This window comes from Bifidobacterium simiarum, from assembly GCF_002802905.1.
Taxonomy (GTDB): domain Bacteria; phylum Actinomycetota; class Actinomycetes; order Actinomycetales; family Bifidobacteriaceae; genus Galliscardovia; species Galliscardovia simiarum.
In genome coordinates, this window is the sequence record NZ_PEBK01000003.1 from 81701 (window position 1) to 197043 (window position 115343).

General features: G+C 64.6%; 91 protein-coding genes and 2 tRNA genes (1 of these 93 cut by a window edge). 12 read left to right on the forward strand and 81 right to left on the reverse strand.

Annotated features, from left to right (window positions below; all coding sequences use genetic code 11):
• Positions 1–393: 393 nt before the first annotated feature.
• The 14 genes from CSQ87_RS03800 to prfB all read right to left on the reverse strand — a co-directional run bounded on the left by CSQ87_RS03800 (position 394) and on the right by prfB (position 19669).
• Positions 394–930: a heme-binding protein gene (locus CSQ87_RS03800; RefSeq protein ID WP_165776730.1), complete on the reverse strand. Its 537-nt coding sequence runs from the start codon at positions 928–930 to the stop codon at positions 394–396.
• 537 nt (positions 931–1467) lie between these two features.
• The gene (gene gndA, locus CSQ87_RS03805; RefSeq protein WP_100512712.1) at positions 1468–2922 is read right to left on the reverse strand and encodes an NADP-dependent phosphogluconate dehydrogenase; all 1455 of its coding nucleotides are present in this window, start codon (positions 2920–2922) and stop codon (positions 1468–1470) included.
• Positions 2923–3194: 272 nt separating this feature from the next.
• Positions 3195–4022, reverse strand: coding sequence for a pseudouridine synthase (locus CSQ87_RS03810; protein WP_100512558.1), 828 nt, complete (start codon positions 4020–4022; stop codon positions 3195–3197).
• A 145-nt stretch (positions 4023–4167) separates the two neighbouring features.
• A complete protein-coding gene (locus tag CSQ87_RS03815) occupies positions 4168–6780 on the reverse strand; it encodes a glycoside hydrolase (RefSeq protein WP_133122340.1) in 2613 nt (870 codons plus the stop codon).
• Between the two features lie 185 nt (positions 6781–6965).
• On the reverse strand, positions 6966–8858 hold the full coding sequence (glmS, locus tag CSQ87_RS03820; RefSeq protein ID WP_100512560.1) for a glutamine--fructose-6-phosphate transaminase (isomerizing): 1893 nt from the start codon (positions 8856–8858) through the stop codon (positions 6966–6968).
• A gap of 465 nt (positions 8859–9323) precedes the next feature.
• Entirely contained in the window at positions 9324–10142 is an 819-nt protein-coding gene (locus tag CSQ87_RS03825; protein ID WP_100512561.1) for an amino acid ABC transporter ATP-binding protein, read from the reverse strand.
• Between the two features lie 21 nt (positions 10143–10163).
• On the reverse strand, positions 10164–11162 hold the full coding sequence (locus CSQ87_RS03830) for an amino acid ABC transporter permease (protein WP_100512562.1): 999 nt from the start codon (positions 11160–11162) through the stop codon (positions 10164–10166).
• Positions 11163–11343: 181 nt separating this feature from the next.
• Positions 11344–12288, reverse strand: coding sequence for an ABC transporter substrate-binding protein (locus CSQ87_RS03835; RefSeq protein WP_100512563.1), 945 nt, complete (start codon positions 12286–12288; stop codon positions 11344–11346).
• Positions 12289–12606: 318 nt separating this feature from the next.
• Positions 12607–13494, reverse strand: a complete 888-nt coding sequence (locus CSQ87_RS03840; RefSeq protein ID WP_240541870.1) for an ABC transporter substrate-binding protein — start codon at positions 13492–13494, stop codon at positions 12607–12609.
• Positions 13495–13674: 180 nt separating this feature from the next.
• Positions 13675–14175, reverse strand: coding sequence for an SsrA-binding protein SmpB (gene smpB, locus CSQ87_RS03845; RefSeq protein ID WP_100512565.1), 501 nt, complete (start codon positions 14173–14175; stop codon positions 13675–13677).
• A gap of 172 nt (positions 14176–14347) precedes the next feature.
• The gene (locus CSQ87_RS03850; protein WP_100512566.1) at positions 14348–15832 is read right to left on the reverse strand and encodes a CHAP domain-containing protein; all 1485 of its coding nucleotides are present in this window, start codon (positions 15830–15832) and stop codon (positions 14348–14350) included.
• Between the two features lie 106 nt (positions 15833–15938).
• Complete coding sequence (ftsX, locus tag CSQ87_RS03855; protein ID WP_100512568.1) at positions 15939–16862, reverse strand: permease-like cell division protein FtsX; 924 nt, start codon at positions 16860–16862, stop codon at positions 15939–15941.
• Positions 16859–18475 carry a cell division ATP-binding protein FtsE gene (gene ftsE / locus CSQ87_RS11280; RefSeq protein ID WP_423734770.1) on the reverse strand — a complete coding sequence of 539 codons (1617 nt, stop codon included), beginning with the start codon at positions 18473–18475 and terminating at the stop codon, positions 16859–16861. The genes ftsX and ftsE overlap by 4 nt, the downstream gene beginning before the upstream one ends.
• Before the next feature lie 63 nt (positions 18476–18538).
• The gene (prfB, locus tag CSQ87_RS03865) at positions 18539–19669 is read right to left on the reverse strand and encodes a peptide chain release factor 2 (RefSeq protein ID WP_100512569.1); all 1131 of its coding nucleotides are present in this window, start codon (positions 19667–19669) and stop codon (positions 18539–18541) included.
• Between the two features lie 473 nt (positions 19670–20142).
• Between prfB and dapD the strand changes: the two genes are divergently transcribed.
• On the forward strand, positions 20143–21126 hold the full coding sequence (dapD, locus tag CSQ87_RS03870; RefSeq protein ID WP_100512570.1) for a 2,3,4,5-tetrahydropyridine-2,6-dicarboxylate N-succinyltransferase: 984 nt from the start codon (positions 20143–20145) through the stop codon (positions 21124–21126).
• A 1161-nt stretch (positions 21127–22287) separates the two neighbouring features.
• Here dapD and CSQ87_RS03875 read toward each other — a convergent pair.
• Both CSQ87_RS03875 and map read right to left on the reverse strand, forming a co-directional pair.
• Complete coding sequence (locus CSQ87_RS03875; RefSeq protein WP_100512571.1) at positions 22288–23574, reverse strand: citrate synthase; 1287 nt, start codon at positions 23572–23574, stop codon at positions 22288–22290.
• A 259-nt stretch (positions 23575–23833) separates the two neighbouring features.
• Positions 23834–24610 carry a type I methionyl aminopeptidase gene (gene map, locus CSQ87_RS03880; RefSeq protein ID WP_100512572.1) on the reverse strand — a complete coding sequence of 259 codons (777 nt, stop codon included), beginning with the start codon at positions 24608–24610 and terminating at the stop codon, positions 23834–23836.
• 185 nt (positions 24611–24795) lie between these two features.
• Between map and CSQ87_RS03885 the strand changes: the two genes are divergently transcribed.
• Entirely contained in the window at positions 24796–26868 is a 2073-nt protein-coding gene (locus CSQ87_RS03885; RefSeq protein ID WP_100512573.1) for a M13 family metallopeptidase, read from the forward strand.
• Between the two features lie 57 nt (positions 26869–26925).
• Here CSQ87_RS03885 and CSQ87_RS03890 read toward each other — a convergent pair whose 3' ends face one another.
• From CSQ87_RS03890 to CSQ87_RS03910, 5 genes are all read right to left on the reverse strand, one after another.
• Positions 26926–27525, reverse strand: a complete 600-nt coding sequence (locus tag CSQ87_RS03890) for a single-stranded DNA-binding protein (protein WP_100512574.1) — start codon at positions 27523–27525, stop codon at positions 26926–26928.
• A 404-nt stretch (positions 27526–27929) separates the two neighbouring features.
• A complete protein-coding gene (locus CSQ87_RS03895; RefSeq protein ID WP_165776731.1) occupies positions 27930–29747 on the reverse strand; it encodes a proline--tRNA ligase in 1818 nt (605 codons plus the stop codon).
• A gap of 162 nt (positions 29748–29909) precedes the next feature.
• Positions 29910–31358 (reverse strand): DEAD/DEAH box helicase, encoded by a 1449-nt coding sequence (locus tag CSQ87_RS03900; RefSeq protein WP_100512577.1) that lies wholly within the window; start codon positions 31356–31358, stop codon positions 29910–29912.
• A 198-nt stretch (positions 31359–31556) separates the two neighbouring features.
• Positions 31557–32699, reverse strand: a complete 1143-nt coding sequence (locus CSQ87_RS03905; protein ID WP_100512578.1) for an iron-containing alcohol dehydrogenase — start codon at positions 32697–32699, stop codon at positions 31557–31559.
• A gap of 285 nt (positions 32700–32984) precedes the next feature.
• Entirely contained in the window at positions 32985–34211 is a 1227-nt protein-coding gene (locus CSQ87_RS03910; RefSeq protein WP_100512580.1) for an aspartate aminotransferase family protein, read from the reverse strand.
• 325 nt (positions 34212–34536) lie between these two features.
• On the opposite strand from CSQ87_RS03910, the gene CSQ87_RS03915 reads away from it, so the two are divergent.
• The gene (locus tag CSQ87_RS03915) at positions 34537–35484 is read left to right on the forward strand and encodes a hypothetical protein (RefSeq protein ID WP_133122341.1); all 948 of its coding nucleotides are present in this window, start codon (positions 34537–34539) and stop codon (positions 35482–35484) included.
• Here the strand turns inward: CSQ87_RS03915 and CSQ87_RS03920 are convergent.
• The 5 genes from CSQ87_RS03920 to nusA form a co-directional block, all read right to left on the reverse strand.
• On the reverse strand, positions 35444–36706 hold the full coding sequence (locus CSQ87_RS03920) for a riboflavin kinase (protein ID WP_100512582.1): 1263 nt from the start codon (positions 36704–36706) through the stop codon (positions 35444–35446). The genes CSQ87_RS03915 and CSQ87_RS03920 overlap by 41 nt on opposite strands.
• 127 nt (positions 36707–36833) lie before the next feature.
• The gene (locus tag CSQ87_RS03925) at positions 36834–38048 is read right to left on the reverse strand and encodes a tRNA pseudouridine synthase B (protein ID WP_100512584.1); all 1215 of its coding nucleotides are present in this window, start codon (positions 38046–38048) and stop codon (positions 36834–36836) included.
• A complete protein-coding gene (gene rbfA / locus CSQ87_RS03930) occupies positions 38045–38641 on the reverse strand; it encodes a 30S ribosome-binding factor RbfA (protein WP_100512585.1) in 597 nt (198 codons plus the stop codon). The genes CSQ87_RS03925 and rbfA overlap by 4 nt, the downstream gene beginning before the upstream one ends.
• 101 nt (positions 38642–38742) lie before the next feature.
• Positions 38743–41667, reverse strand: coding sequence for a translation initiation factor IF-2 (infB, locus tag CSQ87_RS03935; RefSeq protein ID WP_100512586.1), 2925 nt, complete (start codon positions 41665–41667; stop codon positions 38743–38745).
• Between the two features lie 348 nt (positions 41668–42015).
• Complete coding sequence (gene nusA, locus CSQ87_RS03940) at positions 42016–43119, reverse strand: transcription termination factor NusA (RefSeq protein WP_100512587.1); 1104 nt, start codon at positions 43117–43119, stop codon at positions 42016–42018.
• A 175-nt stretch (positions 43120–43294) separates the two neighbouring features.
• On the opposite strand from nusA, the gene CSQ87_RS03945 reads away from it, so the two are divergent.
• A complete protein-coding gene (locus tag CSQ87_RS03945; RefSeq protein WP_100512588.1) occupies positions 43295–44395 on the forward strand; it encodes a hypothetical protein in 1101 nt (366 codons plus the stop codon).
• Positions 44396–44948: 553 nt separating this feature from the next.
• Here CSQ87_RS03945 and CSQ87_RS03950 read toward each other — a convergent pair.
• From CSQ87_RS03950 to CSQ87_RS04135, 38 genes are all read right to left on the reverse strand, one after another.
• Positions 44949–49112 carry an Ig-like domain-containing protein gene (locus tag CSQ87_RS03950; RefSeq protein ID WP_165776732.1) on the reverse strand — a complete coding sequence of 1388 codons (4164 nt, stop codon included), beginning with the start codon at positions 49110–49112 and terminating at the stop codon, positions 44949–44951.
• A gap of 349 nt (positions 49113–49461) precedes the next feature.
• Positions 49462–49547: transfer RNA gene (locus CSQ87_RS03955), tRNA-Ser, on the reverse strand.
• 151 nt (positions 49548–49698) lie between these two features.
• Entirely contained in the window at positions 49699–50508 is an 810-nt protein-coding gene (locus CSQ87_RS03960; protein WP_100512590.1) for a transglutaminase family protein, read from the reverse strand.
• Between the two features lie 227 nt (positions 50509–50735).
• Positions 50736–52919, reverse strand: a complete 2184-nt coding sequence (locus CSQ87_RS03965) for a circularly permuted type 2 ATP-grasp protein (RefSeq protein ID WP_100512591.1) — start codon at positions 52917–52919, stop codon at positions 50736–50738.
• A 269-nt stretch (positions 52920–53188) separates the two neighbouring features.
• Positions 53189–54181 carry a tRNA pseudouridine synthase A gene (locus CSQ87_RS03970; protein ID WP_100512592.1) on the reverse strand — a complete coding sequence of 331 codons (993 nt, stop codon included), beginning with the start codon at positions 54179–54181 and terminating at the stop codon, positions 53189–53191.
• A 275-nt stretch (positions 54182–54456) separates the two neighbouring features.
• Positions 54457–54969: a 50S ribosomal protein L17 gene (gene rplQ / locus CSQ87_RS03975; protein WP_100512593.1), complete on the reverse strand. Its 513-nt coding sequence runs from the start codon at positions 54967–54969 to the stop codon at positions 54457–54459.
• A gap of 103 nt (positions 54970–55072) precedes the next feature.
• Positions 55073–56068, reverse strand: coding sequence for a DNA-directed RNA polymerase subunit alpha (locus CSQ87_RS03980; protein ID WP_100512594.1), 996 nt, complete (start codon positions 56066–56068; stop codon positions 55073–55075).
• 81 nt (positions 56069–56149) lie between these two features.
• Positions 56150–56548: a 30S ribosomal protein S11 gene (gene rpsK / locus CSQ87_RS03985; protein ID WP_100512595.1), complete on the reverse strand. Its 399-nt coding sequence runs from the start codon at positions 56546–56548 to the stop codon at positions 56150–56152.
• Between the two features lie 89 nt (positions 56549–56637).
• The gene (rpsM, locus tag CSQ87_RS03990; RefSeq protein ID WP_100512596.1) at positions 56638–57012 is read right to left on the reverse strand and encodes a 30S ribosomal protein S13; all 375 of its coding nucleotides are present in this window, start codon (positions 57010–57012) and stop codon (positions 56638–56640) included.
• 144 nt (positions 57013–57156) lie between these two features.
• Positions 57157–57270 (reverse strand): 50S ribosomal protein L36, encoded by a 114-nt coding sequence (rpmJ, locus tag CSQ87_RS03995; RefSeq protein ID WP_093959598.1) that lies wholly within the window; start codon positions 57268–57270, stop codon positions 57157–57159.
• A 10-nt stretch (positions 57271–57280) separates the two neighbouring features.
• The gene (infA, locus tag CSQ87_RS04000; protein WP_100510731.1) at positions 57281–57499 is read right to left on the reverse strand and encodes a translation initiation factor IF-1; all 219 of its coding nucleotides are present in this window, start codon (positions 57497–57499) and stop codon (positions 57281–57283) included.
• 205 nt (positions 57500–57704) lie between these two features.
• On the reverse strand, positions 57705–58271 hold the full coding sequence (locus CSQ87_RS04005) for an adenylate kinase (RefSeq protein ID WP_100512597.1): 567 nt from the start codon (positions 58269–58271) through the stop codon (positions 57705–57707).
• 1 nt (position 58272) lies between these two features.
• The gene (gene secY, locus CSQ87_RS04010) at positions 58273–59607 is read right to left on the reverse strand and encodes a preprotein translocase subunit SecY (protein ID WP_100512598.1); all 1335 of its coding nucleotides are present in this window, start codon (positions 59605–59607) and stop codon (positions 58273–58275) included.
• 123 nt (positions 59608–59730) lie between these two features.
• Positions 59731–60195, reverse strand: coding sequence for a 50S ribosomal protein L15 (gene rplO, locus CSQ87_RS04015; RefSeq protein WP_100512599.1), 465 nt, complete (start codon positions 60193–60195; stop codon positions 59731–59733).
• 2 nt (positions 60196–60197) lie between these two features.
• Positions 60198–60380: a 50S ribosomal protein L30 gene (rpmD, locus tag CSQ87_RS04020; RefSeq protein WP_100512600.1), complete on the reverse strand. Its 183-nt coding sequence runs from the start codon at positions 60378–60380 to the stop codon at positions 60198–60200.
• A 2-nt stretch (positions 60381–60382) separates the two neighbouring features.
• Positions 60383–61117 carry a 30S ribosomal protein S5 gene (rpsE, locus tag CSQ87_RS04025; protein ID WP_100512601.1) on the reverse strand — a complete coding sequence of 245 codons (735 nt, stop codon included), beginning with the start codon at positions 61115–61117 and terminating at the stop codon, positions 60383–60385.
• Positions 61114–61485 carry a 50S ribosomal protein L18 gene (gene rplR, locus CSQ87_RS04030; RefSeq protein WP_100512602.1) on the reverse strand — a complete coding sequence of 124 codons (372 nt, stop codon included), beginning with the start codon at positions 61483–61485 and terminating at the stop codon, positions 61114–61116. The genes rpsE and rplR overlap by 4 nt, the downstream gene beginning before the upstream one ends.
• A 1-nt stretch (position 61486) precedes the next feature.
• Complete coding sequence (rplF, locus tag CSQ87_RS04035) at positions 61487–62026, reverse strand: 50S ribosomal protein L6 (RefSeq protein ID WP_100512603.1); 540 nt, start codon at positions 62024–62026, stop codon at positions 61487–61489.
• Between the two features lie 20 nt (positions 62027–62046).
• Positions 62047–62445: a 30S ribosomal protein S8 gene (rpsH, locus tag CSQ87_RS04040; protein ID WP_100512604.1), complete on the reverse strand. Its 399-nt coding sequence runs from the start codon at positions 62443–62445 to the stop codon at positions 62047–62049.
• Between the two features lie 79 nt (positions 62446–62524).
• Positions 62525–62710, reverse strand: coding sequence for a type Z 30S ribosomal protein S14 (locus CSQ87_RS04045; RefSeq protein WP_033493929.1), 186 nt, complete (start codon positions 62708–62710; stop codon positions 62525–62527).
• Position 62711: 1 nt separating this feature from the next.
• Positions 62712–63284 carry a 50S ribosomal protein L5 gene (gene rplE / locus CSQ87_RS04050; protein WP_100512605.1) on the reverse strand — a complete coding sequence of 191 codons (573 nt, stop codon included), beginning with the start codon at positions 63282–63284 and terminating at the stop codon, positions 62712–62714.
• Complete coding sequence (gene rplX / locus CSQ87_RS04055) at positions 63281–63616, reverse strand: 50S ribosomal protein L24 (RefSeq protein ID WP_100512606.1); 336 nt, start codon at positions 63614–63616, stop codon at positions 63281–63283. Before rplX ends, rplE begins: the two co-directional genes overlap by 4 nt.
• A gap of 1 nt (position 63617) precedes the next feature.
• A complete protein-coding gene (gene rplN, locus CSQ87_RS04060; protein ID WP_100512607.1) occupies positions 63618–63986 on the reverse strand; it encodes a 50S ribosomal protein L14 in 369 nt (122 codons plus the stop codon).
• A gap of 92 nt (positions 63987–64078) precedes the next feature.
• Entirely contained in the window at positions 64079–64339 is a 261-nt protein-coding gene (rpsQ, locus tag CSQ87_RS04065) for a 30S ribosomal protein S17 (protein ID WP_100512608.1), read from the reverse strand.
• 2 nt (positions 64340–64341) lie between these two features.
• Positions 64342–64584: a 50S ribosomal protein L29 gene (gene rpmC, locus CSQ87_RS04070; protein WP_100512609.1), complete on the reverse strand. Its 243-nt coding sequence runs from the start codon at positions 64582–64584 to the stop codon at positions 64342–64344.
• Positions 64584–65003, reverse strand: coding sequence for a 50S ribosomal protein L16 (gene rplP, locus CSQ87_RS04075; RefSeq protein ID WP_100512610.1), 420 nt, complete (start codon positions 65001–65003; stop codon positions 64584–64586). Before rplP ends, rpmC begins: the two co-directional genes overlap by 1 nt.
• Before the next feature lie 5 nt (positions 65004–65008).
• Entirely contained in the window at positions 65009–65821 is an 813-nt protein-coding gene (gene rpsC / locus CSQ87_RS04080; RefSeq protein WP_100512611.1) for a 30S ribosomal protein S3, read from the reverse strand.
• On the reverse strand, positions 65821–66180 hold the full coding sequence (gene rplV, locus CSQ87_RS04085) for a 50S ribosomal protein L22 (RefSeq protein ID WP_100512612.1): 360 nt from the start codon (positions 66178–66180) through the stop codon (positions 65821–65823). Before rplV ends, rpsC begins: the two co-directional genes overlap by 1 nt.
• A gap of 22 nt (positions 66181–66202) precedes the next feature.
• A complete protein-coding gene (rpsS, locus tag CSQ87_RS04090; protein WP_003814508.1) occupies positions 66203–66481 on the reverse strand; it encodes a 30S ribosomal protein S19 in 279 nt (92 codons plus the stop codon).
• A 15-nt stretch (positions 66482–66496) separates the two neighbouring features.
• Positions 66497–67327: a 50S ribosomal protein L2 gene (rplB, locus tag CSQ87_RS04095; protein ID WP_100512613.1), complete on the reverse strand. Its 831-nt coding sequence runs from the start codon at positions 67325–67327 to the stop codon at positions 66497–66499.
• A 30-nt stretch (positions 67328–67357) separates the two neighbouring features.
• On the reverse strand, positions 67358–67654 hold the full coding sequence (rplW, locus tag CSQ87_RS04100) for a 50S ribosomal protein L23 (protein WP_100512614.1): 297 nt from the start codon (positions 67652–67654) through the stop codon (positions 67358–67360).
• Positions 67655–67659: 5 nt separating this feature from the next.
• The gene (rplD, locus tag CSQ87_RS04105) at positions 67660–68322 is read right to left on the reverse strand and encodes a 50S ribosomal protein L4 (RefSeq protein WP_423734771.1); all 663 of its coding nucleotides are present in this window, start codon (positions 68320–68322) and stop codon (positions 67660–67662) included.
• Positions 68323–68328: 6 nt separating this feature from the next.
• Complete coding sequence (gene rplC, locus CSQ87_RS04110) at positions 68329–68976, reverse strand: 50S ribosomal protein L3 (protein ID WP_100512616.1); 648 nt, start codon at positions 68974–68976, stop codon at positions 68329–68331.
• A 17-nt stretch (positions 68977–68993) separates the two neighbouring features.
• On the reverse strand, positions 68994–69302 hold the full coding sequence (gene rpsJ, locus CSQ87_RS04115; protein ID WP_006288664.1) for a 30S ribosomal protein S10: 309 nt from the start codon (positions 69300–69302) through the stop codon (positions 68994–68996).
• A 388-nt stretch (positions 69303–69690) separates the two neighbouring features.
• Positions 69691–71094, reverse strand: a complete 1404-nt coding sequence (locus CSQ87_RS04120; protein ID WP_100512617.1) for an MFS transporter — start codon at positions 71092–71094, stop codon at positions 69691–69693.
• A gap of 23 nt (positions 71095–71117) precedes the next feature.
• On the reverse strand, positions 71118–75275 hold the full coding sequence (locus CSQ87_RS04125) for an ATP-dependent DNA helicase (protein WP_100512618.1): 4158 nt from the start codon (positions 75273–75275) through the stop codon (positions 71118–71120).
• On the reverse strand, positions 75272–79912 hold the full coding sequence (locus tag CSQ87_RS04130) for a PD-(D/E)XK nuclease family protein (RefSeq protein WP_100512619.1): 4641 nt from the start codon (positions 79910–79912) through the stop codon (positions 75272–75274). Before CSQ87_RS04130 ends, CSQ87_RS04125 begins: the two co-directional genes overlap by 4 nt.
• Positions 79913–80030: 118 nt before the next feature.
• Positions 80031–81026, reverse strand: a complete 996-nt coding sequence (locus CSQ87_RS04135) for a serine hydrolase (protein WP_165776733.1) — start codon at positions 81024–81026, stop codon at positions 80031–80033.
• Positions 81027–81269: 243 nt separating this feature from the next.
• Here CSQ87_RS04135 and CSQ87_RS04140 point away from each other — a divergent pair, with 243 nt between their 5' ends.
• The 3 genes from CSQ87_RS04140 to CSQ87_RS04150 all read left to right on the forward strand — a co-directional run bounded on the left by CSQ87_RS04140 (position 81270) and on the right by CSQ87_RS04150 (position 85307).
• Positions 81270–82172, forward strand: coding sequence for a serine/threonine-protein kinase (locus CSQ87_RS04140; protein ID WP_100512621.1), 903 nt, complete (start codon positions 81270–81272; stop codon positions 82170–82172).
• A gap of 247 nt (positions 82173–82419) precedes the next feature.
• A complete protein-coding gene (locus tag CSQ87_RS04145) occupies positions 82420–84132 on the forward strand; it encodes a PP2C family protein-serine/threonine phosphatase (protein ID WP_100512622.1) in 1713 nt (570 codons plus the stop codon).
• A complete protein-coding gene (locus CSQ87_RS04150) occupies positions 84129–85307 on the forward strand; it encodes a putative ABC transporter permease (protein ID WP_100512623.1) in 1179 nt (392 codons plus the stop codon). The genes CSQ87_RS04145 and CSQ87_RS04150 overlap by 4 nt, the downstream gene beginning before the upstream one ends.
• 531 nt (positions 85308–85838) lie before the next feature.
• Here the strand turns inward: CSQ87_RS04150 and CSQ87_RS04155 are convergent.
• The 8 genes from CSQ87_RS04155 to CSQ87_RS04190 all read right to left on the reverse strand — a co-directional run bounded on the left by CSQ87_RS04155 (position 85839) and on the right by CSQ87_RS04190 (position 100698).
• Positions 85839–86663, reverse strand: coding sequence for an ABC transporter ATP-binding protein (locus CSQ87_RS04155; RefSeq protein WP_100512624.1), 825 nt, complete (start codon positions 86661–86663; stop codon positions 85839–85841).
• Entirely contained in the window at positions 86656–87603 is a 948-nt protein-coding gene (locus tag CSQ87_RS04160; RefSeq protein ID WP_207761096.1) for an ABC transporter ATP-binding protein, read from the reverse strand. The genes CSQ87_RS04155 and CSQ87_RS04160 overlap by 8 nt, the downstream gene beginning before the upstream one ends.
• 1 nt (position 87604) lies before the next feature.
• Entirely contained in the window at positions 87605–88504 is a 900-nt protein-coding gene (locus CSQ87_RS04165) for an ABC transporter permease (RefSeq protein ID WP_100512625.1), read from the reverse strand.
• A gap of 11 nt (positions 88505–88515) precedes the next feature.
• Positions 88516–89619: an ABC transporter permease gene (locus CSQ87_RS04170; protein WP_100512626.1), complete on the reverse strand. Its 1104-nt coding sequence runs from the start codon at positions 89617–89619 to the stop codon at positions 88516–88518.
• 77 nt (positions 89620–89696) lie between these two features.
• Positions 89697–91307 carry an ABC transporter substrate-binding protein gene (locus CSQ87_RS04175; RefSeq protein ID WP_100512627.1) on the reverse strand — a complete coding sequence of 537 codons (1611 nt, stop codon included), beginning with the start codon at positions 91305–91307 and terminating at the stop codon, positions 89697–89699.
• A gap of 268 nt (positions 91308–91575) precedes the next feature.
• Positions 91576–95742, reverse strand: a complete 4167-nt coding sequence (locus CSQ87_RS04180) for a DNA-directed RNA polymerase subunit beta' (protein WP_100512628.1) — start codon at positions 95740–95742, stop codon at positions 91576–91578.
• Between the two features lie 81 nt (positions 95743–95823).
• The gene (gene rpoB, locus CSQ87_RS04185; RefSeq protein ID WP_100512629.1) at positions 95824–99450 is read right to left on the reverse strand and encodes a DNA-directed RNA polymerase subunit beta; all 3627 of its coding nucleotides are present in this window, start codon (positions 99448–99450) and stop codon (positions 95824–95826) included.
• Positions 99451–99654: 204 nt separating this feature from the next.
• The gene (locus CSQ87_RS04190; RefSeq protein WP_133122343.1) at positions 99655–100698 is read right to left on the reverse strand and encodes a hypothetical protein; all 1044 of its coding nucleotides are present in this window, start codon (positions 100696–100698) and stop codon (positions 99655–99657) included.
• Between the two features lie 531 nt (positions 100699–101229).
• Here CSQ87_RS04190 and CSQ87_RS04195 point away from each other — a divergent pair.
• The 3 genes from CSQ87_RS04195 to CSQ87_RS04205 are packed head-to-tail and all read left to right on the forward strand — an operon-like array spanning position 101230 to position 104617.
• A complete protein-coding gene (locus tag CSQ87_RS04195) occupies positions 101230–101886 on the forward strand; it encodes an MptD family putative ECF transporter S component (protein ID WP_100512631.1) in 657 nt (218 codons plus the stop codon).
• Between the two features lie 53 nt (positions 101887–101939).
• Positions 101940–102782 carry an energy-coupling factor transporter transmembrane component T gene (locus CSQ87_RS04200; RefSeq protein ID WP_100512632.1) on the forward strand — a complete coding sequence of 281 codons (843 nt, stop codon included), beginning with the start codon at positions 101940–101942 and terminating at the stop codon, positions 102780–102782.
• A 38-nt stretch (positions 102783–102820) separates the two neighbouring features.
• Positions 102821–104617 carry an ABC transporter ATP-binding protein gene (locus CSQ87_RS04205; protein WP_100512714.1) on the forward strand — a complete coding sequence of 599 codons (1797 nt, stop codon included), beginning with the start codon at positions 102821–102823 and terminating at the stop codon, positions 104615–104617.
• Between the two features lie 14 nt (positions 104618–104631).
• Here the strand turns inward: CSQ87_RS04205 and CSQ87_RS04210 are convergent, their stop codons facing one another.
• From CSQ87_RS04210 to CSQ87_RS04225, 4 genes are all read right to left on the reverse strand, one after another.
• Positions 104632–104967, reverse strand: a complete 336-nt coding sequence (locus CSQ87_RS04210) for a branched-chain amino acid transporter permease (RefSeq protein WP_100512633.1) — start codon at positions 104965–104967, stop codon at positions 104632–104634.
• Entirely contained in the window at positions 104964–105773 is an 810-nt protein-coding gene (locus tag CSQ87_RS04215) for an AzlC family ABC transporter permease (RefSeq protein WP_243388826.1), read from the reverse strand. Before CSQ87_RS04215 ends, CSQ87_RS04210 begins: the two co-directional genes overlap by 4 nt.
• A gap of 271 nt (positions 105774–106044) precedes the next feature.
• Positions 106045–106803 carry a putative ABC transporter permease gene (locus tag CSQ87_RS04220; protein WP_100512635.1) on the reverse strand — a complete coding sequence of 253 codons (759 nt, stop codon included), beginning with the start codon at positions 106801–106803 and terminating at the stop codon, positions 106045–106047.
• A gap of 301 nt (positions 106804–107104) precedes the next feature.
• Positions 107105–107191: transfer RNA gene (locus CSQ87_RS04225), tRNA-Ser, on the reverse strand.
• A 202-nt stretch (positions 107192–107393) separates the two neighbouring features.
• Between CSQ87_RS04225 and dinB the strand changes: the two genes are divergently transcribed.
• Positions 107394–108737, forward strand: coding sequence for a DNA polymerase IV (gene dinB / locus CSQ87_RS04230; protein WP_100512636.1), 1344 nt, complete (start codon positions 107394–107396; stop codon positions 108735–108737).
• Between the two features lie 346 nt (positions 108738–109083).
• On the opposite strand, the gene CSQ87_RS04235 is transcribed toward dinB, so the two are convergent.
• On the reverse strand, positions 109084–110511 hold the full coding sequence (locus CSQ87_RS04235; protein ID WP_100512637.1) for a glycoside-pentoside-hexuronide (GPH):cation symporter: 1428 nt from the start codon (positions 110509–110511) through the stop codon (positions 109084–109086).
• A gap of 303 nt (positions 110512–110814) precedes the next feature.
• On the reverse strand, positions 110815–112221 hold the full coding sequence (gene uxaC / locus CSQ87_RS04240; protein ID WP_100512638.1) for a glucuronate isomerase: 1407 nt from the start codon (positions 112219–112221) through the stop codon (positions 110815–110817).
• Positions 112222–112444: 223 nt separating this feature from the next.
• Between uxaC and CSQ87_RS04245 the strand changes: the two genes are divergently transcribed.
• On the forward strand, positions 112445–112867 hold the full coding sequence (locus CSQ87_RS04245) for an HIT family protein (RefSeq protein WP_100512639.1): 423 nt from the start codon (positions 112445–112447) through the stop codon (positions 112865–112867).
• Between the two features lie 175 nt (positions 112868–113042).
• Here the strand turns inward: CSQ87_RS04245 and dapC are convergent, their stop codons facing one another.
• From dapC to CSQ87_RS04260, 3 genes are all read right to left on the reverse strand, one after another.
• On the reverse strand, positions 113043–114191 hold the full coding sequence (dapC, locus tag CSQ87_RS04250) for a succinyldiaminopimelate transaminase (RefSeq protein ID WP_100512640.1): 1149 nt from the start codon (positions 114189–114191) through the stop codon (positions 113043–113045).
• Between the two features lie 115 nt (positions 114192–114306).
• Positions 114307–114630 carry a ferredoxin gene (fdxA, locus tag CSQ87_RS04255; protein ID WP_100512641.1) on the reverse strand — a complete coding sequence of 108 codons (324 nt, stop codon included), beginning with the start codon at positions 114628–114630 and terminating at the stop codon, positions 114307–114309.
• Positions 114631–114839: 209 nt separating this feature from the next.
• Positions 114840–115343, reverse strand: partial view of an amino acid permease gene (locus tag CSQ87_RS04260; protein WP_100512642.1) — the 3' portion only. It continues 1002 nt past the right edge of the window; only the last 504 of its 1506 coding nucleotides appear in the window; its start codon lies off the right edge, out of view — the gene reads right to left on this strand; it ends in the stop codon at positions 114840–114842.

Consider the following 115343-nt stretch of genomic DNA (forward strand, 5'->3'; position numbering starts at 1 on the left):
GTCTTTTGACCACCCTCAGTCCGCCTGCGGCGTCCAGCTCCCGCCAGCGGGAGCAGAAGACGTATGTCGTAAGGCAAATTCACACAGGCAAGACAAGCCCGTAGATGGCCCCAGCTTCCCCTTGGGGAAAACCACGTGCGTCTTTTGACCACCCTCAGTCCGCCTGCGGCGTCCAGCTCCCGCCAGCGGGAGCAGAAGACGTATGTCGTAAGGCAAATCCACACAGGCAAGACAAGCCCGTAGATGGCCCCCAGCTTACCTTTGGGAAAGCCACATACGTCGTTTTCGGCCACCCTCAGTCCGCCTAAGGCGTCCAGCTCCCGCCAGCGGGAGCACGGTATGCGTAACCGAAGTCGCCCCACCCGATCACGCATACCGTATCGTGCCAATCAATCAGCCGATGATGGTAGCTCGCGGGATCTCCACGTTCTTCCATGCGGCGAGGCATTCGGTCAGGAAGGCGTGGTCCTTCTGATGGGGCAGCGCGGAGACCGTGAGCACGGCCAGCAGATCACCGTCGGCAGTCATCAGCGGGAATCCGCCGCCACACACCGCATAGTCGTTATGCGCGGCAAGATCGGCGTACTCACCGCCTTCGCCGTCACGCTGCCAGCACGCCCATGTGTACAGCGAGCAGTGACCGGTCGCGGCGATGGTGTTGAACTTGCGCCGCATCCATTCGATGTTGCCCATGCCGGCGCCCTTGGACAGATACCGGAACATCACCGTGCCGTTCGGACGGAAGATGCTCGTACCCAGATCGATGCCGGTTTCGAAGATATGGTTCACGACGGTTCCGCCAAGCGCCCACGCGTCACGGTCGTCGAACCGTTCGACCTGCAGCAGTCGTTCCTGCTCAAGCAGCGTCTTCGCCAGTTCGCCGTAGGGATTCGGAGACGCAGCGTTTGTGGCGGTCGTGGTAGTGGTCATGATGTCAACTCCTTTGTTTGGCATGGTTATGAGTATGCGGTGGGAATATGAGTGAGGTGATGAAGCGATGCAGCTTCGTTGAAGCACCCTCATCAGTCGGCCTGAGGCCGCCAGCTTCCCCCGCGACGGGGGAAGCCAAAAACACGGTCGAGCGACGGCCGGCTCCAACCCGGTTCGGGTCCGACGATTAAGGACCAGCTTTTGCTCCGATCCCAAGGTCCGGATCAATTATGGGCCGGTTCGGGACCGGCAATTAAGGAAGGCCTCTCGTGGCCGAGAGGCCTCGCTTTACCAGCTCCGGGATTTTGTAGAAAATCCCTACGCACGGAGCCTGGTGAACAGTCCACCGGACTGTTCACCATCAGGAAGAGATCAAGCCTGCTTGATCTCTTCCTGACCCGGCTCCGATCCAGCAATTACAGACTGGCTCTTGCACGCAAGAGCCAGCGTCTTTCCGGCTCCGGGATTTTCGTAGGAAAATCCCTACGCACCGAACCTAGCTGACAGTCCACCGGACTGTCAGCTACCATCCGGAGATCAAGCCTGCTTGATCTCCTCCTGGCCCGGTTCGGTCCACAACGTGTGGAATACGCCGGGCTCGTCGACGCGCTGGTAGGTGTGGGCGCCGAAGAGGTCGCGCTGGCCCTGGATCAGGGCGGCGGGCAGGCGCTTCGAGCGCAGACCGTCGTAGTAGGCCAGCGAGCTGGAGAACACCGGCATCGGGATGCCGAAGCTGATGGCGCGGGAGATCACGCGGCGCCACGAACGCTGCACGGTCTCGACGGCATCCTTGAAGTACGGGGCAAACAGCAACGACACATTGGCCTCGCCGGATTCGAACGCCTCGGAGATGCGGTTGAGGAACTGGGCGCGGATGATGCAGCCGCCACGCCAGATGCGGGCCACGGCGGCGAGATCGATGTTCCAACCGTACTCCTTGGCGGCTTCGGAGATCTCGTTGAAGCCCTGAGCGTAGGCGACGATCTTGGAGGCGTACAGCGCCTCGCGGATGTCGTTGATGAACGCCTGACGCTCCTCGAGCGGCATCGGCACCACTTCGGACGGTCCCTCAAGGCCCTGCTTGGCGGCTTCGGCGCGCAGCTCGGTCTGGGAGGAGAGGCCACGGGCGAACACGGCCTCGGCGATGCCGGTCACCGGCACGCCCAGCGACAGGGCGGTCTGCACGGTCCAGGTGCCGGTGCCCTTCATGCCGGCGTGGTCGAGCACCACGTCGATGAACGGCTTGCCGGTCTTCTTGTCCACATGGTGGAGCACCTCGGCGGTGATCTCGATGAGGTAGGAGTTCAGTTCGGTCTTGTTCCACTCCTCGAACAGGTCGCCGATCTCGGCCGGCTCCATGCCAAGGCCGCGACGCATGAGGTCATAGCTTTCGGCGATGAGCTGCATGTCGGAGTATTCGATGCCGTTGTGCACCATCTTCACGAAGTGGCCGGCGCCGTCGGAGCCGATGTGAGTGACGCACGGCTCGCCTTCGGCCTTGGCGGAAATGCTTTCGAGGATCGGACCGAGGGTCTTCCAGGATTCCTCGGTGCCGCCAGGCATCATGGACGGGCCCTTGAGGGCGCCTTCCTCACCGCCGGAGACGCCGCAGCCGACGAAGTGCAGGCCGCGGGCACGGATGGCCTTCTCGCGGCGCATGGTGTCCTTGTAGTAGGCGTTGCCGCAGTCGACGATGATGTCGCCGGGCTCCATGAGATCGGCGAGCGCGTTGATCATCTCGTCGGTGGGTTCGCCGGCCTTGACCATGATGATGGCGGTGCGCGGCTTGGTCAGGGAGGCGACGAACTCCTCCAGCGTCTTGGCGGGCACGAACTTGCCTTCGTCGCCATGTTCGTTGATCAGCGTCTCGGTACGGGAGTAGTGACGATTGTAAACGGCCACCGTGTTGCCCTTGTGCGCGAGGTTGCGAGCCAGACTCGCTCCCATCGCAGCAAGACCTACAACACCGATATTGGCTTGTGCTTCGCTCATCATTGCCTTTCGATAGAACGTTCGGGCGGTCTTCGCACCGCCTCGTGAGCACGATGTCTCATGCGCGATTAGATTATACCATTCATCTTAATAAGAGTACTTTTCCATGTCCATAATCGCGATTTCGCGTCATGGACCACCCACACCCCCGAGTTTTGTGGCTTTGCTCATGAAGACACCGGCGAAATCGCTGCTTCCGGCACCTGATTCCGCCGTTTTTTGCCCGGTCTCGTCATGGAAAGCCACAAAACTCGACAGGTGCCGATATTCGACTAACCTTCCAGAGGAATCCGCGACTCGAAACGGCGCAGATCGCCGGAAAAGGGATCGATGAACTCCAGCGAACGGGCCACCAGCTGCAGTGGACATGAGAAATCGTCGTAGGCGCGCTCGACGACCTGCGGGTACATCGGATCACCCACGATCGGCAGTCCCAACGAGTTCATATGCACGCGCAGCTGATGGGTCTTGCCGGTCCGCGGATGCAGCACATAGGTGCGGAACGGATGGCGAACGCGGCCGATCCCCCCGGCGGCTACTCTCCCGGCGGCTACTCCCCCGGCGGCGATTCGACCACCGGAACCCAGTTCGATCACGGTCTCGGCGTTCACCTCCCCCGGCTCCTCATAGGCCTGCAGAATCCCCCGGTCCTTGACGATCCGCGACCGACGCAGCAACGGGAACACACGAGGCGGATCCAACGCCGTGACCGTGCCGAACCGCGGCCGCACAGCCGGCCGGCATGGGGCCAGGCATTCGTAGGTCTTCGTCGTACGCCGCTCCTGAAACAGCATCTGGTAGGCCCCGCGCGCCGACGGTTCGCGCACGAACACCACCACGCCGGCGGTGTCGCGGTCGAGCCGATGCGCCGGCGTGATCTGCGGCTCACCGAAACGCTCCCGCAGTCGGATCAGCGCCGTGGACCGATACCACATGCCGCGCGGCGTGGTGGGCAGGAAATGTGGCTTGTCGATCACGACGATCCGCTCGTCCTCATACAGCACCTCGAAGTCGAACGGAATCTCCGGCTCCTCGACCACCCAGCGGTGTCGCCTCGACGACTGCGGCTGCGATCCCGCCCCACGGCTTTGCTCACTCATACCAAGAACCGTGCCACAACCGCGTGACCGTCGGCCCGAGTACCACCCGATTCGTGTGATCATCAGCCCGGTCCGTGTGATCACCAGTCCGCCCGCGTACCACCCGGTCCGCGTAATCGGCCCGTGTAATCGGCCCGCGTGACGGTCAACCCATGCGCTGGAATCGCACGATGGAGGCGTGATCGTCGGCGAAGGTGGGCGCATCGGAGGCATCGACGTCAAGATACCGGTGGGCGGCGGCGTTGGCGAGCTCCCACCGTTCGCCGTCCTCGCTGTTGACGATCCAGATGGCGGCCCGGTCCCGCCGGGCCTGCGCCAGCGTCTCCTGCCGCAACGACAGCCGGTAGCCGCCCGAATCGTCCCCGGAGTCACCGCCCCCGCCGGAACCACCAGAGCCGGAGCCGGAACCACCAGAGCCGGCACCGGACGCCACCAGTACCTCCCCCGCGGCGTTGACGATCACATACTCGCGCAGCGTGGGGCGCGCCGTATCGGCGACGCCGACGGCGGTCATCCTCCACAGATCGGCCTGACCGGCCCCGCCGGGCTCTCCCAGCGACACCGTACCGGCGGCACCGGCAGTCCCACCATCAGCACCACCATCGGACCCGTCGGCTCCGGCCAGCGAGCGCGCACCGGACTCGTCCGTGATCCGATACGTCCCACCGCTTTCCACGCCGACGGCCCGGTCGGAGACCCCCGATACCCCGGAGATCCGGATGTCGGCGATCGACTTGCCCGGAATCGTGACCCGCGCGGTCATGGTCCGTCGGTTGATGCGGACGGACCCCCGCGGCACGTTGCTGTACCGGTTCATCCGCGCGATCGTCGCCTCGGCGGCCGCGCCTCCCCTGCCGGAGAGCAGCGGCCGGCCCGTCGCGGACGTGACGTACAGGCTACCGCGGGCATCGTCGTCGATCCGGCCGAACTTCGACAGATCGATCGCCACGGTCTGCGGCAGCGCACTGTCGTTGCGGTGGACGACGGTGAGCGTATGCCCGTCCGGCGACTGGGCAGTCAGGGAGTCGTCGGCGTCGTCGTTGGCGATCACGACGTCCCCTTCACGCACGAATGTCGTGTATGCGCGCAGGGCGAGATACTTGGTGTTGGCCGTCACCGTGCAGGGACGGATGCCGGACGTGCGACCGCCGTTGTCGTGCACGGCCCGTTCGGAATACAGGCGTCCGTCGGGCCCGGCGACCACGCAGTCGAAATCCACGAAGACGGTCCCCCAGTTGAGGTTCTCGCCTTCCGGATCGGCCGGATTGCCGTTGAGATCACGGTCCGACGACGACATGTTGTACAGGTCCTCCACGGCCTGCCACAAGGTGAAGTCCTGCGATTGCAGACGGGTGATGTCGGCGTTGATCTTGCCGGCGAATCCCAGCGCGTTGGCGAAGCCGTACGGGTCGAAGCCGCCGGACTGCCAGTTGCCGTCCACCTCGCTCATCGACAGCGTCCTGCCGTCGCCCTGCGCCATCAGTCGCGCGGCCAGCTGCCCGGCGGAACCGGTGTAGCTGTGCGTGTTGTACTGCCCGACCCGCGCCTTGTCGGCCGAGGTGTACCGGGACAATGATCCGACGAAATCCCAGGCGCCGGTCGCGTCCGTCGCCGAAATCCGGACGTTGTCAAGCCCCTTCTCATGCAGGGCTTCGTCGAACGCGGCGATGACCTGCCGCTGATGCCCGACGTCGACGTGCATGCCCTCCTGCACCTTCTTCATGCCGGTGCGATACGGGGTGATCTCCTTGGAAGCGCCGGCAGCCTTGGACTCACCGGCATAGTACCGGCGCCAGTACCGGTCGATCAGCGACCGGTCGGCGGCGGGCAGCGAACCGTCGGCGGCGAACGTGCCGGACGTGCCCCAGTTCGCGGTTTCGGATTCGTTGAGCGGATCGACCGTATCGATCACGACCCGCCGGCCGTTCGCCGTGCGCAGTCCGTCGAGATGCCGCACCACCTCGGCCACGTAGCGGGCGAACTTCTCCGGATCCCTGAGATTGTCGGCGCGGGAGTCGAATCCTCCGGTGACGTAGCCGCTTTCGGTCATGAACCACGGCGCTGAGTTCGCGAACGCCTCGATATGCGTCACGTCGCCGCGCTCCACGGCATGTTTCAACCACCATTCCTGCGCCTGCACGGCCTGTGCGGCCTTGGTGCCACGGGATCGGGCACCCCATACGTAGGATTCGTCGGCATCGGGATCGTAGGCGGCATCGAGGCGCTTCCGATCTTTCTGCCGGGTGGTCACACGGCCGCGGGAGTCCGCGTACAGGCCCTTCGACCCGTCCGGATCGGGCGCCCAGTAGCCGGGCACGGCGCCGCCCTGCCGCATGAACGGATACCCGTAGGCCACGTCGGAGGCGTTGCCCCCGCCGATGTTGTACCGGGTCATGTTGAGGTCGAGGCCGTCGGCGCCGAACAGACTCTCGTAGAGTTGCTCCCGCAGATCACGGCCGTAGGCGAGCGCCTTGCGATAGGCCTGCGGACTGACCTCGTCCCTGTTGACGATGGACCCCTCCTCGCCGTAGCGGCCGGTCGCGTTGGCGAACCATGCCAGAGAGGTGCCCCAGCCTTCGAACGGGCCGTTGCGCAGCCACGGATTCGGCGTGATCACCGTGGCCCCTTCGTTGAAGGCGGCGGATGTGGAGCTGACCGCGATGAGGACCAGTCCCCCGCTGACGCACATCGCCACCACGGCGATCAGCGCCGCCAGCGTGCGTCCCAGACGCCCCAATCCCTGTTCATCATGCCCCATACCGCCCAATATAATCCGCCGAAAACACTGCCGAAATACGCGAAATCCGCATTCGCGCTGCTGAAACCGTCGGAAACAGGGGGTCTCGGCGACGATTTGCGCAGTGCGAATGCGGATGACGGTATAAACGCGGACGCTACTCCGCGGTGACGCTACTCCACGGTGACATTACTCCACAATGCCGTCTACTCCACGGTGACGGACTTGGCGAGGTTGCGCGGCTTGTCCACGTCGTAGTTCTTCAGCTTGGCCATGTCCATGGCGAACAGCTGCAGCGGCACCACATCCACCAGCGGGCTCATCAGCGTCGGGCACTTCGGACGCCAGAACACGACGTCGGCGTAATGCTCCACGTCCTTGTCGCCCTCCTCGGCCACGGCGATGATGTACGCGCCGCGGGCCTTGACCTCCTCGATGCCGGAGATCACCTTGGCGTGCAGCACGTTGCGGCCGCGTTCCGGCGGCACGATGAACACCACCGGCTCACCCTCGTCCACCAGCGCGATCGGGCCGTGCTTGAGCTCGCCGGCCGCGAAGCCCTCGGTGAACGTGTAGGCGATCTCCTTGAGCTTCAGCGCGCCCTCAAGCGCCACCGGGTAGCCGACGTGACGACCGAGGAACAGGAACGAGTTCGCGTTCACCATGTTCCTGGCGGCCTTGCTGATCGTCTCGGCCTGGGTGTCGAGCACCCACTGGATCTTGCGCGGCATGTCCTTGAGGCTGGCGAGGATCTGATGGATCTCGTCGCGGAACATCGTGCCCTTGATCTGCGCGAGATACAGGCCCAGCACGTAGGCGGCGGTGATCTGCGCCACGAACGCCTTCGTGGAGGCCACGGCCACCTCCGGGCCGGCGTGCGTGTACAGCACCGCGTCGGATTCACGCGGAATGGAGGCGCCCTGCGTATTGCAGATGGCCAGCACCTTCGAACCCTGTTCGCGGGCGTGACGCAGCGCCATCAGCGTGTCCATGGTCTCGCCGGACTGCGAGATCGCCACGACCAGCGTACGCGGGGTGAGGATCGGGTCACGGTAACGGAACTCGTGAGCCAGCTCCACCTCCACCGGGATGCGCACCCAGTGCTCGATCGCGTACTTGGCCACCAGACCGGCGTAGCTGGCCGTGCCGCAGGCGATCACGATGATCTTGTCGATGGCCTTGAAATCATGCTCGTCGATATGCACCTCATCGAGGTTCAGATCGCCGTTCTTGTCGAACCGGCCGAGCAGGGTACGCTGCACGGCAGCCGGATCCTCGTGGATCTCCTTGTCCATGAACGAATCCCAGCCGCCCTTTTCGGCCGCGGAGGCATCCCAGTCCACGGTGTAGGTCTTCGGATCCTCGACGACGTTGCCGTTGAAGTCGGTGACGATCACCTTGTCGGCCGACACGCACACGGCCTGATCCTGATCGATCTCCATCGCCTTCTTGGTGTAGGCCACGAACGCGGCCACGTCGGAGCCGAGGAAGTTCTCCCCCTCGCCGAGACCGACAACCAGCGGGGAGTCATGACGGGCGCCGACGATGATGTCCGGCTGACGGCAGTCGGTGGCGAGGATCGTGAACGCACCCTCGAGCATACGGGCCAGACGACGGACCGCGCGGAACAGATCCGGCTTGCCCTCGTCGGCGATGATCGTGTCGACGATCTTGCCGAGCAGCTTGGCGGCCACCTCGGTGTCGGTGTTCGACGAGAACCGGTAGCCCTCCGCCTGCAGATCGAGACGCAGCTGCGAGGCGTTCTCGATGATGCCGTTATGGATGATGGCGACCTTGCCGTCCATGCTGGTGTGAGGATGGGCGTTCACGTCGCTCGGCACGCCATTGGTGGCCCAGCGGGTGTGACCGATGCCCACCGTCGCCAGCGGCATAGGCTTGCGCTCGATGTCCTCGATGAGATTGGAGAGACGGCCCGCCTTCTTGCGGACCTCCACGTGATCCATGCCGGGTGCCGTCAATGCCACGCCGGCCGAATCATAACCACGATATTCCAGTCGCTTCAGGCCCTGAAGGCAGACCTCGAGGGGCTTGCCGCACGCCGTTGCGATGTTTCCTGCATATCCAACGATTCCACACATGGAACCCTAGTGTATGAGACGAATGTTGCCTATGCCCCAAGCAAAACGCCCACCTTGGCCGAACCTATACAAGGTGGACGTCACAGAGTGTCTGCGCTTCGCTGAGAGCGGCCTGCGGCATGTGCCTTCCGATACACTCAGGGCCGTTCGGCCGCGGCTAGGGACGCGACAGGCAACGGCATACGTCACTCGATACACTCAGGGCCGTTCGGCCTCGCTCCGAGGTTTGCTCGCACAGCGTAGCAAACCTCTACGCTGCCTACGATCGAGCAACGCATGCCGCCGCCTGTCGCTTGAAGCGATATGGGCTTCCCCTTGAGGGGAAGCTGGCGGCCGCAGGCCGGCTGATGAGGTGACCTTGGCGAAGCCTCCTCCAAACCGCCCGGCGCCCGCCACATAGAAAAGCAGCATCCGGCCGCCCGGCGCTCACAGCCGATTACAGCAACCACAGCCGCTCACAGCCGATTACAGCACGTGCTGGAGGAAGTCCTTGAAGCGCGGCTCGGTGGGGTGATCGATGATTTCGGGGCCGCCCTTCTCCACGACGACGCCGCCGTCCATGAACACGATCTGGTCGGCCACCTCGCGGGCGAATCCGATCTCGTGCGTCACGCAGATCATCGTCATGCCGGCGTCGGCCAGCGAGCGCATCACGTTCAGCACCTCGCCCACGAGCTCCGGGTCCAGTGCGGAGGTCGGCTCGTCGAACAGCATGATGTCGGGGTGCATGGCGAGCGCACGGGCGATGGCCACGCGCTGCTGCTGACCGCCGGAAAGCTGCGAGGGATAGTAGTCGAGACGCTCGCCGAGGCCTACGCGCTGCAGTTCCTTGACGGCCTCCTCGCGGGCCTTCGACTTGCTTTCGTGCTTCACATGCACGGGGGCTTCCATCACGTTCTCGAGCGCGGTCATGTGCGGGAACAGGTTGAAGCGCTGGAACACCATGCCGAGCTTGGAGCGCTGGCGGGCCACTTCCTTGTCGTCGAGGGTCTGGAGCACTTTCTGCCCGCCCTTGTCGACCTCCTTGTAGCCGATCATCTCGCCGTCGACCTCGATGCTGCCGCCGGTGAGGGTCTCCAGCTGGTTGATGAGCCTGAGGAACGTGGATTTTCCGGAGCCGGAGGGGCCGAGGATCACGGTGACGGTGCCGGGCATGACGGTGAGGTCCACGCCCTTGAGCACGTGCAGCGAGCCGAAGGCCTTGTGCACCTGAGTGGCCTTGACCGCCGGAACGGTCGTGGCTTGCGAGGCGGTGCCGGCATTGACGTTGGTGTTTTCGGTCATGATCGTATTCTCTCCCCTGCCTTATGCGGTCAGCCCGGTGAAGGTGGCCTGATTCATCTTGTTCACGTCGTCCTTGGGCTCGCCCTCGGACTTGCCCGGATACTTCGGGTCGTACGGCGCACGCTTGCCCTTGGCGTCGGCCGGTCGGGCGTCGAAGCCCTTGCCGAAGTACTTTTCGAGGCGGGACTGAAGCACCATGAGGATCGAGGTGATGAGCAGATACCAGAAGCAAGCCACGATAAGCAGCGGGATCGGCTTGTAGATGCGGTTGGCGATGGCGTTGGTGGCGAACTGCAGGTCGAGCGTGAACGGCACGGCCAGCACCAGGGACGTGGTCTTGAGCATGCCGATGGTCTCGTTGCCGGTGGGCGGGATGATGATGCGCATGGCCTGCGGCAGGATGATGCGGCGCATGATCAGGGAACGACGCATGCCGAGCGCTTCGGCGGCCTCGGCCTGACCGGGATCGACGGCCTCAAGACCGGCGCGCACGATCTCGGAAAGATAGGCGGCCTCGTTGAGCGCCAGACCGATGACGGCGGCGCGGAACGCGGTGACCACGTTCTGCGAGTCCACCGACCAGAATTCGATGGAGGTGAACGGGATGCCGAGGCCGAGCTTCGGCACCAGCACAGAGAACAGGCCCCAGAACACCAGCTGGGTGTACACAGGGGTTCCGCGGAAGAACCAGATGAAGAACCAGCTCACGCCGCGCAGCACCGGATTGATGGACTTGCGCATCACGGCGAGCAGCACGGCCAGCACGATGGCGATGACCATGGACAGCACGGTGATCCACAGGGTCCAGCCGATGCCGGCGAGCACGTTCTCGTTGAACAGGTACTTCCACACCACGTCCCATTCGAACCGTTCGTTGGTCACCATGCCGTAGACCAGCATGACCGCCAGGAACGCGACGATGACGCCGGCCACCACCGGGCCGGGCCGTTTGACCGGCAATGCGTTGATCCTGTTGGGGATGTTCAGTCCTTCCCCGTCCTTGGTTGTCTTGGCTGCCATAAGCGTGATCTTTCTTCTCTCTGTACTGATCGGCGCCGGCACCGGTCGTTTGCCGACCGTGCCGTGCCGTTGCTGTCTATGCCGTTACAACGGAGTCATCCAAGACACTACCGCAAGGGCGGTGTCTTGGATGACGATATTCCGTAATGGGTGCGATCCAGCTCCCGGAAACGAGACGGAATCAGGATTCGACCGCGGGATTGATCTCGGCCTTGTCGATGGCGCCGGAGGAGACGCCCCAGGTGTCGAGGATCTTCTTGTAGGTGCCGTCGTCCATGAGCTTCTGGACGGCCTTCTGCACGGCTTCGGCGGTCTTGGTGTCGCCCTTCTTGATCGCCACGGCCTCGGGGGTCACGCCGACGTCCTCGCCGAGGGCCTCAAGCGTGTCGCCGGTCTGCTTGATCGCGTAGCCGGCCACCGGGGTGTCGGCGTAGAAGATGTCGGCCTTGCCGGAGGCGACGGCGGTGGTCACGTCGGTCTGCAGCTTGGAGGACTGGATGTCGATGCTGCTCTTGCCGGCGGCCTTGCACGCGTCGTTGGCCTTGTTGATCTCCTCCTCCTGCGTGGTGCCGGTCTGCACGGCCACCTTCTTGCCGCACAGGTCGGAGCTGTCGATCTTCGACGGGTTGCCCTTCTTCACCACGAAGGTGGAGCCGGCCTTGAGGTAGGTGACGAAGTCGACGGCCTCAAGACGTTCCTTGGTGACGGTGAACGAGGAGATGCCGATGTCGTACTTGGAGCCGACCGACGGGATGATCGAGTCGAAGGTGGCGGTGACGGTTTCGGGCTTGAGACCGAATTCGGCGGCCAGCGCCTTGGTGAGGTCGACGTCGAAGCCGACGGGGGTCTTGCCGTCCTCGGCGAGGAATTCGGCCGGGGCGTACGAGGTGTCAGTGCCGACCTTGAGCACGCCGTCGCTCTTGACGGAGTCGGGCAGCAGGGCGGCCAGCTCGTCGTCCTTCTTGATCGAGCTGGTGTCGAAGCCCTGGGTGCTCGACGACTTCGACGAACCGTCGGAGCTGGAGGTGTCGGCGGAATCGGAAGTGCCGCAGGCGGCCATGGAGAACAGCGTGGCGGCGGCGATGGAGGCCGCGGCGAGCGCCTTGATGCGAGTCGTGAATGACATGGGATCTTCCTCTCAGGATTGTTCCTAATCCGCTTTTGAAAGTAAGAGCGCAATGTCACGAACGCGTTACCAACCAAATATTTTGGACGGCCCAGCCAAAATTCCGTGGACGGTGGGAGACGGAGGAGACGGAGAAGCCGCACATCGCACATGGCGGGAACCGAAAGATCGAGGGTGCGGCCGTCATGCAAGGCTCGACCACCCCTCAGTCAGCCTTACGGCGGCCAGCTCCCGCCAGCGGGAGCGAAGTGCTCCAACATGACCCGTCAGACCCGCAGCACACCCCGTCCCGCCGACGGGGATGGCCGGACGACGCCGCTACGCCTCGGTGTCGGGGTTGACCTCGGGCTTGTCGATCATCGCGCCTTCGACGCCCCAAGCCTTCATGATGCCCTCGTAGGTGCCGTCCGCCATGAGCTTCTCGATCGCCGCGGTCATCGCCTTCACCGTGGCCTCGTCGCCCTTGCGGATGGCTACGCCCATCGGCTGCACGCCCTCGTTCTCACCGAGCACCTGCAGCTGGCCGTCGGTCTGCGCCACCGCGTAACCGGTCACCGGGGTGTCGGCGTAGAACATCTCGACCCTGCCGGCCACCACGGCGGTGGTCACGTCGCTCTGGTTGCGGTACGGCAGCAGTTCGATGGCCTTGGCACCCTTGGCCTTGCACTCGTCCTGTGCCTTGTACATCTCGGTCTCGCCGACCGTGCCCACCTGCACGGCGATGCGCCGGCCGCACAGATCGGTGGTGTTCGCATGCGTGGGGTTGCCCTTGCGCACGGCGAAGGTGAGGCCGGCCTTCGCGTAGGTGACGAAGTCCACGGCCTCGATGCGTTCCTTGTTCACGGTGAATCCGGAGATGCCGACGTCGTACTTGGAGCCCACGGCGGGGATGATCGAATCGAAGGTGGCGTTCTGCACGTCGAGCTCGAGGCCGAACAGCTTGGCCAGCGCCCGGTCGAGGTCGATCTCGTAGCCGACCGGGGTCTTGCCGTCGGCCGCCAGGAACTCGGCGGGCGCGTAGGTGACGTTCACGCCGACGGTGAACTTGCCGTCCTTGGTGATCGACTCGGGCAGCATCGCGGCGATCTTCTCGTCCTTGGTGACGGACGAGACGTCGTAGCTTCGGGCGATGTCCGGATCGACCCCGGTGCTGTCGGTGGTTCCGCACCCCGCCAAAGGTGCGGCAAGCAGAATTGTCAAGGCCATGGCCGCCAAGGATTTCACTCTTCTCATAGGTGCCTATGGTAACCAGAATGTGTTTCCACGCAACCAGCCAAAGCGGCGTGGCGGAATACGGGGCCTGTGCCGAGACGTTCGTGCCGGACGAGGGCCGGCGTCATGTGCCGAACGTCAGTGCCGCACATGCCGGACGCCCGCCCCGCCGGATCAGTGCCGCAGGTTGCGCAGGCGCATCACGCGCTGGGCCTCGCGCTTGTCCTGGGCCTCGCGCAGCGCCTGACGCTTGTCGTATTCACGCTTGCCTCGGGCCAGCGCGATCTCCGCCTTCACCCGGCCGTCCTTGAAATACAGGCTGAGCGGAATGATCGTATAGCCCTTGGCTTCGGTCTGACGCGCCAGCTTGTCGATCTGCTGGGCGTGCAGCAGCAGCTTGCGCTTGCGCTTGGGCGCGTGGTTCGTCCAGGTGCCGTTGAGGTATTCGGGGATGTTGGCGTTCTCGAGCCAGATCTCGCCGCGTCGGTCGATGGAGACGAACGCCTCGGCCAGCGAGGCGTGGCCCTCGCGCAATGACTTCACTTCCGTGCCCGACAGGACGATGCCGGCCTCAAGCCGGTCCTCGATCTCATAGTCGTGACGGGCCCTGCGATTCACCGCGATGGGCTTCGTTCCCTGCTCGCGCTTGTCCTGCTTCGTCTGCTTGGCTGCCATACGGGCCTCCTTTCTCTCTTCTGTTGTGATCTTCTGTTGTGATCCTCTGCTGTGACAAATATACGGTGCCTTATGGTCGTTTTTCGCTTGGATAACGACCATAAGGCACCGTAGATTCCGGATTTCGGGGTTTTACGCAGCCGATTCAGCAGCCGATTCGGCAGCCGATCGATCAGTAGTGGACGTACTGGTGGTCGGGGGCGTCGTACAGGGTGTCCCAGTGGACGCCGCCCTGCCAGATCGAACCGCTTTCGGAGACCAGAATCGAACCGTCGGAGTTGATGCGTTCCACGATCGCGACATGGCCGTAGATCGGGCTGTGGCCGTCCTGACCGGCGCGGAACACCATCACGGCGCCGACGTGCGGCGTGTTGTTCACCAGATAGCCGAGGCTGCGGGCCGAATTGCCCCAGTCCTGACCGTTGCCGAGGTAGGAGCCGACCGGCAGACTCAGCTGGCCGCGACGGATGTAGGCCCACCAGGTGCACTGGCTCCACGGATAGGCGTTGCCCACGTTGCCGGTGGAGTGTCCGTAGCAGTAGGAGGAGCCCTGCGGGCAGTTGCCGGGCACGGAGTAGTTCATGCCCGAGGCGGTGGCACCGCTGTTGACCGAGGACGAGCCGGACGAGGAGCCGGATGACGAGCCACCCGACGACGAGCCCGACGAACTGCCGCCGGACGAGGAACCACCCGAGGAAGATCCACCCGACGAGGCCGCCGTGTTCGAGCTGCCGGACGAGGGACGCGTGCTGCCCTGGCTGCCGCCGGTCGCGCTGATCTGCTGGCTGGCGCTCAGCTTGGCGCGCTGCGCGGCGAGCTGCTGGTTGTAGGCGTCGATCTGCGACTGCATCATCACGATCTGCGCGGCTTCCTTGGCCGAGGCCGAGGTGAGCTGGCTCTGCTGGGATTCCAGATACGCGCGCTGCTGGTTGCCCTTGTCGCGCAGGGCGTTGAGCTCGGCGGTCTTGGCCTGCGCGTCGCTGGCCGCCTGCTTGGCGTTCGCCGCATTGGTCTCGGCCTGTGCCTTGAGCGAGGCGATCTGCTTTTCGATGGCCGCCAGACGGTCCTTGCGGTTCATCTGCGTGCTCTTGGCGGAGGCCGCGTCGCTGGCCGCCGCGTTCTCGGAGCGGGTGACCGCGGCCGAGGACTGCATCGACTCGATGAAGTCGTTGGTGTTCTTCGCACCGGTCACCATGCTCATGGTGTCGGTGGCGTTGGAGCCGTGGAAGCTGTCACGGGCCACCTGCGCGACCGCGGCATGCGCGTCGTCGTAGTCCTCGCCGGTCTCCTTGATCTTCTGTTCGAGATCGGACTTGTCCTTCTGGGCGGCCTCGAGACGCGAGGCGGCCGCCTCGGCCTCCTGCTGGGCCTGTTCGGCCTCGTTCTGGGCCTGCTCGGCCGCCTTCTCCGCGGCCGGGATCTGGTTGGTGGTCAGATCGTTGAGTTCGACGATCTTGTCGGCCAGATCGGACTTCACACCGGCGAGCTGGCTTTCCAGATCGGCCTTCTTGGCCTTGCTCGCCGCCAGATCGCTGTACGAGGGCACGGCCTGGGCCTGATCCGCCGGAGCCGACACGGCCGCCACGGCCATGGACGCGGTCAACGCCAGGCAGGAGACGACCCCCAGAATCATCTTGCTTTTGCGTAACGCAATCATGTGTTCATCCTCCAAGTATCAGTGCGGCCCACCTTAACACACGAGTCTGTGGGCCCCGACGGAAAATCGCCACGGACTGAAGCGGCCCGTGGCGATGTGAGCGAAATCACGCCTTGAGATAGCGGTGCAGCGAGAACAGCGAGGCGATCATCGACAGCACGACGGCTCCGGCGACCAGCGCCGGCGACATGAGCAGCACGGTGGCCTGATTGACGAACGGCATCCACGTCACCGTCTTCGCCAGCCATCCGGTGACGAACACCTCGACGATGCCGCTCAGCGCCGCGCAGGCCAGAATGCTGCCGATCAGCGAGGCGATCGCGCCCTCGAGGATGAACGGCAGCTGGATCGTCCAGTTGGACGCTCCCACCAGCCGCATGATCTCGGTTTCGTTCTTGCGCGACGCGGCCGACATGCGGATCGTCGTACCGGTGAGCATGATCGCCACGACGATCATCACCGCGGCCAGCACCACGGTCACCGCCGTGGCCCGGTTGAGGATCGCGAACACCGGATCGAAGATCTGCCGCTGGTCCTCGACCTCCTCCACGCCCTTCTTGCCGGAAAGCACCTCGGAGACCTGCTGGTACTTCTCCGGGTTGGTGAGCTTGAGTCTCAGGGAGTCCTGCATGTCATCGGCCGTGAGCGTACGGCCCTGATACACGCCGCCGGGATACTGCTTGCTGAACGTGTCGTCGAAGAACTGCTGCTTGCTCACGTAGGTGATCTTCGAGACGTCGTTGGGCAGCTCGTCTTTGATCGTGTTCTGGATGTCCATGATCTCGTCGGTGGTCGGCGCCTTGCCGCTGGCGCAGTTGGCCGACTGGCTGGTGCCGTCCGGGCACAGCCACACCACGACCTCCACCTTGTCGTACCAGGTGCCCTTGGCCTTGGTGATCTGCGCCTGCATGAGCACGGACGCCCCGATGAACACGAAGGAGATGAAGGTGACGAGCATGACCGACAGGATCATCGACCCGTTGCGCTTGATGCTCGTCCAGGTCTCGGACAGTACGAACCGCAGTCTCATCGCTGCTCCTCCTTATCTTCGGTCGTGTTGGTCTTGGTCTGTTCGCCGGTCTGCTCAGCGGACTGTTCAGCTGACCGGTCGGTCGAATGATCGACCGAATGATCATCGGCGCCGGACTCGTGCTCGGCAGCGTGCCCGCCATGCGCCGGCGGCGCGGGCGGGGCGGGAGGCGCAGGCGGGGCCGGCGGAACCGGCAGCGCCTCGCCGGACGACTGCGGGGCCGGCGGTTCGGCGGCCGGACGCGAATCGGTCTGATCGGACCGGACGGACTGTGTGGTCTGATCAGACTGATCGGATTGTCCGGATTGTCCGGACTGACCGGACTGACCGGTCTGTGTGGTCTGACCGGACCGGACGGACTGACCGGTATTGGCCGCGGTGGTCTCTGTGGCAGTCGTTTCGACTGCCCGATGGGGCTTGAACCGTTCATTGGGATCCACGGTGGCCGATGCGGACTGATCCGGATTTCCGATCTGTCCCATCTGTCCGGTCTGTCCCGTCTGACCGGACCGTTCCGTCTGCTCGGCGGAGTCCGACTGCATGGCCGAGGTTTCCGCGGTCCGGTTGCTCCGCCGCTCCTCGATACCCTCCGGGGAAATGCCCTTGCCCCAGGTCAGCGTGGTCTCCACGGGGGCGAACGCCTCGCCGTAGCGGCCGGTACGGCCCGAATGCACGGAATTGGCCAGACGCGCGATGCCGGGATCACCGGTGACGGAGGCGTTCACCGCCTGCGCCGCGGCGGCCACGGCGGCGGCCGCACCACGGTCGTCTCCCCCGTTCACCGCCGCATTCGCCACGGAAGCGGCTTCGATCACGGGTTTGCCGGCGATTCCGGAAGCGGCGCCGGCGGAGGCGGCACCGTCCTGCCCCATGCGCAGCGCCTGCTGGGCACGGGCCTCCACCTCGGCATCCGGGAAGTAGACGGCGGAATCGTAGACGCCGCCCTGCTCGTCACGCACGATCCGACCGTTATGCAGCTCGACCACGCGCTTGCGCATCGAATTGACGATCTCCTCGTTATGCGTGGCCATCACGATCGTGGTGCCGGTACGGTTGATGGCCTCCAGCACCTCCATGATGCCCACCGAAGTGGTGGGGTCGAGGTTGCCGGTCGGCTCGTCGGCCAGCAGGATCTGCGGATGGTTCACGTAGGCGCGGGCGATCGCCACGCGCTGCGCCTCGCCGCCGGACAGCTCATGCGGCAGACGATCCTCCTTGCCGGTCAGACCCACGGTCTGCAGCACCTGCGGCACCAGCGTCTTGATCGTGGAGCGACGGGTGCCGATCACCTCCAGCGCGAACGCCACGTTCTGCCACACCGTCTTGTTGGCCAGCAGCTTGTAGTCCTGGAACACGAAGCCGATGGACCGACGGTACTGCGGCACCTGCCGGTTGGACAGCCGTCGCAGATCGTTGCCGGCCACGCGGATCTCACCCTCCGTGGCCTGCTCCTCATGCAGCAGCAGACTCAGCAGGGTGGTCTTGCCGGAACCGGAGGCGCCCACCAGAAACACGAACTCCCCGCGATCGATGCTCAGCGAGACATCGTCCAGCGCCGGGCGGGAGCCTCTCGGATAGATCTTGGTGACGTCGTCAAGAGCGATCAATGCCATTGTCGTATTCGTCCTTCCTACACCGATGTCCGACCGGATGCTCCGATCGGACAAGATCCCGGCTTACGCTTCGGCTTCGGCCTGCGCCTCGCGGCGCTGCTGGTGACGCCAGCGGATGCCGGCGTCGATGAACGCGTCGATGTCGCCGTCGAACACGGCCTGCGTCTGCGAGGTCTCGTATCCGGTGCGCAGATCCTTCACCATCTGGTACGGATGCAGCACGTAGGAGCGCATCTGATCGCCCCAGCTGGCCTTGATGTCGCCGGCGAGCTCCTTCTTCTTCTTGGCCTCCTCCTCGCGGCGCAGCACCAGCAGTCGGGACTGCAGCACGGCCATGGCGGCGGCGCGGTTCTGGATCTGCGAGCGCTCGTCCTGCATGGTCACCACGATGCCGGTGGGAAGGTGGGTGATGCGCACCGCGGAGTACGTGGTGTTCACGCCCTGGCCGCCGGGGCCGGAGGAGCAGTAGGTGTCCACGCGGATGTCGGTGTCGGGCACGTCGATGTGATCGGTGGCCTCGACCAGCGGCACCACCTCGACGGCGGCGAAGCTGGTCTGACGGCGGCCCTGGTTGTCGAACGGCGAGATGCGCACCAGACGATGCGTGCCGCCCTCGACGGAGAGGCGACCGTAGGCGTAGGGGGCGTCCACCTGGAAGGTGGCGGACTTGATGCCGGCCTCCTCCGCGTAGGACGTGTCCATCACCTTGGCCTTGTAGCCGTGGCGCTCGGCCCAGCGCAGGTACATGCGCAGCAGGATCTGCGCCCAGTCGGCCGCATCCACGCCGCCCGCGCCGGAACGGATCGTCACCACCGCGGAACGCTCGTCGTACTCGCCGTCCAGCAGCGTCTGGATCTCGATGTCGGCCAGCGCCTGATGCACGCTCTTGATCTCGGCCTCCGCCTCGTCAAGCGTGTCCTGATCGTTCTCCTCACGACCGAGCTCCACCAGCGTCTCCACGTCGTCGATGCGACCGCCCGCGGAGGTGATGCGCTTGAGCTGGGCCTCGGCCGCGGACAGTCGGCTCGTCACCTTCTGCGCGTTCTCGGGATCATCCCACAGACCGGGGGCGCTGGCCTCCTTCTCCAGATCGGCGATCTGGCCGCGCAGCGCGTCGAGATCCACCGCCTTGGCGATCGTGTCGTATTTGGAACGCAGTTCCTCGATACCTTGCGAAAAATCAAATTCTGCCATCGTTGTTCACCTTAGTTTGCTGTACCGGATTGCTACCGTCGGATTGATACCGTCATCGTATGGGTTATCTGGGTACGGCACCGCCGTTCGGACGGAGCCGTTCGAACAGGACCGATCAGACTGCCGGGCGTCCCGCCGCTACGGTCACGGGAATCGCACGACCAACCGATCGATCGGGGCGAGAGGGTATGGATAGGCGTCAAAAACCGCCGTAGATGGCCGGAACGACCATGGTAGCGAGCATGCCGACGACCGCGACGACGCACACCACCCTCGCGATGGTGCCGCGTCGGCGCTCTCGGGCCTCGCGTTCATTCCGGTATTCATTCACAAGCGGACATTGTACCCGGTTCCCCTCTACAAACACGGCGTGGAATACGCTCTGAGAGTTTCCCCGCGGCCATGTATGGTGGGATTTTGGCGGGATTCGCGCATCTGCGCGACCCAATACCCTCTATCGAAGGAGTCCGAAAATGACTGAGTCTCGCACCGCGTGGGGCTGGGGACTGTCCAGCGTCGACGCCGCCGGCACCACCCTGGACGTCTGGTATCCGAGTCTGACCCTGGGAGAGGCGCCGGCCGACGCCTACCGTCCGACGCATGACTTCGGCGTACTCGAGCACATCGAGCCCGACGCCCGCGGCGTGCGCCGCATCCCGGTGTTCACTGTCTCCCACCTCGACGAGCCGATCGTCGACGCCGCCGACGCCTACCTGCGCCTGCACCTGATGAGCATGCGCCTGGCCAAGCCGAACACCCTGAACCTCGACGGCATCTTCGGCAAGCTCGCCAACGTGGTGTGGACCAACTACGGCCCGTTCGCCGTGCAGGACTTCGCCCTGCGCAAGCTCGACGTCCTCAAGGCCGCGGCAGGCTCCCACGTGCCCACCCCCGACATCAACGTGCTCTCCGTCGACAAGTTCCCGCGCATGATCGACTACGTCGTCCCCTCCGGCGTGCGCATCGGCGACGCCGACCGCGTGCGACTGGGCGCCCACCTCGCCGAAGGCACCACCGTCATGCACGCCGGCTTCGTCAACTTCAACGCCGGTACGCTCGGCACCTCCATGATCGAAGGCCGCGTCTCGCAGGGCGTCGTCGTCGGCAACAACTCCGACGTCGGCGGCGGCGCCTCCATCATGGGCACGCTCTCCGGCGGCGGCAAGCTGCGCAACTCCATCGGCGAGCACAGCCTGCTCGGCGCCAACGCCGGCATCGGCATCTCCCTGGGCGACAACTGCGTCGTGGAGGCGGGCCTCTACGTAACCGCCGGCACCAAGGTCACCATCTACGACAAGGCCAAGGTCGCCGCCGGGCAGCCCCTCGACACCGTCAAAGGCAAGGACCTCAGCGGCAAGAACAACATCCTGTTCATCCGCAACTCCGTTACCGGTGCTATCGAGGCCCGCACCCGCAAAACGGGCATCGAACTCAACGCCGCATTGCACAAAAACTGAGGCGACTCGGGGCCTCATAGCACCGGTAACCGTGCGCGGCCTCGGCGGCCGCTCCCCTCGCCTACGGGCAGTCCACCGGACTGCCCGCTTCACGGCTCGGCTGGTGCGATCGAGGCCCGCACGCGCAAGACCGGCATCGAATTCAACGCCGCCCTGCACAAGAACTGATGGTTCGGTAACGGAGTGTCATCGGTGTTACGGGAAGTTCGACGTACCATCCGTACGCCTTCACTTCCCGCGCCTTGATGACACACACGTTACCGAACCATCCCGGTCTGCTTCTTATGAGAACAATGTGGGCAGACTTGCCTAGTTGACTACGTGGTCGACTGGGATCTGCGGGGTCGATGGGGAGGTGCGGCGTCCGACACACTCAAGGCCGTTCGGCCCCGGAGCCAGCGAGCTGGCTCCTAGCCTACGGTCGGACACCGCACCTCCCCATCTCCGGCCCGACGATTCAGTAACAGGCATTCTTCGGCCACGCGTCCGGCGAGCCGGCCGCTAGCTTACGGTCGAGCAACACCTATCCCAATCTCCCGGTTGCTCAGTGCCAAGTCGAGATAAAGCGACCGAAATAAAGAGGATGTTCGGCCCCGGAGCCAGCAAGCTGGCTCCTAGCCTACGGTCGGACACCGCACCATTCCATCTCCAGCCCGACAATGCTGAACCCGAAGATGCCGGAATCTGGAATATTGGCTTCCCCCTTTGGGGGAAGCTGGCGGCGTGAGCCGACTGATGAGGGATCCCGAGCACCATACGCCCCATCCCATCTCCAGCCCAACGGCTCAGCGACAGGCATTCTTCGCCGCTGCCTACTGGGTAGCCGAACACGCAGGTCTCGCTGGAGGTCGCCCGATGGATCGGAACGCAAAAATCCGATTTCCCTCTCTGATCCATCAAAAACCGTCGATATTCGATGGATCGGAACGCAAAACCACCGATTTTGCAGCCCAATCCATCGAAATGCGATCTCCCGGTTTTCAGGATCCCTGAAATCATGCGGTTTTCAAACTTCGCCATCTCGACGACCGATGGATTGCGTTGCGAAAACACCCAATATGCGCTGTGCTCCATCGGAAACCGGCGATATCCGATGGAGCACAGCGCAAAAACTCGATTTCGCGGTCGATTCCATCGGACCGACCGACGGAATACGAGATGCTAGCGCTTGTCGATGGGGACGTAGTTGCGTTCGGGCTCGCCGGTGTAGACCTGACGGGGGCGGCCGATCTTGGTGGCCGGATCGGCGAGCATCTCCCGGTACTGGGCGATCCAGCCGGGGATGCGGCCGAGGGCGAACAGGGTGGTGAACATGGCCTTGTCGAAGCCGATGGCCCGGTAGATCAGTCCCGTGTAGAAGTCCACGTTCGGGTAGAGCTGCCGCGAGACGAAGTAGTCGTCGTGCAGGGCGATGTCCTCCAGTTCGAGCGCCACGTTGAGCAGGGCGCGCTCTCCCGAGAACGCGTCGCCGCGCAGCTCCATGATCTGCTTGAGATACTTCTTGGCGATGGCCGCACGCGGATCGTACGACTTGTACACGCGGTGGCCGAGACCGGAGATGCGGTGGCCCTCGCGCTTGGCGTCCTCGACGAACTCGCGCACGGACTTGCCCGAATCGCGGATCGTCTCCAGCTGACGCAGCACGGCCTCGTTTGCGCCGCCATGCAGCGGCCCGGACAGTGCGTTGATGCCGGCGGCCACGGCGGAATACAGGTTCGCGTGGGCGGATCCGGCGATGCGCACCACCGACGTGGAGCAGTTCTGCTCGTGGTCGGCGTGGATGATCAGCAGCTTGTCGAGCGCGTCGACCATCAGCGGGTCGGATTCGAACTGCGTGTAGGGCACCGCGAAGCTCATGCGCAGGAAGTCGTCCACGTAGCCGCGCAGATAATCCGGATACAGCATCGGCTCGTCGCGGCGGCGGCGCCAGATATGCGAGACGATGGTGCGCACCTTGGCCATGATGTTCGCGGCGGCGGCGTCGAGCTGCTCGGGATCATCGATGTCGACCGTATCGGGATGGTAGGCGGCGAGCGCGTTCACCGCAGAGGCGAGCACGCTCATGGGGTGGGCGTTGCGCGGGAACGAGCCGAGGAACGTGCGGAAGTCCTCGCCGATCACGGTGCGGCGCAGGATGCCGTCACGGAATTTCGTGTACTGTTCGGAGTTCGGCAGTTCGCCGTGCTGGAGCAGCCATGCCACTTCGAGGAAGTTCGAGTGCTCGCACAGCTGCTGGATCGGGTAGCCTCGGTAGCGCAGCACCGAATTGTTGCCGTCGATGAACGTGATCTTGGATTCGCACTGTGCCGTGGTGAGGAATCCCGGGTCGAGCGTGACCCATCCGTCGTTGCGCAGCTTCGAGACCACGATGCCGTCGGGACCGCTGGTCGCCTTCACTACCGGCAGGTCATAGGCGGTGGATTCCACCTCCAGCCTTGCTGTTGCCATATTCCCTCCCTCAATATCGCTACGTGGCGTATCGCTCTATGGCGTAGCCGAAATCATCACGTGGCGTAGCCGAACAGTATTCGCCTTAGGTTACCGCATGATTATGGCGTACGCCGTCGTTCGCCCATTTCCACGCCTATGGCAACGGCCCGGACGACGTGTGAGACGTCGTCCGGGCCGTCGATGCGGTCACGTCCTCGGGTCATGCCCCCGGCCGTCGCGGGAGCCCAGTGACTCAGTGACCTAGTGGCTCAGTGGCTCAGTTCCGCGCGGTGAGGATGATCGGATCGCCGTCGGTGATGGCGATGGTGTGCTCGCTGTGGGCGCCGCGGGAGCCGTCCTGGGCGCGCAGGGTCCAGCCGTCCTTCGGATCCTGGAAGATCTCGTCGGTGCTCTTGAGGAACCACGGTTCGATGGCGATGACCAGGCCGGGGCGCAGCCGGTAGCCGTGATGGGCGCGGCCGTCGTTGGGCACGTGCGGATCGCCGTGCATGATGTGGCCGACGCCGTGGCCGCCGAACTCCAGATTGATCGGGTAGCCGTAGGAGCGGGCAACGTCGCCGATGGTGGACGAGATGTCGCCCAGACGGTTGCCGGCGCGGGCCACGTCGATGGCGGCGGCCAGCGCCTCCTCGGTGCACTTGATCAGTCGCAGATCCTCCGGATCCGGATCCTCGCCGACCACGAAGCTGATGGCGGAGTCGCCGACCCAGCCGTCCACGCTCACGGCGAGGTCGAGCGAGATCAGGTCGCCGTCCTTGAGGTTGTAGTCGTAGGGCACGCCGTGCAGCACGGCGTCGTTCACGGAGGTGCAGATGTAGTGGGCGAACGGGCCGGTGCCGAAATCCGGCGCGTAGTCCACGTAGCAGGATTCCGCGCCCTTGCGCTCCTCGATGCGCCTGCGGACGAAATCGTCGATCTCCAGCAGGTTGGTGCCGACCTTCGTCATGGACTTGAGTTCCTTGAGGATCTCGCCGACGAACTTGCCGGCGGCACGCATTTCCTTGATTTCCTGAGGTGTCTTCAGCTCGATCACTGTATCGCTTCGCTTTCTACGATGGTGTTTCCATCACCTTACTTCAATACCATGCCATCCCGTCACCACGCTTCCCCGTCACCCGACCGTCCCGGCCACTCCCGAACCGTCCCGGGCAATCCCGTCACAGCGGGGCCACGGAATCCTCATGGCATTAGTATGGCTGGGCCATTACTCTGGAAGGCATGACAGACAAGCTGATCTCCGGCCTCGACCCGGCATCGTTCTCCTCCGTAATCAAGCCGTCCGACGATTTCTTCCGATACGTCAACGGCCCGTGGATCGACACCTACATTCTTCCCGCCGACCGCGCCCGGTTCGGCGCGTTCGACAAGCTCGCCGAGAACGCGGAGAAGGACATCCGCGACATTCTCGAGGACGAGTACAGCCCGGCGATCAAATCCGCGGTGCTGTACCGTTCGTTCCTGAACGAGGAGGCCATCGAGGCCGCCGGTCTCGACCCGATCCGTCCCGATCTTCAGGCCATCGACGGCGCCGAGGACAAGCAGGCGCTGACCCACACGCTGGGTGCGCTCAACCCCGACGGCGGCCCCGATCTCATCGGCTTCATAGTCTACCCCGATCCGGGCGACCCCGAACGCAACGTGACCCATGTGGAGCAGGCCGGTTTGGGACTGCCGGACGAGGCCTACTATCGCGAGGACCGTTACGAGCCCGTGCGCGGGTCCTACAAGGACATGGTCGCGAACCTGCTCAAGCTCGCCGGCTATGCGTCGACCGGCGCCGACGCCGACGCGCAGGCGGCCCGCTTCCTCGACGTGGAGACCCGCATCGCCAAGTACCACTGGGACGTGGTGGCCACCCGCGACGAGGAGAAGACCTACAATCCCACCGATTTCGCCGAATTGAAGAACCTGCTGGGCGACTTCGACATCAGCGAATGGGCCAAGGCCTGGCAGCAGGCGTACGATTCCTCGTCCACGTCGGCGCTGCAGCCGGTGGACATGACCGCCGTGCTGGCGCATACGATCGTGCATGAGCCGAGCTTCCTCACCGGCATCGGCCACTTCTGGAAGGAGACCGACCTCGACGATCTGAAGCTGTGGGCCCGCGTGCACACGCTGATCGGCTGGGCCGGCTATCTGAGCCACGACTTCGACAAGGCCCGCTTCGACTTCTATGGCAAGGTGCTTTCCGGCACCACCCAGCAGCGCGACCGCTGGAAGCGCGCCGTCTCGCTGGTCAACGGCATCAGCGGAGAGGACGTGGGCCGCGAGTACGTGCGCCGTCACTTCCCCGAATCCTCCAAGCAGCGCATGGAGGAGCTAGTCGGCAACCTGATCCGCGCCTACCATGCCTCGATCGAGGCCAGCGACTGGCTGGGCGAGGAGACCCGCGCCCGGGCGCTGGAGAAGCTCGCCAAGTTCACGCCGAAGATCGGCTACACGAACCATTGGCGCGACTACGGCGCGCTCAACGTGTCGGACGACTACTCGCTGGTGGAGAACCTGCGCAACGCCTTCCGCTACGAGGGCGGCTACCAGCTCGCCAAGGCCGGCCGACCGGTCGACAAGGACGAGTGGCTGATGAACCCGCAGACGGTGAACGCCTACTACGAGCCGACGATGAACGTGATCGTGTTCCCCGCAGCGATCCTCCAGCCGCCGTTCTTCAACCCCGAGGCCGAGGACGCGGCGAACTACGGCGGCATCGGCGCGGTGATCGGCCACGAGATCGGCCACGGATTCGACGACCAGGGTTCGAAGTACGACGGCGACGGCAGGCTGCACGACTGGTGGACCGCGCAGGACCGCGAGAACTTCGAGAACCGCACCAAGGCGCTGATCGAGCAGTACAACGGGTTCGTGCCCGCGCAGCTCGCCGAGAAGTACGCCGACGCCGGTCATCCGGAGCAGGCGCCGCACGTCAACGGTGCGCTGACCATCGGCGAGAACATCGGCGATCTGGGTGGCGTGAACATCGCGATCAAGGCGTACGCCCTGGCGCTCGGAGCCAAGAACGGCACCGCCGAAGCGGTGGCGGAGGCCCTGAAGAAGGCCCCGACCATCGACGGGTTCACCGGCGTCCAGCGCTTCTTCCTGTCCTACGCCTCCGTATGGCGTGGCAAGAACCGCGACGAGCTGGCCGAACAGTATCTGCAGATCGACCCGCACTCCCCCGCCGAATTCCGTACCAACGGCATCGTGCGCAATGTGGACCTGTTCTACACCGCGTTCGGCGTCACCGAGACGGACCGTATGTGGCTCGCCCCCGATCAGCGCGTCCGGATCTGGTAGTTCCCGGACACTGACAGCCCCGGACACTGACCGACCCGTCCCGGATCCTCCCGACGACTACCGTCCCTCGTCGCCGTCGGGAGGATCCGCCGACTCGAATCCCCGAAACTCCTCGGCATCAGGCCGATCGCCGGTGGGCCCCGGGTCCGGCGTCTGCCGTCCCGGACCGTCCGCATACGGATCGCCGGCGCCCATGCCACCGGAAGCGCCCATACCACCGGAGGCAGGCATGCCACCGGCCGCCGTGTTCGGCGCCGACGCCTGATCCGCCCCCGATCCACCGTTCGCGTTGTTCGAAACCCGGGTGAACACGCTGATGCCGCGGTTGAGATCATGCCCCACCGATGTGGCCTCGATGCTCAGACCGCTCTGCAGCTTGCCGCCCCGGTCCCATTCGTTGGTGGACAGCACGCCGGAGACCACCACGGCGTCGCCCTTCTTCAGCGAGCGCATGACGTTGAGGGCCAGCGACCAGAAGGTCTTCACGCTCACCCATGTGGTGGGGCTGTCCTGCCATGTCTTCGTGGAACGGTTCCAGTACCGTCTGGACGCGGCCAGCCGGAAGATGCAGCACGGCGTGCCGCCCTCCTGCCCGAACCGCTGCGGTTCCCTGCATACGTTGCCCGCTATGACTATCTGTGCCTGCTGTGCCATCATCGGCCCCTTCCCGTCGGCCGCGACCGTCGCACGCCGACTAACGTTTGGACCGTTTGCGCGACGGAGCCGGGTTCAGAGGCGCTGATGATACGAGGCTTCCCAACGGATAGACTCCGTTGTCGGATACGCCCGTGATCCCGGTCGTCGTGAAACGGTGATTCCCACTATGCGACCGATGGGCCGCGAATGACAGCCGTACGGAAAATGTGGTCGAACGTGGGCGACACGCCGGCGGAATGTGGATAACTTCCCCGAAAATCCCCGAAAAAACGAATGGGTGTGGACGAATCATCCATCGTCCACACCCATCGGCGGATATTCTGCGTCAGCCAGACAGAATCAACCCGGCAGAATCAACCCGGCAGAGTCAGCCCGGCAGAACCAAATCAGCCAAGCCGCAACAATCAGCCCAGCAGTGCCTTCACGCGCTCGGCGATCACGTCGGCGGCCTCGGCCACCGGCACGGCCGCGTCGTTCTCGCCGTTGCGATCGCGCACCTCGATGGTGCCGTTGTTCACGGTGTCGCGACCAGCGACGGCGATCAGCGGGGCGCCGATGAGCTCGGCGTCCTTGAACTTCACGCCCGGGGAGACCTTCTTGCGGTCGTCGTAGATGACCTCGATGCCCTTGGCCTCAAGATCGGCGACCAGCTTCTCGGCGGCCTCGAACGCCTCGGCGTTCTTGCCGGTGGCGACGACGTGCACCTGGGCGGGGGCGATGATCGCCGGCCATGCCAGACCACGCTCGTCGTGATGCGTTTCGGCGATGCAGGCGAGCACGCGGGAGACGCCGATGCCGTAGCAGCCCATCCACACGGGCACGGCCTTGCCGTTCTGGTCGAGCACCTTGAGATCCAGCGCCTTGGAGTACTTGAGACCCAGCTGGAACACCTGGCCGATCTCCACGCCGCGCTCGAAGCTCAGCGGACCGGAGCCGTCCGGGCTCATGTCGCCGTGACGCACCTCGACGGCCTCGACGGTGCCGTCGGCCTCGAAGTCACGACCGTAGACAAGGTTGTAATAGTCGACCTCATGCTCGTCGGCGCCGGTGAACCATGCGGAGCCCTTGACCACATGCGCGTCGAGGAAGTAGCGCACCGGGTTCTCCACGCCGGCGGCCTTGGCCTGCGGGCCGAGCACCATCGGGCCGATGTATCCGGGAACCAGTTCCGGATGGGCCTTGAGATCCTCCTCGGTGGCCTCCTCGAGCTCGGCGGGGGCGAACTGCGCCTCGAGACGCTTCATGTCGACAGTGCGGTCGCCGGGCACGCCCACGACGATCACTTCGCGCCACGGCTCGTCGTGATCCTCGTCCTCAGGGTGCTTGACGGCGATGACGACGTTCTTGAGGATGTCGGAGGCCTCCCACGAGCGGCCGTCGGCACGCGGATGGTCGGCGTTGGCGCGCTCGATCATGTTGTCGATGGTCTTGGCGTCGGGCGTGGCCTCCTTGGCGGCTGCCGGCGTGTTCGAGCAGTCGATCTCGGGCAGTTCGGGCGTGGTGAGCGCCTCGACGTTCCAGGCCTTGCCGGAGGGGGCGAGCGCGAACGTGTCCTCGCCGATCGGCATGGGGGCGAGGAACTCCTCGGAGGCGGAGCCGCCCATCGGGCCGGACATGGCGAACACGGGCACGTACTTGAGGTCGAGACGCTGGAAGACGCGCTCGTAGGCGCCGCGCTCGTCGTAGTACGCCTTCTTCAGGCCCTCCTCGTCGATGTTGAACGAGTAGGCGTCCTTCATGACGAACTCGCGGCCGCGGATCAGGCCGGCGCGCGGACGGAACTCGTCGCGGTACTTGGTCTGGATCTGGTAGAGGACGACGGGCAGGTCCTTGTAGGACGAGTACATGTCCTTGACCAGCAGGGTGAACATCTCCTCGTGGGTCGGAGCGAGCAGGTAGTCGGCCTGATGACGGTCCTTGAGACGGAAGATGTTGTCGCCGTACTCCTCCCAGCGATGGGTGGCCTCGTACGGTTCGCGCGGCAGCAGGGCCGGGAAGTGCACTTCCTGGGCGCCGATGCCGTCCATCTCCTCGCGAACGATGGCCTCGATCTTGTTGAGGACCCTCAGGCCCAGCGGCAGCCACGTCCAGATGCCCGGGGCGGCCTTACGGATGTATCCGGCTCGTTGCAGCAGTTTCGCGGAATCAACGTCCGCGTCGGCGGGATCCTCGCGCAGCGTGCGGAGGAACAGCGTGGACATACGCAATGCTTTGGAACTCATGGTTTCCTACCATATCCGCGTAAAGCGACATCATCGGCGGACGGATCGCGGCACCGGAGCGGTCCCGCCGGCGCATCACCGGGACGGCCCCACCGAAACGGATCAGCCGACACAGATCAGCCGAAACGGATCAGCCGAAACGGATCAGCCGAAACGGATCGGTCAGAACAGGGCCGACTGGGAGAACTCGTCATCCCGATCGCCGGAATCTCCCTCCCCCGCCGGATCGCCGCCGGCCGCCGCGGCGCGCACCGCCGGGTCGAACGACACCGCACCCTCCTTGGCAAGCTGCGCGGACGCGGCCGCGGAGTCGGCGCGCAGACGGGAGTCGAGCGCCACCGCGTCCGACGACACCAGAAACGCGCGGTCGTTGATGCCGCGCAGGTACAGGCCGTCCAGTCCTTCGACCCTCGACAGCGCCACGTATCCCATGCCGGGGGCGAACGTGCGGCGCAGATCCATCACGGCCCGGTCGAGCGTCATGCCCTGCGATTTGTGGATCGTGATGCCCCACGCGCACCGCAGCGGCACCTGATTCACCGAGGCGAGCACGGTTTCGCCGTCCATCATTTCCCACGCGGCAGGCTTCATGGTCACGATGTTGCCGTTCTCGAACTCCACGACCGGCCATCCGCCCTTGGCTTCGCGGACGAATCCGCGGACCGTACCGATCGACCCGTTGACGTACTGGTGGTCCTGATCGTTGCGCAGGGCCATCACCACGGCGCCGGTCTTGAGCACCAGATGCTCGGGTGCCAGCATGTTGCGCTTGAGCCGTTCGACCAGCTGGGCGCTGCCGGCCGATTCGGCGTAGTAGTCGTGCGCCTCGTCGTCGATGCCGCGCAGCCGCATGTCGTTGAGCGAATCGGCCTGACGGTTGGTCGGAAACAGATTCGTCGCCACCTCGTCCGGCCCGGGCATCACACCCAGCCGCTCGGCCAGCACCGTACGGTCGTCGCCGCTCACCTCGCCGTCGCGGATGTCGGTGAGCACGCCGAGCAGACGGCCGTCGTCCTGTCGGTGCTGTTCGGTCAGATAGCAGATCACCGGATTGAGCTGGTTCCACACCAATGATTCGGTGACGAACCCTTCGGGGTTCAGTCCCCGGCGGGCGTACTCCTCCCGGGACCGCAGAAAATCCTCGTTCGGGGCGATCACGTCATTGTTGCGACCGGAGACGCTGACCGGCGGCAGCTGGAAGAAGTCGCCGGAGAGCACCACCTGCAGCCCACCGAACGGCCGGTCGTCGTGGCGGACGGCCCGGCAGACCTGATCGACCATGTCGAACAGCCAGGCGTGCATCATGGAGACCTCGTCGATGACGAGCACGTCGGCCGCGGTGATCTGCCGGCGGCGACGGGTGCGGATGCGCTTGAGCACCGGTTCGGTCAGGACCGTGGAGACGCCGATGCCGCTCCACGAGTGGATGGTCTGGCCGTTGATGTGGGTGGAGGCGATGCCGGTGGACGCGGTGACCGCCACCGAAGCGCCCCGCTTGCGCACGGCGTGGACGAACTCGTTGAGCACGTAGGTCTTGCCGGCGCCGGGCGCGCCGGTGAGGAACACGCTGGCACCGGCGTCGAGGATCGCGAGGGCTTCGGATTGCTGCATAAGCCACCATGATACTCAGCGGGTGGTTGAGCTTATGGGCAAACAAAAAACGATGCCGCACGGGTTATTCGCCCGCACGGCACCGTCAATCCCACAAATCGGCCGAATCCGAAGAGGAACGGAATCCGACCTTACGGCAGTATCACTTCAGATGAACGGTCGCGTCTGCCTACCACGACCGTAAGCCATCTTAGCGGTTTACAGCGCCTTGTACAGGGCCTTGACGTCATTCGGCGTCACCGCTCGCGGATTGACCGCCACGTTGCCGGACTTCAGCGCGTCCTCGGTCATCTGGTCGACGACGGCGAGGAAGGCCTCACGGTCCACGTTCGCGGCCTCCAGCGAATCGGGGATGCCGATTTCGGCGAGCAGCGCGCGGATCTCGTTGATGAAGTCGGCCGGCTCATAGTATTCGACGTCGGGAAACAGCGCCTCGTGCATGAGCTCGTACTGTCCCTTGTCGGCGAGCGCGTTGAATTCCAGGATGCTCGGCAGCAGCAGGCCGTTGGCCTCGCCGTGCGCCACATGGAAGAACGCGGAGATCGGGTGGCTCATGGCGTGCACGAGGCCGAGTCGGGTGGCTTCGAAGGCGATGCCGGCCATGGTGGCGGCGACCATCATACCGCGGGCCGCCTCGGCGTCGTCGCGGCGGGCGTAGAAGCGCTTGAAGTACTTGCCGATGAGCCGCAGGGCCTCCAGCGAGTACATGCCTGAGAACGTGGAGTCCACGGTGTTGGTGAACGATTCGATGGCGTGGACCATCGCGTCGGTACCGCAGGCGGCGGCCACGCGGGCCGGGACGGTGGCGAGCACGCCGGGGTCGAGGATCGCGTAGGCGGGCAGCAGCAGCTTGGAGCCGACGGTGAGCTTGTAGTTGCGGGCCTCGTCGGTGATCACGGAGAACGAGGTGACCTCGCTGCCGGTGCCGGCGGTGGTCGGGATGGCGATGAACGGCACGATCGGACCGGGCACGTTGTTCATGCCCTCGTAGTCGCCGATCTCGCCGCCGTACTTGACGACCACGCCGATGGCCTTGGCCACGTCGAGGGAGGAGCCGCCGCCGATCGCGATGATCGAGTCGCAGCCGGCCTTCTTGAACGCGGCCTCACCCTCCTCCACGCACACGGCGGTGGGGTTGGGCTTGACGTCGGAGAACATGACGTGCTTGATGCCGGCCTCGTCGAGCGAGTCGGTGGCCTGCTTGGCGAGCGGGGCGTCGGCGAGGAACGGGTCGGCGATGATCAGCACGTTGGTCATCTTCAGTTCGGCCGCGTACGAGCCCAGACGGCTGACGCCGCCGTAGTCGACGATGATGTTCTGGGGTACGGAGAATTTCAGCATTGTTCTGCCTTTCCATCTGCGGCGTCCGCGCGGCGTCATCACCGCGATCCATGCCGCAAGACCAGCATAGGTCGCACCGGCGTCCATGCATAGGCCGTTATCCATTAGCCATGCGGCGGGACGGTGCTTCCGGTGCGAATCGTGAAAAATGGGGCCCGTGGGAGTATATGGTCACCACGGACCCCGAGAATACCGACCTTCGATATCGCGATATCGATCGCGATATCGGCCGGATGCCTAGTGGCGGAGGGTCGATCCTTACGGAATGTCAGCCCTTGAGGAGGGTCACTCCTTGCCTTCGGAGACGGCGTTCACCGCGTCGGTGAGGATCTCGATGGCCTCGTCCACCTGCTTCTCGGTGACGATCAGCGGCGGGATGCAGCGGATGATGTCGTGGCCGATGGCGGTGGTGAGCAGGCCGCGCTTGAGGGCGGCGTGCTTGACGTCCACGGCGTTGACGGTGCCGTCGAACTCGAAGCCGACGAGCAGGCCGCGGCCGCGGGATTCCTTGATGTGCGGCAGGCTCTTGCCCTTCTCGATGAAGTACTTGCCGACCTTGGCGGCGTTCTCCGGCAGCTTGCGGCTGACGATCTCGTCGACCTCGGCGAGCGCGGCGGCGGTGCACATCGGGGAGCCGCCGAACGTGGTGCCGTGGGTGCCGGGGGTCAGGGACGCGGCGATCGGGTCCTTGGTGACCATGGCGCCGATCGGGACGCCGCCGCCGAGGCCCTTGGCCATGGTGAAGATGTCGGGCTCGACACCGTAGCCCTGCCAGGCGAACAGGGAGCCGGTGCGTCCCCAGCCGGTCTGGACCTCGTCGAAGATGAGCAGCAGGCCGTTGTCGTCGCACAGCTTGCGCAGGCCCTCGAGGAACTCCTGCGTGGCCGGGTGTACGCCGCCTTCGCCCTGAACCGGCTCGACCATGATGGCGATGGTGTTCTCGGTGATCTTGGCCTTGAAGTCGTCGAGGTTGTTGAACTCGGCGTAGGCGAAGCCCGGGGTCATGTCGCCGAAGCCGTCCTGGGCGAGGGATCCGGGCTGGCCGGTGGCGGCCAGGGCGCCGAAGGTGCGGCCGTGGAAGGAATGCAGGGCGGAGAGGATCTCGTACTTGTGCGGACCGAAGTGATCGATGCCGTACTTGCGGGCGAGCTTGATGGCCACCTCGTTGGCCTCGGTGCCGGAGTTCTGGTAGAAGATCTTGTCGAAGCCGGCGAGGTCACACACCTTCTTGGCGAGCAGGGCCTGCGGGATGGTGTACGGGTAGTTGAAGGTGTGCATGATGTCGCCCACCTGATCGCGCACGGCGGCCACGACCTTCGGGTTGCAGTTGCCGGCGTTGTTCACGGCGATGCCGCCGTAGAAGTCGAGGTAGGCGTTGCCTTCCGGGTCGTACAGGTACATGCCCTCGGCACGCTCGGCGACGAAATCGTAGCGCTCGTAGGTCTCGATCATGTACTTTTTGACGGTGGCCTTCAGCTCCTCTTCGGTGAGCCCGGTGTCCTTAAGCTTCATCGTCCTGCTCCTTTTCACAGCTGGATGGGATTTCCTGACCGCTGCGACGCCGCCCGTCCGCCGCGCGATTCGCGCCCGGCCTCGTACTGGCTTCGTTGTGCAATCTAGAACGGAGTCTAAAGTCGACGTGTTACCCAACGGGCCCGTTTATGTGACATCAAGATCACCAATCGGATATTTTTGGCCAATATGTTTCGATAGGTTGGATATGATGTCCATTCCAGACGCAGTTAGCGAGCCGCTGACGCATACTCGGCCCAGCCGGCGACAGTTCCGCTCAGAAAGGTGCATGCACAGGATGGAACGCGCGACCGTATGTGATTAAATGTCCGATATGACGTCCGATTTACGATCATGCCGGCTGGTGCCGATCATCGCGGCGGCGGTCGGCATGGTCATTGGCATATGCCTGTTCATTGCCGGAGCCCTCACTGCCATCAACGTCGATGACCAGCAATGTCTGACGCCACCGGATATTTCCAGCGGCACGCAGACCCTCAGCACTGTCGGCTACCGTTTCCCCCGATTCGCCATAGCCTGCCAGACCGAACGATATCAGGCGGCGACCGGCCGGCCCGCCACAACCGCAATATTCACCAACGGTAATACCACCGATCTCGCCAATACGGCGAACGTCTATGCCACGGGAGGTTTCCTCCTCACTCTCATATCGTCGCTGACATTACTGTGTTCGGCAGCGCGTTCAGCCATACGCTCTCGCCGGCGCGGAGCCGACCACCATAAGGGCAGCGGACGCCAATGGCTCCTGCGCCTCATGGCAGCGACCCTCATCCCGATCACGGCGACAACGTTGCTCTGGGGCTCACTCGACCTTTATGTCAGCGGACTCATGGTCGCCCACGGCGACTGTCTTGCCGAGCAGGCCACGGACATACCGTCAAAGGACCAAGCCGAGCCATACAGCGAGCACACCGAAGCGCGGTCTCGGGTCATTCGCCATCTCGACACTCAGCCCAACCCCGTTCCGACCTACGACTACGGCAATTGGTTCATGCATGCGCGAACGAACGCCTATGGTGAAACGCAATGCACATACGGCCCCGGACCCGGAGCGGACAGGCCCGTGACCTGGCCGATGCATCCGGGGCTCAACGCCTCGCTGACCCTGACCGCGGGCATGTTCGGCATGATGCTCGCCACGACGACGCTGATTCTCGTGCCGTTTATTCCCGAAAAGGCCGTCAAAAGGAAGGGTTCCAAAAACAAGGCCTCTACTGACACACTCTCAGGGTCTCGGCGACATTGCGCTTGAGCTCGTCGACGAGGGCCTGCGGGCCATCGAAATGAATCTGCGGGCGCAGATACTCGAGGAACTCCACGCGCACCCGGTGCCCGTACAGGTCGATCCATCCCTCGGACTGCGGGTCGAGCGCCTCGCCGATGCCGCCGACGGCCGCGGTTTCGAGCCCGTCCTTCTCGCCGTTCACGATCGCATACGCTTCGAGGATCCGCTCCTCCGGCTCGCCGAACGTGACCTTCGTGCCGATGGAGATCGCCGCGGGATAGCGCTTCACCTCGCCACGCTCGGCCTCGGAATCGACCCCAGATTCAGCCACAGACTCGCCATCCTCGCCGGCAACACCAAGATCGACCAGCCATCCGGCATACACGGCGTCGGCCGGCATATACCCCTGCACGTCCTGCCCCACGTTGGCCGTGGGGAAACCCAGGGTGCGGCCACGCTGCTTGCCGGCGACGACCGTGCCCTCCACGGCGTGCGGACGACCGAGAACCTCCGCGGCCTGCGCCACGCGACCACGTCCGAGCAGATACCGGGCATACGTGGAGCTCCACGCCCGCACCAGACGGTTCGGGGTCTTCTTGCTCAGCGCACGCCGTTCCGCCTTCGTCAGTCCGGAATCGGGGTCGTTGACCTTGTCGAGCGCGTCGGCCGCCGCCTCGTCGCCGGATCGCAGCGGCACGCGACGCTCCCCCGGCCCGCGGTCGTCGACCACATCGAGTTCGAACACGCGCGTGGCGTCGGCCAGCGTGGCGATGGACTTCACGTCGCCGGCCCGGTCTCGGCCCATGTGGGCGTCGGTGCCGAGCACGAGGGTGCGCATGCCCACCCGTCCGACGAGCTGCCCGATGAAGTACTGGTACGACTTGGCGCCGAACTCCAGCGTGTACCGGATCACCAGCACCCGTTCGATGCCGAAGCCCTCGATGAGCTTCAGCCGCTGGTCGAGCCCGGTGAGCGCATCCGGGTCGGCGTAGGATTCGCCGTCGGGCAGCTGCGCGCCGTCATGGGCCTTGGCGTAGCGGTGCACCACTTCGGGACGGGGGTCGAAGATGATCGCCACCGACGTGGCGCCGTAGCTTTTCGCCAGATCGACGGTGCGCTTCAGTACGGCGGCGTGGCCGCGGTGCACGCCATCAAAGTTGCCGACCGCCACGATCGACTTCTTGTTCCGGTTGAACGGGGGCCATGCGATGTTGCCTTCGACGTCCGGTGTCAACGTGTTGATCTTCATGTGCTCTACCTTGCTTGGTATCTGGTCTATTGGGTCTGATGGTCTGGGTTGGAGTCTGATCTGAATCGGGCCGGGAAGCGATCCCGCCGATCGGCATTCGTCGTGTCCGTCGTATCCTGCGTATCCGTCAGCCCGCCGGGAAGACGACGGCCGGTTTGGCCCGCCCGCCCCGGAACGGCGTGATCACGGCGATCAGCTCGTCCGCGGTGTGCGCGGCGGCCGCGTCGAGATCCCGCGGCAGGCTCGTCGGCCATGCGATCAGCCGGCCGAACCGCAGTTCGCGGGCCTGTTCGTCGCTGATCACCGCACAGGGCATGGTCCGTTCGGCGGACTGGATCATCGTCAGCGCACGGGACCGCACGTCGACGCCGTCGGGCAGGTCGAGCGCGGCCCGGTTGCGGGTGATCGTCTCGCCGTCCCGGTTGGTGAACGTCCTCGATTCGGCGTGCGCGTGGACCACCGAATCGGAATCGGCGGAGAAGCTGCCGACGCGGGTGCGACGCAGGTAGGTGAGGTGCCCGCCCACGCCGAGCGCGATGCCGAGGTCGCGGGCCAGCGCGCGGATGTAGGTGCCGGACGAGCAGGTGACGGTGACGTCCACGTCGATTACGGGAACCGTTTCGGCGGTCTCCCCCGCATCGGACGGGACGGGGGGCTCGGCCGAGACGGAGTCCGCAGCCGGGACGGCGGAGGCCGTGGCCGTGCGGATGTCGGTCACCGTGAATTCGCTGATCGTGACCGGCCGCGCCTTGAGCTGGACCGTCTTGCCTTCGCGGGCCAGATCGTAGGCTCGCTGACCGTTGATCTTGATGGCGGAGAAGGCATTGGGCACCTGCATGATCTCGCCGGTGAACCGTTCGGTGATGGTCCGTCTGATCAGTTCGGGGGTGATCGCCCCCGAGGGGATATCACCAGAGATATGCGCGGATTCACCGTCGGATGTGGACGGATCAGAAGACATCGCGGTTCCGGGCAGGGCGGTCCCGGATAGTGCCGTTCCGGACTGTGCTGTTCCGGACAGTGCGATCTGCTCCGCCAACGGGATGATCGTGCCTTCGGCGTCGTCGGTGTCGGTGGCCTGCCCGAGGCGGATCGTGGCCTCGTAGGTCTTGTCCGCGCCGACGATGTAGTTGAGCAGTCGGGTGGCGTGGCCGAAGCCGACGACCAGCACGCCGGTCGCCATCGGGTCGAGCGTGCCGGCGTGGCCCACCCGCTTCATATGCAGGGCGTGGCGGGCTGCGGCCACGACGTCATGACTGGTGACGCCCTGGGGCTTGTCGATGACGAGCACGCCGGAATCACGCTGGCCGGTGACCTGACCGTCGGTTTGGTGTGCGGTCATCGGACCTCGTCCGCGGACTCGTCGACGTGGTTGGCGATGGCGTCGAGACGGTCGGGATCGACCTCACGGTGATCCGCGGTCTCGGCGCCGACGTGATCGCCCGATTCGTCGAGCACGTCGAGCACGTCGCGGGAATCGTCGGCCTGATCGTCCCGCTCCTCGTCGTCGTGACGGTACGGGTCGGCCTCGCCGGCGTACTGGGCGTTCTCGCGGGCCTTGGCCAGTTCGCGGTCACGCTTGAGAGCCACGGAGAGGATGTCCTCGATTTCGGTGGCTTCGCCGGGCACCTCGTCGTACTTGAATTCGAGCACGGGGGTGAGGCGCAGTCCGGCCTTGCGTCCGACGAGCGAACGCAGATGGCCCTTGGCCTTGTTCAGCGCCTGATTGGCGCGCTTGCGCTGACCTTCGGCCTTGCCTTCGGTGCCCAGCTGGGTCCAGAAGATGCGGGCCAGCTGCATGTCGTTGGTCACGCGGACGTCGGTGATGGTCACGTTGTCCAGTCGGGGGTCGTGCAGTTCGCGTTCCAGCGCCTGGGCGACCACGCGCTTGATGAGGCCGGCGATGCGCACGGCCCTGGGGTTGGTACCAGCCATGATGTTCCTTTCACATATCGCACATATAGAACTGGCTCCCCTCCAGAGGGGAGCCAGAGGAATGGTTCCTGTCTGATCAGCCCGGTCAGGGCCGGTCAGGCCTACTTGCGTTCGACCTCACGCATCTCGAAGGTCTCGATGATGTCGCCTTCCTGGATGTCGTTGAAGGAGCCGAGGTTGATACCGGCCTCGTAGCCTTCCTTGACCGACTGCACGTCGTCCTTGAAACGACGCAGCGATGCGATCTCGAGATCGTTGACCGTGGCCACGCCGTTGCGCAGGATGCGGCACTTGGTGCCACGCTTGACCTCGCCGTCCTGCACCATGACGCCGGCGATGTTGCCGAACTTGGAGGAACGGAAGATCTCGCGGATCTCGGAGTGGGAGGTGACGACCTCCTCGTATTCGGGCTTGAGCATGCCCTTGAGGGAGGCCTCCACATCCTCGATGGCCTTGTAGATGACGGAGTAGTACTTGATCTCCACGCCCTCGCGGTCGGCGAGGTCCTGAACCTGACGGTTCGGACGCACGTTGAAGCCGATGATGACGGCCTTGTCGACCGTGGCGAGGTTGACGTCGTTCTGCGTGATCGCGCCGACGCCGCGGTGGATGACCTGGATGCCGACCTCGTCGGAGACCTCGATCTTCATCAGGGAGTCCTCGAGTGCCTCGACGGAACCGGAGGAATCGCCCTTGATGACGATGTTGAGCATGTCGATCTCGGACTTGGCGAACTGCTCCTTGAGGCTCTCGAGCGAGACGACCTTGCGACGCTTGGCCAGCTGGGCGGCGCGCTCGGTGGCCTGACGCTTCTCGGCGATCTGGCGGGCCGTGCGGTCGTCCGGAGCGACGAGGAAGAGGTCGCCGGCGGTGGGCACGGAGGTCAGGCCGAGCACCTGCACCGGGGTCGACGGCGGGGCGGCCTTCATCTGCTTGCCGTTCTCGTCGAGCATGGCGCGCACGCGGCCGTACGAGGTGCCGGCCACGATGGCGTCGCCCACGTGGAGCGTACCCTGCTGCACAAGCACGGTGGCCACGGCGCCGCGGCCCTTGTCGAGTCGGGCTTCGACGGTGGCGCCACGGGCGTCCATGTCGGGGTTGGCCCTGAGGTCGAGCGTGGCGTCGGCGGTCAGCAGCACGGCTTCGAGGAGCTTGTCCACGTTGATGTTCTGCTTCGCGGAGATGTCGACGAACATGGTGTCGCCGCCGTACTCCTCCGGCACCAGACCGAACTCGGTGAGCTGGCCGCGGACCTTCTCGGGGTTGGCGCCCGGCTTATCGATCTTGTTCACGGCGACCACGATCGGCACATGGGCGGCCTGAGCGTGGTTGATGGCCTCCACGGTCTGCGGCATCACGCCGTCGTCCGCGGCGACCACGAGGATCGCGACGTCGGTGAGCTCGGCACCACGGGCACGCATGGCGGTGAACGCCTCGTGACCCGGGGTATCGAGGAAGGTGAGCTTGCGGTGTTCGCCGTTGAGGTCGATGGAGACCTGGTAGGCGCCGATGCGCTGCGTGATGCCGCCGGCCTCGCGTGCGATGACGTTGGTCTTGCGGATCGTGTCGAGCAGTCGGGTCTTACCGTGATCGACGTGGCCCATGACGGTGACCACCGGCGGACGGGGCTTGAGATCCTCGTCGTCCTGCAGCTCCTCCTCGTCAAGGTCGATGTCGAACTGCTGAAGCAGCTCCTTGTCCTCCTCTTCGGCGGACACGATCTTGATGTTCCAGCCGATCTCCTCGCCGAGGATCTGGAAGGTGGACTCGTCCAGGGACTGCGTGGCCGTGGCCATTTCGCCCAGATGGAAGAGCACTGTGACCAGGGATGCGGCGTTGACGTTGATCTTCTCGGCGAGATCAGCCAGCGTGGCGCCCTGACGAAGCTTGATGGTCTGGCCGTTACCGGTGGGGATGCGGACACCACCGATAACGGGTGCCTTCATCTCCTCGAACTCCTGCCTCCTTGCGCGACGCGCCTTGCGTGCCTTGGAGGAACGGCTGCCCTGACGACCGAAGGCGCCTGCGGCACCGCCGCGACCGCCACGGCCCGGACGACCGCCGCCGGACTGAGGACCGTTGTTGCCGCCGTTGTTCTGGCCGGGACGGGGGCCGCCGAAGCGGGAGCCGCCCGGACGAGCGCCGGTGCCGGCACCCTGACCGGTACGGGTGTGACCCCACTGGGTGGGCCTGCCCTGACCCTGACCCGGACGAGCGCCGCGGGCACCCGGACGAGGACCGCCCTGACCCGGACGGCCACGACGGTTGTTCACCGTCGGACGGGCCATCGGATGCGGACGCGGAATGTCACCCGGAGTGGGCACGCTCATACCCTGCTTGCGGCTGAACGGATTGTTGCCGGGACGAGGGCCCGGAGTATGCGGACGAGCGGAGTTCGCCACAGCGGCGCCGCCGTTGCCGGGGGTACCGCCCTGATGCGGACGGGCCGGACGGGCCTGCTGGCCGCGCTGCGAACGATCGCGATCGTTGCGCTCATTGCGCTCGTTACGGTTGTGACCGCCGTGGCCGAGACCACGACCGCCCTGACCGTCCTGACCGTTGCGGCCGCCGCGACGATCGCCGGGATGCGGCGCGGAGGGACGCGGGCCGGGAACGTGCGGACGGGGGGAAGCCCCGCGGGACTGGGAGGACTGACCGTTCTGGCCGCCCTGATGCTGGCCGTGCGGGCCCGGAGTGGCCGGGGACTGCGGACGGGGAGCATGCGGTTCGGGGGCCTGCGGACGTGCCGCGGCATGATGCTGGGCACCCGGCTTGGGAACGTTATGGGACGCCGGAGCGTGAGGCGCGGGAGAGGCCGCCTGCCTCCTGCCCTGCGGCTTGGGTGCCGACTTCTTCTCGGCATTGTTGGACGGCTGGAACTCAGCCTTCAGTTTGCGCACAACCGGCGCTTCCACGGTTGACGAGGCCGACTTCACGAACTCGCCCATGTCCTTGAGCTTGTCAAGGACGGTCTTGCTGTCAACGCCAAACACCTTGGCTAATTCATACACGCGTGCTTTGGGCACCAATATCTCCTATTCCCGATCGCGCGTATGTCGTGTCACTGACGCGCGATCACTGATCACTGATGTCGAACAGTTCCTGTCTCATCGTGCGACCATGGTTGTGTTACCTCATTCTTGCTGAAAGCGGGCATGATAATCCCCTGTTTTCAGATACCGTGACCAGCATACTCAAGGCTATGGATTGCCGAGGGTATGCGAACGCCGGCTGTGTCGCACGTACGGGTCGGTGGGTCCTGACGGGTTTGTCAGACCACCGCCCGTAGCGGTCACAGCCGGCGTGCGATCACGCATTGCCGGTCACGCAGACATCACGCGATCACGAATCACGCGATCGCCGTAACGATCCGATCACGCCTCCTGGGCGCCGGCGGCATCGGCGTCGGCGTCGGCGTCGGAAGCGGCCGATTCCGCCTCCTGCTTCGCCTTCGCGGCGGCCTCGGCGGCCTTCTTGGCGCGGATCTCCTCGGACTCGATGCCGATCTTCCAGCCGGTGAGCTTGGCGGCGAGGCGGGCGTTCTGCCCCTCCTTGCCGATGGCCAGCGACAGCTGATCGTCGTGGATGAACGCGATCGCGGTCTTGTTCTTCTCGCTGACGACCTGCACCTCGGTGGCGTGGGCCGGAGACAGCGCCGCGGCCACGAACTTCGCCGGATCGCTCGACCAGTCGACGATGTCGATCTTCTCCTGACCGAGGTTCTCCATCACCGCGCGCACGCGGGAGCCGCCGGGGCCGATCAGCGCGCCCTTCGGGTTGACGCCCTGCGCGTTGGCGCGCACCGCGATCTTGGTGCGGGCACCGGCCTCGCGGGCGATCGACATGATCGACACGGCGCCGCTGGACAGTTCCGGCACCTCACGCTCGAACAGACGACGAACCAGCTCCGGATGCGAACGGGACACGATGATCTCTGGTCCCTTCAGTCCACGGGCCACGTTCACCACGTACACGCGAAGACGCTCGCCGTGACGGTAGCGCTCCCCCGGCACCTGCTCGCGGCGGGGCAGGATCGCCTCCACATCGCCGACGGCCACATACACATTGCCCGGGTCCTTGACGTCCTGCTGCACCACGCCGGTGATGAGCTTGCCCTTCTGACCGGAGAACGCGCCGAACACCTTCTCGTCGGCGGCGCGACGGAACAGCTGCGAAATGACCTGACGGGCGGTCGCCGCGGCCAGACGGCCGAAATCGCGCGGGGTGTCGTCGTATTCCTCGCCCAGCACCGGAGCGGGATGCGGATCTTCTTCGGTGGGTTCCTGACGGATCTCGTCCTGAGCCCACACCGTGAACGTGCCGGCACGCGGATCCAGCTCGACGCGGGCGTGCTTAGCGGCGTGAGGAGTCTTCAAATACGCGAGACGCAGAGCTTCCGCCAACGCGGTATCCAGAGTCTCGGCATCTATTCCCTGCTCAGCAGCGAGACGATACATACCTGCCAAGTCCAATTCCATGCCCAAGACCTCCCATATGAAGTTATCAACGGGCACCTTGCCCGCAAATGGTCTGCAACGGCTACTAGTCTAACGATTCATGCAGACACTATCCGCCTCGGGCGAACTCGGAGAGTCGGGCATCGGCGTGTTTCAAAGCGTATTTCACGGCATAGTTCACAACGGATTCCGCGGCATGATCCGTAGCACGTTCCGCAATATGTTCCGGCATCGTCCGATCGAGGCGGCCACCGCGGCGACCATGGCGACCGCTGCGACATGTGCGGCGTGCGCGGCCCTGATGCTGTCGATGACGATCGCGTCCCCGGCCCACGCGGCCATGGCGGGCATCGCCGGTCAGGGTGGGGACGACAGTGAACTGAGTGCCTGCGAGCGCGCGCTCACCGTCGGATACCGCGACTCGGCCCGGTACCGCGCTCCCCTGCCGTCGTCGGTCCGACTGCTTGCGGCGTCCGGCGCCCGCAGTGCATGGAGTCAGGCCGCGGTCGACTGCCCCGGCAGGTTCGCCGAGGGCACGGTCCGCAGCGCACAGGCCATGATCGTCGGCCGATCGCTTGAGCAGGCGGCCGGGATGGTCGGCCGGTTCATCACCGTACCGTCCGATCGGATCGACGACGGTGAGATCGGTGACGGCACGACCGGCGGGACGACCGGCAAAACGAAGTCCGCGGGATCGACCGGTTCGGCAGAGTCGGCACTGACGGCCAAGACCGCCGCCGCACTCGCCGTGGCCGAGGATCGCGCCGGCTTCGGCTTTGAGGTCCTAGCCGCGCGACACAGCGCGAACGCCACGATGCATACGATGAGCAACCGGCACAAGGCCAACGCCCAGCTGCTCGCCACGGCCGTGAAGCAGACCAAGGATCCGAGGCAGAAGGTGTATGCGGTCAAGTCGCTGTTGGCCGGTCCGAATACGATCATCGATCCGACCAACGGGATCGTCGCGCCGACGACCGCCGTGGTGGAGATGAACTGCGCGATGGAGCAGCTGAACGCCCTCGCCGAACAGACCGAAGCCGGGGTGTCGGGATCGTCCGGGACCGCGAACAACGGAACGAATGCGACGAGTGCCAAGACGACCGGCGATCATGCGGCCGGGGCCGGTACCTCCGCCGACTCTACGACAACGTCCACGTCCCTCAATTCGACGGGTGATTCGGATGCGGATGCGACGAGCACGCGGACCATGATCGCACTGTCCGATCTGATCGCCGCCCACATCGTCACCGCCCACGACCTCGGCTATCCCGGCGCCGAAACGCTGCTGCTGAAGTAGTCCCGCGCCGGTACGCCATACTTTTCCGAACCACTCTTGGCCTTACTCGGCCAATCCGTTTACCAAGACCGCTTTTAAGGATCCGGAGATCTCACCGCGAACCACATGGGCTCGAGAGGAAGTCCAAGAAATCCCGAAATCCAGACTGTTCCGTCAGGCTTTTCCGAAGGAAGTCTTCCCCTAGGCTGAGTCCGGTAAAACGGCAGGCGAGTGAAGGCCCGAAGCACCTCGGCTTCCCCTTGAGGGGAAGATGGCCGGCGAAAGCCGGACGGATGATGTGACAAGCGAAGTCTCAATCAGCCAGTGCCCCCGCCGGCGGGGGCTGTCGAGCGGACGCGAGACTGAGGGTGGTCGAACCCCATTACACGGCAATTCAACCACCCCCAGTCTGCCTACGGCAGCCAGCCCCCGACATCTTATGCGACGTGCGCCTTCAAGGCGCACTGCTACGAGCGATCGCCGATCGTTCGTCCGGCGGGGGCGGACATTAGAGCGACGTCCCGCAATTGGGGACGGCCCTTCGCAAAAGCCTGATTGAAGGCAGTGCCTTCAATCACAGGCTTTTCCATGCGACGCCCTCGCCGCGCCAGCCGGCCGCGACCACCGCACGGTACTCCGCGTAGCTCGTCGTGTACACATGCTCGCCGCCACCGTTGCCACGGCCGTTCTTCGGCTTGTGGTACGGCTTCGGGTTATAGAGCCTGTACACGTCCCTGCCGGTCGGGCTGGTGTACCAGGCGATGCCCTCGTCCTTCCAGCCCAGACGCACGAGCATGTCGTGCTCCTTCTTGTTCAGCGTCCAGTTGTGGTTGCCGCTCCGGCGGTTGTACTCGCGGTACACCGGCTTCGCGCCCGGGGTGTCCTTGCTCACCGTGATGAACGCGGAGCCACCACGGTTCTCGTCACGCCAGCCGAGCCTGACCAGCATGTCGTTCTCCGCCTTGTTGATCGTGTAGTGGTGCAGACCGGAGTTGCGGTTGTAGACACGGTAGACGGGCACCTGCTTGGCGATCTCCTTCTTGCCAACGGTCACGGTCAACGTTGCAGAGGCCGTGCCGGACTTCGCCGTAATCGTCGCCGTGCCATTCCGCAGTCCCAAAATCTTGCCGGACACATCGACGGATGCGACCTTCGGATCGGATGAGGACCACTGCACTCCAGCCAGAGTCGCGTTCGCCGGCGTAATCGACACACCCACCGATGCGGTCTGCCCCACGGTCAGCGACATCGTCTTGGCGGACAGTGTCACGCCCGTCGGAACCGTGATCTTTCCCTGATTCAGGAGCACGGCGTTGGATGTGGATTCCGGCTTGCCGTCACCGTTGGCATCCAGCTGCACCCCGTAGTTGCCATCGGCGCGCACCGACGACACCGTGAACCGGGAATTCGGCGTAACCGTCAGGTACTGACTGCGATGCTCGACCCGCTTGCCGCCGTTCTGCACGTCCGTGTCGATCGTGGCAGTACCGTGTCCGGTGCCCTTAAGCGTGAACGAGTATTCACCCGGCGCACCATAGAGCACCATCATCTTCTTCGCATCGCCATTGCGCACGATGGTTTCGAAGTGACCATCGGCATTGTCCACGGAACCGGCCTGATTGGTCAGACTGGCAACGAGCCGTCCGCTGCGCCGTACCTCCACGTTCAGCGGGCATAGCACGGTCGCATACCACAGGTGCGGCGAATTGCTGTACCAAGTGGAATCCGGGGCGATCAGGTTCTTCTCCAGAGTCTGGATCTCCTTGGCATTGATCGCAGCATTGTCTCGCTGGGCCGGCTGCGCCCACCCGCCGTTGCCCTTGGCAAAACTCGGGTCGGAGAACGTCTTCTCGCCCTTCTCGTGAATCTTCAGCAGCATGGCAAGGCTGTACAGCACGGACTTCGCATCGTTGAGCTTGGCCACCGGATCGGTCCGCTCCTGCTCGAAACTCCGCATCGACGTGTTGTATCGCATGGCCAGCGCATACGCAATGTCGGTCTGGATACGCATGGTCTTCGCCGTGGCCGCCGCATTGACGGTGGACTTCAGTAGCGTGCTGGTCATCGCCGTGGAGGTCACCTGTGCGATCGCCACGTACGGGAGCTTCCTGGCCACCCATTCGTTGATCTTCTTGTCGATCTCCTCCGACGCCTTGCCGTCGAGGTAGCCGAAGAATTCATCGACGAACTTGTCTCCGTTCAGCTGGATCGTCGTGGCCGCGTCGCCGGCAGCGGCGCGCACGGCCGGAATCGTGGCCTTCTTCTGCATGGAGCTGAGGATGGCAACATACATGCCGACGCGGTCCTGCATTTCCATAAGCCGTTGGATGTTGTTCCACGAATCGTTGAGGTCCTTGGCCTTGTTGAGATAGTCGTTGATCTTGCCGAGTTTCTCAACCTTGTCCGAGGCCTTGCCATAGAGCTCGGCGACCCTCGAAAGCCGGTTGAATCGCTGGAGGAAGTTCTGTGCACGCTGCATCTGTTGGAACGTGGAGCCGAACATGCGGTTGATCCTGACCGGATCGTTGATCTTCTCCTGATCGGACGCCACCTTATCGTAGACCGCCTTCACCTGATCGGCATAGTCGGAGAAGCTTTTGTATTGCTCCTGCGCCACCTTGGGGCTGGCGAGCGCGGCGGCAAGGATCTTCAGACCGGTGCGCTGCTCCTCGCTGGTGTTCTGCTTGAGCTGGTCCTGAGCCCACTGCCGGGCGGCGTCGTTGAACTCCTCGATGAAGTTGTCCCGTGACGCGCCGGTGATCAGATCGTCGGAATCGTAGAGCGTGGCGAGAATCAGACTCTTGGCCTCGTCCTGCGTCATGTTGCGACTGGACACCAGACTGCCCTTCGTAGCCGCATCAATGAGATTCCACATACCGGAGAGCACATCCATATGCTGACTCTGCGCGGCAACCGAGTAACGGTTGTACCACAGCTGGGTCATGGTTTCATCGGAAAGCTTGTTGAGTTCCGAACTCACATCGGCATTGGCATCCCACTGTTCGATTCTGCGTACCAGCGTGAAGTCGGCGTTGCTGCGGCTCACCGGCAGACTCGCCTTGGCGCTTGCCTTGCCGGCGGTGGTCACGATCGCCGCACTGGCGTCGAAGGACTGCACATAGGTGTGCAGATACGAGTCGAGGATGTACACGTCGAACTTCGCGGTAACGCTCTTGTATGGCTTCAGCGTGACGGGATTGAGCAGACCCTTGACGTCCCGGACCCGCTCCTCCTTGTTCTGAGAGAAGCTCAGCCCCTTCGGCAGGGTCACCTTGGCGGAGGAGATGGTGAGCGACCGGTCCTCATGCTTATCGGACGCCTGCTCGTTGGTTACGGTGATCGACATCGGGATCTTCGATCCGATGTACTCGCCGTTGGAGAACCAGGCCGGGGAACTGGTGTAGGTAAGCGAGGAGCTTACCTTGGCCTTGGAATCGTCCGTGGACGTACCGCCCTGCACGTTGTCGCCGAACGGGGTTCGCGTGGCGATGTTGGATCCGGTCACTCCATAGGTGGACCGGCCGCATGCGTAGATGGAGCCGTCGTCGGTCAGGACGAATGCGGTGAAGGCCTGACCGTCGGTCGGGGCCGCAGTGATGCCGATCGCGTTGCTGACACGGCTGAAATCGTCGAGTTTGGCACCACTCAGACCGTACTGAGGCAGGTTGGAGGCGAAGCCGACGCCCCAGCTGTGCACCTTGCCGTCGGCGGTAATCGCCATGGCCCGGGGATTGAGATCGTTGGTCGACTGCGCATACAGTGTCCGCACGTTCGTCAGTCCGTCCACCGGAGTCGGAGAGACGGAGCCGGTCGTACCATGGTCGGCGTAGGAGTAGGCGTGACCGAGCTGTCCGTAGTCGCCGGCGCCCCACGTGTAGACCCGGCCGTTGCCGCTCAGCGTATAGGAGGTGCCGTAATCGGTCGATGATTCGGTCGTGGTGGAGATCGTCTTCACACCGGACAGTCCGGGAACCGTGACCGGGGTGGAGCGATCCTTGCGATCGCCGAGGCCGAGCTGACCGACGTGGTTGCGTCCAGAAGCCTTCACCGTACCGTTGGCCATCAGAGCGAGATAGTATCCGTTGCCGGCCGTGACGGATCGTACGCCGGACAGGCCGGACACCCGGGTGGCACCCAGATTCAGCGAGGTTCGATCGGCGGCGTCAGCGGGGAGTCTGGTCGAGAACCTGACGACGCCGCCATCGGACAGCGTGGCATAGGCGACCTTGTTGGTGCTGTCCACGCTGACCGAGCGCACTCCGGACAGACCGCTGACCGGCAGGTACTTCGTCGGGTATCCTCCGACTGGAACAGACACCGTACCGTTCGTCCGAACCACGATCCCATTAGTGTCTTCGTTGAAGGTGCTTTCGGCCACGCCGGACAGCAACGTCTTGCCATCGATCAGATTGACCATATCGCCGTTGCGGGCCAGCGCCCTGGTATCACTCGTGATCCTCTTGATTCCGGTGAGCCCCTTGCGCTGGTAGGTCACCAGATTCGCGTTCATCGTCCACACCGTGCCGTCGGACAGCAGGACGTTCGGCGCCGCCGTCACATCGGGATCGGAATCCTCATAATTCGCCGCGATCTGCACCGGCTTGGCGGGCAGCTTCGACGCCGCATTCGCCGTACCTACCAGCACATTGGACGCCAGCAGCGTCGCCACCGCGCAGACCAATGCGATCATGCCTTTGAGCATGACTCCGGACAGTCCCCTGCCCCTGTCTCTATTCATACCTGTCTTCTTCCTCTGATACGAACTGCAATCACGGAACGACTGGCATAAGGAGGCATACCGCAACGCTTCCCCATCCGGCTGCACAGCATACAGTCTCATCATTTACGACAGTCCCCATCCTTCTCCCCCCGATCGACATCCATAGTGCATACCGATGGGAACCCAACCTCGTCATCGTTGCCACCTTATTTACCCCTTATCTCGGGCATTAATCCATCTCTCCACGCACACCCCCGCACCTTCGCACAAACGGCCGGCGAGTGCCACAAGACCCTGAAACCGTTGGAATACCGCCGAAAACGGCATGAAAAAGGGGTTCCGGCCGATCGGCTGGAACCCCTAGAGGCGGATAAGGCGAGATTCGAACTCGCGGAGGGGGGTGCCCTCACACGCTTTCGAGGCGTGCTCCTTCGACCGCTCGGACACTTATCCATTCGTTACCTTGAACAGGCAACTTGTATAGTATGCCACAACCCTGCGACCTTGGCAAATCCAGAAGGATTCGTGTCGTGGTCGGGAGGGTATCCAAAAACGCAGCCTCACAACTCCGCTATTTCACCCCGAAAAAGGCCTTTCGCACGCCCTACAACCCGACATGTGAGGCTTCGTGCACGGAAGCGTTGACCCACTGGCTCTGCGTCACCTTGTCTCCGGAGAAAATGCCGATGTCGAGCATGCAATCGCGGTAGTCACGCCCGTGGGCGATGGTGATGTAGTTGTCGTCGACCAGACGATTATGCGTCGGATCGAGCCCCACCCAATGGTCCTTGTGATACACCTCCACCCACGCGTGCGTGGCGCCCTCGCCGCCGAGCAGCCCGGCGATGTATCGGGCGGTGAGCCCCACATGACGGCACACGGCGAGCATCACATGCGCGTAGTCCTGACACACGCCCTTGGCCTGGGTCAGCGCCTCCTCGGCCGTGGTGCGGATCGTGGTGGACTTGGGCGTGTAGGTGAACGCCTTGTAGACCTCGTCCATCACCACCGAGGCCACCGCCACCGGGGATCCGGTATTGTGCTCGTGGCGCAGACGGTCCTTGCACCGCTCGGTCAGCGCGGTGATCGACGGCCCCGGAATGGTCAGCGCCGAATCGAAGCGGTACAGCGGCTTGTAGATCTCGGATTTGATGTGCTCGTTGTCCACGAAGGCGATGCCGGTGACCCGGTAGCCGAAATGGTCATGCGGTTCGGGAATGAACCCGGTCATCACCACCGAATCGAAGGAGTCGATGGCCTTCTCCGCCTCGACCTCCGGATCGATCACCACCTTGGTGTCCACCACCTGCTGCCGCGGTCCGGTGGCGGGGATGCATCGAAGCTGAAAACGATGATCGGTCACCGGCGAACTGAACGTCAGCTTCATCGCATAGTCAAAATACAGTTTCTTCAACCGTGTCAGCTCCTTATGCCCTGTATGCCCTGCCATTTGCGAGTCGCTACAGTCTACCCTACCGCCTCCCCCACTCGCATGACACGCTGCGACCACCGGACGGCGGGGCTTCAGTCAGCAGACCGGAACCGAAGCCCCAACCAACCAGCAGGCAAGGCAGAATCCTCAGCCGGCAAGGCAGAATCCGCAGAATCCTCAGCCGGCCAATCGAGCAGTCAGCCGAATCCTCAGTCGGCCACACTCCCACCGGCGAGGTTCATCGCGGAGATCTCGCTGAGCGGCTTCAGCGCGGCGGCGGTCACGCGGTCGGAGAAGCCCTGCTGGAACCGGGTGAGCGCCTCGGCCAGCTCGGGGTAGCCACGGCCGGGCAGCTGGCCGATCAGCCAGCGAAGCCCGGAGGCGAAGCATTCCGGCACCGGCAGACCGTCGAGCGTGACCGCGTAGCCGATCAGCTTGGTCATCGGCGGCTTGAGCTCGGGACCGGTGGCCTTGAGACGGGTGTACAGGTCGAGCCGTTCGAGATACTTGCCGATGAACAGGAACGACTTGAGCGTCTGGTCCTCCACCGAGTTCTCGATCGCACCCCAGAAGGCGAGCATGTCGTCCTCCACGTCGCGCTGGTCGTAGATGTCCTCGGCGTCGGAGGACCGGCTGGAGGCGTCGGCGATGGAGCTCAGCGCCAGTTCCACGTACTGCAGGACGCGCGAGCTCAGTTCCGGCCGCAGGATCACCGCGTTGTTGAACGCGCAGTCCATGGCGCTGCGCACCGAGTTCGGATTGTTCGGGTCGTACAGGAAGTTCTGGATGAACGCGTCGAAGTCCTCGAAGTCCTCGGGCAGGTCGAGCGCGCGGGCGAACGGGCGGAACGCGTCCACGTCGGTGTCCATCACGTGATCGTAGAACGGGAAGAACCGGGTGAGCGTGGTGAACACGCGTTCGGTGTAGCGGCCGAGCCAGTAGAGGTTGTCGGCCTTGGACGCGGTGAGCAGCGACAGCGAGTGACGGGTCGATTCGGGGGCCACGGAGATCTTCTCCCCCTTGAACTCGTCCAGCGTGGGCGTATGGTCGCCGGCCAGCACCCAGGTGTCCTTGAAGCCGCCTCCCTGCGAGGAGTTGACGATCATCTGCCCGGGCACCGAGGAGTATCGGGTCAGGCCCGAATACCACACGCGCGTATCCGGTCCGGTGACCACGAACGCACGCAGATCGGCCTTGCGCGGCTCCTGACGGCCGGTGACCGGATCGACCACGTCGATGTCGCGGAACTGGACGACCTCCTGGGCGATGAACCGGCGCGGATCGGCCTTGATCCGATCGGCCAGCTCCTCGCGCTGCCGGGAGTCGAGCGACGAGCCGAACACGACGCCGTATCCGCCGGCCTCGGCCACGTCCTTGATCACCAGTTCGCCCAGTCGGTCGAGCACGGTCTTGCGGTCCTCGTTGAACATCGGCATGTAGGTGGGGGCGTTGTGCAGGATCGGATCCTCGTGCAGATAGTACTGGATCATCGCCGGCACGAAGTAGTAGATCGCCTTGTCGTCGGCCGCGCCGTTGCCGGGGGCGTTCATGATGGCCACGTTGCCCGCGCGGTAGGCGGCGAGCAGCCCGGGCACACCGATCACCGAATCGGCGTTGAACGCGAACGGGTCGAGGTATTCGTCGGAAAGACGGCGATACACCACGCCCACGCGATGCTTGCTGCCGGAGTAGTCGACGAAGTACAGCTTGTTCTGCTCGACCTCGAGATCCTCGGGGAAGGCCAGCACGGCGCCGGTCTTCTCGGCCAGATACGCGTGTTCGAAGAACGCGGAGTTGAACCGGCCGGGGGTGAGCACCACGGAGATGCCCTCGGTGGAGACGAAGTCCATGGATCGCCGCAGCAGCAGCGGGTAGGCGCGGTTGTCGCGCACATGCACGTCGCGGAACAGCTTGGGAGAGATGCGACGTTCGATGTCGCGCACGAACAGCGGGTAGCTGGCGCCGGAGGGGATGCGCAGATTGTCCTCGAGCACCCACCAGCGACCGTCCTCGCCCTGGACGAGATCCTCGCCGGCGATGTGCGCGAACACGCCGGCCGGCGGGGTGACGCCGTTGACCTGCGGGAAGTAGCCCGCGGACGTGTACACGTATTCCTCGGGGATCACGCCATCATGGATGATGCGCTTGTCGGAGTAGATGTCCTTGAGGTAGGCGTTGAGCGCGTCGACGCGCTGCTTGAGGCCCGCTTCGAGTTCGTCGAATTCGTCGGATTCGATGATGCGCGGGATCGGATCGTACGGGAACAGCTGGTCGTGATACTGCCCGTTCTTGTAGATGCCGAACCGCACACCGTTACGGCTGAGCTCGCGGTTGATCGCCTGCCTGCGATCGACCAGATCAGAAGCCATCTTCTGCGCCATGGACTGTATCACTGCCTGCCTCCGCTGTCGTTTGCCTCTTCGTTTGCATGGCCGTATGCCCGTACTGCCCGTCGGCATGGCCATGCGCGGCGGAATGGCGGTCGGTGGCCGTTCCGCACATGACTGCTCCCAACGTAGTCACATGCGGTTAACGAACGGCCCCCGCAATGTTTCGAGTATGCTTCGGATGGCCGAACATGACGGCCCGGTCATGGCTGGCAGATCATGGCTGGCAGATCACGGCTGGCAGATCACGGCAGGCAGATCATGGCGTCGTCCGTCTACAGCGTGCGCACCGCGCGGATGGCCTGCGCCCGCGAGGCGAGCTGGTCGTCGGCCGGATACTGCACATGCTCGAGCGTCAGTCCCTTGGCGGCGGCCGGACCGGTCGAGCCCTCGCGCACCGGCTCGGCGATCTTGCCGGCGAACCAATCCACGGTCTTCCTGCCACGCCCCACCTGCAAGCACCCGTTGACCAGCGAGCGGACCATGTTGCGGGCGAAGGCGTCGGCGATGATGGTGAAGCAGACCAGTCCGGACTCGACATGCGGGGTGACGTACCGGCCGACTGTGTCCGATCCGCCCCCGGTCCCGGTTTCGCCGGTCTGGGTCTCACCAATCCCGGTCTCACCGATCCCGGTCCCGCCGATCCCGGTCCCGCCGATTTCCACGCCGGTGAGCGGCAGAGTCGGGATTCTGGTCCATCGGGCGAGCTTGACCTCGCGGATCGTGGTCCCGCCGGGGTTCGGCGTGGCGAACGATCCGAAGTCGTGCAGACCGATCGTATGGGCGGCGGCCGCGTTCATGGCCTCGATGTCGAGCGGATCGTCGATCGACACCACAAAACCACGGGTGCGGGGATCGACCGGCTGTCCCCCGTCGCTCACCCGGTACACGTACGTGCGTTCGAGGGCGGAAAAACGGGCGTCGAAGCCTTCGGGGGCCACACTGACCGCATGGATGGCGATGTCGTCGGGCACGACCCTGCGCAGACGGCGGCACAGCGCCTCGGGGGCCGGCACCTGCATGTGTCCGACGCAGCGTTCGAGGATCTTGGGATCAAGATCAAGATGGCACACCTGATGGAGCGCATGAACGCCGGTGTCCGTACGGCCCGCGACGGTGAGCCGGATCTCCCGGTCCGGTTCGCGGGTCAGGTGCAGGACCTTGCGCAGGGCGGACTCCACCTCCCCCTGCACGGTACGCAGTTGCGGCTGACGGGCCCAACCGTAGAATCCCGTGCCGTCATATCCCAGATCGATTCGTAGACGCATACCCACTACTCTGCCATATCCCGGCTATGGTCCATGACCGATGTCGTGACGATGTCATGGCCGACCGGATCCGGTGAAACCGGATTCTTGGCCAAAGCAAGCTTGAAGGGACCCAAAACACCGTCTTCGTGCTGGTTTTAACCAAAAACCGTCATCATGGTCCGGCCCGACCCATCCCGGATACGACAAGAGGTCCGGAGTCTTTCGACTCACGGACCTCTCAACGGTATTGAACCGGACGGTATCAAACCAGTTCACGAACGTGAACTACCGATTCACTCAGCCTTCTCCTCGGCGGCTTCGGCAGCCTCGGCGGGGGCCTCGGTGGCCTCCTCGACCTTGGTCTCCTCGACGGGAGCCTCTTCGGCCTTCTCGTCGGCGACCTTGGTGGCGGCCTCGGCTTCCTTCACCACGGCCTGCTTCGCGCTCACCGGCTCGGTGACGAGCTCGATGACGGCCATCGGGGCGTTGTCGCCGTGACGGGAGGCGATCTTGGTGATGCGGGTGTAGCCGCCCTCACGCTGCTCCATCAGCTCGGCGATCTGGGTGAACAGGGTGTGCACCACGGACTTGTTGCGGATGACGCGCATCACGCGACGGCGGGAGTGCAGATCACCGCGCTTGGCGAAGGTGATCAGGCGCTCGGCCAGCGGACGCAGGCGCTTGGCCTTCGGCAGGGTGGTGGTGATGCGGCCGTGCTCGAACAGGCTCGTCGCCATGTTGGCGAGCATCAGGCGCTCATGCGCGGGGCTGGAAGCCAGGCGCGGGCCCTTCTTCGGTGTAGGCATTGTATTTACTCCTTATGTCCCGTCGGGCAGGAGGGCAGTCGCCCAAACATCTGCGCCGACGGAGCGTTATGGTCAAAGGGAGACGTCCGTCTCCCGGAGACGATCACTCGTCTTCCGGAGAGAAGAACGTGCCTCCTTCGAGATTGATGGTATCGAGACCCAGCGGCGAGGCCTTGAGCGACAGACCGAGGGACTGCAGCTTCTCCTTGACTTCGTCGATGGACTTCATACCGAAATTGCGGATGTCGAGCAGGTCCTGCTCGGTGTGGGAGACCAGCTCGCCGATGGTGTGAATTCCTTCACGCTTGAGGCAGTTGTACGAACGCTGGGTCAGGTTCAGATCCTCGATCGGCACGGCCATCTCGGGGTTGGTTTCCTCCACAACCGGAACCGGGCCAACTTCGATGCCCTCGGCCTGATTGTTCAGCTCACGGCACAGACCGAAGAGCTCAACGAGGGTGGAGCCGGCGGACGCCACGGCGTCACGCGGGGAAATGGCCGGCTTGGTCTCCACGTCAAGGATGAGCCTGTCGAAGTCGGTACGCTGCTCGACACGAGTAGCCTCGACCTTGTAGCTCACCTTCAGCACCGGGGAGTAGATGGAATCCACCGGGATACGACCGATTTCGGAGGTATCCTGCTTGTTCATCTGGGCGGGGACGTAGCCGCGGCCACGCTCGACGGTGAACTCGATCTCCAGCTCGCCGTCCTCGGCAAGGGTGGCGATGTGCAGATCGGGGTTGGAAATGACGACACCGGCCGGAGGAGTGATGTCTCCCGCGGTGGCTTCGCCCTCTCCGCTCTTGCGCAGATACATGACGACAGGCTCGTCGTACTCGCTGGTAAGCACGATCCCCTTGATGTTCAGGAGGATTTCCGTCACATCTTCCTTCACGCCGGGCAGCGTGGTGAACTCGTGCAGGGCGCCGGAAATGCGGACGCTCGTCACTGCGGCTCCAGGGATGGAGCTCAGCAGCGTACGACGCAGCGAATTACCGAGAGTGTAGCCGAAGCCAGGCTCGAGCGGCTCGATGGTGAAGCGGGAACGCTGGGGGTTGAGAACTTCCTCAGACAGTGTCGGACGCTGTGCAATCAGCACTTTTGCTTATCCTTTCAGCTCAAATCGGCCGTGCACTCGCCGATTCTCGCGGGTTGGATTACTTGTTCGTCAGTCAGTGCTTCAGACGCGGCGACGCTTCGGGGGGCGAACGCCGTTGTGAGCCTGCGGGGTGACGTCGGAGATGGAACCGACCTCAAGGCCTGCGGACTGCAGGGAGCGGATGGCGGTTTCGCGACCGGAACCCGGGCCCTTGACGAACACGTCGACCTTCTTGACGCCGTGTTCCATGGCCTTGCGGGCGGCGGCTTCGGCGGCCATACCAGCGGCGTACGGCGTGGACTTACGGGAGCCCTTGAAGCCGACATCGCCACCGGAGGCCCAGGACACCACAGCGCCGGACGGGTCGGTGATCGAAATGATCGTGTTGTTGAAGGTGGACTTGATATGCGCCTGGCCCACCGGGATCGACTTGCGATCGCGGCGACGGGGCTTACGCGCGGCTTGCTTCGCAGCTGCCATTGATCCTCGTTTCCTAAATACGAATTATTGATTCCAGTGCCCGGACGATGAGTCATGCGACTCGTGGCCCGAGCTGCGGCCTGATGAGATCAGGCGGCCTTCTTCTTACCGGCAACCGTACGCTTCGGGCCCTTGCGGGTGCGGGCGTTGGTCTTGGTACGCTGGCCACGCACGGGCAGGTGCTTACGATGGCGGATGCCCTGGTAGCAGTTGATCTGGATCTTACGGCGGATGTCCGCATCCACCTCACGACGCAGATCGCCCTCGATCTTGTAATTACCCTCGAGGTAATCACGCAGCGTGATCAGCTGCTCATCAGAGAGATCCTTGACGCGGGTGTCCGGGTTGATACCGGTCGCTGCGAGCGTTTCCTTGGCACGAGTGCGACCCACACCGAAAATGTAGGTGAGGGCGATCTCGATGCGCTTCTCATTGGGGATGTCGACTCCGGCAAGACGTGCCATTGCGATTCCTTCTGTTCATCGGAGGTCTTACGCCAAATCGTCCGAGTTCACGGCCCAGGCCTCCGCACCTGGGGTTCAATGCCGTACGTGGTGATACGAACACTGTGATTCAGCGTCTGATTACTTTGCCGCTGGGGTCTGCTTTCAGCCCTGACGCTGCTTGTGGCGCGGGTTCTCGCAGATCACCATGACGCGGCCGTGACGACGGATCACGCGGCACTTGTCGCAGATCTTCTTCACACTGGGGCTGACCTTCATGGTTTTCCTTTTACTTGTAACGGTACGTAATTCGACCGCGGTTCAGATCGTACGGGCTCATCTCGAGCACGACGCGATCCTGAGGAAGAATGCGGATATAGTTCTTCCGCATCTTGCCGGAGATCGTCGCCAGAACGATGTGCTTGTTTTCGAGCTCAACACGGAACATCGCGTTCGGCAATGCTTCGATAACCTGACCTTCTACCTCAATCACACCGTCTTTTGCCATGAGTCCCTTATCCGTTCCTTGGCGTCAATTACTGAAAGATATGCCCGAAGACACACCAAATAGCTAATATAACAGAAAAGCACCGCTTCCACAACTATGGGAAGCAGTGCTTGATGTTCGGCGTGTCGCCGATTCGTCTCAGCCGATCGGTTTTGGTCGATCGGTTTCAGACGATTCGTCTCAGTCGATCGGCCGATCGGGGAAATCAGCGGGCGTCGAGGGCGCTGACGATGTTGGCCTGAATGGCGTCGATCTCGCCGACGCCGTCGATCTCGACCAGCAGACCACGCTGCTTGTAGGTGTCGAGCAGCGGGGCGGTCTCCTTGGCGTAGGTCTCCAGACGCTTGGCGATCGCCTCGGGGGTATCGTCGGAACGGCCTTCGATCTCGGCGCGCTTCTTCATACGCTCCATGAGCACGTCGTGATCGGCGTCGAGGGCCACCACGGCGTCGAGCGGGGTGCCCAGACGCTCCAGCATGGCGTCGAGGGCCACGACCTGCGAGGCGTTGCGCGGGTAGCCGTCGAGAATCCAGCCGTTCACCACGTCGTCCTTGGCCAGACGGTCCTCCACGATCTTGTTGGTCAGCTCGTCGGGAACCAGCTCGCCCTTGTCGATGTACTTCAGAGCTTCGAGACCGAGCTCGGTCTTGTTCTTGATGTTGAAGCGGAAGATGTCACCGGTGGAGATGGTGGGGATGTTGTAGTGCTCGGCCAGCTTCGCGGCCTGAGTGCCCTTGCCCACGCCCTGCGGGCCCATGATGAGAAGTCGCATATCACTTACTTTCTGTGTTGGTTTCGTCTTCGAGCAGGAAGCCCTCGTACTGGAACTGCTCGGTGCGGGCCTTGGCCTGACGCAGCGTGTCGAGGCCCACGCCCGCGATGATCAGGATCGTCGTGCCGCCGAACGGCAGCTTGGCGTTCAGCTGGAGCGCCATGATCAGCACGGTCGGGATCAGCGCCACGAACAGCAGGTACACCGCACCCACGGTGTTCAGGCGGTTGATCACGTACGTGAGGTAAGCACTGGTGGCGCGTCCGGCGCGGATGCCGGGGATGAAGCCGCCGTACTGCTTCATGTTGTCCGCGGTCTCGTCGGTGTTGAACGTGATCGACGTGTAGAAGAACACGAAGAACACGATCATCAGCGCGTACAGGCCGATGTACCACACGCTGGTGGTGTTCGCCAGGTTCGTGTTGATCCACTGCACCCAGGACTGGTCGGTCTTGCCGAACTGGGCGATCAGGGTCGGCACCGCGAGGATCGAGCTGGCGAAGATCGGCGGGATCACGCCCGACATGTTGATCTTCAGCGGCAGGTACGTGCTGGTGCCACCGTACATCTTGCGGCCGATCATACGTCGGGTGTACTGCACCGGGATGCGCCTCTGGGCGAGCTCGACGTACACGACGAACACGAGGATCACGACGAGCGTGCCCACGACGATGCCGAACTTGGTCCAGTCGCCGTCGGAGCCGTTGGTGCCCCAGCCGATCTCCCACAGCTGCGGGAGGAAGCCGGAGCAGATGGACATGAAGATCAAGATGGACATGCCGTTGCCGATGGCCTTGTCGGTGATGAGCTCGGCCATCCACATGATCAGGCCGGTGCCGCCGGTCATGATCAGGACCATGACGGTCAGGTTCCAGATCGAGCCGTCCGGAATGACCTGGCCGGAGCACGCGTAGTTGAACAGCGCGCCGGTGCGGGCGGTCACCAGGATCGTGGTGGACTGCAGGACCGCCAGGCCGATGGTCATGTAACGCGTGTACTGGGTGAGCTTGGCCTCGCCGGACTGGCCCTCCTTGTGCAGGGCCTCGAAGCGGGGGATCACCACGCGCAGCAGCTGCACGACGATGGAGGCCGTGATGTACGGCATGATGCCCAGGGCGAAGATCGACAGCTGGAGCAGTGCGCCACCGGAGAACAGGTTCACCAGACCGATGAAGTCCTCGTTGGTGGTGCCGGCCACGCAGTCCTGCACCACCTTGTAGTCCACCCCCGGGGTCGGGATGAACGAACCGATGCGGTAGATGATGATGATACCGAAGACGAAGAGGATCTTGTTCCTCAACTCCTTCGTGCGGAGAGCTTGAATTAGCGTTCTCACGTGTTCCTCCCTAAGGCGTGCCCCTCGCGGGCGACGCACAGGCAAACAGTGTACTCATACGCAATGACCCTCCCCGCTTACGTGGGGAGGGTCATTGCTATGGAAGCCTATTCTCCCGAGTGATTACTCCTCGGAGATGGAGCCTCCGGCAGCCTCGATCTTGGTCTTGGCGGAAGCCGAAGCCTTGACGCCCTTGAGGGTGAAGGCAACGGTGGTCTCGCCATCGCCCAGGACCTTGACCGGGAAGCCCTTGCGGACGGCACCCTTGGCCACGAGATCCTCGACGGTCACCTCGCCGCCCTGCGGGAAAAGCTCCGCAAGCGTGGCGATGTTGACGACCTGGAACTGCTTCTTGAACGGGCTCTTGAAGCCGCGCAGCTTCGGCAGGCGCATGTACAGCGGCAGCTGTCCGCCTTCGAAGCCCGGACGAACCTGGTAACGGGCCTTGGTGCCCTTGGTGCCACGGCCCGAGGTCTTACCCTTGGAGCCTTCACCACGGCCAACGCGGATGCGATCCTTGTTGGCGCCGGGGGCAGGACGCAGGTCGTGCATGCGCAGGATGGTGGCCTCTTCGTTGTTTTCAGCCATGATCAGTCTGCCTCCTCAACGGTCACCATGTGGTTGATCTTGGCGATCATGCCACGGTACACGGGGTTGTCCTCACGGATGACGCTCTGGCCGATCTTGCGCAGGCCGAGGGACTTGGCGGTCTCCTTCTGCGCTTCGGTCTTGCCAGCGAAACCGCGGATGAGCGTAACCTTCAGGTTTGCCATGCTCACTCACCGTCCTTCTGCTCAGCGGCCTTGGCTGCAGCGGCCTCTTCACGGGCCTTGCGGGCTTCGGCGATACCGGCGGCACGCTCACGAAGCAGGGCTTCGGGGGCGACCTCTTCGAGGGACAGGCCACGACGGGCCGCGACCTCTTCCGGCTCCTCGAGCTGCTTCAGCGCGTCGACGACGGCGTTCACCGTGTTGATGGCGTTGGAGGAGCCCATGGACTTGGAGAGGATGTCGGTCACACCGGCGCACTCGAGGACGGCGCGCACGGCACCACCGGCGATAACACCGGTACCGGGGGCGGCCGGGCGAAGCAGCACGGTGCCGGCGGCATCGTGACCGATCACCGGGTGGGTGATGGTGCCACGGACGCGCGGAACGGTGAACATGTGCTTCTTGGCATCCAGCTGGCCCTTGGCGATGGCCGCCGGGACCTCACGGGACTTGCCGTAGCCGACACCGACGGTGCCGTTGCCGTCACCGACGACGACCAGAGCGGCGAAGCTGAACGTACGGCCACCCTTGTGGGTCTTGGCCACACGGTTGATGGTGACCACGCGGTCCATCAGCTCGTCGCCGCGGTTCTCCTCGCGACGGTTGCGGCGCTCGCCACGACGACCCTCGCCACGACCGCCGCGGCGGCCCTTGCGCTCGTCGTTCTTGGTCTCGGCAGCGGCTTCGTTGTTCTGAGAATCTTCAGCCACTTGGGTTTCCTTCACTTCGTTGTCGCTCACAGTGCCAGACCTCCCTCTCGGGCGCCTTCAGCAACGGCTGCGACGCGACCATGGTACTTGTTGCCACCGCGGTCGAAGACTACGGCGGTGATGCCGGCAGCCTTGGCCTTCTCGGCCACAAGCTCGCCGACCTTGCGGGCGGCGTCGGTCTTGGTGCCTTCGAAACCGGCGAAATCGGCGCTCAGCGTGGAGGCGCTCACCAGGGTGATGCCCTTGGTGTCATCCACAACCTGGGCGACCATGTTGCGGTTGGAGCGGGTGATGACCAGACGCGGACGCTCGGGGGTGCCGATAACCTTCTTGCGCAGACGGGAGTGACGGCGCAGACGAGCGACCTTCTTGCCCTTACCGAAAATCTTGACGGTCATATTACTTACCAGCCTTTCCGGCCTTGCGCATGATGTGCTCATCGGCGTACTTCACGCCCTTGCCCTTGTAGGGTTCCGGAGCGCGCAGCTTGCGGATGTTAGCGGCAACCTGGCCAACGACCTGCTTGTCGGTGCCCTTGACGACGAGCTCGTTCGGGTTCACGACCTCGAACTCGATGCCTTCCGGCGGGTTCACGGTAATCGTGTGGGAGTAGCCCAGGAAGAACTCCAGGCCCTTGCCCTTGGCGACCACACGGTAACCGGTACCGACGATCTGCAGGCGCTTGGCGTAGCCTTCGTGCACACCCTTGACCATCGAAGCGATGATGGAGCGGCTCAGGCCATGCTTGGCGCGGGTGGGACGGAGGTCATCGGCCGGGGTGAGGACAATCTCGTTGTTCTCAACGGCGGCGGAGATGCCTTCGGGAATGGTGTACGAGTCGGAGCCCTTCGGACCCTTGGCGGAGAACGCCTGTCCGTCGATCGTGATCTCAACCCCAGCCGGGATGGCGACGGGGAGCTTACCAATATGCGATGCCATAAGTAATCAGCTCTCCTTTCTCACCACACGTAGGCGACGATCTCGCCGCCGATGCCTTCCTTGAGGCATTCCTTCTGGGTCATCAGTCCCGAGCTCGTCGAGATGATCGCGATACCAAGACCACCCAGCGGCATGGGCAGGGAGTCGGACTTGGCGTAGCGACGAAGGCCGGGCTTGGAAACGCGCTTGATGCCTTCGATGCTGCGCTCGCCGTTCGGGCCGTACTTGAGGGTGACCTCAAGGGTCTGGCCGACCTTGGCTTCCTTGGCGGTGAAATCGGCGATGTAGCCTTCACGCTTCAGGATGGCCGCAATGGCGGCCTTGAACTTGGAGTACGGCATATCCACGGTCTCGTGCTTAGCCGCGCTCGCGTTACGCAGACGCGTAAGCATGTCTGCGATGGGATCTGTCATTGTCATGTGGGCTTATGCCCTTCCTCGCCGTGGTTTCCGCCGCAGGACGACTAATCGTCGAGCAGCGGACCTTCGACGTCGATATTTACCAACTGGACTTCGTAACGCCGGGCAGCTCACCGCGGTGGGCCTTCTCACGAAGGCAGACGCGGCACAGACCGAACTTGCGATACACGGAATGGGGACGACCGCAGACCTGGCAACGCGTGTAGGCGCGCACCTTGAACTTAGGCTTGCCGGCCGCCTTGTTCTTCAGAGCGGTTTTTGCCATATCAGTTCTCCTTGAACGGGAAGCCAAGGTGCTTCAGCAGAACCTGAGCTTCCTTGTCGTCCTTGGTTGAAGTCACGACGGTGATGTCCATACCACGCTGGTGATCGACCTCATCGGGGTTGATCTCCAGGAACATCGTCTGTTCCGCCAGACCGAAGTTGTAGTTGCCGTTGCCGTCGAACTGGTTGCCGTTGATGCCGCGGAAATCGCGGATTCGCGGCAGGGCCAGGGTCAGCAGACGATCCAGGAACTCCCACATGCGATCGCCGCGCAGGGTGACGTAGGCACCGATGGCCTGGCCTTCGCGCAGGTGGAACTGGGCGACGGACTTCTTGGCCTTGGTGACCTTCGGCTTCTGGCCGGTGATCTTGGTCAGGTCGGAGACGGCACCTTCGATGAGCTTGGAGTCGCGAGCGGCGGCGCCGACACCCATGGAGACGACGACCTTCTCGACGCGAGCAACCTGCATGGGGTTGGAGTACTTGAACTCCTTCTCCAGCTCAGGGATGATGACGTCCTTGTACTGCTGCTTCAAGCGCGGGGTTGCCGGCGCTTCGATAGTGACATCGCTCATGCCAGCTCCTTTCCGGACTTCTTGGCAACGCGCACGCGCACCTTCTTCACCTTGCCGTCACGGGCCTCTTCCTTGACCACGACGCCGACGCGGGTCGGCTGCTTGGTTTCGGGATCGATGATCATCACATTGGAGCGATGGATCGGAGCCTCGACGGACACGATGCCGGCCTGCTGGCCCTGCTGGGTGGCGCGGACGTGCTTCTTGACAATCTGCACACCTTCGACGATCAGTCGGTCGTTCGGCAGGATCCGCAGAACCTTGCCTTCCTTGCCGCGATCCTTGCCGCGGATGACCTTGACTTCATCGCCGGTCTTGATCTTTGCTACCAACTCAGATCACCTCCGGTGCGAGGGACACGATCTTCATGAAGCGCTTGTCGCGCAGCTCACGACCGACCGGTCCGAAAATACGAGTGCCCTTGGGTTCGCGGCCGGAGCCGAGAATGACAGCGGCGTTCTCGTCGAACTTGATGTAGGAACCATCAGGACGGCGGGTTTCCTTCACGGTACGAACGACGACGGCCTTCACCACGTCGCTCTTCTTGACCGATCCGCCGGGAATGGCGTCCTTGACAGTGGCGACGATGACATCGCCAATGCCTGCATAACGGCGCTTCGAACCACCGAGCACGCGGATGGTCAAGAGCTCCTTGGCACCCGTGTTGTCGGCGACACGAAGTCGCGATTCCTGCTGAATCATTGATTCTCCTTAAGTCGAGCCGGTCCTCCCCCAACACCCCGCCGCCACGCGGGGCGACGGCAGGGTGTTGGGCGAGCCTTGCCGAACTTGTATTACTTGGCGCGCTCCACGATGGCGTCCAGACGCCAACGCTTCGTCTTGCTCAACGGTCGAGTCTCCATAATACTCACAAGATCGCCAACGTGGGCGTCGTTGTGTTCATCATGGGCCTTGACCTTGCTGGTGGTACGCACGACCTTGCCGTAGAGCGGGTGGGTCGAACGCTGCTCGATCTCGACCGTGATGGTCTTGTCCATCTTATCGGACACGACATAACCACGGCGAACCTTGCGGAAATTACGCTCTTCAGCCATGCTTACTTCTCCTCTTCTGCCGGAGCCTCGCTGATGCCGAGTTCACGCTCGCGCAGAACCGTGTACATGCGAGCGATGTCGCGCTTCACGGCCTTGATGCGAGAAGTGTTGTCGAGCTGACCGGTAGCGGCCTGGAAGCGCAGGTTGAACAGCTCTTCCTTGGAGGACTTGAGGGCCTCCTCGATTTCCGCGTTGGTCTTTGCGTTGAGGTTCTTAATGGTGTAATCAGCGGTACCGACTGCCATCAGTTGTCACCACCTTCACGGGCGATAATCCTGCACTTCATGGGGAGCTTGTCGATGGCGCGGCGCAGAGCCTCACGAGCGACATCCTCGGAAACACCACCGATTTCGAACATCACGCGGCCCGGACGCACGTTGGCGATCCAGAACTCCGGGGTGCCCTTACCGGAACCCATTCGGGCGCCGAGGGGGTGCTTGGTCAGCGGGCGATCGGGGAAGATCGTGATCCACACACGACCACCGCGCTTGATGTAACGGGTCATGGCGATACGAGCGGCCTCGATCTGGCGGTTGGTCACGTAAGCCGGAGCCAGCGCCTGGATGCCGAAATCGCCGAAGGCGATCTCGTTGCCGCCCTTGGACATGCCCTTACGGACGGGACGGTGCTGCTTGCGATATTTAGTCCTCTTCGGAATAAGCATCTGGTTTACTCCTTTGCTTCCGTGGCTGCCGGAGCGGCTGCCTCGGCCTTGGCCTCGGGGGCCTGAGCCTGGGCGGCCTTCTGGGCCTGAGCGTTGCGGGAACCACGGCGCGGGCGGCGATCGCCACGACGGCCACCGCGGGCACCCTGCTGCTGGGCCTGCTGCTCTTCGAATTCACGCTCGGTCATGTCGCCCTTGTAGATCCACACCTTCACACCGATGCGACCGTAGGTGGTCTTGGCCTCGAAGAAGCCGTAATCGATGAGGGCGCGCAGGGTCTGCAGCGGGACGCGGCCTTCGCGGTAGAACTCCGAACGGCTCATTTCGGCACCGCCGAGGCGGCCGGAGAGCTTGATTCGGATACCCTTGGCGCCGGCGCGCATGGCATCCTGCTGGGCCTTGCGCATGGCACGACGGAAGGTGACGCGGTTGGTCAGCTGCTCGGCGATGCCCTGAGCGACGAGCTGGGCATCGATGGCGGCGTTGCGAACCTCGAAGATGTTGAGCTGGACCTGCTTGCCAGTCAGCTTCTCGAGCTTGGCACGGACCTTGTCGGCCTCGGCGCCGCGGCGGCCGATGACGATGCCCGGACGGGCGGTGTGGATGTCCACACGCACGCGGTCGCGGGTACGCTCGATCACGATGCGGGAAACGCCCGCGCGCTCGAGATCGGCGTTCAGGGCCTTGCGGATCTTGTCATCTTCGAGAACGAAGTCGCTGTAGCGCTCTCCGGCCTTGTTGGAATCGGAGAACCAGCGGCTACGGTGCTGTTCGGTGACGCCAAGACGGTAGCCGAACGGGTTGATCTTCTGACCCATTATCGGGATCCTTCCTTATCGGCGACGATAACCGTAATGTGGCTGGTGCGCTTGTTGATGCGAGCGGCACGGCCCTGGGCGCGTGCACGGAATCGCTTCAGGGTGACGCCCTCGTCGACGAACGTCTCCTTCACGACCAGGTCGTTCTCGCGGAACGGCTCGTTGGCGCGATCGGCCTTCACACGAGCGTTGGCGATGGCGCTCTCCAGAACCTTGCGGACCGGAACGGCCGCGTCCTGGGGGGCGAACTTCAGAATGGTCACCGCTTCGGTCGCCTGCTTGCCTCGGATGAGGTCGACGACGCGGCGAGCCTTGCGCGGCGTCACGCGGACGTGACGAGCGATTGCTTTAGCTTCCATAACGTCTTTACTCTCCTCGCCTTTAGCGGCGTGCCTTCTTGTCGTCCTTCACATGACCCTTGAAGGTCTTCGTGGGGGCGAACTCACCGAGCTTGTGGCCAACCATGGCCTCGGTGACGAACACCGGGACATGCTTGCGACCATCGTGGACTGCGAACGTGTGTCCGATGAAATCAGGGGTGATCATCGAACGGCGGGACCACGTCTTGATGACGTTCTTGGTGCCCTTCTCGTTCTGCTCGTCGACCTTCTTCTGCAAGTGGGCGTCGACGAAGGGGCCCTTCTTGATGCTACGAGTCATCTCTTCGATACTCCCTTACTTGCGGTTCTTACCGGACGGACGACGACGAACAATCATCTTGTTCGAGGCCTTCTTCGGGCGACGAGTACGAACCTCGCCCTTGCCCCACGGCGACACCGGCGGCTTACCACCGCGAGTACGACCACCATGCGGGTGATCGACCGGGTTCATGGACTCACCACGGGTGACCGGGCGCTTGCCCATCCAGCGGGCACGACCGGCCTTGCCGAGCTCGATGTTGGCGTGCTCGGAGTTGCCGACCTCGCCGACGGTAGCGCGGCAGCGGGCATCCACGTTGCGGATTTCACCGGACGGCATACGCAGCTGGGCGTAGGCACCGTCCTTGGCGACGAGCTGCACGGCGGCACCGGCGGAGCGGGCGATCTTGGCGCCACCCAGCGGGCGGAGCTCGATGGCGTGCACCACGGTACCGGTCGGGATGTTGCGCAGCGGCAGGTTGTTGCCGGGCTTGATGTCAGCCTTGGCGCCGGTCTCGATGACGTCGCCCTGCTTCACGCCCTCGGGGGCGATGATGTAGCGCTTCTCGCCATCGGCGTAGTGCAGCAGCGCGATGCGGGCGGAGCGGTTCGGGTCGTACTCGATGTGAGCGACCTTGGCCGGCACGCCGTCCTTGTCCCAGCGCTTGAAGTCGATGAGACGGTACTGGCGCTTGTGGCCGCCGCCGCGGTGACGGCTGGTCATACGGCCGTAGGAGTTACGACCGCCGGTCTTGCTGAGCTTGCGAACCAGCGACTTCTCAGGCGTCGAACGCGTGATCTCGGAGAAGTCCGAAACCGAAGCGTTGCGGCGACCGGCAGTCGTCGGCTTGTATGTACGGATAGCCATAATTTAGTTCCTAACTTTCTCGGCTAGCCTTCAGTTACCAAAGATGTCGATGGTCTGGCCCTCGGCGACGGTCACGATGGCGCGCTTTTCGTTCACGCGGCGGCCGTAACCGGTGCGGGTGCGCTGACGCTTGCCGGCGCGGTTGAGGGTGTTGACGTTCGTCACCTTGACATTGAAGATCTCTTCGATGGCCTGCTTGATCTGCACCTTGTTCGCGGTGGGAGCCACCACGAAGGTGTACTGACCCATATCGGAGTTGGCGTAGCTCTTCTCGGAGACGACAGGCTTGAGGATGATGTCGTGTGCGGGCTTGTGAATTGCTGCCATGTGAATCAGGCCTCCTTCTCAGCCTTGGCGGTCTTCGCGTTCACGAAGGCCTCGAAGCCTTCCTTGGTGAAGACGAGGTCCTCGGCGGTCACCACATCGTAGGTGTTGAGCTGATCGGCGAAGATGGGGTGCACGGTCGGCAGGTTGCGAACGGAGAGCCACTCGTTGATGTTCTCGCGGGAGAACACGATGGTGGCGAAGCGGTTCTGGGCGACGGCATCCAGCACGACCTTGGCGGCCTTGGTGGACGGGGTCTCGCCGATGCCGAAGTCCACGACGTGCACGCGACCGGCGTTGGCGCGATCGGAGAGCACGTAGCGCAGGGCGGCGGCCTTCATCTTCTTGGGGGTGCGCTGCGAGTAGTCGCGCGGCTGCGGGCCGTGGGCGATGGCGCCGTGAGCCCACTGCGGGGCGCGGATGGAGCCCTGACGAGCGCGACCGGTGCCCTTCTGCTTCCACGGCTTCTTGCCGCCGCCGGAGATCTTGGCGCGGTTCTTGGTGGCGTGGGTACCCTGACGGGCAGCGGCCAGCTGGGCGATGACGACCTGGTGGACCAGCGGAACGTGGTTCTGCACTTCCTCGGCGGAAATGCCGAACAGCTCCTCAGGAGCTTCGACGGCGCCGGCGGCCTGACCCTGGGCGTCCGTGACATTCAGAGAAATAGCCATGATTTATCAGGCTCCCTTCACTGCGGAACGGACCAGAACGATGGCGCCCTTGGGGCCGGGGATGGCACCCTTGATGGCGATGACGCCGTTCTCGACGTCCGAGGAAACAACGGTGAGGTTCAGCGTGGTGCTGGTGACATGACCCATGCGGCCAGCCATGCGCTTGCCCTTGAGGATGCGGCTCGGAGTCGCGCAGGCGCCGACCGAACCGGGACGACGCTCGTTCTTGTGCGAGCCGTGAGTACGACGGTAGGACTTGAAGCCCCAACGCTTGATGGTACCGGCGAAGCCCTTACCCTTGGTGGTGCCGGTGACGTCGACCTGAGCGCCTTCGGCGAAGAGCTCGGCGGTCAGTTCCTGACCGGGCTCGAAGCTTTCGGCTTCCTCGGTACGGATCTCGACGAGGTGACGACGCGGGGTCACACCGGCCTTGGCGAAGTGGCCGGCGAGCGGCTTGGTCACCTTGGTCGGGTCGATCTGGCCGTAGCCGATCTGCACGGCCTTGTAGCCGTCGGTCTCCTCCGTCTTCACGGCGGTCACCACGTTGGTGGAAACATCGACCAGCGTGACGGGAACGAAGAGGCCGTTCTCGTCCCACACCTGAGTCATGCCGATCTTCTTGCCCAGAAGAGCGCTCTTGATGTTGTTGCTCATGACGGTTCCCTCCTCCCTTACAGCTTGATCTCGATGTTCACGTCCGCCGGCAGATCGAGACGCATCAGAGAGTCGACTGCCTTCGGAGTCGGGTCAACGATGTCGATGAGACGCTTGTGGGTGCGCATCTCGAAGTGCTCGCGGGAATCCTTGTACTTGTGAGGAGAACGGATAACGACAAACACGTTCTTCTCGGTCGGCAGAGGAACCGGGCCAACTACGGTTGCGCCCGCGTTCGTGACCGTCTCGACGATTTTCTTCGCCGACTGGTCAATGACCTCGTGGTCATAGGACTTAAGCCTGATGCGGATTTTCTGTCCCGCCATTGCCGTCCGCCCTTTCTTGCGAATTTCTTGACTATTACCAGCCTGCTTCGTTGTAGGGGCACGTCAGGGCATGACGAACCGCGGGATTCCTCCCGCAGGCGGTCCAACCACATCAGTGCGCGGCCATGCAACAATCCGTCGGGCGGATTGAAGTGCCGCGCTCGCTTTTGAGTAAACAATTTTGCGAGCCCAAAACAGGCAACTTGATTATTTAAGCACAGGGTATGCCCCTAGGAAAACCCGGGCGTGTCGCAAACGTCCGGGCTCTGGGACGGGCCGTCTGGCCCCGGTGCCGATGGACCGAGCTCTGGGACGGGCCGGTCAGGGCACCCGGCTCAGCGATGGAACCGGGCCTAGCGGTGGAACCGAGCCTAGCGGTGGAACCGGCCTAGCGATGGAACCTAGTGCGCAGGATCCGCATGGTCTTCGGCAGCATGACGGTGAATCCGGTCAGGCCGATGATCCACATCGGGTACTGGATCAGCACGGCCACGCGCATCACATGGTCGGTGTACAGGCTCGGGTCGGTGGCACCCTGCGCGTCGAGCATCATGCCCACGCCAAGGAAGATGATGGCCGAGGAGAGGAATCCGCCGGTGTTGGCGAAGCCCGTGGCCGCGCCGAGGTTCTCGGACCGGTTCGTATCGCGGGCGAAGTCGAACGCGATGTTCGAGGCCGGGCCGCCACTCGACATGGCCAGAAGCAGGAGCACCATGAACCATGTGGGATGCGGGCCGGGGGTGAGCAGGAGGATCGTCCAGCACAGGGCCTGCGATCCCACCGTCGCGTACACGATGGCCGCGCGGCCGTGGATCGGGTGCAGGCCGGCGATACGGCCCATCGACAGCGCCCACACCACGTTGATGACCATGCCGATGGCCAGATACGCGCTCGCCTGCTCGCGCGAGTAGCCCTCCACGGCCAGCAGGAACGGGAATCCCCACAATTGGTTCATCATGTTGATGGAGAACCAGGTGGTGGCATGGACCCAGAACCCGCAGAACGTGCCCGGCGTCTTCAGCACGGCCTTCAGTCCCTGCATCGCCGCAGCGAAACCGCCGTGGGCATGACCGGGACGGCCGGGATGATCGGAGCCGGTCTGGGGGCGACGGAGTCCGGGCCGGCGCACGCGCTGTCCGGGATGGTCACGCACGCTCATGACCACGCAGGCCGAGATCATCACGCCGATTGCCGTAAGGGAGAGGAAGGCGGTCTGCCAGTTGGTCAGTTTGAGCAGCCAGACGAACGGATAGATCGAGATGATCTGACCGAGGCCGCCGAGCATCGAGGTGATCTGGTTCATCAGGGGCACGCGCTGGAACGGGAACCATGCGGAGACCAGACGGATCACGGAGATGAAGATCAGCGCGTCGCCCATGCCGACGATGCCGCGGCCGATCACGGCCATGGACGTGGCCGGTGCCACGGCCATGAGTCCCTGACCCAGCGACATCAGGATGCCGCCGGCTGCGATCAGGCGGCGGGCGCCGAACCGGTCGAGCAGCACGCCGCCGGGGATCTGCATAATCGCGTAGACGAACAGCTGCAGGTACAGGAACATGGACAGCGCCGTGCTGGTGGTGCCGAAATGGTGGGCCGCCTCGATGCCCGTGGCCGACAGGGATGAACGGCAGGTGACGGCGAAGATGTAGCCGGCCATGGCCACGCCCCAGACCACGTAGGCCTTGGCGCCGCCTTTGGCGGGGATACCGTCTCCGGCCGGGACATCATCTTCGACCTGGGCGGCGTCCCGGCCCGTGACTGCGGATACGACGTTGTTCTTCTCGCTCATTCGCCCATGGTACCGCCGTTCGCTCAGTCGTCGTCGGATTGTTCCGGCATCCCCAATGCCATCTCCGCGATGATCTCAGCCTCCGTCTTCGGCTCGGCGCGCAGCTGCCGCTGACGCTCGTCGGCGACGGACACGTAGTACAGCGCCGCGTCGATGGCGTCCAGCGGAATGCCCTCGAGCCGTGAGAGCAGCAGCCGGTACATGTCGAGCTGGGCGAGCTTGCGGCGAACGTCCGGTGCGGTCCGGGGACGGGCGCCGGTCTTCCAGTCGATGACCGTCAGCCGCTTGGTCTCGTCGTGCGGGTCGATTCCTCCCTCGAACACGGCGTCGAGCTTGCCGTTGACGATCAGTCCGCCGATGTCGGCGACGATGGGACGCTCGACGGCCACGACCCGTCGGCCGGCCCACGGCGAGGAGGCCAGACGACGGCGCCAGCGCAGCATCTCGAGTGGCAGCCCGTCCGGATTCGGCTCGATAGTTTTCGACTCGGCGGTATTTGTCTCGTCGGTGCCTGTCCCGTCAGTGCCTGTCCCGGCGGCACTTGTCTCGGCCGCGTCCAGTTCGTCGATCATGGCCTGACGCGTCTCGGCGAGCGCGCCGCCGTCATTCTCGCCGTCGATGTCCTGCGGCAGCAGGAATCGCGCCGCCCAATCGTGGAAGAGGGTGCCCGCCTGCGCGTTCGGGGAGGCGACCCGGGGAATCGGCCGTACGATGCCGCTCCAGTACGTCAGCGCCTCGTGGTCGTCCATCATCCCGGCCCTCGCCTGAATGGCGGTGACGTTCTGCCGGCTCCCCGCAAGGATGCGCTCCCCCTTGTTCCGCAGGGCGTCGAGCGCGGCGGCATCCGTCTCGTCATCGGCGCCGAATCCGTCGGATCGCATTGCCGTCATCTGCCGGGCATAGTCCAGCAGACCGCCGGACGCCGGCGTGTTGCCGTCCTCTCCTTGTGCCGTCATATGTCGCCGCGCCTCGGTCACCGCACGGGCACTGGCCCGCAGGGTCTCGACGGTGCGCCGCCCCAGCGGGGACGGCCACGGCAGGTCATCGGCATGCATATCGTCGCCGAGCGCGGGATCGGTCAGCTGGCCGCTGACCACGGCGTTCTCATAGTCCTGCGCGTGATCGCCGATGAAGAATCCGGCGACGGCATCCTTGCGGGCCCGGTCGACCTCGTTCATGTCGATGCCGGTCGGCTCCCGAACCGCTTCGGGACGGGCCACGAACGCCTCGTGCATCTCCATCCAGAAGTTCGAGGCCTTGGCTTCCGCATCCAGCGGCTTGGCATCGGGAGCGGGCACCGCGGACTCGTCGCCGGTGGCGCTGAAGGTCAGCAACGCGGCCTTGCGGGCCCGTGTGAGCGCCACGTAGGCCAGACGGCGCTCATCGGCGTGCAGCCGGCGGCCGTATTCCTCCCGTTGGCTGAGATACATTCCGGAGCCTCCCTCCGCGGACGACGAATCCGTCTCCCCCATGAGGGCCTCGAAGCCTTCAAGGCCTTCGAAGCCGAAGACCTCCCGCTGGAGACGCTCCAGCGAATCGATCTCATCCAGATCGAAGGCGTCGGCATCCGCGACCGCGCCGGCCGTCTTGTCCGCGTCGACGTCCATGTCGTGGGGGAATCTCGGCAGGATGCCGGCATCCGCACGCACGGGCACGGGCACCGCCGTGGGGTCCTCAAGCCAGACGTGGGCGCTTTCCCGGTACTGCGGCGGCGTCCAGACGCCGTCCCGCACGCCTCCGGGCTGGTCCGGATCGGGTTTGACCGACAGATAGTCGCCCTGACTGCTGGGGAACGCCCGCTGCTTCATGCCGACGATGGCGACGGCATCCCATTCGAGGCCCTTGGACTGGTGGATGGACATCAGCGTGACGTCGACATGCTCGTCGATGTGGGCCGCGGCGGTTTCGGGCACCGTGCCCAGCGCATCCACCCATGCCATGAACCCGCGCAGCGACGGTGACGACGTCTCGGGAATCTCCTGCATGTAGGAGGCTGTCAGATCGAGAATCGCCTGCATCGGGGACTGCGAGACCGTGGGAGAGTCCTCGACTCCCCCGCTGGCAATGGCCTGGGCCACCACGGTGTCGATGTCAAGGTCCAGCGCCTCCACAGCGCAGCGGATGACGTCGGGCAGCGGACGATGCATGGCCCGTTCCACGTCGCGCAGCACGGAGGCGGCCCTGAGGATCAGCCGTCGGCCCCGCTCGGAGAACGACCGGGTGAGCTTCACGGCGAGATCGTCACCCAGCAGCACGTCGGCAAGGAACACGCCGTTGGGGATCCGGTCACGATGCTCGGCGACGAGCCCCGACCATCGTTCCCGGGGCATGTTCGCCGGCACGACGCCAGCTTCGGCCAGCGCCCGGTATCGGTATTCGAGATTGGCCCGTTCGGCGAGACCGGCGAGCGCGGTCAGGTCGTCGGAACCGAGGCCGAACCGCGGCGTGGCCAGCAGCCGCATCAGCGAGGCCGAATCGGTGTGATCGGATACGGCATGCAGCAGCGCCAGCAGGTCGCGCACCTGCGGTTGTTCCAGCAGGGCGGAGTATCCGACCACCTCGCAGGTCAGCCCGGAGGCCTCCAACGCCGCCCGATACCTGGGCATAGGGATCTTGGAACGGAAGAGCACGGCCACATGGGGGCCGGAGTCGCGGGCGGACCGGGCGGCCTCTCCCCGGCCGTTCCCTTCCGTTTCGGCGTCAATCTGCGCGATGACCTGATGGGCGAAGCGCACGACGGCGTCGATCTCCTGCCCGAGATTCGTGAATCCCAACACGCCCAGGGTGCCGAGGTCGGCGTCGGGCAGGCAGGTGAGCGCAGGCACGTCGACTTCCCGCATCAGCGAGCTTCCCGGCCGTTTCGGCGCCTGCCTCAGCGGGATCGTCAGATCGTTGGCCGCTTCGAGTACCAGTCGGGAGTTGCGTCTGGTCAGGGAGAGCGGTCGGGGTTTCGCGGACGCTCCTCCGGTAGCGTCCATGCCGAAATCCCGTTGGAACATGCGGAACGCGCCGGGGCTGGCGCCTCGCCATGCGTAGATCGACTGGAACGGGTCGCCCACCGCGTTCACCGCCGACGTCGGGCCGGACGCCGGTCCCCTCTCGCCGTCGACGTGGAACAGCGCGGCCAGCAACGAGGCCTGTGTGGTGGAGGTGTCCTGATATTCGTCGAGGAACACATGCGAGTACCGGCGTCGGTATTCCGCGCCGATCGAGGGGAATCGGCGGACGAGCTGGTAGGCGGCGATGGTGAAGTCGCTGAATTCCGCCATGTTCTCACGGCGCTTGGCCTCTTGGAATTCCTCGGCCAGGGTGAGCAGGATCTCCCGACGGCGCACCACGCCGAGCAGGGTGTTCGCGTTGAAGACCATGAGCTGCCGGCAGTTGCGCTCGTAGTCGGCGAGCTTGGCGGCCCAGTCCTCGTCGGTGTCCTTCTTGCGCCGGGTGGGGTACTTGGTCTTCGGCGCTTGATCGGGAACCTCGCGGTCTCCGATCAAGGTCACGAGACGGCGTTCGAAGGCGGAGTCCCAGCGACGGATGCGGGTCACGGCGTCGTGGAACGACATGCAGTCCCCGCCGATCATGGAGCTGGCGATGGCTGAGCTCAGCGTCAGCATACGGTCCACGACGGTGGAGAAGGCGCCCATGTCTTCGCCGGAGGCGTCGGAGCCACTTCCAGCGGCCGGTCCGCCAGCGGAGCTCCCGGTTCCGTCCGATGTCCCTGCCCCGTCTGATGCTCCGGCACCGCCGAACAGCAGGTCCATGTGCCGGCCGATCACGTCGCTGGCCAGCTGGTAGGCGCCGGCGGCGCTGAGCGGCTGCGTGTTCTGGTCCATGCCCACCAGAAGGCCGTACTGCCGGACGATGGACTGGAAGAACGCGTCGTAGGTGAAGATCTCCGGTTTGAGGAACGCCCGATCGGGATCCCCTCCCGCCGCGCTGGCTCCCGACGTCGTTGATCCCAGCACGGCGGCCGAGACGCGGGAGAGCAGTTCCGAGGCCGCCTTGCGGGTGAAGGTGAGGCCCAGAATCCGTTCCGCGGGCACGCCCTGTTCGATCAGCGCGATGATCCTCCGGGTCATGGTGAAGGTTTTGCCGGAGCCGGCTCCGGCGACCACCAGCACGTTGTCGTCGACGGGAGCGTCGATCACCGCCGCCTGTTCCTCGGTGGGTACGAATATCATGCGTTCACCTCCATAACCGATCGCACTTCGCCGGCGCAGGCCGGGCAGCAGTGCCGCATACGGCAGAATTTGACGTGTTCGGGATCCGGATGCGCCAGCAGGGTCTCGGAGCGCAGCGCCCCGGCCGCATACAGCACGCGGGCGATCATCGTCAGCGACCACATGGTCTGGCCTCCCCTCTCGCCCAGGAACCGCTCCCATGCCTTCTCCCCGATGACTTCGGGACGTTCCTCCGGCAACGGCGGCTCCTCGAACAGCCTCGACAGCTCCTTGACCTTGTATCTCGGGTGGAACGGCTCGTCGGTGATCCGGCCTCCGGAGAACAGCGCGGGCTGATAGCTGCCTTCCGGCGCGGAATAGTGCGAGGGATCGGGCCGAGAGGCCACGAAGAACAGCCCCGACTGCGCGACCGGCGTCATCGTGGCCCTGCCGCCGTCGACAGCCACGACGCCGCCATCGGGTCCGTTGACCCGCCCATTGGCCGGTCCGCCCGACTGACCACCCGCATGGTAGCGCAGGCCCATCTGGTAGCACACCAGCTGAAGATCGCTGAATCCCTGCAGGGCGGTGCGTTCCCGGCCCGTCTTGTAGTCGACCAGACGGATGATCCTGCCATGTTCCGTTTCGCGGATCTCCTCGCGGTCGATGCGGCCGGTCAGCCGGATCGTGAGATCCGGGCTCATGCCGTCGGGCCATCCGCCCACCAGCAGGCCCATCAGCGCGTACAACTCGCCGGCTTCGACCGGCTCCCGCCCCGGAATGGCGTTGTAGTCACGCAGGATGTCTTCGAAGCCGAATCTCGCGAGGAACGGCAGCTCGCACCTCGCCGCGATGAGCCGGCCCACGTCCACGGATGCCGAGGGGAACCGTGCGTAGCCGCGCTCGTTGCTGTGGACAAAGTACCGTGCGATGTTGCGCAGGGCCTCCTGCGCCGATTCGTCCTTGCGGCTGGCCGCATACCGGTCGGGCACACCGGGCACGCCGGACGGATCGATGCGCAGCTCCTGATAGATCTCCATCATGCGCGCGGTGATGAGCTCCACGCGGATCTCGGCGGGCTGGTCGGCCTGATATTCGGGCAGGTCGAGGCCTTCCTCGCTGGCCCGTCGCGCCACTTCGTGGATGATGGTGCCGAATCCGGAGACCACGCTGGAGGATCGCGGCCCGGCGAACCGGTTTTCCATCATCCAGCACACCGGGCACGCCCAGATGCCGTCCACCGCGGACGGCGACAGGATCACGGTGGTCGAGGTCACGGGTTCGGGGTTGGCCACGACCGCTCCACCGGGGACGGCCGGTTCCGTCGTGGGCTCGATGTCGTCAACGTCGGGTTCGCCGTCGTCGTACAGGAACGGCCAGTTCCGCGGATCGGCCTCGGTCTGCCCGCGGTCGGCGAGATAGGCCAGGGTCTCGGCGGCGTCCCGCATCGCATCCTCGGAGATCATGGTGTCCTTGGAGATCACAGTGCCCTTGGAGATCACAGTGCCCTTGGAAATCACAGTGCCCTCTCCGTTCGCCGGCGACTCGTCGATTCGCTGCGACTCGCCGGCGGCAAGCGTGCGCCGCGCCGCGGTGACGAGACCGCGCATGCTGAGTTCCAGTCCCGAGTACTCACCGCTCTGGCCGACTTCGGCGTAGTCCGCCGACTCATAGGAGAACCGTTCGGGCAGGAATCCGTACAGGAAGTCGGACGGCGTGTGATCGTCGTCGAGCACGGCACTGAGATACACGCTGCGCGCGGCCCGCGTCAACGCCACCAGTAGACCCTTCTTTTCGGCGGCGAGCACCGGCATGACCGTGGAGAAACGGCGGTCCCCGACCGTCGGGCTCGTGCCGGCGCCGTCGAGGCGGCCGCGCAGCATGACGTCCGCCAGTGATTCGGCGCCGAACATCGTATTGCGTGCGGCCAGATTGGGCCATACCCCCTGTTGCATGGCGGGCAGCCAGACCCGCTTCCAACTGCGCCCGGCCGCGCCGGCGGGCGTGGTGAGGCTGACCGCATCCTCGACCGGTCCGACGTGCGCCAGCGAATCCGCTTCGATCTGCAGGGCCCTCACCCGGGACATGAAATCGCGGATGCCGTGCTCGACGGAGCCTCTGGCACGAGAGCCATCCTTCCCCTCGGCACCAATGGTTGCCGAGCCGCCGGCCCCTTCCGCGAACTGGAACAGCCGCATGGCGGCGTCAAGACGGTCGTTGGCCTCGCGGCCCTCCTCGCCGTCGATCAGGGCCATGCGCTGCCATCGTGCGGCCACGTCGCACGCCTGCCATGCCGTCCACAGCACATACTGGGGTCCCGCGGCCGTGCCCGACGAGATCGCCGGCAGCGCATGGATCTCGTCGGCGATGGCCTGCACCGCCTGCCAGAGCCGTTCGAAGGATCGCGCATCGGGATCCCGCCAATCGCCGTGGGAGCCGCACACGGACTGCACGGCATCCAGCACGAGATCGGCACGTTCGCCGCCCAATGACAGCAACAGGTACAGCGACTCCACGTCGAGGGCCGGCGTGGCTTCGGGAGCCGGTGCGCCCGAGACGCCGCCGACCAGCGAATCATCGATGGTCAGGCCATTCGCCCCGGCGTCCATGTCATGCGCCTTGGCCTCGGCCGATCGCCACTGCCGGTAGACGTCATCCCATGCAGCGACCAAGGCCGAAAGGCCCTTCGCCCCGGTATCCGCCGATTGCTGGACGGCCGGCTCGGACGAATCGGCCGACGTATCGGCCGCGTTCTCCCTGACCGCCTGTTCCCCGGCCGCGCTCTCCCCGGTCACCTGTGCCAGAGATTCCAATGCCTGCAATGCGGCACCCACCGAGGAGACCCGCACCGGACGCCCGTCATGGCGGTCGGTCGCCCCCACCGTGAACAGCGGCGAGCGCAGTGCCGTCAGCGCGCAGGATCGGACCTTCGCAGCCGCGCCACGCGGATCCGACCGCCATCCCGCGATGCCTTCCCGCCGCATGAGGGCCAGTTCGATCAGCGCGAACAGTCCCCGGACGAACGGCTCATCCTTCAGCGGCCGGGTCACCGAGGAATAGCGCACCGGCACTCCTTCGCGACGCAGCCGTTCGCCGAACACCCGCACCGTGGCGTTGTCGTGGGCGATCAGCGCCAGATCGTTCCACCGGTCCCCATCGACGATGCGGGCCCGCTTGATGCGCCACACCACGTCGTCCATCTCCTCGGCCGCACTGCGGTACAGGGCGCTGCCGACCGTGCCGTCGCGCAGTCTCGGATCGGTTTCGCTCAGAGGGACGATGGGTGCGGCACCCGGCATCATCGGCAGTTTGCCGGGCCGCTGCGGCAATGGCGTGGGATCATCCTCGACCGAGGAAATGCCCAGCGACACCCGGGCCGAAAGCAGCCCGAGGTACGTATCCTCCCGCACGCATGCCTCACTCGCCTCGCCGGTCTCTTGGCCATCCTCGTGACCTTCCGGTGTGGGGACGAGCGTGACGACCATGCCGCCGAGCCGTCCCAGATCCCGATCGTTCACCGATTCGGACGGCCCAGCCGATTCTGGCGACACCACCGATTCAGGCGTCTGCGATGCCGGCGCCGTGGGAATCCTAAGGAACAGGAATTCGGGGTAGGAACCGCGGAACGCCTGCACGGCCTCGTCGGGATTGCCGGTCATGACCAGCACGCATTCCCGGGAGGCGAGCCGCTGGAGGAACGCCATGCCGGCAAGCGTCATATCCTGCGCGTCATCGACGATCACGGCCCTCGGCAGCTCGTCGTCGGACAGGGCATCGACCGACCGGGAGCCTTCTACCAGCAGTCGTGAGGAGTCCAGACGGAACTCGTCGGGATAGGCCCGGCCGATGGCCTCGATGTATTCCGCGCGCAGGGCGAAGGCCAGCCTCCATTGGGCCGCCAGACGCTCGACCCGCTCCCCCGACCGACCGGCGTCCCCGGCGTCGGCCAGAGCCCCGATGATCGCATCCTCCTTGCCGCGGGAGGCGCCGAGCTCGTTCATCCTCGCCAGCATGTCACGCAGCTGGGAGACGAATTCCGCGCTGATGCCACGAATGAGCACGGCCTCGCTGGTCGCGCCGGCGCCCGCCCCGCCCGGATTCGCGATCGCATCCGACTCAGCAGGCCCATCCGACTCAACGGTCGCCATCGCCGAGGGGGCCACCACCAGTCGGGCCCAGTCCGGTTCGGCGAAGTACCGCATGAGCAGATGACAGGTGTCGCACTGGTCGCCGGCCCGCACATGATCGACGTGCACGGCCAGCACCGACCGCAGCAGCGCGTCCTGTTCCGCACCATTGAGCAGTTTCGGCATCGGACGGCCGGCATGGGACCGTTCCAGGGCGATCATGCGGAACGCGAGCGCCGACAGCGTGGTCACCGGTCTGGCCTGCGAGGTCGCGCCAAGATCGGCGATCACCCGACGGTTCAGCGCATCGGCCCGCAGTCGGTCGGAAACGACCATCACCGATCGCTCGTCGCCGAATCCGTCGATCGCCTCGCGCAGCGCCCTCAACGCAAAGGTGGTCTTGCCACATCGGGGCGCACCCACCGCCAGCAGCGTACGGGTCGGCCTGGCCTCGTCATCGAGCGGTTCGCCGTCGAATAGGCGGCGAACGAGTCGTATGGCGTCATCCGTGGTGATTCGTGGTCCTGTCATGTCATCAGCCTAAATCCGGTCCGAAGAAACAGGGAGATATCTCCCTGTTTTTCCGCCGCCCGGCGTTTCGCGAACCATCATGCCCCGGATACCCCATACCCGGGCATGCAATCCACCGTCACCGCAAGGACCGCCAGACCATAGCCGAGATCTCGCGCACCTGCCCCTGCGCGGTATCGTTCTCCACTCCGTCGCTCATCACCACGAGCACATACGGCCGCGACGCGTAGACGATCGCGGCGTCGTTCTCCACCCCCGGAATCTCGCCGGTCTTGTTGGCCACCTTCGTCCCCTCGGGCACGCCGGCGGGGATCTTGGCCCGATGACGCTGATCGAGCAGCAGCGAAAGCATCCGGTCGCTGTAGGCCTTCGACACCAACTCGCCACGCCATGCCAGATCCAGGAACCGCCCGCAATCCGAAACCGACGTGTGTTTGAGCGATGAATCATGGGTCCCGGAGTCGTACAGCAGATCACCCATCGCCGTCCGTCCGAACCCGTGCTCGGCCGCGATCCGGTTCACCACCGCCAATCCGGCCCGCGCATCGGACCCGCCGAGCCGCATGACCAGCGCATTGGTCGCCTGATTCGAGCTTTCGGTGATCATCTGCCGCAGCAGCCCGTCCACGTCGGCGGAATCGGCCAGTCTCCCCTGATCCATGCGCTCGTACACCGCCAGCATCACGTACAGCTTGATCAGCGATGCGGATTTGCCCTGCCGGTCGTTCACCGCGATCTCGGCCCCGGTGTTCAGATCCCGCACATACGCCGACCAGTCTCCCCCGTAATCGGCGAATCGCCGGGACAGCGAGCCGGCAAGCGCGTCGAGATCACGCTGACGCGTCTGCCGGGCGACCAGCGTGGCATTCGCCGAGGGCACGGCCGCGGCCCGTTTGACGCCGTCGGCCGCGGTGGTGTTCCCACCGGCGGACGCGGCACCATCGGCGGACGCGGCACCATCGGCGGACGCAGCACCATCGGCGGACGCCGCCCCACCGGATGACGCAGCACCACCGGAAAGGCCGTCACCACCATGCAGCGCCACCGCCGCCACGATCGCCGCCACCAACATCACCGACAGCGCCACCGCCGCCACGACACCGATCCTGCGCAAAAACACCGTCATGCTATTAGTATGCGAACCAACGCCACAACGCCATAACCGCACGGCACGCCGCAACACCGCAACACCTTGTGCGGCACGCCGCAACACCACAACACCGCAACGCCACCACGACGCCAAGCCACCACGACGCAACGCCAACAACCCAGCAACACAACAACCCCGCAACACAACAACCCCGCAGCCCCGTAACCCATACCCCCACACCACCGCCGCCGACCGTAAGGAGCGCCCATGACCGCCGAGCCACCATCGCTGCCTGGCTACGACTATGTGCGCACGCTCAGCGCCGGCGGCGACGCCACGGTGTTCCTGTACCGGCAGCGCACGCCGGACCGCCCGGTCGCCGTCAAGGTCAGCAACGGCCGGCTCACCGACCGTCGGGCGCGCATGCGGCTGCGCACCGAAACCAGCTTCATGGCCGACTGCTCCGACCACCCGCATATCCCGACCATCTACGAGTCCGGCGTCACCGACGACGACCGCGGGTATCTGGTGATGGAATACGCCGCCGGCGGCAGCTACAAGGAGTTCATCCGCATCAGCCGGCTCACCGCCGATCAGGCGCTCACCGTGGGCATCCAGATCGCCGGGGCGCTGTACTGCGTCCATCTCAAGGGCATCATCCACCGTGACATCAAGCCGGGCAACATCGTATTGAGCGACCGGGGCAATCCCATGCTCTCGGATTTCGGCATCGCGGCCAGCATCTATTCGGCGAAGCGGGCCGAAGGCTTCTCCACGCCGTGGGCCGCCCCCGAGGTGCTGTCCGGCGTTTCAGGCGGTTCGGAGGCGTCCGACATCTACTCGCTGGGCGCCACGCTGTATGCGCTGCTGGTGGGGCATTCGCCGTTCGAATACGGGTATCGGGTGGCCGACAGCCACGAGCTGGCGAGGGTCATCATCGGCCGCGAGCTGCCGCGTATCCGCCGCGACGACGTGCCCGAGGCGTTCGAGGCGGTGCTGCGGAAGGCGATGAGCAAGCGTCCCGAGGACCGCTACCCGTCGGCATTGGCCTTCGCCCGCGCCATGCAGGCGGTGCAGCAGCGGTGCTATCGGCATCAGACGCCGGTGACCGCCGACGGCGTGCCACCGTATCCGCCGCCGGCACCGCCTGCCCCATCCCCGTCCGCATAATCCCCATCGTTATCCGCATAATCACCCGCGCCACCCCTGTCCGGTGGCCGCCTATGCTGGTAAAACCGTACGCGGGGTATCTTCTCGCCTCCCGCCGATCGCCGGATGAGGTCCGGCATGAACCGATACGAACCGGCACGAACCGATACGAACCGGCACGAACCGATACGGACCGGCACGAAACGGCCCGATCCGGCGCGGGATGGCGAAGACGTTGGCGAAGAATCGACAGGAAAGAAGCCCAGACATGACGACATACACGGTTACCGCGGCGGCAACCAGCGACATCGGGCTGCGTCGTCGCATGAATCAGGATTGCGCACTGACCTCGGATGGCATGTTCCTGGTATTCGACGGCATGGGAGGAGGCGTGGCCGGCGAGGAGGCCAGCATGGCCGCCCGCAGGGCCTGCGCACAGCTTGCGATGACCTCCGAACGCTCGAAGGCGGACATCATGCGCGTACTCGGCGAGGCCCATCGACGGGTGAGGGACCTCGGACGCGAATACGGCGGCGTGTCCGGCACCACCGTCACCGGGCTGATCCTGGCCAAGGCCACCGACGCCGAGGAGACCGTGGAGATTCCCAAGACGGGCAGCGATGCACGGCCGCTGAGTGCGATCAACGCGCTCGGCGACTCGTTCGAGACCTCGGCCGACAACGCCTGGTACGTGGTCAACATCGGCGATTCGCGCACCTATCATCTCAACCGCATCATCCGTCTGACGCACAACACGAAGGCGGCGCAGCGACGACGGGCCGCCATCGGCGACTTCCGCCTCGACGACGACAACGATGCCGGCAGAATCGCCAGGCCCGGCGCCACCGCCACCAAGACCGAGGCCGACGACGAATCGCCGCGGTGGAACGCCGGATCGTTCGTCCGCATCACCCGCGACCATTCACGCCGGCAGGAGGTCATCGACTCCGGCGCGATGACACCAGAACTGGCCGAGCTCATGGTGCCGCGCAATCTCATCACGCAGTGCATCGGCTCGCCCGAAGGCATCGACCCCGATTTCTTCCGCGCCGATCTTCCCGGCCGGTTCATCATCTGCTCCGACGGACTGCACGGCGAACTGGACGACGACGAGATCGCGGCCATCGCCGCGTCCTCCAGCACTCCGAGGCAGGCCGTGGATCGTCTGGTCGACGCCGCGCTGAGCCACGGCGGACGGGACAACGTGACGGTGATCGTGGTGGACGTGATCGCCAATCACGACGACTCCGATGACGACGACCACACCGCCGACGACCACACCGCCGGTGCCGGTACCGAGACCGGCGACACGGCCAACGAACGGTCCGGAGACAACGAACGGTCCGGAGACGGCAAACGGTCCGGGAACGACGAGAGCCACGGTAGGGGCGGGAAGTCCGGTCACGGCAGGAGCGGCAAGCCGGAGGATGATTTCCGCCGTCGTCGGTTCGCCAGCAACGCGGGCAACCGGACCGGTCGTCCGTCCGGCAGTCAGGCCGACGGCCGGATGGGTGAAGGACGGATAGGTGACGGCCGACTTGCTGACGGTCATACTCCCGGCGCCCGTAGCGCCGGCAATCAGGATTCGCTCTGGGGGTTCATCCGCATTCCGCGCGGCGAGGACCTCGATACGCTGGACGACGACACGCTCGACACGCTCAGAAGCGTCCGGCGCGACCCCGCCGACACGATCGCCGCCGACGACTCCTCCACCGACACGTCCAGCACCGACACGTCCAGCACCGACACATCCGGCAGCGACACGTCCAATACCGACAAGCACCGGCATGACGGCACCGGTCACCCCGATCAAATCGGTCAGATCGACCGGTCCGACCAGACCGCCCAAACCGATCAGGACAATCCGGACGATCAGGGCAATCCGGACGATGAACGAGACCGTGCCCACCGCAACCATCACGACCACGACCACAGCCACGACCATCACGACCACGACGACCACGGGAAAGAGGCGAAGTGACCGACGGCAGTTCCGGCAATTCCATCGATCGACAGCGGCTTCCGCTGATCGTCAAGATCTACGGCGCCCTGTGCCTGATCAGCGGCGCGGTCCGTCTGCCGCTGCTCATCGCACTGATCGTCGTGGCCGTACGCGGACTCGACCCCGGTTCGGCCAACACCTCGCTCACCTTCATCCTCACCTGTGAGCATGCGACCGTTCTGGTGGTCAACGCCGCCGCACTGATCGTGTTCGGCATCCTGCTGCTGCGCAACCGCCGCCGGCACGCGGCCCGATGGGCCTACGGGCTGATCCCGATCACCCTGTTGGAAGGTCTGCTCAATCTCGCCCTGTACGGTCTTGACGTCTCGCTGCTGCTGCCGCTCGTCCAGCTGATCCTGCTGGTGATCATCTCGATCACCGCCGATCCGTCGCTGCATGAGGAACGTCGGCTGCAGCGGCGACTGCGGCAGATGGACGCGCGCGACGCCTACGAGGAGTCGGTGCGCGTGAACATGGCGGGCCGTGACCTGACCGGCCGCGGATACATCAGCCTCGACTTCTTCAACCTGTTCTGGGTGTTCGTCTTCACCTGCGTGATCGGCCTCGGCATCGAAACCGTGTACCACTGGATCCTGTTCGGTGAGTATCAGGACCGCGCGGGTCTGCTGTGGGGCCCGTTCTCCCCCATCTACGGATTCGGCGGCGTACTGCTCACCGTGTTCCTCAACCGGCTGTGGGACGACAACCCCGTGCTGATCTTCCTCGCCAGCGCGGTGATCGGCGGGGCGTTCGAATACTTCACCAGCTGGTTCATGCAGGTGGCCTTCGGCATCACTGCCTGGGACTACACCGGCCAGTGGTTGTCGATCAACGGACGGACCAGCGGCAAGTACATGATCATGTGGGGTCTGCTCGGACTGGCGTGGATCAAACTGTGTCTGCCGCAACTGCTGCGGCTCATCAACCGCATTCCGTGGAAGTGGCGGTATTCGCTCACCGCGGTGGCGTTCGTGCTCATGTTCGTCGACGGCACGGCCACGCTGATGGCCCTCGACTGCTGGTACACGCGCATGGCCGGCATGGAGCCCGGATCGCCGATCGAAGTGTTCTTCGGCGAGCATTTCGACGACGCCTACATGCAGCACCGGTTCCAGACCATGACGATCGATCCGTCGATGTCGGGGCGCGCGTAGCGGTATGGGGGTAGGCGGTCTGCGATCTGCGGTCTGCGATCTGCGATTGTGGTAGGCGGTACATAGCGGGCGGTGAGGAGGCGTCATCGGGCATCTCAGTCACTGGGCACCTCAGCCACTGGGCACCTCAGCCGTCGTTGAGCACCACCGGTCACCTCATCCGTCCGGCTGCGCCGGCCACCTTCCCCTCGAGGGGAAGGCAAAGAATGCCCGTCTGGCGTTCGATTGTGATGGATTGGAGTGCAAAAACGACCGATGTGCAGCCCAATCCATCGGAATTCGTTTCCCATGATTTCCGGATCGTTGAAATCATGCGGTTCTTGGGTCTTTCGGTTCGGACGGTTGATGGATTGGAGCGCAAAACGACCAATGTGCGGTCGAATCCATCGATCCTTCCATCGTTTATCCCTCATCAGTCGGCTCACGCCGCCAGCTTCCCCCAGAGGGGGAAGCCACAATACGCGAATGCCGGGCGGATGAGGCGACCGGCAACGCTATGACCGGCACAGATATGACCGTCACGCGATGTCGTCACACCTGCGGGATGTGACCCAGTCCGTCGGCTTCGGGGATGGCGGCAAGCAGGCGCTGCGTGTACGCCTCCTTGGGGTGCTGCCAGATCTCCTCGGTGGGGCCCTGCTCCACGATGTGCCCGGACTGCATGACGATCACCCGGTCGGCGATCAGTCGCACCACGGCCAGATCGTGGCTGATGAACAGCAGCGAGGCGCCCGTCTTGAGGCACACGTCGCGCATCAGCTGGGCGATCTTGGCCTGCAGGGAGGCGTCCAGTGAGGCGATCGGCTCGTCACCGATCAGCAGGTCGGCGCCGGCCGCCACCGCGCGGGCGATGGCGATGCGCTGACGCTGGCCACCACTGAACTGGTACGGGTATTCGCCGGCGGCGGACCGCGGGATCTCCACGAGATCGAGCAGCTCCTCCACGCTCGGTGCCTCGCCGCGGTTGGCGCGGCGGCCGTCCTCGATCTGGTGGCGGATGGTACGGCGCGGGTTGAGCGAGGCGTACGGGTTCTGGAACACCATCTGGATGCTCTGGAACTCCTTCGGCCGGCGGCGCAGCGTCAGCGGCGTGATCTTCTTGCCGTTGAACATGATGCTGCCGCCCTTGGGACGCTCCAGTCCGCAGATCGCGCGGGCCGTGGTGCTCTTGCCGCAGCCGGACTCGCCCACCAGGCCCACGACCTCGCCGGCCGAGACCTTGAACGAGATCGAGTCCACGGCGGTGTTGACGCGCCCGCCCGGCTGACGGTACGCGACGGTGAGGTTGTTGACCTCCAGCTCGCAGCGCATCGGCCGCGGCACCCAGCTCAGGGAGTTCTCCATCGTCTCAGTCATGCTGACCACCCTCCTGCGGTTCGCTCGGCTGTTCGGTTTCACCCGACTCGGCCTGTGCTGTCTGACCTGCCTGCGCGGCTTGATCCCGCCGCTCCATCATCTGCTTCGGCAGCGAGTCGATCAGCGCCTTGGTGTACGGATGCTGCGGGTTGCGGATCACGTCGTAGCGCGAGCCGCGCTCCACGATCTGCCCGCCGCGCATCACGGCGATCTCGTCGGCCAGCGCGCTCATCACGCCCAGATCGTGGGTGATGAGGATGATCGTCAGGCCGGTCGTATCGCACAGGTGGCGCAGCAGCTGCAGGATGCCGGCCTGCACGGTCACGTCGAGGGCCGTGGTCGGCTCGTCGGCGATGATCAGGTCGGGCTTGCATGCGATGGCCACGGCGATGGCGATGCGCTGCAGCTGGCCGCCGCTGAACTGGTGCGGATACCGCTTGAGCGTGCCTTCCGGATCGGGCACCTGCACGAGCTTGAGCAGCTCGATGGCCCGTTCACGAGCCTCCTGCTTGCTCAGGCCCAGATGGTGGCGCATGTGGTCGGTGAGCTGCACGCCGATGCGGATCATCGGATGCAGGCTGGCGGTCGGGTCCTGGAACACCATGGCGATGTGGTGGCCGCGGTAGGAGGCCATCTGCCGGTCGTTCAGGGCCAGCAAGTTCTCGCCATGGTAGTCGATCTCGCCGGTCACCTCGGCGCCTTCCGGCTGCAGGCCCAGCACGGTCATGCCGGTCATGGTCTTGCCGGATCCGGATTCGCCGGCCAGACCCATCACCTTGCCGGACGGCACGTCGAGGGAGACGTCCTTGAGGATGTGGTGGTCGTCGATCGTGAGATTGAGGTCGCGGATCGACAGGGCCACGGATTCGTCGGTTCCGGAGGTCGCGGCGGATCCCGCGGTCCGGGTGGATTCGTTTTCGCTCATGTCCTTCTCGCTCATGTCACATCGCCTCGCTTTGGACGTGCTTGCGCATATGGGGGTCGAGCGCATCGCGCAGGGTGTCGCCGATGAAGTTGAAGGCGATCACGACGCTGGAGATGCACAGGCCGGGGAAGGTGGCGATCCACCAGGCGGAGAAGTTCTGCACGCCTTCGGACACCATGAAGCCCCATTCCGGCGTGGGCGGCACGGCGCCCAGACCGAGGAACGACAGGCCGGAGAGCAGCAGGATCGCGTTGCCGAAGTCAAGCGTGGCCAGCACGAGGATGGACGAGACCACGTTGGGCAGCACGTCCACGCGCAGGGTCTGCCATGCGCTGAAGCCGAGCAGGCGGTCGCTGATCACGTATTCGCTGCCGCGCACGCCGACGACCATCGATCGCATGATTCGCGCGTACTGCGGCCAGTTCACCACGAGCATGGCGATGACGGCGTTGCCGATGCCGGGGCCGAGCGCCGCGGTGATGACCATGGCGAGGATGATCGGCGGGAAGGCGAGCACGATGTCGGCCAGACGCATGATCGTCTCGTCGAGCACGCGGCCGAAGTAGCCGGCGAGCATGCCGAGCAGGCCGCCGAGCAGCATCGAAAGCACCACCAGTGCGATGGCCACGGGGATCGAGATGCGCGCGCCGTACAGCACGCGGGAGAACACGTCGCGGCCGAGCTCGTCGGTGCCGAACCAGTGCGCTGAGGAGGGCGCGGCCAGTCGTTCGGCGGTCTGGGCGAGCGGGTCGGCCAGCGGCAGCAGCGGGCCGATGATCGCGACGATCAGCCAGAACGCCACGACGACCACGCCGATGATGCCATAGGCGGTCTTCCACTGCGGGGGCAGTTCGAACCGCTTCTTCCTGGGCTTCAGGGCCGGGACCGAGGCGGTCACTTCGTTCGTATCACTCATCGTTGCCTCCCTCACTGCACTCTCACTCGCGGATCGATCAGGCCGTAGAGCAGATCGACCACGAAGTTCACGGTGATGTAGATCACGCCGACGGTCAGGCCCACGCCCATGATGGCCTGCAGGTCGAGGGACTTGGCCGCCTGGAAGGCGTACTGGCCGAGGCCGTGCCACGAGAACACGGATTCCACGAGCACCGAGCCGCTCATCAGACCGCCGAACAGCATGCCGATCATGGTCAGGATCGGCAGCAGGGCGCCGCGCAGCACGTAGGCGAAGGTGATGCGACCGGAGGGCAGGCCCTTGGCGCGGGCCGCGGTGACGTAGTCCTGGCTGAGCACCTCAAGCACGGAGCTGCGGCAGAAGCGCAGCAGGAAGCCGACCGTCCACAGGATCATGACGAGGGCCGGCAGCACGGCGTGCGAAACGGCGTTGGCGGCCAGCGCGGGGTCGCCGGCCAGCAGCGCATCGGTGATGTACATGCCGGTGACGTGGGGCGGGGCCGTGAACGTGGGATCGAGACGGCCGGTGCCCGGGAACAGGCCGAGCTTGTAGAAGAAGAAGTAGAAGCACAGCATGGCCAGCCAGAACGACGGCACGGAGATGCCGAGCAGGCTGAGCAGACGGATCAGCTGGTCGGAGAAGCGGCGGTTGTGCAGCGCCGCGTACAGACCGAGGCCGACGCCGATGATCACCGAGATGACCAGGGTGATCAGGGCCAGTTCCATGGTGGCCGGCAGGGCCTGGGAGAGATCCTGGGCGACCGGATTGTGAGTCTGGGCGCTGGTGCCCATGTCGCCGTGCAGCAGACGCTGCAGGTACATGAGGTACTGCACCGGCAGGGGCTTGTCAAGGCCCATCTGGCGGCGCATGTTGGCGACGATGGCCGGATCGGCCGCGGCGGATTCGCCGAGGACCGCGGTGACCGGATCGGTCGGCACGAGGTTGGTCAGGATGAAGGTGACCAGAGTGACGCCGATGGCGAGGAAGATGCTGACGATGAATCGGATTCCGGCATACCGCACAAAGGGGTGCGCCCCGAAAAAGCTCTGGTGGGAGCTTTCCGGGGCGGACTTCCCTGTCGCGGCGGTACCGGGCGCTGTGGTTGTTGCGCTCATGGTATTGCCTTAACTCTTGGTTGACTGCAACTTGGTTGACTGCAGGTTGCTGGTTGCGGACCGCGTAGGCCCGGCGATCACTTCACCGAAGCGAGGTCGGTGTACCAGATCGCGTTGTAGTTGACGCCGGAGAGGCTGGAGGCGTAGGCGATGCGGCCGGCCGGGACGACGATCGGCACGAACGGGCCGCCGTCGTTCATCTTCTGCTGGGCCGCCTGGAAGGCCTTGGCGCGAGCGTCCTTGTCGACCGTGGTCTGGGCCTTCTCGAACAGCGGCTTGGTGGCCTCGGCGGTGGCGATGCCGGCGCCGGTCTTCCAGCCGGCGTGCAGGCCGGTCGGGCCGTCGGGGGCGAAGGAGGCGTAGTCGCCGGCCTCCGGGTAGTCGGCGCCCCAGTAGGCGATCGAGGACTGGGCGGTGCCGTTGCGGTAGACGTCAAGCCATGCGGTCGAGGAGAGCGGCTTGAGCTCGAGGTTGATGCCGGCGGCCTTGACCTGCTCCTGCACCTTCTGGGCGAGGTTCTGCAGGTTCACGCCGCCGACGGCCATATCGGAGGGCACGACAAGTTCGATCTTCTCGCCCTTGTAGCTGCTCTTGGCGAGCAGTTCCTTGGCCTTGGCCAGATCGTAGGTGTTGTGCTCGTCGGACTTGAGCGCGCCATTGATGGCGGCCGGGATGATGCCGCCGGGCTGCACGGCGCCGTCACCGACGAACTTCAGGATCTCGTCGTAGTTGATGGCGTGGCGGAAGGCGTTGATGAAGTTCGGATCGGAAGCGGCCTTGCCGTATTCCTTGCTGGCGTTGATGTAGGCGTACAGCGTGTACATCGACGGCGAGGAGGCCAGCTTGACCTTGGAGGTATCCAGGCCCTTGGCGTCATCGGCGCCGAGGTCGAAGGCGAGCTGGGCGGTGCCGGCCTGCACGTTGACCTTCTGGGTGGCGGCGGTGGTGTTCTGGATCACGACGTTGGTGTACTTCGGCTTGTCCTTGGAGGTGTACTTGTCGTTGGCGGCGAGCTTGACCTCGCTCTTGATGTCGGCGGAGGCGATCTTGTACGGACCGGAGCCGGCGGAGTTGGAGTTCAGCCAGGTCTCGGCCTTGTCGTTGGTGTCGGTGGTGCCGCCGTGCTCCTCGACGACCTTCTTCTCGACCACGCCGGTGGACGGGAAGGCGAGGATGTACGGCAGTGCCGGGTAGGCGACGGAGCTGGTGAGCGTGACGGTCTTGTCGTCCTTCTTGGAGACCTTGACGAGCTTGCCGGCCGGATCGGTCAGCAGGAACGACGGGTTGCTCTGCATGCCCTGCAGACGCTGGAGGCTGAAGGCCAGATCATCGGCGGTCACCTTGGCACCGTCGGAGAAGGTGTGGCCGTCCTGCACGGTCAGGGTCACGGTCTTGGCGTCGGGGCTGATCTCGTACTTGGCCACGCCGGGCTCGACCTTGGTGAAATCGTTGCCGTTGTCGCCGTAGGCCAGCGGGGTCTCGTAGACCTGGTGGCTGACCATGTTGCTGGTGAATTCGTAGGCGCGGGCGGGATCGAAGGACTTGGCGTCGAAGTTGGTGTTCACGACCAGCGACGAACCGGACGAGCTGGACGAACCGGTCGACGAGCCGCCGCATGCGGCCAGACCGGCCGCCATGGCGAGTGCGGAGGCAGCCGCAGCCACCCGCACGATCAGGGATTTCTTCATGATGTTCCTCCTCAGGAGTTTTTCAAACTCTTATTGAAGGAATGTACCGTTACCCGACGGTGTCGGAATGATGTCGTCCACATTGCGAAAGGCGCGAAAACTCACATATTCGTAACACGGCAACCGTTTTAGGGAAACAAAACGGGTGTGTTTCGCACTGTGAGACGAAACACACCCGTAGGTGCCCCCATGACCGCGGGGCTGCGGGGGCGGCCTATCGACCGCCCATTAGATGACCGGAATGACCGGAATGATCACGATGACCGGATCACTGCTGGTCGCCGGCCGGGGCGTCGGAACCCTGATCGGCGGCACCGGCATCGGCGGAACCGTCAGCACCGTGGGCGTCCGAGGCGTCGCCGTGCTGGTCGCCGTGGTCACCCTGATCGCCCGACAGGTCTCCCAGATCGGTCTGGCCGCCCAGATCGTTAAGGAAGTCGTCGGGGTTGAAGTCGTCGCCGAGGCTCAGATCGCCGAAGTCGATGTTGGAGAAGTCCACATCGCTCAGATCGGCGTCGGAGAGGTCCATGAGACCATCGGAACCGTCGTCGGACAGGCCGAAGCTCGGGTAGATGGTGTCGCGGATCGCCTTGTCGGGTTCCACCTCGGCGTTGCGGTACCGGGCGAGACCGGTGCCGGCCGGGATGAGCTTACCGATGATGACGTTCTCCTTGAGGCCCTTGAGGTCGTCGACCTTCTGGTTCAGGGCGGCTTCGGTGAGCACGCGGGTGGTCTCCTGGAACGACGCGGCGGACAGCCACGAGTCGGTGGCCAGGGAGGCCTTGGTGATGCCCATGAGCTCGGGACGGCCGGTGGCGGGCTTCTTGCCGGCCTTCAGCGCGGCCTTGTTCACTTCCTTGAAGCGGGCCTTGTCCACGAGTTCGCCGGGCAGCAGCTCGGTGTCGCCGGAGTCGAGCACGGTGTAGCGGCGCAGCATCTGGTGCACGATGACCTCGATGTGCTTGTCGTGGATGTCCACACCCTGGGAGCGGTACACGGTGTGCACTTCCTCCACGATGTTGACCTGCGCGGCGCGGGCGCCCATGATGCGCAGGATCTTCTTCGGATCCACGGAACCCTCGGTCAGCTGCGTGCCACGCTTGATGTGCTCGCCGTCCTTGACCAGCAGCGGGGCGCGGCGGGTCACCTTGTAGACCAGCTGCTCCACCTTCTCGCCGTCGGAGTCGCGGGCTTCCGGATCGTCCGGGGTCAGCGTCACGGTACGGCCGGCCTCGGTGTCCTCCACCTTGACGGTGCCGTCGTAGGCGGCGATCGGGGCCTCACCCTTCGGGGTACGGGCCTCGAAAAGCTCGGTCACACGGGGAAGACCCTGGGTGATATCGGATGCCGAAGCCACACCGCCGGAGTGGAAGGAACGCAGCGTCAGCTGGGTACCGGGCTCGCCGATGGACTGGGCGGCCACGATGCCGACGGCCTCGCCGATGTCCACCAGGGTGTTGGTGGCCAGCGACCAGCCGTAGCACTTGGCGCACACGCCGCGCTTGGACTCGCAGGTGAGCACGGAACGGGCCTTGACCTCCTCGACGCCGTGGGCGACGAGATCGTTGATCACGTCCATGGACAGGGCGTCGTCGCGCTTGTACAGCACGGTCTTGCCGTCGGCCGGATCGATCACGTCGGCGGCCAGCAGACGGGAGTACGGACCGCCGTCGGCGGCCTTGACCAGCACGAGGTTGCCGTCGGCGTCACGCTCGCCGACCTTCATGACGAGGCCCTGACGGGTGCCGCAGTCCTCCTCGCGCACGATCACGTCCTGCGAGACGTCGACCAGACGACGGGTCAGGTAGCCCGACTCGGCCGTACGCAGTGCGGTATCGGCCAGACCCTTACGGGCGCCGTGCTGGGAGATGAAGTACTCCAGCACGGTCAGGCCGTCGCGGTAGTTGGACTTCACCGGTCGGGGGATGATCTCGCCCTTCGGGTTGGCCACGAGGCCACGGATGCCGGCGATCTGGTTGATCTGCATCATGTTTCCTCGTGCACCGGACTGCACGATGATCGACAGGTTGTTCTGCGGGTCGAAGTGCTCCTCGACGGCCTTGGAGACCTTGTTGGTGCACTCGGTCCACAGGTCGATCAGCTCCTGACGACGTTCGTCGTCGGTGAGCAGACCCATGTCGTACTGCGAGTTGATCTTGCTGGCCTGCTCCTCGGACTCGGCCACCAGCTCGTCGCGCTCCGGCGGCTCGATGACGTCGGAGAACGCGAAGGTGACGCCCGACCACGGGGCGCGGGTGAAGCCCATGTCCTTCAGGGCGTCCAGCGAGGCGGCCACCTGCTGGGTGGAGTAGCGCGAGGCGATGTCGTCGACGATGCCGGCGAGCTGCTTCTTGGCCACCTGACGGTTGACGAACGGGTAGTCGACGGGCAGGGTGCTGTTGAACAGGATGCGGCCGTAGCTGGTGGCGAACAGAGTGGAGCCGTCGGTGAACCGCTCCTCCTTCACCGTCGCCGGGCTGCCGGGCTGCGGGTCGACGACCTCGACCTCGCCGGGCTCCCAGTCCTTGGGCAGCACGAAGTCCTCGGGCACGCGGATCAGCACCTTGGCCTGAATGTCGATCTCGTGCAGGTCGAGGGCCATGCGGCACTCGTCGAGCGAGGAGAACACGCGACCCTGACCCTTGGCGCCGTCGATCACGGTGGACAGGTAGTACAGGCCGAGGATCATATCCTGGGACGGCATGGTCACGGTGTGGCCGTCGGCCGGCTTGAGGATGTTGTCGGAGGCCATCATCAGCGAGCGGGCCTCGGCCTGGGCCTCGGCGCTCAGCGGCAGGTGCACGGCCATCTGATCGCCGTCGAAGTCGGCGTTGAAGGCGGCGCAGGCCAGCGGCGGCAGGTGGATGGCCTTGCCCTCCACCAGGATCGGCTCGAAGGCCTGAATGCCCAGACGGTGCAGCGTAGGCGCACGGTTGAGCAGCACCGGGTGCTCGGAGATGACCTCCTCGAGCACGCCCCACACCTCGGAGTCGCCGCGGTCGACCAGACGCTTGGCGCTCTTCATGTTCTGCGCGTAGTTGAGGTCCACGAGGCGCTTGATGACGAACGGCTTGAACAGCTCGAGGGCCATCGGCTTGGGCAGACCGCACTGGTGCATCCTCAGGGACGGGCCGACCACGATCACGGAACGGCCGGAGTAGTCCACGCGCTTACCGAGCAGGTTCTGACGGAAACGACCCTGCTTGCCCTTGAGCATGTCGGAAAGCGACTTGAGCGGGCGGTTCGAGGCGCCGGTGACCGGACGGCCGCGGCGGCCGTTGTCGAACAGGGAGTCGACGGCCTCCTGCAGCATGCGCTTCTCGTTGTTGAGCATGATCTCCGGGGCGCCGAGCTCGATGAGTCGCTTGAGTCGGTTGTTGCGGTTGATCACGCGGCGGTACAGGTCGTTGAGGTCGGAGGTCGCGAAGCGGCCGCCGTCCAGCTGGACCATCGGGCGCAGATCCGGCGGGATCACCGGGATCACGTCGAGCACCATGGCCTCCGGGCTGTTGCCGGTGGACAGGAAGGCGTTGATGACCTTCAGGCGCTTGAGGGCGCGGGCCTTGCGCTGGCCCTGCTTGGTGGTGGCGATGACGTTGCGCAGCTCCTCGGCCTCGGCCTTCAGGTCGAAGTCCTGCAGGCGCTTCTTGATCGCCTCGGCGCCCATGCAGCCCTCGAAGTAATCGCCGTAGTCGTCGACCATCTCGCGCCACAGGTCCACGTCGCCCTCCATGTCGCCGGGCTTGAGGCCCTGGAAGCGATCCCACACGGCGGTGTGGCGGGCGATCTCGTCGTTGTAGCGCTTGCGGATGGCCTTGAGGTCGCGCTCGGCCGCGCTGCGCAGCTTGGCCTTGGCCGAACGGGCGTCGCCGCCCTCGGCCTCGAGCTCGCCCATGTCCTCCTCAAGCTTCACGGCGCGCTTGTGGATCTCGTTGTCGCGGGCCTTCTCGAGGTTCTGGATGCGCACCTCGAACTCGTCCTGCAGGTCGGGCATGTCCTTGTGACGCTGCTCCTCGTCCACGCTCGTCACCATGTAGGCGGCGAAGTAGATGACCTTCTCCAGGTACTTCGGCGGAATGTCGAGCAGGTAGCCCAGACGGCTCGGCACGCCCTTGAAGAACCAGATGTGGGTCACGGGGGCGGCCAGCTCGATGTGGCCCATGCGCTCACGACGCACGCGGGACTTGGTCACCTCGACGCCGCATCGCTCGCACACGATGCCCTTGAAGCGCACGCGCTTGTACTTGCCGCAGGCGCACTCCCAGTCACGGGTCGGTCCGAAGATCTGTTCGCCGAACAGACCGTCCTTCTCCGGCTTGAGGGTACGGTAGTTGATGGTCTCGGGCTTCTTGACCTCGCCATAGCTCCAGTTACGAATGTCCTCGGAGCTGGCCAGACCGATCCTCATCTTGTCAAATGCATTAACGTCCAGCACTTAGTTGTCCTGTCTTGGTAGATCTTTACTGCTTTACGGTTGTGGTGCGTCGCCCGCACGTCCGCGGGCGACGCGTCTGGATCAGCGGTACTGCGGTTCCTCGGACTCGGCCGGGGCGTTCGAACCGGCCTCGGGGCGGGCGCCGATGTTGAAGCCGAGATCGTCCGCGGCGGAGACGGGGTCGTCGTCCTCCTCCTTCATGTCGATGGCCACGCCGTCGGCGTTGAGCACCTCGACGTTCAGCGACAGGGACTGCATTTCCTTGAGCAGCACCTTGAAGGATTCCGGAATGCCGGCGGAGGGCAGGTTCTCGCCCTTGACGATCGCGCCGTAGACGCGCACGCGGCCGTCGACGTCATCGGACTTGATGGTCATCATCTCGTGCAGCGTGTAGGCGGCGCCGTAGGCCTCGAGGGCCCACACCTCCATCTCGCCGAAGCGCTGGCCGCCGAACTGGGCCTTGCCGCCCAGCGGCTGCTGCGTGATCATCGAGTACGGACCGGTGGAACGGGCGTGGATCTTGTCGTCGACCAGGTGATGCAGCTTGAGCATGTACATGTAGCCCACGGAGATCGGTCGGCTGAAGCGCTCGCCGGTACGGCCGTCGAACAGCCAGGCCTTGCCGTCGTCGCCCACCATGCGCTCGCCGTCGCGGTTCGGCAGGGTGGTCTTGAGCAGGCCGTTGATGGCGTCCTGACGCACACCGTCGAACACCGGGGTGGCCACCGGGGTGTTCGGATCGCCCTTCTCGGCACCGGCGGGGATGTGCTTCTTCCACGCGGCCTCGAGGTTCGGGTCGATGTTGATGTCCCAGCCGGAATGCGCGATCCAGCCGAGGTGCAGCTCGAGCACCTGACCGAGGTTCATTCGGGAAGGCACGCCCAAGGGGTTCAGCATGATGTCGATCGGGGTGCCGTCGGCGAGGAACGGCATGTCCTCCTCCGGCAGGATGCGCGAGATCACGCCCTTGTTGCCGTGACGGCCCGAGAGCTTGTCGCCCTGGGTGATCTTGCGGTGCTGGGCGATGTAGACGCGGATCATGTGGTTCACGCCGGTGGGCAGCTCGTCGCCGTCCTCCTCCGCGTCCTCCTTGGTGATCTCCTTGACGGCGATCACGGTACCGGTCTCGCCGTGGGGCACGCGCAGGGAGGTGTCGCGCACCTCGCGGGACTTCTCGCCGAAGATGGCGCGCAGCAGGCGCTCCTCCGGGGTCAGCTCGGTCTCGCCCTTCGGGGTCACCTTGCCGACGAGGATGTCGCCGGCCTCGACCTCGGCACCGATGCGGATGATGCCGCGCTCGTCGAGGTTGGACACGGCGTCCTCGCTCACGTTCGGCAGGTCGCGGGTGATCTCCTCGGCGCCCAGCTTGGTCTCGCGGGCGTCGATCTCGTACTCCTCGATGTGGATGGAGCTCAGGGTATCGTCCTGCACGAGGCGCTGCGAGATGATCACGGCGTCCTCGTAGTTGTAGCCGTTCCACGGCATGAAGGCGACCAGCAGGTTCTTGCCCAGCGCCATCTCGCCCTGCTCGGTGGCGGGGCCGTCGGCCAGCACGGTGCCCTTCTCCACGCGCTCGCCCTCATGGATGAGCGGCACCTGGTTGTAGCAGGTCGTCTGGTTGGAACGCTGGAACTTGGCCAGCTTGTAGGAGCTGGTGGTGCCGTCGTCGTTCATCGTGCGGATGATGTCGGCGGAGCAGTAGGTCACCACGCCGTCCTTCTCGGCGAGGATCACGTCGCCGGAGTCGACCGCGGCACGCCATTCGCCGCCGGTGCCCACCAGCGGGCGCTCGGACTTGATCAGCGGCACGGCCTGACGCTGCATGTTGGCGCCCATCAGCGCTCGGTGGCCCTCATCGTGCTCGAGGAACGGGATCAGGGAGGCACCGACGGAAACCATCTGGCGAGGCGAGACGTCCATGTAGTCGACGGAGCTCACCGGCACATCGACGGCCTCTTCCTCGTTGACGCGGGCAAGGGCGTCCTTGGAGACGAAGTTGCCGTTCTCGTCAAGCTCCTGGTTGGCCTGGGCGATCACGTGCTCGGCCTCGCGGTCGGCGGTCATGTACACCACGTCGTTGGTCACGTGGCCGTCGACGACCTTGCGGTACGGGGTCTCGATGAAGCCGAACGGGTTGATGCGGCCGAAGGTCGCCAGCGAGCCGATCAGACCGATGTTCGGGCCTTCAGGGGACTCGATCGGGCACATACGGCCGAAGTGGGACGGGTGCACGTCTCGCACCTCCATGGAGGCGCGGTCGCGGGACAGACCGCCGGGGCCCAGAGCGGACAGACGGCGCTTGTTGGTGATGCCGGCCAGCGGGTTGTTCTGATCCATGAACTGGCTCAGCTGGGAGGTGCCGAAGAACTCCTTGATCGTGGCGGCCACGGGGCGGATGTTCAGCAGGGACTGCGGGGTGATGGCCTCGGCGTCCTGCGTGGTCATGCGCTCGCGCACCACGCGCTCCATACGGGACAGGCCGGTGCGCAGCTGGTTCTGGATCAGCTCGCCGACCTGACGGATGCGGCGGTTGCCGAAGTGGTCGATGTCGTCCACGTCCACGCGCAGGTCCACGTCCTCGCCGTCGCGCTTGCCCGGGAAGGTCTCGCCGCCGGCGTGCAGGGTGCACAGGTACTTGATCGTGGCCACGATGTCCTCGAGCTTGAGGCTGCGGTCGTTGACGTCGCCTTCGAGACCGAGCTTGCGGTTGATCTTGTAGCGGCCGACGCGGGCCAGATCGTAGCGCTTGGTGTTGAAGTAGAAGGAATCGAGCAGGTTGCGGCCGGCCTCCGGGGTGGCGGTGTCGCCGGGGCGGATCTTGCGGTACAGCTCGGTGAGGGCGCGGTTGCGGATCTCCTCGTCGCTCGGGCGCTCGGCGGACAGGTCAGGACGGCCGTTGGCGTCCTTCGGGGTCACGGCCTCGACTTCCTTGGCCAGGGAGTCGAGCACCAGCGGGTAGCCCTGGAACTCGTCGTGGATCTCACGCTCGGTCATGCCGATGGCCTCGAGGAAGACCACGGCGGACTGCTTGCGCTTGCGGTCCACGCGCACGCCGAGGACGTCGCGCTTGTCGATCTCGAACTCCAGCCAGGCGCCGCGGCTCGGGATGATCTTCGCGCCGAAGATCTCCTTGTCGCTCGTCCTGTCGCGGGAGCGGTCGAAGTACACGCCCGGGGAGCGCACGAGCTGGGAGACGATCACTCGCTCGGTGCCGCCGATGATGAAGGTGCCGTGCGGGGTCTGCAGCGGGAAGTCGCCCATGAACACGGTCTGGGACTTGATCTCGCCGGTGTCGTTGTTGCAGAACTCGGCGTTCACGTACAGCGGGGCGGAGTAGGTGTAGTCCTTCTCCTTGCACTCCTGCACGCTGTGACGCGGCTCCTCGAAGTAGGGGTTGGAGAACGTGAGGCTCATGGTCTGGGCGAAGTTCTCGATCGGGGAGATCTCCTCGAACACTTCGGCGAGACCGGAGGTGTGGGGCACGGTGATGGTGCCGTTGGCCTCGTCCTCCTCGACGCGCTTCTTCCAGCGCTCGTTGCCGATCAGCCAGTCGAAGCTGTCGGTCTGGACGCCCAGCAGGTAGGGGACGTCGATGGGTTCCTTGATGGAACCGAAGTTCACGCGGGGGCTGGCCTTGTGCAGCTTGATGTCGTGCTCATCCGCGCGAGCATAGGTTTTGGTGGTGCTCTGTGTGTTTTCGGCAGCCAAGATGGGGTTATCCTTCTCGTTCGCTGTGTATCCAATAGCCAGGGAACGACCGTCGCGCCGCCGCAACTACCACACGGCTAGCGGGCCATTCCCCCAGTCTGATGTATGCCCGCTATATGACACACGTCACTAAACGTCAAAAGAATACCACATCACCGGCGTGTCGCACAAGCCGTGTGTCGTATTATTCCACGCCCGCGAGAATCAGGCCATCGTGCCCGCGGCCACGCTGATGTCCCGGGACTCGCCTCCCCACAGGCCCGATCCCACCGGCACGTTGCCGGACGCGCGCAGCCGGCCGCCGGCGACCGTGATGCGACGGGCCATGCCACCGGTGCCGCCGCCGAACAGATCGTCGCTCTGGCCGCCGCCTACGCCGGCGCCGTACGACCCCTGCAGACCGCGGGACCATGCGGCGACCTCGCCCCCGCGGATCGTGATGTCCGTGCCGCTGCCGCCGTATCCGCCGCCGATGCCGGCACCGTAGGCCATGCCGCGCGACGCCCGGCATCCGGCCGTCACCGTCCCCGAGCCGATGAGGACGTTCCCGCCGTCGCTGCCACGGCCCCCGCCGATGCCGGCACCGTAGGCGTTGTGACGATCGGCCCTCGCAAAGGCCTCGATCACCCCGCCGTTGATCGTGATGTTCGCCCCGCGCTCTCCCTTCGCGCCGCCGATGCCGGCGCCGTCGACGTCCTCCGACGCCGAATACGAACAGGCCGACAGCCGACCGACGTTCCGCGCGACGCCGTGCCGCGGGCCGGCGGCAACGATCACCAGCTCATGCTCGCCGTTCTCCAGTCCGGCCCGGTCCGCCCCCGACCACAGACGGTTGTCGGATCCCGCGGCCAGCACGAGATCAAGCCGTCCGGAATCGACCAGCAGGGCCGCGGCGTCCCGTCGGGCGCTGACGTTGATCCGCACGCCGTCGAGCGTCAGATGCGCCCCGTCCTCGACCACGATCCGACCCCCGTCGGTGCCGTTCTCGTACCCCGAGGCCATCGACAGGGTCAGCACGGCCCCCGGCCGCACCACCAGCGTATGGGAGACCTCGTTCCAGACCGCGCCGGACGGATCCCCCGCCGTCACGGCGAACGGATCGGCATCCCCCGCCGATCCGCCGTCGCCGAAACCGACGTTGCCGAAACCGACGATGCCGCTGCCACCATCGCCGCTGCCACCGTTTCCGACGTCAGCGGAAAACGTCCACATATTCCCCCGATCCGGGAACACATCACGATTGTCCATGATCATCACATACCCCCACAGTCACTTGCCCGAATGACGGCGACCACGATAGCCGCCGAACGTTACCGATCAACGATCCCAATATTTCGAAAGGGCATCGTCAGGGTGAACCGCAGCCATACTCCGGCCGAACCCCACCCCACACACCACCTTGAGAAGTGATCGCATATCCGACATCACACCCCCTGATCACTCAGCATGCGCTAAGAATCATCGCCCCCGCCATACCACAGACCCGCACGGAACACAAGAGGTGACTTTCCGCGACCGATCCCTTATATTGCGGGGTGCCTGAAGGGGATTCACCAATAACCGGACCCGCCAATACCAGAGCCCGCAACCAACCGTCCTTGCGGCAAACGGACCAGCAGCAAACGGACCAGCAGCCAACAAACCCGCAGCCGACAGACCCGCAGGACCACCGATCCACAGGACCACCGATCCACAGGACCACAACCGACAGACCCACAACCGACAGACCCACAACCGATCCACAGGATCACCGATCCGCAACCACAGCAAAGGACTCGCATGACCGAACAGACCACAGCCGCACAGACCACGACCGCACAGCCCGCAACCGCCGCCCCCGCAGCCGTCGCATCCCGAGCCAAACTGGGCACTCGCGACTACATCCTCATCGGCGTCTATGCCGCGCTCTACTTCGTGCTGATCGCCATCGCCGCGGCCGTGGTGCAGCCCCTGCCGTTCGGCATGCCGTTCATGGGCTTCGCCTGCGGCATCCTCGGCGGCGTGCCCTACATGCTCACCCTGACGAAGTCCCGCCGGTTCGGCGCCGTCACCATCCTCGGCGTGCTGCTCGCCCTGCTCATGGGCGTGATCCACGGCAACGTGTACACCATCGTCACCGCCGTGGCCGCCTCCGTCATCGCCGACCTGATCGCCCGCACCGGCGACTACCGGCGCATATCCCTCAACGTCCTGTCCGCCGGCGTGTTCAATCTGTGGAATCTCGGCCTGTTCCTGCCGTTCTACATCGGCCGCAACGACTATTTGGCGGCCATGGTCGCGAAGAAGGGCGAGACGGCGACCGCGCAGATGGCCGGCCTCTTCCCCGCGTGGATGCTGCCCGTGCTGGTGGTGCTCGGCGTGATCGGCGGACTGATCGGCGCGTGGATCGCCCGGCCGATGATGCGCCGGCACTTCGAACGCGCCGGACTGGTCTGAGCCCCCGAACCCGATACCTCGCGAACCCACTGTCCCGAGAACCCATCGATTCCATGTTCCGATCCACCGCCGCCCACGACCGATTCCGCGTCGATCCGCGTACGAAGATCGCCCTCACCATCACCGTCGGCTGCTTCTGCCTGGCGCGGGCCGGCGGAGCGTTGCCCGCCGTCGACGTCGTGAGACTTGGTCTCGCCTGCCTGCCGGTCATCCTGCTGCCGCTGTCCCGCCGATGGGCGGCCACGCTGGTCTACATGCTGCTGCTGGCCGTCAGTCTTGCGGCCGCGGCCTGGCTGCTGCCCACGATCGTCTCGGCACTCTCCTCGGAACCGGCGGCGAACGGCGTGATGCCACAGACCGCCGGCGCGATGCCACAGCCCGACGGCGTGATGCCGCATGCCTTCGGCTCGGCCATCGTCTGGCTGGCGTACGCGACGATCGCGATGACCACGCAAATGCTGCCGGTGGCCATGATCTCCTACTGGATGCTCGTCACCACCACGGCCAGCGAACTGGTCACCGCACTGACTCGCATGCACATGCCGCAGGCCGTGACGATCCCGCTGGCGGTGATGTTCCGCTTCTTCCCCACCGCGTTCGCCGAACAGCGTCGTATCGGCGACGCGATGCGGATGCGCGGAGTCCGGCTCGGCGGCACCCGCATGCTCGCCATGTTCGAATACCGTGTGGTCCCGCTGATCGGCAGCAGCGTGCGCATCGCCGACGAGCTCGCGCAGGCCGCGATGACCCGCGGTCTGGGAGGCCCGGCGAAGCGCACGAGCATCGCACGGATCGGCTTCCACGCCATCGACGCGGTACTGCTGACGCTGTGCATGGCCTGTTTTGTGGTTTGGATCGGCGCGGCCACCGGCTGGCTGTCCGACCGGACACTGTGATTCATGCCCAATCAGGAGACGACCTCATGAGCAGAACCATGACAGACGCCGCAGAAACCACAAAACTCGCGAATCCCACAGGCGGGAATCCCACAGGCGCGAATTCCACAGTCGAGATCGCCGTCCGTTTCGATCATGTCGGATTCTCCTACGGACCGACCCCGACCTACGATCATTCAGCCGGAGATCATCCGACTGACCAGGATCTCCCCCGGCAGACCCTCCCCCGGCAGGACCGCTCCCCCGACGGCATCCACGATCTGACCTTCGCCATTCCACAGGGCGCGGTCGTGCTGCTGTGCGGGGAATCCGGCTGCGGCAAGACCACCGTCACCCGGCTGATCAACGGGCTCGCACCCCACTATTTCGACGGTGTGATGACCGGCACGGTGACCGTGAACGGGCTGGACACCCGGCAGTCCGATCTGGCCGGCCTCGCCCCGCACGTCGGATCGGTGTTCCAGAATCCCCGCAGCCAGTTCTTCACGCTGGACGTGGCCGGCGAGCTGGCGTTCGCCTGTGAGAACTTCGGCATGGATCCGGACGAGATCCGCCGTCGGGTGGCCGCCACCGCGGACGAATTCCGCATCGGTGGTCTGATCGGCCGCGACATCACCGCCATGAGCGGCGGGCAGCAGCAGAAGGTGGCCTGCGCCTCGGTGTCCGTCGCCGCCCCGCCGATCATGGTGATGGATGAGCCGAGCGCCAATCTGGACGCCCGCGCGATCGCCGATCTGCGCGACATCGTCGGGCTGTGGAAGGCGCAGGGCCGCACCGTGATCATCGCCGAACACCGGCTGTACTGGCTGGACGGACTGGTCGACACGGCGATGGTCTTCCGGAGCGGACGGCTGGTCCGCACGATGACCGGCGCCGAACTGCATGATCTGCCGGACCGCGAGCGCGAGACACTGGGACTGCGGCCGACACGGTCCGGGCAGATCACACAGCCCGATCAGATCACACGGTCAGGCTCGGCCACCCAGCCCGACCGAATCGGGGACACCGATCGCACGGCGTCGGACAACGACACTGGCCGCAGGGACGACACTGGCCGCAGGGACGAATCCAACGGCTTCTGGCGGATCGAGGATTTCTCCTATACCTACCGGCGGACTCGCCGTCCCGTGCTGAGCATTCCCTCGGCGCGGATCCCAGCCGGCCGGGTGACCGCCGTGGTGGGGCCCAACGGAGCTGGCAAATCCACGTTCGCCCGATGTCTACAGGGTCTGGATCGCCGTGCGAAGGGCACACTGATCGCCCCGGACGGACGACGGCTGAGCCGTCGGGACCGGATGCGCACCTGCTTCACCGTGCTGCAGGACGTCGGATGCGAGCTGTTCACCGAATCCGTGCTCGACGAGGTACTGCTCGGACTTCCCGACGCCACGCCAGCCCCCTCATCCGTCGGATCATCGATCCCCTCATCCGTCGGCACCGCCGACACCTTCCCCCCACGGGGGAAGGCTGAGAGAATCCTGCGCGATCTCGATCTGGCCGAAATGGCCGACCGTCATCCGCTGTCGCTGTCGGGCGGGCAGAAGCAGCGCGTGGCCATCGCGGCGGCGCTGGCCTGCGACCGGGAACTCCTGATCTTCGACGAGCCGACCAGCGGACTGGATCGCCGTCATATGGAACAGGTCGCGACCCGGATCCGAGCGCTCGCCGATCATGCGGACCGGACCGTGGTGGTGATCACCCACGATCCGGAGTTCGCGCTGATCGCCTGCGATCATGCGCTGGTATTGGAATCCGGCCGTATCACCGACTCGTTCGCACTCGACTCCGCCGGTCGGACGCGGCTGGCCGATCATCTGACGGCCGACTGCCGCTGATTCATGACGGTCGATCAGACAAAGACCAACTGCACGAGCAGCATGTACAGGATCGTGCCGCCGGCGATCGACAGCAGCATGTTGCGCTTCCACAGGTGCAGCACGACGATCACGGCCATGGCGATCGCCTCGGGCACGCCGTGGTTGCCGGAAAGCGGCGTGACGTCCTTCAGCGAGTAGACGACCAGCAGACCGGTCATCGCGAACGGCAGCACCTTGCCGAGGTAGTCGATGATGCGCGGCGGCCGCTTCGACTCGGGGAACAGCAGGAACGGCAGGAATCGGGTGATCATCGTGCCGATCGTCACCACGGCGATGGTGATCACGCTCTGCCATACGGTCATGGTCATGCCAGGTCCTCCTCATCGCGGTTCTGAGAACGGTTCTGAGATTCGGTCGGCTGCTGAGATTCGTTCGGCTGCTGAGATCCGTTCGGCTTCGCGGCCAGATCGTCCAGATACGGCCGCAGCACAAGGAACAGCACGAGCATCAGCACCATCGATGGGATCATGAACCGGTCGGGTCCGAAGGCGATCAGGCAGACCAGCGAGGCCAGTACGCCGACCACGCCCGGAATCCGCTGCTTCGCCCCGTGATGGCTCATCCACTGGTCGAGGAAGATCACCAGGAACAGAGCGGTGAGCACGAATTCGATGCCGTCCGTGCTGAACGGCAGCAGTCCGCCGACCAGCCACCCCAGCGCGGTGCCGGCGATCCAATACCAGCGGTTAAGCAGCGAGACGAACAGCATGAACCATCCGCGGTCCACGTCGTCGGGGATGCGGGCCGAGGAGTTGATGGCGAAGCTTTCGTCGCACATCGCGAAGATCAGATACGGTTTCTTCCACCCGAGGTTCTTGAACCGGCTCAGCATCGACAGTCCGTAGAACAGGTGACGGGCGTTGACCATCAGGGCCAGCATCAGCGCCGCGACCGGGTTGAATGCGGAGAGCAGCAGGTTCACCGTCACGAATTCCATCGACCCGGCGAAGATGAAATACGCCATGCACACCGGATACAGGAACGCGAATCCCTTGGCATGCATGAGCAGGCCATACGAGCAACCGAGGAACAGGAATCCCGCGGCGATCGGCACGGTGAGCGGGAACGCCTCCCGAAAGGCCCGAGTCACCACGCCCCTACCTTCACCGGTCACGATTCCTCCTTGTGATGTCGTCGGTCAGTCTGGTCAGGTCATGATCGGTCTGGTCGATCCGCCGGACTCGAGGCCCGTATGACAGCTCAATGGCCAGTCGGTCAAACCTGATCATTGTAAGGCACGGGAGGACCGGTCGCATTCCGATGGACGACTTTACGGAACGAGTGGCTTTGCGAAACGGACGGATCGACGGGACGGACAGATTGACCGAACGGGCGGATTGATACAACGGGCGGGTTGACAGAACGGGCGGGTTGACAGAACGGGGTCAGCGCGAACGCTTCGACCGGGCCTTCTCCAGCAGGGACCGCACCCGCTCGGCCACACGGTCGTCGCGCACCGACACCATGGACGGGAACACGCGGATCAGACGGCGCTGCTGCCAGCTGAGCACCTCACGCAACCGTTCGTCGGCGAGCGCGAGCCGTTCGTTCGCCAGATCGATGCGTTCGTCGATGTCGGCGATCTGCTCGAGCTTGAGCTCCCTGATGTCGGCGGCCACGCGGGCCAGACGGGTGTCGAAGCTGTACAGTCCGGCGCAGGTGACGGCGGCGTCGGCCACCGTGGCGGCGAGCAATACGCCGGATGCCCAGTGCAGCACGGTCGGCGGCCAGGAGTCCATGATCCCGATCATCCACGGCTGGATGACGAGCTTGATGGCCGTGGCGCCCGCGCCGAAGGCGATGAATCCGTTGAGATATACGCGGCCGTTGATGTTGAACGGTTTGCCGGTGTAGTCCCACAGCCGTACGTGGAACAGGCGTTCGATGGCCCAGGAGGAGAGGTATTCCAGCGTGCAGGCGAGCACGCCGCTGGAGAGGAACAGGGCCAATGGGTCGTTGACGTCGGCGAGCAGCATGACGACCAGCAGGCCGCCGAACCCGTAGATGGGGCACAGCGGACCGTTGAGCACGCCGCGATCCTCGAACCGCTTACGCAACACGACGCTGAGCATCGTCTCCCAGAACCAGCCGGCGAACGCGTAGGCGAGCCAGCACAGCCAGTATTCCTCGACCGTCACCAGCATCGTCGCTCCCTTCCGTGTGGGTGGTTCGTTTCCGTCAGACTACCCAATCCGGCAGGTGCGCGACACCGACAGATCACCCCGAACCGTCGTCCTCACCCGGTCGCTCCTTGACCGCAGATCACATTACGGACACACTGGCCCAGATTCCGGACGATATCCACGGATCTTGGCCAATCCAAGCTTGAAGAGGTCAAATATGAGGTCTTCAAGCTTGGATTGACCAAGAAAGAAAATCAGGGTCACATTCCCTGAGAAATGGCATGAAAAAGGGATTCACGGAAGTCAGTAAATCCCTTATGTGCGGAGTGAGGGGGATTCGAACCCCCGAGCCGCTTACGCAGCTAACACCTTAGCAGGGTGCCCCTTTCGGCCACTCAGGCATCACTCCAGTCACGCTCGCAGAACGCAACAGATAGATACTGTACCACTCATCCCGGATTTAGGCGACCTCGCGACACGCGCAAACCGAAATCCGTGCCGCGAAGACGTCATCCGGCACCCAAAGTACCCTTCATCCCAGCATCCCGCAAAACACCATGACGTACAAGCAGCCAGCCTCACGCCCCAACCCCAACGACTACGATGGCGGTATGAGCACATCGCCACGATCCGCCGCAGTCAGGCGCGACTGGGGCCACGACGAAACCGGGTGCACGATCCTGCACATCGATATGGACGCCTTCTTCGCGTCCTGCGAGATCGCCCGCCACCCCGAGCTCAAGGGCCGTCCGGTCATCATCGGCACCGGCGTGCGCTCGGTGGTCTCCGCCGCCAGCTACGAGGCCCGCCCGTACGGCGTGAACTCGGCGATGCCCGTCGCCACGGCGAAACGCCTGTGCCCCGACGGCGTTTTCCTTCCCGTGGATATGGCCTATTACCGGTCGGTCTCCCACCGGATCTTCCAACTGATGAGCCGCATCACCGACCGCATCGAACGCACGTCGGTGGACGAAGTGTACATGAACGTCGCCGGAGCTCTGCGGCAGTGGGAGCGACCGACCGCGATCGGCGCGTGGATCCGACGCGAGGTGGAACGCCGCTTCCACGTCACCTGTTCGGTGGGCGTGGCCGGCAACAAGCTCGTCGCCAAGCTCGCCTCCACCAACGCCAAACCGAACGGCATGCTGCTGGTGCCGGTTGCCCGGCAGGCCGAATTCGTGCAGATGCTGCCGTTGCGCTCACTGCCCGGGGTCGGTCCTTCCAGTGCGAAACGACTGGAGCAGTGGGGCGTGACCACGGTGGCTCAGCTGGCGGCGATGAGCCGGGAGGATCTCACCCGGGCCACCGGCTCGGCGATTCACGCGAACGGCCTGTATCTGGCGGCCCGCGGACTCGACGAACGACGGGTGGTGCCGTATACGCCCGAAAAGTCGATCGGCTCCGAACACACGTTCGACGAGGATACCGACGACCCGGCCTGCGTCTCCGGCCTGCTGCTGCGGTGCGCGGACACGGTGGCCTCCACGCTACGGCGGAAGGGCCTGCTCGCCCGTACGGTCACCGTGAAGCTGCGGTTCGCCGACCTGAGCTATGCCACGAAGTCATTCACGATGGAACGGCCGGTGAATACGGCGAGCGCCCTGTATCCGCAGACCATCGGACTGTTGGAACGGATGCTCGACATGTCCCCGGGATCGGTGTCGCGGGGCATCCGGCTGCCCAGACCGGTCAGGCTGGCCGGGGCGAGCGTCTCCGGGCTGAGCGATGCGGCCACGACGCCGGTTCAGGCCAGTTTCGACGATCTGCTGGCCGAGGAGCCGGACGATCGGGGGACGGACGGCAAGTCGGATCATGGTTCCGCAGATCGGCGTGAGGATGCCACCGTCCGGACCGCGAAGACCGCGAAACGCATGGGTCAGGCCGAGCAGGCGTTGGATTCCATCCGCGAACGATTCGGGAACGGAGCCGTGCGTCTGGGACTGCGCGATTCCTGAGTCGGTCTGGGAGATCGCGCGACAGCGGGAAGCGGAAAGGGGCACGACCACCCCCAGTCCGGCACAGCCGTCCAGCCCCCGCCAGCGGGGGCATGAATACATCGTCCGATCCACACCGAAACGCAAAAGTCCCCGACCGCTACTGCGATCGGGGACTTCATGGAGAGGAAACGATCCCGCGAATCGATTATCGACCCGCGGAGGGAAATCCGATCAACTGAACCGAGATCCGGTTTGATCATCCGGTTTGATCATCCGGTTTGATCATCCGGTTTGATCATCCGATCCGATCATCCGCCTGGAGCGGACGGCCGGACCGGACGGTCAGAGGAGATCAGAGAGGAGATCAGTGGGTGAGCTCGCCCTTCTCCCACTTGCCGTTGTTCAGATCATCGGCGATCTTGCGGTACTTGTCATCGGTCAGACCGTAGAGGAAGAAGATGATCAGCATGGCGGCGAACAGGGCCACGGCCGGGTACAGGGTCATGGCGCCCTTGATGCCGGCGAGGGTGGCGGCGGACTGCGTCTGGTTGGCGACGTAGCCGGTCAGGCCCAGGATGCCTGCGGAGATGATGGCGGCCAGGGACTGCGCGAGCTTACGGGAGAAGTTGAACGCGGCCACGGTGATGCCTTCCTTACGGATGCCGGTGTGCCACTCGCCGTAGTCGATCACGTCGTTGACGAAGGCCCAGGTGATGCCGTTCGGGATGGCGAGGCAGATGTAGCCGAGGGTCACGAAGATGATGAAGGTGGTGATGTTGGTCGGCAGGAAGAAGTTGATGAGGTTGGCAACCGCACCGACGACGAAGCAGAACACGGCGACCTGCTTCTTGCCGAACTTCTTCACCAGCAGCGGGATGGAGAGGATGGCCACGATGGAGCAGCCCATCTGGATGGCGTTGATCACCGGCTGCAGACCCATGTTGCCCAGGTTGTACTCGGCGAAGTACAGCATCATCGCGTTGTTGGTGTTCATGGCGGAGATGGTGAACAGGGTCATGAGAATGATGGCGAGCAGAGGCTTGTTGGTGAAGACCACCTTGATGTAGGCGCCCACGCCCTCCTTGGTCTTGTCGCCGGTCTTCTCACGGTTGATCTTGATGTGCTCCTTGCAGTTGAAGAACGTGACGGAGAAGCACAGCACGCCGAGGATGGCCATGATGGCGGAGGCGACGGCGTAGCCGTGGAACGTGGTGACCTTGCCGTTGGAGTCGGAGAACAGCAGGATGATCGGGATGAACGCCACGCCGGTGATCCACTGGGCGCCCAGCGATCCGGCCTGACGAGTGGTGGCCAGCTGGGCTCGCTCATCGACGTCTCGGGTCATGACGTTGGCGAGACCCACGTACGGCAGGTTGGTGAACGAGTAGCAGGTGCCCCATGCCATGTAGGTGACGAAGGCGTAGACGATGCGGCCCCACATCGGGAAGTCCGGCATCGTGAAGGTGATGACGGTGAGGATGGACAGCACGATCGCGCCGACCATCATCACGGGACGGAACTTGCCGTGCTTGCCGACCCTGCGGCTGTCGACGAACGCGCCGGCGATCGGGTCCATGAAGGCGTCGTAGATCTTGGTGACGGCCATGATCGTGGCCACCATGCCGGGGTTGATCAGCGCTACGTCGGTGTAGAACTTGGTCAGGTAGGCTTGGCCCAGATCGAACATGAAGCCATTGCCAAGATCACCGAAGCCGTAGCCGATCTTCTCTCGCCAGCTGAGCTTCTCTCCCTTACCGGTGTTGATCACACCGCTGTCAGTTGCAGTAGTCATAATTGATACCTGCTCTCAGGGATCCGGCTGAACGTCGGAGGCCTGGGAACCCTTCCTTCTAGGTTGGTGTTGTGAATCGGATCCCGGTTGTTGCCAGACATATCGGAATCCTTGGGCGTCCGAGGCGATGGCAGTCGCATGCGGACGCCCTTTTCCATGCCGGGCACTGCGGTCCGGGCACGGAAAACAGCTTGTTGGGTTGATGTTGTTCGCCGAATCGTCACCGATCGGCGTGTCGCCGGGCCGGCCGGGTCGGCAACGTCGTTGTTGGCGTTCGCCGGCCGGCTTCGGCAGTCGGGAACCTTACTTGAACAGTTCCTTGGCGTTGTTGTAGGAGACGTCCTGCACCAGCGGTGCCAGCGTCTCGAGATCCGACGGGATCTCGCCGCGCTCGGCCCATTCGCCCAGCTGCTCGCACAGGATGCGGCGGAAGAACTCGTGGCGCGGGAAGCTCAGGAACGAACGGGAGTCCGTGGTCATGCCCACGAAGTTGCCCAGCAGCGATCCTTCGGCCATGGTCTGGATCTGCTTGCGGATGCCTTCGCGGGTGTCGTTGAACCACCAAGCGTTGCCGAGGGCCATGTGCTGCTTCATGCCGCCCTGGAAGCATCCCATGATGGTGGTGATGGCCAGGTAGTCGTTCGGGTTGAGCGAGTAGATGATCATCTTCGGGATGGAGTCGGTCTTGGCGGCCTCGTTGAGCAGGGCGGCCAGCGGCTCGGCGATGGACCGGTCGTTGATCGAATCGTAGCCGGTGTCGGGACCGTGGATGGCGAACTCGCGCTCGTTGATGTTGCGCATGGCGTGGATGTGCAGCTGCATGGTCCAGCCGTGGGCCTTGTAGATCTTCATGAGATCGAGGAACAGCTGCGTGCGGTACTTGGTGACCTCCTCGAAGGTCAGCGGCTCGCCGGCACGGGCCTTGGCGAGGATCGCGTCGCGCTCGGCGGCGGTGGACGTCGCGTACACCATGAGGTCGGCGGCGTGGTCGGACAGGCGGGAGCCGTGCTCGTGGAAGAAGTCGACGCGCTTGTTGATGGCGGCCATCATGTCGTCGAAGGAGTTGACCTTGTCGCCGGTGACCTGCTCAAGCTGGTCGACCCACTCGGAGAAGCCGGCCTTGTCGGGGTTGAGGGCCTTGTCCGGACGCATGGCCGGGATCATCTTGAAGGTGTCGCCGCCTTCCTTCTCGAAGGCGATGTGGTACTCAAGGGAGTCGACCGGGTCGTCGGTGGTGCAGATGGTGTCGAGGTTCATGCGGCGCAGCAGCGCGCGGCGGGAGAAGTCGGGGCCGGCCAGCATCTCGTTGGTCTGCTCGTAGATGGCCTTGGCGGTCCTGGAGTTGAGCTCGTCGGTGATGCCGAAGTAGCGGCGCAGCTCCTGATGCGTCCACATGTAGACCGGGGAGCCGATGGCCTTCTCCATGGTCTGCGCGTAGGCATAGAACTTGTCCCACGGATCGCCGTTGCCGGTGATGAGCTCCTCCGGCACGCCGTTGGCGCGCTCCAGACGCCACTTGTAGTGGTCGCCGTAGTTGTTGCCGTCGGTCAGCCATGCTTCGACGATGTCCTTGAAGTTCGGATCCTTGTAGATCTCCTCGGGATGCAGGTGGCAGTGATAGTCCACGATCGGCATCTTCTCGGCGTAGTTGTGGAACAGCTCCTTGGCCAGATCCGTAGTCAGCAAGTATTCGTCATCCATAAAAGCCATGGTGGTTACCTCCTTTGGTACCGTCATCGAGTCGTTTTCACGGCTCGTTCACTTTGCACTTTATGGAGCGTGACGCAGATCACCATTTTTTGTTGCCACGGTTTGCCACGCTTTGTCCGCATCGGCTGGAACGTGCGCATAAATGCGGCAAACACTGGCAACAATTCGCGTCGCCGAACCGTCTCGGGCGTACGTTGAAACTGCACTACCGAAAGGATTTCCTATGAGCAATGAAGCTTGTGCATACTGCGACGAAGGCCCCGCGCTGGACGCCTTCGGCATCAAGATCTACGAACTGCCGGCCAGCAAGGTCGTGCTGTTCAAGGAACAGAGCCATAAGGGCCGCGTGATCGTGGCCTCGAAGCACCACGTCTCCGAGATCGTGGAGCTGAGCAAGGAGGACCGCGACGCCTTCTTCGACGACGTGGACCGCGTGGCCAAGGCCGTGCACGCCACCTTCCACCCCGACAAGGTGAACTACGGCGCCTACGGCGACACCGGCCATCACCTGCACTTCCACCTCGTGCCGAAGTACAAGGACGATGAGTTCGAGTGGGGCGGCACCTTCGCCATGAACCCCGATCGCGTCCACCTGACCGACGAGGAGTACGACGAGATGGCCAAGGCCATCGTCGCCAACCTGTAGTCCGTCGGCCCGCGATCCGTGAAATGCCGCCAATCCGCAAGGTGATCGGCGGCATTTTGCGGATTATTCAATTCCCAAGGTTCCGGAGCGTACGCCTTCCTTGCGCTCCGGAACCTTGTCATATCTCGTCAGATGCTCACGCGGGATGCCCGCGTAATCTCACGCACCGTAATCGTCACGCGCCGAGACGCCGGGCCGCGGCCTCGACGGCCTCGTCGCTGGCCGTGGACGAGACGCGCAGATACGCCGGATCGCCGTAGAACTCCCCTGGGCTGACGATGATGCCCATCCGGGCCAGATCGTCGAGGTCCGTCCAGCAGTCGCCGGACTTCGCCCTCACCCACACGTACAGTGCGCCCTGAGGCATCTCGGCATCGTATCCGGCGGCCTTCAGCCCGCGCACCAGGGTCTCCAGACGACGGCGATACCGGTCGCGCTGCACGGCCACGGCGGCCATGTCCCGCAGTCCGGCCACCATCGCGGCCTGACACGGTCCGGAGATGATCTGGCCGATCTGCTTGCGCACGGTCAGCATCGGGCCGAGCAGCCCGTCGTCACCGGCGATCAGCGCGGTGCGGTATCCGGCCATGTTCGACTGCTTGCTCAGCGAGTACAGGCACAGCAGCCCGTCCGCCGAACCGCCACACACCTCGGGCGAAAGAATGCACGGGGTGGCGGAAAGCCGATCGGCCGTGGACGTCGAACCGGCCTCGCCGCGCCAGTCCATCAGCGCATAGCATTCGTCCGACACCACCACGGCGCCGATCCGCCGGGCCGCCTCCACGATCGCCCGCAGCTGTACGGCGTCCAGCACCTCGCCGGTGGGGTTGGACGGCGAATTCACCCAGACCATCCGCACGCCGGGCACGTCCCGCCAGGATTCGACGTCGGCCACATCGGCCTTGAGCGTACTCGCCCCGGCCAGCTGGGTGCCGATCTCATAGGTGGGGTACGACACCCGGGGCTGCACCACCACGTCGCCCTCGCCCAGTCCGAGCAGACTGGCCATCAGCGACACCGCCTCCTTGGAGCCCTGCGTCGGGATCACGCCGGCGCCCAGAGCCTCGAGGTCCACGCCGCGGGCGTCGGCAAACCATCGTACGATCTGACCGCGCAGCTCCTCGGTACCCCGGGTGACCGGATACCCGTAGGCGTTCGGCGCGTCCGCGGCGGCGGCGAGCGCATGCCGCACCGAATCGGGTACGGCATCGACCGGGGAGCCGATCGACAGGTCGATCATGCCGTCCGGATGGGCCGCGGCGATCTTCTTCGCGGACGACAGCCGAGACCAGTCATACGGCGTGCTGAATGGTGCAAATCCCACGTTGTTCCCTTTCACGAATCCATGTCACGGACATGTCAAAAAACTCCCCATACCCATACCCGTGGGCGGGGAGTTTTCTACGATATTGCGGTACTGCGATACTGCGGTCTGCCGATCAGCCCTGATTCTGCGGGGGCAGAGCGGCCACCTGCGCCTGATCATGGTCGATCGGGCCGAAGCCGGAGGCGCCGCCCTGATCGCCCACCTCGGCGAAGAAGTCCACCGCGGCGTCCTTGTACCAGGCCCACTCCTCGGGCAGATCGTCCTCGTAGAAGATCGCCTCGGTGGGGCACACCGGCTCGCACGCGCCGCAGTCCACACACTCGTTCGGGTTGATGTACAGCGTGCGCGGACCCTCGTAGATGCAGTCCACCGGGCATTCGTCCACGCAGGCCTTGTCCTTCACATCCACACAGGGCTGAGCCACAACATACGGCATAGTTCGTCCTCCTTGAGTCGTCATCCTCGTCCGGCCTGTCGCCGGCTCGCGCCGACGCCTACCACCGGAACGCCGTCGATCCTCGCGGCGTTTCACATACTGGGCTTCAGTTTACGCCGCCCCCACAACAGCGAGGCCCTCCCCGCGTCTCGGAGCACCGGGACGGGGAGGGTCTCACGAATGCGGTCCGGCTCACCCGGACGTATAGCTCACTCGGCGATGTCGCCCTTAAGCTGATTCAGTCCCAGACGGGAGTGGCGGTACCCATAGGAGAAGTAGATGGCGAAGCCGACGACCAGCCACACCAGGAACCGCACCCAAGTGAGCACGGTGAGGTTGAGCATCAGCCACAGGTTCGCCAGACCGATGAGGATCGGCACCCACGGGTTGCCGGGCATGGTGAAGGAACGCTTGAGATCCGGGCGCTTCTTGCGCATGATCGGGATGGAGATGGCGACCAGCGTGAACGCGGACAGCGTGCCGATGTTCACCATGTCGGAAAGCACGCCGATGTCGAACAGCGCGGCGACGAGGGCGACGATCACGCCGCACACGATCTGCAGCATGGCCGGGGTGCCGTGCACGCCGGTCTTGGAGAGTCCTCGCGGCAGCAGGCCGTCGCGGCTCATGGCGAACACGATGCGGGTCAGGCCCAGCAGCAGCACCATGACCACGGTGGCCAGACCCAGCACGATGCCGAAGCTGATGATCTT

Coding starts and splice junctions, on each gene's coding strand:
- CSQ87_RS03800 (WP_165776730.1), bottom strand. CDS start 930: ATGACCACTACCACGACCGCCACAAACGCTGCGTCTCCGAATCCCTAC.
- gndA (WP_100512712.1), bottom strand. CDS start 2,922: ATGAGCGAAGCACAAGCCAATATCGGTGTTGTAGGTCTTGCTGCGATG.
- CSQ87_RS03810 (WP_100512558.1), bottom strand. CDS start 4,022: ATGAGTGAGCAAAGCCGTGGGGCGGGATCGCAGCCGCAGTCGTCGAGG.
- CSQ87_RS03815 (WP_133122340.1), bottom strand. CDS start 6,780: ATGGGGCATGATGAACAGGGATTGGGGCGTCTGGGACGCACGCTGGCG.
- glmS (WP_100512560.1), bottom strand. CDS start 8,858: ATGTGTGGAATCGTTGGATATGCAGGAAACATCGCAACGGCGTGCGGC.
- CSQ87_RS03825 (WP_100512561.1), bottom strand. CDS start 10,142: ATGACCGAAAACACCAACGTCAATGCCGGCACCGCCTCGCAAGCCACG.
- CSQ87_RS03830 (WP_100512562.1), bottom strand. CDS start 11,162: ATGGCAGCCAAGACAACCAAGGACGGGGAAGGACTGAACATCCCCAAC.
- CSQ87_RS03835 (WP_100512563.1), bottom strand. CDS start 12,288: ATGTCATTCACGACTCGCATCAAGGCGCTCGCCGCGGCCTCCATCGCC.
- CSQ87_RS03840 (WP_240541870.1), bottom strand. CDS start 13,494: ATGGCCTTGACAATTCTGCTTGCCGCACCTTTGGCGGGGTGCGGAACC.
- smpB (WP_100512565.1), bottom strand. CDS start 14,175: ATGGCAGCCAAGCAGACGAAGCAGGACAAGCGCGAGCAGGGAACGAAG.
- CSQ87_RS03850 (WP_100512566.1), bottom strand. CDS start 15,832: ATGATTGCGTTACGCAAAAGCAAGATGATTCTGGGGGTCGTCTCCTGC.
- ftsX (WP_100512568.1), bottom strand. CDS start 16,862: ATGAGACTGCGGTTCGTACTGTCCGAGACCTGGACGAGCATCAAGCGC.
- ftsE (WP_423734770.1), bottom strand. CDS start 18,475: ATGGCATTGATCGCTCTTGACGACGTCACCAAGATCTATCCGAGAGGC.
- prfB (WP_100512569.1), bottom strand. CDS start 19,669: ATGGCAGAATTTGATTTTTCGCAAGGTATCGAGGAACTGCGTTCCAAA.
- dapD (WP_100512570.1), top strand. CDS start 20,143: ATGACTGAGTCTCGCACCGCGTGGGGCTGGGGACTGTCCAGCGTCGAC.
- CSQ87_RS03875 (WP_100512571.1), bottom strand. CDS start 23,574: ATGGCAACAGCAAGGCTGGAGGTGGAATCCACCGCCTATGACCTGCCG.
- CSQ87_RS03885 (WP_100512573.1), top strand. CDS start 24,796: ATGACAGACAAGCTGATCTCCGGCCTCGACCCGGCATCGTTCTCCTCC.
- CSQ87_RS03890 (WP_100512574.1), bottom strand. CDS start 27,525: ATGATGGCACAGCAGGCACAGATAGTCATAGCGGGCAACGTATGCAGG.
- CSQ87_RS03895 (WP_165776731.1), bottom strand. CDS start 29,747: ATGAGTTCCAAAGCATTGCGTATGTCCACGCTGTTCCTCCGCACGCTG.
- CSQ87_RS03900 (WP_100512577.1), bottom strand. CDS start 31,358: ATGCAGCAATCCGAAGCCCTCGCGATCCTCGACGCCGGTGCCAGCGTG.
- CSQ87_RS03905 (WP_100512578.1), bottom strand. CDS start 32,699: ATGCTGAAATTCTCCGTACCCCAGAACATCATCGTCGACTACGGCGGC.
- CSQ87_RS03910 (WP_100512580.1), bottom strand. CDS start 34,211: ATGAAGCTTAAGGACACCGGGCTCACCGAAGAGGAGCTGAAGGCCACC.
- CSQ87_RS03915 (WP_133122341.1), top strand. CDS start 34,537: ATGTCCGATATGACGTCCGATTTACGATCATGCCGGCTGGTGCCGATC.
- CSQ87_RS03920 (WP_100512582.1), bottom strand. CDS start 36,706: ATGAAGATCAACACGTTGACACCGGACGTCGAAGGCAACATCGCATGG.
- CSQ87_RS03925 (WP_100512584.1), bottom strand. CDS start 38,048: ATGACCGCACACCAAACCGACGGTCAGGTCACCGGCCAGCGTGATTCC.
- rbfA (WP_100512585.1), bottom strand. CDS start 38,641: ATGGCTGGTACCAACCCCAGGGCCGTGCGCATCGCCGGCCTCATCAAG.
- nusA (WP_100512587.1), bottom strand. CDS start 43,119: ATGGAATTGGACTTGGCAGGTATGTATCGTCTCGCTGCTGAGCAGGGA.
- CSQ87_RS03945 (WP_100512588.1), top strand. CDS start 43,295: ATGATCCGTAGCACGTTCCGCAATATGTTCCGGCATCGTCCGATCGAG.
- CSQ87_RS03950 (WP_165776732.1), bottom strand. CDS start 49,112: ATGAATAGAGACAGGGGCAGGGGACTGTCCGGAGTCATGCTCAAAGGC.
- CSQ87_RS03970 (WP_100512592.1), bottom strand. CDS start 54,181: ATGCGTCTACGAATCGATCTGGGATATGACGGCACGGGATTCTACGGT.
- rplQ (WP_100512593.1), bottom strand. CDS start 54,969: ATGCCTACACCGAAGAAGGGCCCGCGCCTGGCTTCCAGCCCCGCGCAT.
- rpsK (WP_100512595.1), bottom strand. CDS start 56,548: ATGGCAGCTGCGAAGCAAGCCGCGCGTAAGCCCCGTCGCCGCGATCGC.
- rpsM (WP_100512596.1), bottom strand. CDS start 57,012: ATGGCACGTCTTGCCGGAGTCGACATCCCCAATGAGAAGCGCATCGAG.
- rpmJ (WP_093959598.1), bottom strand. CDS start 57,270: ATGAAGGTCAGCCCCAGTGTGAAGAAGATCTGCGACAAGTGCCGCGTG.
- infA (WP_100510731.1), bottom strand. CDS start 57,499: ATGGCAAAAGACGGTGTGATTGAGGTAGAAGGTCAGGTTATCGAAGCA.
- CSQ87_RS04005 (WP_100512597.1), bottom strand. CDS start 58,271: ATGCGACTTCTCATCATGGGCCCGCAGGGCGTGGGCAAGGGCACTCAG.
- rplO (WP_100512599.1), bottom strand. CDS start 60,195: ATGGCTGAAAACAACGAAGAGGCCACCATCCTGCGCATGCACGACCTG.
- rpmD (WP_100512600.1), bottom strand. CDS start 60,380: ATGGCAAACCTGAAGGTTACGCTCATCCGCGGTTTCGCTGGCAAGACC.
- rplR (WP_100512602.1), bottom strand. CDS start 61,485: ATGACCGTCAAGATTTTCGGTAAGGGCAAGAAGGTCGCTCGTCTGCGC.
- rplF (WP_100512603.1), bottom strand. CDS start 62,026: ATGGCATCGCATATTGGTAAGCTCCCCGTCGCCATCCCGGCTGGGGTT.
- rpsH (WP_100512604.1), bottom strand. CDS start 62,445: ATGACAATGACAGATCCCATCGCAGACATGCTTACGCGTCTGCGTAAC.
- CSQ87_RS04045 (WP_033493929.1), bottom strand. CDS start 62,710: ATGGCAAAAACCGCTCTGAAGAACAAGGCGGCCGGCAAGCCTAAGTTC.
- rplE (WP_100512605.1), bottom strand. CDS start 63,284: ATGAGCGATGTCACTATCGAAGCGCCGGCAACCCCGCGCTTGAAGCAG.
- rplN (WP_100512607.1), bottom strand. CDS start 63,986: ATGATTCAGCAGGAATCGCGACTTCGTGTCGCCGACAACACGGGTGCC.
- rpsQ (WP_100512608.1), bottom strand. CDS start 64,339: ATGGCTGAAGAGCGTAATTTCCGCAAGGTTCGCCGTGGTTATGTCGTG.
- rpmC (WP_100512609.1), bottom strand. CDS start 64,584: ATGGCAGTCGGTACCGCTGATTACACCATTAAGAACCTCAACGCAAAG.
- rplP (WP_100512610.1), bottom strand. CDS start 65,003: ATGCTTATTCCGAAGAGGACTAAATATCGCAAGCAGCACCGTCCCGTC.
- rpsC (WP_100512611.1), bottom strand. CDS start 65,821: ATGGGTCAGAAGATCAACCCGTTCGGCTACCGTCTTGGCGTCACCGAA.
- rplV (WP_100512612.1), bottom strand. CDS start 66,180: ATGGAAGCTAAAGCAATCGCTCGTCACGTCCGCGTGACGCCGCGCAAG.
- rpsS (WP_003814508.1), bottom strand. CDS start 66,481: ATGACTCGTAGCATCAAGAAGGGCCCCTTCGTCGACGCCCACTTGCAG.
- rplB (WP_100512613.1), bottom strand. CDS start 67,327: ATGGCTATCCGTACATACAAGCCGACGACTGCCGGTCGCCGCAACGCT.
- rplW (WP_100512614.1), bottom strand. CDS start 67,654: ATGGCAGCAATTCACAAGCCCGCACACGACATCATCCTCAAGCCTGTC.
- rplD (WP_423734771.1), bottom strand. CDS start 68,322: ATGGCTATTTCTCTGAATGTCACGGACGCCCAGGGTCAGGCCGCCGGC.
- rplC (WP_100512616.1), bottom strand. CDS start 68,976: ATGAGCAACAACATCAAGAGCGCTCTTCTGGGCAAGAAGATCGGCATG.
- rpsJ (WP_006288664.1), bottom strand. CDS start 69,302: ATGGCGGGACAGAAAATCCGCATCAGGCTTAAGTCCTATGACCACGAG.
- CSQ87_RS04120 (WP_100512617.1), bottom strand. CDS start 71,094: ATGAGCGAGAAGAACAACGTCGTATCCGCAGTCACGGGCCGGGACGCC.
- CSQ87_RS04125 (WP_100512618.1), bottom strand. CDS start 75,275: ATGATATTCGTACCCACCGAGGAACAGGCGGCGGTGATCGACGCTCCC.
- CSQ87_RS04130 (WP_100512619.1), bottom strand. CDS start 79,912: ATGACAGGACCACGAATCACCACGGATGACGCCATACGACTCGTTCGC.
- CSQ87_RS04140 (WP_100512621.1), top strand. CDS start 81,270: ATGACCGCCGAGCCACCATCGCTGCCTGGCTACGACTATGTGCGCACG.
- CSQ87_RS04145 (WP_100512622.1), top strand. CDS start 82,420: ATGACGACATACACGGTTACCGCGGCGGCAACCAGCGACATCGGGCTG.
- CSQ87_RS04155 (WP_100512624.1), bottom strand. CDS start 86,663: ATGACTGAGACGATGGAGAACTCCCTGAGCTGGGTGCCGCGGCCGATG.
- CSQ87_RS04160 (WP_207761096.1), bottom strand. CDS start 87,603: ATGAGCGAGAAGGACATGAGCGAAAACGAATCCACCCGGACCGCGGGA.
- CSQ87_RS04165 (WP_100512625.1), bottom strand. CDS start 88,504: ATGAGTGATACGAACGAAGTGACCGCCTCGGTCCCGGCCCTGAAGCCC.
- CSQ87_RS04170 (WP_100512626.1), bottom strand. CDS start 89,619: ATGAGCGCAACAACCACAGCGCCCGGTACCGCCGCGACAGGGAAGTCC.
- CSQ87_RS04175 (WP_100512627.1), bottom strand. CDS start 91,307: ATGAAGAAATCCCTGATCGTGCGGGTGGCTGCGGCTGCCTCCGCACTC.
- CSQ87_RS04190 (WP_133122343.1), bottom strand. CDS start 100,698: ATGGACAATCGTGATGTGTTCCCGGATCGGGGGAATATGTGGACGTTT.
- CSQ87_RS04195 (WP_100512631.1), top strand. CDS start 101,230: ATGACCGAACAGACCACAGCCGCACAGACCACGACCGCACAGCCCGCA.
- CSQ87_RS04200 (WP_100512632.1), top strand. CDS start 101,940: ATGTTCCGATCCACCGCCGCCCACGACCGATTCCGCGTCGATCCGCGT.
- CSQ87_RS04205 (WP_100512714.1), top strand. CDS start 102,821: ATGACAGACGCCGCAGAAACCACAAAACTCGCGAATCCCACAGGCGGG.
- CSQ87_RS04210 (WP_100512633.1), bottom strand. CDS start 104,967: ATGACCATGACCGTATGGCAGAGCGTGATCACCATCGCCGTGGTGACG.
- CSQ87_RS04220 (WP_100512635.1), bottom strand. CDS start 106,803: ATGCTGGTGACGGTCGAGGAATACTGGCTGTGCTGGCTCGCCTACGCG.
- dinB (WP_100512636.1), top strand. CDS start 107,394: ATGAGCACATCGCCACGATCCGCCGCAGTCAGGCGCGACTGGGGCCAC.
- CSQ87_RS04235 (WP_100512637.1), bottom strand. CDS start 110,511: ATGACTACTGCAACTGACAGCGGTGTGATCAACACCGGTAAGGGAGAG.
- uxaC (WP_100512638.1), bottom strand. CDS start 112,221: ATGGCTTTTATGGATGACGAATACTTGCTGACTACGGATCTGGCCAAG.
- CSQ87_RS04245 (WP_100512639.1), top strand. CDS start 112,445: ATGAGCAATGAAGCTTGTGCATACTGCGACGAAGGCCCCGCGCTGGAC.
- fdxA (WP_100512641.1), bottom strand. CDS start 114,630: ATGCCGTATGTTGTGGCTCAGCCCTGTGTGGATGTGAAGGACAAGGCC.